Source organism: Halomonas sp. SpR8 (genome assembly GCF_031010195.1).
GTDB lineage: Bacteria > Pseudomonadota > Gammaproteobacteria > Pseudomonadales > Halomonadaceae > Vreelandella.
In genome coordinates, this window is sequence record NZ_JAUAMC010000007.1 from 1 (window position 1) to 111584 (window position 111584).

A 111584-nucleotide genomic window follows, 5' to 3' on the forward strand; every position below is an offset into this window, starting at 1 on the left:
CCTTTAAGCTCGTGTGATCGCGTAAATACTGTTGCACCAGCAGCAGCTTAAAATCCTCGTTGTATTGCTTACTCATAAAAACACCCCGAAGGTTGGATTGAGCGTCCAACTTTCGGGGTGCAGTTCAGAATAGGTGGCGTTTTAGATTAAGGGCTTTCAACCGGCCTGGTAGCTTGATCTGATATATCAACCCGCACGCAGCGTTTCGATATCCGCGTGAGTGGGGAGTGAGGCGTAAGCGCCTGGGCGAGTAACCGCATGGGCACCGCAGCGGCAGGCGGTATCCACTGCACGATGAAGAAAATCGGCATCGTTCTGCCAGTTTTCGTTGATACCGTGGGCTGAAAGCTCGGCCAGTAGCCCGCCAATAAAAGCGTCGCCGCCAGCGGTGGTATCGACTGCCTCCACTTTGGGTGGCGCAATGCGCTGGTCGATGCCGACGCCTTTAAGTACAACGTCGTTGGGGCCGTCGGTAATCAAGATAACCTTCACTCCAGCCGCCAAGCGTTCAGAAAGCCACGACTCTGCAGGATGATCAGCACGCAAGTAGTCGAGCTCCTCCTGGGAGAGTTTGAGCAATTCGGCGCCGTCTAGCAGTTGCGTGACTAAGCTGGCGTCTGCTTCACCGCCGGGCCATAGGTTGTGGCGTAGGTTGGCATCGACGCTGACCAGGCAGCCTGCGCGCTTGGCCATGGTGGCCATCGCCAGAGTAACGTCGGCGATCTCGGGGTCAGTCAGGCTGTTACTGCACAGGTGCAGAATAGCAGGGTGCTCAAAAATCCCCTGGGGTAAATGCTCTAGGCGATAAAGCAGATCAGCGGCAGGTGGGCGATAAAAATCAAAGGTACGTTCGCCAACGTCATCCCGGGAAACGAACGCCAGCGCCGTGCGCGACTGCTTTGTGAGCATAACGCCGCTGGTGTCGACGCCATGACTTTTAAGTTCACGCAGCAAAAAATGCCCAAAAGTATCGTCACCCACCATACCTAGAAACTGGCTAGGTACACCCAAGCGGGCGCAGGCGACCGCCACGTTCGCGGGGGCGCCACCGGCGTAGGGGGTAAAGGTTTCCTGGGTATCAGTAGCGGCTCCCAAACGACTGGAGAGCATATCGACTAGCGCTTCCCCAAAGGCAATAACGGGTGTCATTTGTGGCTCCTTATTGTGATTAATGTATTTGTTTTAAAACAAGCAGTTTTGCACCGGGCAGTTTTTTACCTGACAGTGTTGCACTGGACAGTTTTATGCCACGCAGTGGCCGCGTGCGGCTTCAAGCAGTTCGTACCACGCTTCCCGGGGTAGCGTTGCAGGGCCATTAAGCATATCGCTGATGCGCTCAGGTTTAACGCTGCCAATCACCGGTACCGGCGAGTTGGGCAGGCTGCGCAGCCATGCCAGCGCTAAAGCGCTGGGAGCGCACTCAAGCTTGGTTGCCCACTTATCCAAACAGTCGCTGACGGCGCCTTGCATCAATTGCCCGCTTGCCAGAGGTGACCACGCCATGGGAGCGTGGCCATCGGCACATAGATCGTCAAAGCTACCGTCAAACAGCGGCGTTGTGTGGGCGATTGAGAGCTCGATCTGGTTGGCGGATAGGCGGTGATGCATGGCGCCTTGCAAGCGCCGCCACTGGCTGGGCAGGTGGTTGGAAATGCCTGCAGCGCCAATTTTGCCTGCTTCAATGGCATCGTCCAGCGCACGGCCGGTAGCTTCCGCGTTCATCAGTAGGTCGGGGCGATGAATCAAAAAATGATCGAGGAGTTCGACGTTTAAACGCCCAAGCGACGCGTCGATGGCGCTATTGAGATAAGCGGGGCTAGCGTTGTAGTGCTTTACCATACCGGAGCCGGGGGCTGGGTTGTCGTTAGCGATGCTCGCTTTAGTGACGATATTAACCCGCTGAGCCAGGGCAGGACGTGTTTTTAGCGCGGCGCCAAACAGCGTTTCACCTTGGTTGCTACCATAGATATCGGCATGGTCAAACCAGTTTAGGCCCTGTTCCAGGCGCGCTTCGATCCAATCGGCCAACTGCTTAGGGTCGTGAAGGGCAGGCGTTTCGTGTAAACGCATCATGCCGAGTACAAACGGCACATCAAAGGTGGCGGCGGGCATAGCTGGTTCCGTATTGATGTTGTTAGCGATGTTTTTAATAAATGTTTTTAATAAATGTTGTTAGAAAACTTCTTCGTTATGCAGCGCTTCGGCGGCGCCTAGCAGCCCCGTCCAGGGCGCGGTCACCACCCATACGGGGATATCAGCGTTATAAGCGCCCATGCGGCCTTTATTGACAAAGGCGGCGCGCAGTTCGCTTTCCGGCAGCCACTCCAGCAGGCGGGGGAGAATACCGCCGCATAGATAAACCCCGCCCCTTGCGCCCATGGTTAACGTGGCGTCGCCGCACACATCGCCAAGAATTTTGAGAAAGCGCAGCAGGGCTGCCGTTGCCAGGCTATCGCCCTCGTTGGCCGCTGTGGTCACCTCTGCGGGAGTGGTAAGGCGTGGCTCAACGCCCTCAAGGCTACAGTGCGCCTGGTAAAGCTCCAGTAAGCCCTGGCCGCACAAAATGCGCTCTACGCTCACCCGCTTATGACGCTGCAGAAATACATCCAACAACGCCACCTCGGTGCTATCCGTGGGTGCAAAGGTGACGTGACCGCCTTCGGTGGGCAGCGGTATCCAGGCGTGCTGTCCAGGAAATACCCCGGCAACGCCTAGGCCAGTGCCTGGGCCGATAATTAAGCGTGTGGAGTGGGCCTGGATTTGTCCCGGCTGAACCTCAACCAAGTCACTGGCCGCCACATGGGGAACACCCAGCGCCTGGGCGGTAAAGTCATTGATGACTTTAAACAGCGAAAGATTCAGCGCCTGCTGAACGTCGCCCTTTAAAAAGTCCCAGTGGTTATTGGTCATTTTGACCCGTTCGTTGTGAACGGGGCAGGCGAAAGCCAAGCAAGCCTCTTGAGGCGCGTTGTCACCGATGGCGCCCACGCGATTTAAGTAGTCTTGAACGGCTTCTACAACGCCGGGGTAGTCGGCACAAGGAAGGTTTAAAATATCGTGTGGGGTGACTTCACCGGGCGACACCAACGCTAGGCGTGCGTTGGTGCCTCCGATATCGCCGATGAGTGCCGGTCGCATCAGGCATCCTCTTCTGCGATTTGCCCCTGCTGGCGGGCGAGGTCGTCGGCTTCGAAGCCGCCAAACACACCTGCGCCTTCCTCGCCGCGCATAGCCAAGTGGCGGAAGCCTGAAAACAGCTCACGGCCCAGGCCGACGTGGTAGTGATCCAGGTTGCCAATCGCCAATTCCCGATTAGCCCAGGTAGTAGGGGCGACTTTGGCTTCCAGCGTACCGGCGTTGGCATCCAGGCGGACAATATCGCCATCGCGCAGTTTGGCCAGCGGGCCGCCATCCAAGGCTTCGGGGCTCATATGGATCGAAGCAGGTACTTTGCCCGACGCACCCGACATGCGGCCGTCAGTGACCAGCGCCACTTTATAGCCACGATCCTGTAGCACGCCCAGGAAGGGTGTCAGCTTGTGCAGTTCCGGCATGCCGTTGGCTTTGGGGCCCTGGAAACGGACGACCACGATCACGTCACGATCCAAATCGCCGGACTCGAAGGCCGCTTTCATTTCGTTCTGGTCTTCGAAAATCTTCACCGGTGCTTCGACAATGCGATGCTCCTCGGCCACCGCAGAGACTTTGATCACACCACGGCCCAGGTTGCCTTTCATAACGGTTAAACCACCCGTCGGCGCAAAAGGCTTGGCGACGGGGCGCAGCACGTCCTCATCAAGGCTGTTTTCGGGGCCTTCGTGCCAGACGACTTTGCCGTCTTCCAAGAAAGGTTCTTGGGTGTAGGCGGTCAGGTCGGTGCCGAACACGGTGGGAATATTGCCGTGGAGCAGGCCTGCGCCCAGCAGCTCGCGGAACAGGTAGCTCATGCCGCCCGCCGCCTGGAAGTGGTTAATATCCGCTTGGCCGTTAGGGTAGACCTGCATCAGGCTGGGGGTGACCGCGGAAAGCGCGGTGAAATCATCCCAGTTCAGGGTAATACCGGCAGCGGCGGCCATGGCGATCAGGTGAAGTGTATGGTTGGTCGAACCACCAGAAGCGAGAAGCCCAACGACGGCGTTGACGATGGCGCGCTCGTCGATCTGCTTGTAGAACGGGCGGTAGTTGCCACCGGGCTCGGTATTGCGAATCGCCTGCTCTGTTGCGTAGCGGGTTAGCGCTTCGCGCATCTCGGTGCCAGGGTTGACGAAGGAGGTGCCCGGCAGGTGCAGACCCATGACTTCCATCATCAGCTGGTTGGAGTTGGCCGTGCCGTAGAAGGTGCAGGTGCCGGGGCTGTGATATGAATCCGACTCTGCCTCCAGCAGCGCATCGCGGCCCACCTTGCCCTCGGCGTACAACTGACGAACGCGGGCCTTTTCCTTGTTGGGCAGGCCGCTGGGCATGGGGCCGGCCGGCACAAACATCGCGGGCAGGTGGCCAAAGCGTGCGGCGCTGATAAACAGCCCGGGGATAATCTTATCGCACACGCCCAGGTAGAGCGCAGCGTCGAACATGTTGTGGGAAAGCCCCACGGCGGCGGCCATGGCAATCACATCCCGTGAGAATAGCGACAGCTCCATGCCCGGCTGGCCCTGGGTCACGCCATCGCACATCGCCGGAACGCCACCGGCAAACTGGGCGGTCGAGCCCATGGCACTGGCGGCTGCTTTAATCGTTTCAGGAAACGTCTCAAACGGCTGGTGCGCCGAGAGCATATCGTTGTAGGCCGAAATGATCCCCAGGTTGGCGCTGTTCATCAGCTTGAGGGAGTCTTTGTCCTGCGGGTTGCAGGCAGCAAAGCCGTGGGCCAGATTGCCGCAGCTTAACTCAGCCCGGTGCACTCCGCGTTTATGCTGGTCCGCCATGCGCTGTTCATAGAGGGCGCGGCGCTCAGCAGAGCGCTCACGAATGCGCTGGGTAACCTCAGCAACGGTAGAATTTAAAGTGGCAGGTGTTGAGCTCGGCATAGGGACCTCTGCATGATAGAGACGGTGGGTAAAGATTGTAGTTATTTTACATTTTTTGGTGTCGATATAAGAGACTTTACGGTAATAAAATCCACATTTGTAGTTTTATTACCAGAATTTGCTGTGCTAATCGAAGCTCGTCAAGATACGTAGATATCTCTAAAAGATCCGGACAGGGTGGAAGATCCACCCATGAAATAGCAAGTATAGCATCCAGGCTTTTGCTACCATTTTGCGCTTTGACTTTGAATGTTTAATGACCCCTACCGAGCCGGAGCCTGCATGCACGCCATTGTTGACCATATCCAGTCAGTTGACCTCAAGGCCGGTGAAACGACGCGACGCTACCTGGACACGCTGACCAAGCCGCCGGGTAGTTTGGGGGCCTTAGAAGAACTGGCTATTCAGTTGAGCGCCATCACTGGTGAGCTTAAGCCCCAGGTGATGCCGCCTGCGGTGATTGTGTTTGCTGCCGATCACGGCGTTGCCGTTGAGGGGGTATCCGCCTTTCCCCAGGAAGTGACCGCCCAGATGGTGGCCAACTTCGCCAACGGCGGGGCGGCGATTAATGTTTTTGCCCGACAGATAAGTGCGCAGGTCGAGATCGTAGACGTAGGCGTAGCTTCGTCCTTAACACTGCCTGGCGTGACTTCTTCCAAAGTGCGCGCGGGAACCGCCAATATGGTGGTGGAAGATGCCATGCAAGCTGACCAGGCGTTGGCCGCTATAGAGGTAGGTATCGCCGCCATTGAGCGGGCAAAAAAGGCGGCAGCAAAGTGTCTTATTGTCGGCGAGATGGGCATTGCCAATACCACCGCCAGCAGTGCCATGCTGGCGGTGCTGGCAGGTGAGTCGGTAGCCAGCGTTGTGGGTGCGGGTACCGGGATTAACCCACAGCAGCAGGCACACAAAGTAGCCGTGATTGAGCGCGCCATCGCGGCGCGTAACGCTGACCCCCAGGCGCCTCTGGCGGTGCTTGCCAAGTTGGGTGGGCTGGAAATTGCTGCCATGACCGGCGCCTATTTGGCAGCCGCGGCCAATCAGATGCCTGCGATTGTGGATGGTTTTATTGCCACCGTGGCCGCGCTTACCGCCTGTCGAATATGCCCCGCCGTGCGTGGCTATCTGATTTTTGGCCACCGTTCCCAGGAGCCCGGGCATGACGTCGCGTTAACGGCATTAGAGGCTAGGCCACTTCTCGATATGGGCATGCGGCTAGGGGAGGGCAGTGGTGCCGCGCTGGCGTATCCATTGCTGCAGGCGGCGACGTCGATGGTGGCGGAAATGGCGACCTTTAACGATGCCGGTGTTAGCGATAAGGCAACGCCATGATGGTCGGCGATCCTCTCACTGGATTGGCGCTGGTTGCTCTGGCGATAGTGATTGACTTAATGATTGGCGATCCGCGTTCATTGCCGCATCCAGTGGTGTGGATAGGACGTTTTATCAGCGCCTTTGAGCGGCTATGGAATCGCGGTACGGCGCAGCAGCGCAGGATCAGTGGGTTTCTACTAACAATCATTGTGGTAGGCGGCGTATGGGGGATCAGCTGGCTAGCGTTGGTGTTGCTAGCGCGGGTGCACCCCGGACTGGCGTTGATCGCCGAGCTTTGGTTGCTCTCTACGACGTTAGCGATAAAAGGCTTGGGCGACGCGGCCCGCGCCGTGGTCGAGCCGCTAACCAAAGGCGATTTGCCTGCCGCTCGCAAGGCGCTGGGGATGATAGTGGGCCGTGATACGCCACACTTGGATGAAGCGGAGATCACTCGCGGTACGGTGGAAACCGTGGCGGAAAACACGGTGGATGGTATTACCGCGCCGCTGTTTTTTGCCCTGATTGGCGGGGCACCGCTAGCGCTGGCGTATAAGGCGGTAAATACCCTGGATTCGATGGTAGGCTATAAAAACCAACGCTATGCCGACTTTGGCTTTGCCTCCGCTAAGCTCGACGATTTGGCTAACTGGCTACCGGCACGTTTAACAGTGCCATGCCTGTGGCTTGCTGGCCTGCTACTGGACGTTACAGGCATTTTGAATCTGCGCTGGAAAGGCGCACTGAGCGGCACCTGCCGCGATGCGCCGCGTCATCCAAGTCCTAATGCGGGCTGGCCGGAGGCCATGGTGGCAAGGCTGCTCGGCGTTCAGTTGGGTGGCACTAATTACTATCAAGGCGTGGTGTCTCGGCGCGCTACCCTAGGTGAGCCCCTGGAAGTGCTGCAGGTCACGCACATCACGGCTGCGGTGCATTTAATGCACGGCGCCTGGCTACTGTTTATGTTGCTGTCAGTGGTAGTTATAGCGGGCATATCATTCTTTTTTAAGGGGCTACTATGAGTCAATGTATGTGGTCCTGTTCTCCATGGCCCAAGCACGGCGGGCAAGCCGAGGCGCTATTAGCGCATTTCAGTTTGCCCGCCGATCACCGTTTGGAAGATTTTAGCGCCAACCTTAACCCCTTGGGGCCTCCGGCCTGGGTTAGCGATTGGTTAGTGAAGCAGTTGGCAGATATCGAGCGTTATCCTGCGCCGGATTACTCCGCTGCGCGTCAGGCCATTGCCGCCCACCACCACCTTCAGCCCGAACAGGTGCTGCTGACCAACGGCGGCGCGGAAGCCATTTTTATCGCCGCTGCGCTGCATGCAGGTAAGCGTGCGGCGATTATTACCCCCAGCTTTGGCGAGTATGCCCGCGCTTGTTTCGCCCACCGGCTCTCAGTCGCTGAGCTTGCACTGCCCGCGCCGCACTTTACGCTGGATATTGATTCGCTATTGGCTGGACTTAACGGCATTGAGGTGCTGTTTTTATGCCGCCCCAATAATCCTACCGCTACGTTGATTGATATTTCGGCAATGGAAGCCCTGCTGGATCACACTGCAGCCATTGGCTGCCATGTGATAGTGGATGAGGCCTTTATCGATATGGTAGGCAAGCCGCCCCAACAGGCCTCGTTGGCACCGCTGTTGGCGCGCTATTCGCATCTGATACTGCTGCACTCAATGACCAAGTTTTACACGCTGCCGGGGCTGCGATTGGGCTATATGCTTGCGGATACGGCAGCAATTAAGGCAGCAGAGAGCCACCAGCCAGCCTGGAGTGTTAACCACTTGGCGGCTGAACTAGTAGCGCCGCTGCTGAAAGATGACGCCTTTGCCCGTCGCACCCAGCGTTGGTTAGCCAGCGAGCGGCCACGTATGAGCCAAGCGCTTAGCGAGTTGGGGGTGGACGTTGTGCCCAGCCAGGCCTGCTTTTTCCTTATCCGCCCCGGCGCCGAGCAGCGCGCCGCAGGCCTCTCCAGCGATATGTTATTTGAGCGGCTGCTACACCAAGGCGTACTGGTACGCCATACCCACAATTTTGCCGGGCTTGATGGCGAATGGCTTAGGGTGGCGCTACGCGATGAACCTGCCAACCGACGGCTAGTCGCTGCACTGAAAAAGGTACTGCATGATTGTCTTCGTTAGCGGCGGGGCGCGCTCGGGTAAAAGTGAAATTGCCGAACAGCGGGTAGTGGACGCTGCGGGCAGTTTACCCTGTTACTACTTAGCCACCGCGGACGTGTACGACGACGAGATGGCCGCGCGTGTTGCACGCCATCGACAATCCAGGGGTGCGCAGTGGTTGACGTTGGAAGCGCCGCTGGCCATTGATCAAGCGATTGCCAACGTGCCTGAAGGCGGTGCCGTGCTGTTGGATTGCCTGACCCTCTGGGCCAGTCAGGTGCTGTATGCCAGTGAGCTTAGCGAAGATGAGGGCCTGGCGCTGTTAGCCAATACCCTTGCTGATGCCCGAGCGCGCAGCGTGCATCTAGTGGTTGTCTCTAACGATATCAACGAAACGCTACCGCCCGTTGATGCCGAAACCTGGCGCTACCTGGCCTTTCTTCAGCGTGCCCACCGCTGGCTAGCGGCAGAGGCGGACTCGGTGCTGGAAGTGGTCGCGGGCTGTGCCATCGAATGGAAAAACGATAGGAAGGTGCTGTGAAAAACGTTCTGTTCGGTCTTCTGCTCGCACTACAGTTTTTGACCCGAATCCCGATTCCTGTCGCTTGCCCCTGGACGCCTGAAACCCGCCGGTGGGCGGTGCGTGCCTACCCCTTGGTCGGCTTGCTCATCGGCAGCGTGTTGGTGCTGTTGGCATTCGCCATGCAAAACGTCCCCACGCCGATCACCGCGCTGGCGCTGCTTAGCCTTTGGGTCGCGCTTTCCGGTGGGCTGCACCTGGATGGCGTCATGGATATCGCCGATGCCCTGGGCAGCAATCAGCCGCTGACGCGCCGCTGGGAGATCATGAAAGACCCGCAAATCGGCAGTTTCGGCATGTTGGCGCTGGTGTTTCTGCTTGCCTGGAAGGGCGTGCTGCTGTGGGCATTGCTCACCTATCAAGCGCCGCTCTGGTGGCTGCTGGTGGTGCCCGCGCTCGGGCGCTGGGCGGGTGTGGCCTTGCTGGTGCTGACGCCTTGCGCTCAGTCGAAGGGCCTGGCCTGGAGCTGGCAGCAGTCGCTGAGCGGCCAGGATGTGGCGCTGGCTCTGGTACCGCTCGCGGTGATAGCCCTGCTGGCACCCACACTAATGGTGATGCTACTTGCGGCAATCGTTTTTGTGGGACTGATGCGCTGGCTTATGCTGCGCCTGTTTAATGGCATCAACGGCGATATGGTCGGTGCCACCATCGAAGGAGGAGAGCTTTGGCTGCTGATCTTAGTTTGGAGCTGGTGGCAGTTCGCCACGGCATCACCGCCTGGAATCTAGAACGCCGTTATCAGGGACAGCGCGATATTGCGCTGCTGTTTCCTGAGGCGGAAGAGGGACTGCTTGCTCTGCGAGACGCCGTGGTGGATGAGCGTTTTGATGCTATTTATTCAAGCGACTTAAACCGCTGCCAACAGACGCTGGAATGGATTCAGGCCGTGAAAGAGGGCGTGCCGGTTGCGCTTGAGCCGCGTCTGCGCGAACTCGATTTTGGCGAGTACGAAGGCAAGGTCTACGACGAACTAAAAGATTTGCCCCACTACCGCGCCTGGATTGACAGCGTCGGCGAGCTGCAAATCCCTGGCGGCGAATCGGCCGCTCAACTGCGCGCACGCCTGGAGGCCTGGCTACATGATGTAGCCGTGAATGCCCGGCAGGGCGGCCAGCGCAAGATTCTAGCCGTCACTCACGGCGGTGTGATTCGTGAGCTGCGCCGTCGTTTTGAAACCATTCACTTCTGGGATGGCTCAGTGAGCCAGGCCCAAGGTCGGCGCTGGACGCTCACTTATCACACCGATGCGAATGGCAAAGGAGATTGGCAATGCAGCTCTTCATCGGCGGTGCCTGCGCTGGAAAACGCGACGCCGTAACGGCTCGCTTTCCCGACGCTGTATGGCATCGGCTGGCACCGGGACAGCGGCTGGAAGAGTGCCAGCAAGCGCTGGTTGCCGAAACCCCGCTAGTAATAACCGGCGTGCTTGAGTGGCTAGAAGCCGCTTTAGCAAACGCGCAAAACGATGCCCTGCGCCAACAGTGGCAGGTCGATATGACACAGCTCTACCAGCGTGCTGACGAACTAAAGGCGCCGTTGATGATTATTGCCAATGAAGTTGGCCGGGGTATTGTGCCCATGCAACCCGAGCAGCGCTGCCTGCGAGACCTCAATGGCTGGTTCACCCAGGACGCCACCGCTCAAGCCGAGCAGGTGTGGTACGTGCGTCATGGGTTGGTGCAGTTGATTAAGTAGTTATTCCGGCTTTTTATTACGATAATTCGGGCGAATTTTTGCCCGCCTTGTAAGCGATCTCTTACACGGTGTAAGAGATCGCTGTGAATTGTCCTGTAAGGGTTGCGCTTCGCTTCTGGCTCGCTATTCTGACCATTTCTCATTAGCAATTGATGGTCCAGGGAGTGGCATTATGTCTGAAAAGACGGGGATGGATAAGACGGGCCTTCAATTCACCCTAGCTCTCCCGGGAGTGGATGACGTCGCGGTAGTCGATTTCACCCACCGCGAAGTGCTTTCCCAGCCTTTCGAGCTGGCAATCAAACTGGCCAGCCGCGATGGCAGTTTGGATGCTGCTGAGCTACTGGATCGCGAAGCCACTCTGACCATCTGGCAAGACGGCGAACCGCTGCGCCGGGTGCACGGTATTGTCAGCGAGTTTGGCCGGGGCGACCGCGGTCATCGACGCACCTTCTACTCCCTGGTGCTGCGCCCAGCGCTATGGCGGCTTTCGCTACGTCATAACTCGCGGATTTTCCAGAAAGTTGATCCGCTCACCATCATCAATACCCTGTGTGATGAACGGGGCATCCGCGACGTGGCCTTTGCGGTTACCCGCGAGCTTGCCGAGCGCGAATACTGCGTACAGTACCGTGAGACCGATCTCGCCTTTATTGAGCGTCTGGCGGCCGAAGAAGGGCTGCTTTACTTCCATGAATTTGCAGAGGGTAGCCATCGGCTGATCTTTGCCGATGACCCGCAGGTACTGACTCATCTCGGCGAGCGTACGTATCACAGCCGCGCCGGTGGCACCGCGCCCACACGTCATGTGCGTAAACTTAGCCACAAGGCTCGGGTGGCGAGTTCTTCTGCCACGCTGAAAGATTACAGCTTTAAAAATCCCGTCTATGCGCAGTTGCACGACCACCTGGGCCGTGACGTCGAGCAGCACGGCCAGCAAGTGGACTACGAACACTACGACTATCCCGGTCGGTACAAGCAGGACGCCTCCGGCAAGCCCTTTACCCGCATCCGCCTGGAACAGCTGCGCCGGGAAGCGATTACCGCCAGCGCCGAAAGCGACCTGCCCGAACTCGCTCCTGGTGTGCGCTTTAGCCTGACGGATCATGACACCGACAGCCTCAATCGCGATTGGCAGGTTATCAGTGTTCTTCACCACGGCGAGCAACCCCAGGCGCTGGAAGAAGACGGGATGACCCAGGGCGATGCGGATGGTATGACGCGTTATCACAACAAGGTCACCCTTATCCCCGGCGACGCCCCCTGGCGAGCGACCCCCAACCCCAAACCGCGTGTCGATGGCCCCCAGGTCGCCTTTGTCGTCGGCCCGGAAGGCGAAGAGATCCACTGCGACGAGCACGGCCGGGTCAAAGTGCAGTTCCCCTGGGATCGCTACGCCGAGCCCAATGAAACGGCGAGCTGTTGGGTGCGGGTTGCCCAAGGCTGGGCAGGCGGCGGTTATGGCAGCATCGCTATCCCCCGGATCGGCCATGAGGTAATTTTGTCGTTCTTAGAGGGCGACCCCGACCAGCCGCTGGTCACCGGGCGGACCTACCACGCCGTGAATACCGCGCCGTACCCACTGCCGGAACACAAAACCCGCACGGTATTGCGCACCCAAAGCCACAAGGCCGACGGCTTTAACGAACTGCGCTTTGAAGACGAAGCAGGCGAAGAGCAGATTTGGCTCCACGCCCAGAAAGATCTGGAGCTGCTGACGCTTAATGACCGTATTGAAGAGATCCGCAACGACAGCTTTTTGCAGGTCAAGAATGACCGCATCAGCGAGGTCGACAACGACGATCACCACACGGTCCACGGCAACCGCTTCGAGCACACCGAAGGCCAGCAGCACTTCAGCGTGGATGGCACGCTACATATCAACGCAGGCCAGGCGTGGCTAAGTGAAAGTGGCCGCGAGCTGCATATCAAAGCAGGCCACAAAGTGGTGCTTGAGGCGGGTGACGAATTAACCCTGAATGCAGGCGGCAGCTTTATAAAGCTGGACGGCGGCGGCATTACCATCGTCGGCCCCAAGGTGCGCGTCAACGCCGGTGGCAGCCCGGGCAATGGCTCCGGGCAAGCGGTGGAAGGTCCGTTGTTGCCGGGGCATGCGGTGGCGGAGGCAAGCGAGCACGTTATCTTTAAAGCACCTGCGGCACTGCTCAAACAGGACTATGTATTGCACGAGGCCGCAAAGCTGGGTGAAAGCGTCTGCGAAGTTTGTGAATCGAAAGGAAGTGCATGATGTCTGACCACACCACTTGGTTCATGATCGATGGCAAGCTTAACCCAAACGCTATTGCGGCCTTATACGCGCCAGGAATGGCAGAAGAAGCCATCATGCTATTAAAAGGCACGGCTTATGAGCCGATTGCTGCATCAGGTCCGCTGCTGGCACGAGTAACGAGACGTAGCGAGCTCCATGCCTTATGGCAACGCAATGCAGCACCTCTCTATTTCGCCTGGCAGTTTACTAGTGTGCTACCCCCCTATGATTTGGCCGCGTATTGGCGTCGGCGTTTGCTGTTCAATGCACCCATGGGCAGAACACTATGGTTACGCTATGCAGATAGCCGCGTCATTGCTCGGTGCATCCATCAAAATACCTTTCCCGCGGGGTTTTGGCAGGGGGTCTCGTCTCTACAGATGTCTGCTCAACACCAAGAGTGGTCGCTGCCCGAGACGAAGGAACCACTCGCATGGGAAGAGCCCAAGCAAGATGGACTGCGCGCTTTTTTTAGCTTAAACGAACGTCAGCTTGCCTCACTCTCATCTGAGGAGACCGTGTCATGAGTGCTACTCAGTGCCCCCTGTTGGCCGCCATTATGCCCATTCGTTATGCCATCGGGCATGAAGGTTTAGAAAGTCCTTTCCTTGAGGGGCTAGCGCTACCTGAGCTAGAAGGCTCAATGATTACGTTAGATGATAGTGTCGTAGATAACTCATTACGCTATGTTGCCCGTCCACTACGTGATGGCTGGTGCTATGTCTGGCTGGAAGGGCAGCAGCGCATGATTGAATATCAGGTAGCTGGCGGTTCCTTGACCGAGACCTCTCGTGCTGGGGATCCAATTATGCCAGGCGGCGGGCCCTATCTGTTTTTACCCTGCGGCGAAATGGCCGCTATCGCCTGGTCGCCCGTGCCCTGGAACGATGAACGCTACGAGGCGCTGCAAGCGGATGGTGAACAGCGCCATCTAGTCATGCGCGCATTTACCCCCACACAGGCGCCCGATAGTGGGCCACTGGAGTGGGCCATCGACATTCCTGAGCTAAACGCACTGGATAAACACGCCTTCGCTTGGAGCTGTGAGCCCAACGTCACATTGCCACGTTGGGAATTACTGATGCCAACGCTGACGCAAGCCGAAGTGCAAGCCGTGGCCATTGTCGATGACCCCTGGGGCGTGGTGATCGAGCTGGCGCATCTTCAGCGGCAGGGGTTGGCTCGCCGCGAAGAATGGTTTGCGAAAGAAGGCGAAGAACGAACACTGGCGCAGAATATATTGAGCTTAGCTAAGCAAAATCGTGAATTCTGGGCCAAACTGCCGACCTTATCCGATCAGGCACGCATCGAAGAGGCCGCAAAACGTTACGATGCGGAGATCGAAGCACTGGAAACACAGCTTGCCTCGCTCACTCACGATTGGCAGCGCTGGATGGAGACCCTCTGGAACGAAATCGGCCCCGCCACCTTGGCGGCTGCGCAAAGCCATTTCGATCCAGAGCGTCACGAGGACCACGATGCGATGGAAACGCTATGGAGCGCAGCGCTACTGGGAGCAACGCAAAGCCAGGCAGGTGCTACGCTGGTCGAACGAATGCTCGACCCTGCGCAAGGGCCGACGTTTACCTACGGCAGCCACTCCTTATGGGTAGCACTCCTGGGGGTCACTAAGCATCTTCAGTTGAGTGATGTGCACCGCATGATGAGCGTGCCAGACGCCCTGCCCGCCGGAGATTGGGAAACCTGGGCACACAGTGTCAATCAGCTTTCAGTGCAGTTAGGCAGTGGGTTGATGGCCGCCCGAGAAGGCTTATTTTTAGCCTTGGGCACCGCCGTAGGGCCTATTCTTAAAGAAGTAGGGGCAGCTTCGCTCCAGCAGACCTTGGTGGCGGGCTACTTTGCCGCTGCCCTGGCACGCAGTGGCCAAACCTTGGCGGCGGAAGCGGTGTCCACTAGGCAACTGGTCGACTGGCTAAACGAGCCTAGTGCTCGGGTGGCAGGTGCGCCCGCCTCGTTGTACCAGCTACGTCCCGAGCTATTTCAACATCTGGAAGGTCGTCGAACTACAGTGCTGCGACTGGCGACCAACAATCCAAGCGCGAACTCACAGTCAGGTAACTTCTTCTTGCGTGCTTTCAATGAGGCACCGCTCAAGAGTGTATTGTTTTTTCTCAATGGCTGGATGTTGGGGAATGCAATCCGAGAGTTTGCTGAAGGAGATAGTTCGACAAGCACTAAATTATCTATGGGCTCTGGCTTATTTGGCACTGCAACGGCCACGACGGCCATATTCCAGTACTTTGCCCAGCAAGATGCCCAAAACCTAAGGCTTACGCAAGGCATGTCGGGCACTTGGGAAACAAAGTTTCGTCAATATCTAATTCTGGGCCAAGTTACACAGGGTGCTCTAAGTGTGGTTACTTTACTTGATGTTGTTTATTTCGGCCGTTTAGCCTGGGAGCGTTACGGTGAGGGCGATCTTGACTCTGCCGCCATCGCCACGGGTATGAGTGCCGCAAGCGCAGGCCAGTCGGCATTGGCGGCCCAAGCCTTCCTGCAATACCGTCGGGCTCAAGCAGCGCTGCGTACAGGCCAGTTGGTACAGGCTGCCAGCACCGCATCGCGGGCGGGTAAGCCGGGGTTGATGCTAGGGCTTACGCTATTGATTATTGCCGGGGCGGTGGGCCTCTATTACACACGTGAAAACCCCTTAGAGCAGTGGCTTCGCAACACCCGCTTCGGTAACCACCCAGCCGCTTGGGCGGGGGATCTGGAGCGAGAGCTGGACGAACTCTACCGCCTGCTCTACCAGCCGCGTATACACCTGGAGCGAAAGCACGTATGGAATCACCGCCTAAATACCCAGCATACGGCGGTGTGGCTTTATGTAGAATTTCCCGCCGCCGAGCGCTTCCCCGGTATGTTTACCCTGGAAGCCAAGGAGCGGTGGAAGGCCGGCTGGTGGGGCAGCGAGCAGCGCTCAACTCTGCTTACGGAGGAGGACTTCGAGCTGGATATTGGCGGCCGCCACCGCTCTGGCAACCCTGTGTATCGCAAGGTTTACCATGCCACGCCAGAGAACGAAACCTTGATCAGCCTGTCGGGTACGCTTCACTATCGCCCCTTCCCGGATTTGACCCTATCCCCTATTGAACTTGAGATCAGCTAGGCTATGCAGAGCATCCACCGGTACTTCGCGAACCTTTCCCAACAGTTGGGCTTGGCCGATGAGCTCATCAGGCTATCACCCAAGCGCAGGGCCGCCAAGCAGCCGATGCAGCTAGGCGAGGTGCAGGACCAAACAGAGCACTACCTCGATCTTTCCAGCGGCTCAGAAGAAGGCAAAGGTATTTTTACGGGGGTATGGGGAATGGGGGCTGTGTACCTATTCTTGTTAATGTCACCCGTTTTTTTTCAAGGCAGGTGGAAGGAAGTGTTAGGCACAGCTGTCGTTATGTGTGGAATAACTCTGGCGGTTTTTCTTTTAGAGGTCTTCTGGCCTGCGTCTTCTCCCATTCGCTTTAATCGTCGCACCCGGGAAATCTATTTTCAGGATAGAGGCAAGCTCTACCACACCGCCTGGGACGACGCCGTGGCGTGGATGCAGGAGAGCCGTTCAGTCACCCAATACACGGGTGCCATGACCGAGACCCCACTCCAGATACTGTTGCAGCGCTATGGCCACCCCGATGACGTGATTGCCCTGAGACTTAATTTACCGATAGGCCGTACAGCAGAAACCCAAGGTATGATGTGGGAGTATTTGCGCTGTTATATGGAAAACGGCCCTTGGTTCGATGAACAAGGTAACCCTACTGCGAGTTCCAATAGGAAAGCGATTCTTATAAAACATTATAAAAAACAAAGAACTGCTAAAATACACCTGCGGCTCAATCAATATCTGGTAAAAAAAGGGATTATGTCGCGCGGACGACTGTGGGCGACGACCGTTTTTGAAGCTTTCATGCTCCCTCTATTTTTTTTTCGCGACCTAACATCCAAATACGCCCGCCAGCGGGCTGCCAAACAACAATGGCACTCGTTGGTAAAGGAGCGCTGCCGCGCAAATGGCCCCACCATGCGCCTGTATGATCTGGAAGTGGCCGGGGGGCTGCACCAGGTGGTGACTGAAGCAACAGAACCTACGAATCGATAATGCAAAGCCTCCACCGGTACTTCGCGAACCTTTCCCAACAGTTGGGGCTAGCCGATGAACTCATCAGGCTCTCCCCAAAACGCAGGGCCGCCAAACAGCCAATGCAGCTGGGCGAAGTGCAGGATCAAACCGAACATTACCTGGACCTTTCCAGTGGCGCGGAGGAAGGCAAGGGAATTTTTACTGGGGTATGGGGGATGGGGGCATTTTACGGTGCGTTGCTGATGTCGCCTATAATTTTTCAAGACTTAGCAGGAGCAATATACGTGTTCACTGCCACTGCTATTATGGTGGGCATTACCCTAGCTGTTTTTCTTTTGGAAGTCTTCTGGCCCGCCTCCTCACCTATTCGCTTTAATCGCCGTACGCGGGAAATCTATTTTCAGGATAAAGACAAGCTTTACCACACCCCCTGGGATGACGCCGTGGCGTGGATGCAGGAGAGCCGCTCGGTTACCCAATACACTGGCGCCATGACCGAAACCCCTCTCCAACTACTGTTGCAGCGCTATGGCTACCCCGATGAGGTGATTGCCTTGCAGTTAAACCTACCCATGGGGCGTACCGCCGAACTCCAGGGCATGTTGTGGGAGTACCTGCGCAGCTATATGGACAACGGCCCCTGGTTCGACGAGCAGGGCAATCCACAAACCACTTCCAATCGTGAGCAAGCATTAGAGGGTTATCGCAGGCGTCAAAAGAAAGCCACCTTAAACTTGGAAGGCTATCGTCAGTCAGTAAAAGATGGCGTTACACCGAAGTCGCGAGCAGCTATTTTGATTCTAGGCCTTGCGTTCTTCTATCCGTGTTTGTTTATCCGCGATATTACCGCCAAATACGCCCGCCAGCGGGCTGCCAAGCACCAATGGCACTCGTTGGTAAAGGAGCGCTGCCGCGCAGATGGCCCCACCACCCGCCTGTATGAACTAGAAGTGGCCAACGGGCTGCACCAAGAAGTGGCTGAAGCAACAGAACCTACTGATCGATAATGCAAAGCATCAATCGGTACTTCGCTAACCTTTCCCAACAGTTGGGGCTAGCCGATGAGCTCATCAGGCTCTCCCCAAAACGCAGGGCCGCCAAACAGCCGATGCAACTGGGCGAGGTGCAGGACCAAACCGAGTACTACCTGGATCTTTCTAGTGGCGCGGAGGAAGGCAAGGGGATTTTTACTGGGGTATGGGGAATGCTTGCATGTTACGGTGCGTTGCTGATGTCGCCTATCATTTTTCAAGACTTAGCAGGAGCACTGTACGTGTTCACTGCCACTACTATCATGATGGGCATTACCCTAGCTGTTTTTCTTTTGGAAGTCTTATGGCCTGCATCTTCGCCCATACGCTTTAATCGCCGCACGAGGGAAGTCTATTTTCAGAATAAAGACAAGCTGTACCACTCACCCTGGGATGATGCAGTGGTGTGGATGCAGGAGAGCCGCTCGGTCACTCAATACACTGGTGCTATGACCGAGACCCCGCTGCAACTCCTTTTGCAGCGCTATGACCACCCCGATGAGGTAATTACCTTACAGTTAAACCTGCCCATGGGGCGCACCGCCGAACTCCAAGGCATGCTATGGGAGTACCTGCGCAGCTATATGGACAACGGCCCCTGGTTTGATGAGCAGGGCAACCGACAAGCCGCTTCCAATCGCGAGCAAGCGCTGGAGGGCTATCGCAGACGGCAAAAGAAAGCAAACATCGATCTGGATCATTACCGGATGCTAGTGAAAAAGGGCATTTCGACACCATCACGTGCAAGGGTTCGTATTTTTGGTGATATATTATTTTATCCTTGCTTTTTTATCCGCGATATCACTGCCAAATACGCCCGCCAGCGGGCTGCCAAGCACCAATGGCACTCGTTGGTAAAGGAGCGCTGCCGCGCAGATGGCCCCACCACCCGCCTGTATGAACTGGAAGTGGCCAACGGGCTGCACCAAGAAGTGGCTGAAGCAACAGAACCTACTGATCGATAATGCAAAGCATCAATCGGTACTTCGCTAACCTTTCCCGGCAACTGGGGCTAGCCGATGAGCTCATCAGGCTCTCCCCCAAACGCAGGGCCGCCAAACAGCCGATGCAGCTAGGCGAAGTGCAGGATCAAACCGAGTACTACCACTACGACTACCCTGGCCGCTATAAGCAAGACACCCCCGGCCTGCGCTTTAGCCTGACGGATCATGACACCGACAGCCTCAACCGCGATTGGCAGGTTATCAGTGTTCTTCACCACGGCGAGCAACCCCAGGCGCTGGAAGAAGATGGGATGACCCAGGGCGATGCGGATGGTATGACGCGTTATCACAACAGGGTCACCCTTATCCCCGGCGACGCCCCCTGGCGAGCGACCCCCAACCCCAAACCGCGGGTCGATGGCCCCCAGGTCGCCTTTGTCGTCGGCCCGGAAGGCGAAGAGATCCACTGCGACGAGCACGGCCGAGTCAAAGTGCAGTTCCCCTGGGACCGCTACGCTGAACCTAATGATACAGCCAGTTGCTGGGTGCGCGTGGCCCAAGGCTGGGCAGGCGGCGGTTATGGCAGCATCGCTATCCCCCGGATCGGCCATGAGGTAATTTTATCGTTCTTAGAGGGCGACCCCGACCAGCCGCTAATCACCGGGCGCACCTACCACGCCGTGAATACCGCTTCCTACCCATTACCGGAGCACAAAACTCGCACCGTCATCCGTACCCAAAGCCACAAGGCCGACGGCTTTAACGAACTGCGCTTTGAAGACGAAGCAGGCGAAGAGCAGATTTGGCTCCACGCCCAGAAAGATCTGGAGCTGCTGACGCTTAATGACCGTATTGAAGAGATCCGCAACGACAGCTTTTTGCAGGTCAAGAATGACCGCATCAGCGAGGTCGACAACGACGATCACCACACGGTCCACGGCAACCGCTTCGAGCACACCGAAGGCCAGCAGCACTTCAGCGTGGATGGCACGCTACATATCAACGCAGGCCAGGCGTGGCTAAGTGAAAGTGGCCGCGAACTGCACATCAAAGCAGGCCACAAAGTGGTGCTGGAAGCCGGTAGTGAATTAACCCTGAACGCTGGCGGCAGTTTTCTCAAGCTGGACGGCGGCGGTATTACCATCGTTGGCCCCAAGGTGCGCGTAAACGCAGGCGGCAGCCCTGGAAATGGCAGCGGTCAAGCGGTGGAAGGCCCGCTGTTGCCAGGGCATGCGGTGGCGGAGGGGCATGATCGAATTGATAACATTTCACACGCCGCGCTATTGAAGACCAACCTGAAGCTGCCAGAAGTATGCGAAGAGTGCTGGCAGAAAGCATTAGCTGAAGGCCAGAGCGCAATACCTGGGGAACAAGCATGAAGACTGACACTCTTCCTCCATGGCAAAGCTGCTCATCACAAAACTCTGAAATAGAACGCTATGCCTTAATTGAGCTAGCCCACCTATCAGTGGCCGTACGAACGACTTTGTTTAATGAGTTGGTTAAAGACAGCCATTATTGGCCGCTAATTAAAGACGAAAGCCAGCCCCATTTGCAGCGCGAAGGCCCATGGGTGTTACAGATTAGGCAAGACAAACTTGATAAACTGCTAACGCTGGATGGCATTTTATGTGCCTTGCAAGGCTGGATCGAGAGTCCACTGCCAGGGACTGTGCTGGCTAGCCATCTGGCTCCGGCCATGGCGGTGGAAAACCCTCATCAGCAGCGCTCACTGCTACGCTTTTACCTTCCGAATGTGATCACCCAACTGCACAAGGATGCGCTTGAAAATCCAGCGAACGTTCTATTTGCCGGGATAAGACACTGGTGGTACAGAGACGAAACATTGGGTTGGACTGCGCTGGATGGGGTAGCACCAGTCGCAGACGGCACTTCGTGGCAACTGATAGTCGATGACGCTCGCTGGCAATCTCTACACGGTGAGCCGGAGGTAATGCAGTTAACTGCCGAGTTAGTCGACTTTTCACCTTCTTTATTCGAAGGGATATGTTTTTGTGAGCGCCCCCGTCAGGTGGCTAAAGCACTGATGCAAGCCAATAACCATGGTTTGACCGCCACTGCCGACAAAAGAACCTTTGTCTACGTGCAATTAAGCCAGGGTAATGACGCCTGGGCATCAGAAGATATGCAAGGCCTTTTACAGCGCGCGGTTAGTCGAGAGGCTACGCTAGCTGACTTGCTGGCAACCACTTACCAGCAGGCTGATGAGTGTTAGTTCGCTGGGCTTATATGCGCCTACTCCCTGTTTGGCTTCAGGTGTCGTTGGCTGCCTTAGTCATTATATGGTTTGCCTGGGGCATGGTTTTCAATACATCAAGGAGTGGAAGCTTAGTCGGTTATAACCATACAGACCGACCTCTTTTTCGATATTTTGTTGATGGCAACTATGGTGGGAATGGCGGAACCACTTGCTATTGGTCTTTCGAAGGAGATAGTGTCGAGGTAGTGTGGATTCTGGATGTCACTCCCGAAGATGTCGAAGCAAGACTGGAAGAAAAGCATAGCATAACTGTGTCCATGCCTCCCTATAGCCAAGAGGATCAATACTTGCACGCTCACTTCCTTCCTGACAATCAAGTCAAGCTTGCTTGGAGCCCAAGCCTACAATCTCCGCTCTCTGAGAGGTTGGAATAGGAAAGTTAACTATTTTTGATGATGATTTTTTGCGCGTAATTTATAAATAAGACAAGGAGTTTTATGTCATGTTAGTTCGTTGGGCAATAAGCCGTTATATGCGTCTGATACCTGTTTGGCTTCAAGTGCTTTTAGGAGTAATGGTTGCTGCATGTCTAGCTTGGAGCATTTTTTTTAATACATCAAAAAGCGGATCATTGGCAGGTTATAATCATACAGATAGACCTATTTTTAGTTATTGGGTTGATGATAACTGGGGGGGGAATATGGATCCCTATTCTTGGGGTAGCACTACCTGCTGTTGGTCATTTCAAAATGATACGGTCGAAGTAGTATGGATTTTGGATGTCACACCTGAGGATATCGAGGCAGGTCTAGAAGAGGAAAGACATAGTATAACTCTCCCAATGCCAGAGTATAAACAAGAAGATCAGTACTTACATGTTCATTTTCTTTCCGGTGACAAGGTGGATTTAGTTTGGAGTCAGAATATTCGTTCGCCGAAATTTGATCAATATCGTGGTTCAGGGAATCAATAAAATGGATGAAACGACAGTTGATATTATACACTCCTTAAATTCTAAATGTGAAGGTGGTGTTCTAAATCATCTAGGAGCCGACTGCCGCCAAGCATTAGATATAGGTTTTTTCTTCGATGGGATATCAAGGAATTTAGAAGATGATTTACAAAATAATAAAGTAAGTAACGTCGGAAGTTTGTTTTCAGTTTATCCCTCTCAGAAAGAAAGTAAGCTTGCTTCTCCGTTTCGTAGACACTATTACTCCGGCCTTGGAACATCTTTCGAGTCCAGTCTATCTGACGATGTGGTGGGTGCTGCGAACCGCATCCCTAGTGAAGCCGTCGGAACGGGGGAGGGGCAACTGCGTTCCAGTACTACCGAAGCCGCAAAAGAAGTTCTCTCAGGTGGTGGTTCGGGGCGCTGGTACGAGGTTTTTGGGCGTTCATTAAAGATATCAATTACCCAGCCATGGAATTGGGTCAAGCAAGCCAGAGATGCCGCCGTTCGCACAGGCATGGAAGCCTTTGCACCTATTCGCGATAATTCTATAGCCGCTAACCTGTTAATGAGTGGTAGCCATACCCGCCTTTCCTCTGCAGTTCGCGATTTCGAAAACAGCGTAGCGGATGTTAAGCAAAATAGTGAGCTACCGTTGGCTAGAATACGTGTCTCTATCTTTGGCTTCGATTTTGGTGCCGCTATGGCTAAAGCATTTGTACGGCGGCTGCTGGATGAAGTGTGCGATCAAGACGGCGAGCGCTTTGTCTATCAGGATAGCGATGTAGAAGTTGTATTCGTAGGCTTGTTGGACTGTGTAGACCGTACCCATGCCGAGATGGGACCACTGGATTGGTTCCATCCGTTAACGCCAGTCCTTGATGATGGCGGAGAGCTACATCCGGGCTGCCAGAAAGTGCTGCATCTAATCGCTGCCCATGAGCGGCGTTTTTACCGTCGCTGCCGCCCGCTGGGAGGGCAAAATTCGCAATGGAATGAAGAACTGTGCCCTGGCATTAGTGAGGACATTGGCGGTGGTCTAAAAGCTGATGAACAGAAAGCCAGTGCAGAACTTTCGCGCGCCGCTCTACACCGTATGTACCGTCGCGCCACCATAGCTGGAGTCCCCTTTCCCCCGTTAGATAGCTTAGCTACTAGAGGTCGTCGTTTTGCCCAAATGTTTGAGTTGAACGATGAAATCGAAGGTTACTCATTGCCTACCTTAGCACGCCACTATCAACGGCTTACTAATTCTCGAAAAAGCCCTACGGATGAGAACTTCCGCTCACATACCCTGGTTTATCTGGCCTGGCTAGCACAACGTTACCGTGACTATCAGGATACTCTGGCTGCTCTAGAAGCGCGTGAGGATGAATTGCCCAACCGTTATTACCATCGCACTATTGGTTCACTGGTGGCATCTGTTTCAGGTTCTCAAGAAGAGTGGTCGATTCAAACGGCAGAGCGCGCTGAGATTGATGAGGCATTGTCCACATTAAAGCAAGCCTGGGGCTGGCTCGATGATGTGGATAGCGAAGCGAAGGATATACGCAGTCGAATGATGTCCTCTGGAAATACGGGAGCGCATGCTCTAGCAACACTTCGCCACCATTTTCAACTGGCTAGCAGTTGGTACCAGTGGACAAGGGAAGAGTCACCTCCTGAACTACCCGAGCCTGTGGGATTGCTGTTCGCCTATGGTTTGCATGACAAACAGCCCGAAGAGATGACTTATCGAAATCGACAGCCCTCACAGCTTGTTGGCGGTTACCGCTTTATGGCGTGGCGGGGTATTGATCAGCCTTAGGCAGTATCCAAAAAGTCAATTGCCAGTAAGCACTGGACTATCAGCAAATCGCCATTGCTAACTGCTTAGGCTGGATTGTGGAGGGCGTCACCATGAACGTTTACGGCCCCCTCTGCCGCTTTAGCCGTGAAACCCCCACCCCTTCGCAGTACCTGTTTACCAAAGCAGTGGTCAGAATGACTGACACCGGCCAACCGCCGCATAACTACCCAGACTCGGCTTACCAGAATCATAAAAGTGATCTGGATGAGTTTATGGACAGAGTTTCAGGTATGGGAGACCCCCAAGTTGCTGAATCCAAGACTAGGTATCGCCGCTATGTCGCAGGTCTTGGCACTGAAATCTGTGCGAGTTAATAAGACGGTTTAAAAAGGAATGACATAATGCGATCAACCATTCTGGCAATGCTAGCAAGTCTAACGCTCGCAGCGTTAATGCTCCCTACCGCCTGGGGGCTGAACGATGAGGCTCAGGCCGCCAAAGAGGAAGGCATGCGCTTATACAATGCCCATCAACGCTCCATCAGCACGCCTTTTTTAGAGCAAGCAGCAGAAGAGGGTGATGTCGAAGCTATGTACTACCTAGGCGAAGTGAACCGTTTACGGCATATGGGGATGAACCAAGCAGCTTTAGAGTGGTATCACCAAGCCGCCCAACACGGTGATCCCCACGCCATGCTACGCCTATTTGATGGCGGCGCCTGTGAGCTAGGGGATGTCTGCCCGGAAAACGGCGATGACTGGCCCCAGGCGGCGTTGGAGCTCACCCTGCCCAAGGCCGAAGCAGGTGACCCTGAGGCCATGAACGCGCTTTACGATATTTATTACTACGTTGAAGACCCTGATGAAGACGAAGCGATGAAGTGGCTACGGCGCGCCGTCGAGGCGGGCCATGTGGAGTCCATGCATTTGCTGGGTGAGATAGCCCGCAACGACGAAGAAGGTTACGACAACGATACCGAGCGTTTGGAAGCCGCTGAGGTATGGTTTCGCAAGGCGGCGGAAGCAGGCTATGCCCCCTCTATGAATAACCTTGCCTCTGTATTGAATCATCTGGATCAGCCAGCAGAGGCCTGGGAATGGATAACCAAAGCTTCCGAGGCAGGGCACATTAATGGACGTGGTTGGCTGGCCGCCTGCAGTATTGAACCCGACGGAGAAGGGATGAACTTATGTCGTGCAGCTCCCGACCCAGAACCCGCTAAAGGATGGGCCATCTTACGAGCTATGAACGAGGAAGTTCCAGGTACATCTTCTGAGAGATTATTGAGAGTTTACGGAGAAAATGTAACTCCTGAACAGCGCGAAGAAGGCGAGCATATGAAAGAGGAATGGTTAAATTTAGAGCCGCCGCTCTCCTACTTTCCCGATAAATTTGGCCCCTGATGTTGTTACCAAAACGACCAACCATCCTGGCAACGCTAACGCGATCAAGTACATCTCAGTGTTTGGGGAAACGATGCCTAATAAGAAGGGGAGGGTCTGGCTCTTAAATAAATCGGGGTAAAGAGCTGATAAGTCGCATTACGCATTAACGACGATTCCGCCAGCGCTGCCCGCCAATCATCAGTAGGTGCAGCGGCAGGTAGACGACTACTGGCCATATCAGCGCCAGTAAGAACAGATACAGCAGTGGGTCAAGGCTGTCTTGAGGCTGGCCGAAGGGGCCGTGTACCCAGTTGATATTACGCTCTGGGTCGGTGAGCAAGTAGGTCAACGGTACCACGATCCAGGTTAGCAGGGTCTGCCACAGCAGGGCGCGGCGCGCGTAGCCCAGTTTCGCCACGCCGATGCCGGCCACCAGCGGCAGTACAACGTGGTAGAGCGACATGGCCCGTGCCATGGGTGGATGCTCGGGATCGAACATGTACTCGGTGCCACCGATGGGGTGTATGCCGATGAGCGCCGCCGTCGCGACGTCAAGTGTCCACAGGCTGCCGACCAGCGCCACCGCCAGCCACTGCATCGACATCAAGGTGCGATGCTCCGCCCACAGCGCCACCAACAACAGGAAGCTTGCCACGTTACATAGCCAGAAGAAATTCTGGGCGCCTAGCAGCACCACATAGCTTGGTGCCCAGATCAGAATCCATAGAGAAAAGGACAGCTTTAGCCAGCGAGGCACACCAGCTACCGGGGAATCGATCACGGGTGTCTCCTTGTCGGTGCGGTGCCTTTACTTTAGCAGCTCATCGTAAATTGACCTCCCCCCAACAAGTTGCTAGTTTACGCCGACTCTCAGGTGCTGGCGGTGAATAAAGCCGCTAGTGAAACGGGAAGTTGGTGAACGTTTTGCGTGATTCCAACGCTGCCCCCGCAACGGTGATCGAGATAAGAACGGCCAAGATGCCACTGTGCTTATGCACGGGAAGGTGGTCGTTCGGAAAGGTGCTGTTTTAAATGCTGCCTTTTGCTCGTCAGCCCGGAGACCGGCCCGAGAGTAACGGTTCGAACAGAACCAAACCATGCCGAGACGCGGTGGGTGCTCTCAGGGCGATTAACGGTGGCATAACGCAATCATGCGGTGCGACCGCGACTCCCTTTTTGTATCTCGTGCTCGGTCAAAAAAACTACGCCGTGCGGGTGAGCACGACGAGCAAGGGATCTCACATGAACCACCGCTTCCACACCACCGCTACATTAGCGGCTTTTGCCATGGCCGCACTTCCAATGGCCGTTCAAGCCCAAGCTACCGAGCAAAGTAGTCGTGCGGCCTCAACCGAGGCGACGCTCAATCCTGTGGTCGTTACCGCAGCACTTGCTCCGCGTACCGCCAATGAGAGCCTATCGTCGGTAACCGTGATCGATGAGGCCACCTTTCGCCGTCAGGATCCGGTAAGCATTACCGATCTTTTCCGCGGTCAGCCGGGCGTAGATGTCTCTTCAAATGGTAGTTTTGGTAAAAACAGCAGCGTCTATATCCGTGGTACCGGCAGTAGCCAAAACGTGCTGTTAATTGACGGCATTCGACTACGTTCGGCTACTAGCGGTGGGGCGGCGTGGTCGTACCTAGATCCGCGTATGTTTGACCGCGCAGAAATTGTCCGTGGCCCACGGGGTAGCTTATATGGCGCTGATGCCATTGGTGGTGTTATCCAGCTGTTTACCCCGCAGGCTAGCGAGGAAGGTCCACAGCCACGCATTTCTGTAGGTGGGGGCTCTTTTAATACGCAGCGGTTAAGTGCAGGTATTAGTGGCCGAGAAGGAGGCACGAGCTACAGTTTCGCGGGAAGTCATTTTAATACCGAGGGTCAACCCATTCGCCGCGATGGTGATGATAAAGGCTACGACAACACTTCGGCTATGGCGCGAGTTTCCCATACGTTTGAAACCGGCGCAGAGATGGGCGTATTAGCACTGAGAGCCAGGGGTAACAACGAATATGACGGTGGCGAAAACGACTTTGTTCAGCAAGTCGCAGGCGTTTATGGCGAACTCCCGCTAACCGACAACTGGCGTAGTCGTCTCACCCTGAGTGAGGCGCGTGATGAGAGCGATAATATCGACGACTTTGGTGATTCGGTATTCGATACCAAAGTACGTACAGCCCGTTGGGAGAATACTTTTACAAGTGGTGCGCATGAGCTTATCGCTGGCGTTGAATACAGCGAAGACCAGGTCAGCGGTACCACCGATTACGACGAAACTAGCCGCAGTAATGCGGCAGTTTTTTCTCAAGCGCTGCTGGATTTCTCACCTGTTACGCTGCAAGCAAGCCTAAGGTTTGATGACAACGAATCCTATGGTGAAGAAGTCACCGGTAGTTTGGGATTGGGCTATGACGTAGATGGGCACCACACACTACGGGCAAACTACGGTACCGCTTTTAATGCACCTACTTATAATCAGCTTTACTTCCCAGGCTTTGGTAACCCTGATCTAGAGGCTGAAACGTCTGACACTATTGAAGTGGGCGTGCGTGGCCAGTACAGCAGTTGGTTTTGGGATGCCGCGCTTTATCAAACGGATATTGATAACCTAATCGCTGGCCAGGGGCTGCAAACCAATGTCCCTGAAAGCCGTATTCGTGGCGCGGAACTGGCCGCTGGCCTTCAGCTCGATGATTGGACGCTGGCAGCCGCGCTGACCTATACCGACCCCGAAAATCGTCAGACAGGTAACCGCCTGCAGAACCGCGCTACCCAAAGTGTTCGTTTGGATGCGGATCGTGAGTTAGGTGAGTGGTCATTCGGTGGGTCATGGGTCGCGCAGAATCATCGCTACCGCGATGCGCAGAACGCAGATCGGCTAAGCGGCTATGGGCTAGTGAATCTTCGTGCCGGCTGGCAGTTTGCCCCGCTTTGGAGTGCTCGGGTGACCCTAGAAAATGCGCTGGATCAAGACTACATCACGACGCGTTCATTTGATGGCGCTGACTACATTAACGCAGGCCGAGCAGGCTTCTTGAGTGTTCATTTTGGCCAATAGAAAACGTGGTGTAACGCGCGGGGCCCTGGGCCTCGCGCTGCTATTAGTGACAACCGTGGCATCGGCACACGACCACTCGCGCTGCGCCGTGGATGATCGTGGCCGAGAGGTCTGTCTTTACAATGCGGCTCAGCGTATTGCCACGCTGTCGCCCGGTGCGACTGAGCTGACCTATGCCGCTGGCGCAGGGGATCAAGTGGTCGCGGTCGTTTCCTATAGCGACTACCCGCCGGAAGCCAAAGAGGTTGCCTCAGTGGGCAGCCACACCCGAATTGATTTAGAAAAGCTGGTGGGCTTGGCTCCCGATTTAGTCATTGGCTGGGTAACCGGCAACCCGGCTGAACAGCTTGAAACCCTCGAAGCCTTGGGCATGCCGGTGTTCTATATTGAACCCCGCGATATGGAGGGCGTGGCCAGCGCCATTGAACGTTTGGCGAGGCTGGCGGGCACTGAAGCGGCCGGTCAGGCGGTGGCTGATAATTTCCGAGATACCATGGCCGCGCTTGAAGCGCGCTACGGTGATCGCGAGCCGGTACCCACGTTCTATCAAGTATGGGACGAGCCGCTGATGAGCGTTAACGACCAGCACCTAATTGGCCAAGTGGTCGAAATGTGTGGCGGGGTGAATGTGTTTGGCGGGCTGTCGCGGCTGGTGCCGCGTATCGATGATGAGGCCGTGTTAGCAGCGAATCCAGAAGCGATTGTTGCCGGGGGCATGGGCGAAGAGAACCGTCACTGGCTGACCCACTGGGAGCAGTACCCTAACTTGATGGCGGTTGAGAAAGATAGCCTCTTTTTTGTGCCGCCTTCGCTGATTCAACGGCCCACACCGCGCCTGATGAAGGGCACCCAGATACTCTGTGAGAAACTTGATATCGCCCGTCAAAAACGCGAGCGACGTTAATGCTAGCGCGGCTAGGGTTTCCGCTTGGCTTGTTGTTGCTAGCCGCGCTGGCTTCGCTACTTATTGCCCTTGGCGTCGGCAGCGCACAGATTTCTCCGGCGCAAATTTGGGACGTGGCGCTTGGTCATATAGGGCAGGGTGGAGGTGACGCCCTGGCGCGTACCATGGTGATGGAGTTGCGCCTACCTAGGGCGCTCTCGGCGTTTGCCGTCGGCGGTTTGTTGGCGGTCGCGGGCGCCTTGATGCAGGTGCTACTGCGCAATCCTCTCGCTGACCCTTATGTGCTGGGCCTTTCCGGCGGTGCCTCTATTGGCGCACTGGCTGCCATGCTGGGTGGGTTAGGCGGGCTGGCGATTTCCAGCTCGGCATTTGGCGGCGCCTTGCTATCGACATTTTTAGTCTTTGGCTTGGCCCACGGCAGCGGCAGTTGGACACCTTCGCGGCTGCTGCTTACCGGTGTCGTGGTCGCGGCGGGGTGGGGCGCTGTGATTACCTTGATGCTGGCGTTGAGCCCCGCCGAACGCTTGCCGGGCATGCTCTACTGGCTGATGGGTGATCTCGCCTACGCGCGTACCCCTTGGCCGCCGTTACTGCTTTTATTGGCTACCTGCGTGGTGCTGATTCCGCTGGGGCGCAGCCTAAATGTGCTGGCCCGTGGCCCACAGCAAGCCGCTGCGCTGGGCGTTGCGGTCAGGCCGCTGGAGTGGTGCATTTACATTGCCGCCAGTCTGCTCACCGCCGCGGCCGTGACCACCGCAGGCAGCATAGGCTTTGTCGGTTTAGTGGTACCGCATATGCTGCGCCTGCTGTTAGGCAACGACCAGCGGCTGATACTGCCCGCCTGTGCGCTGGCAGGCGGCACGCTATTGGTGCTGGCGGATACACTAGCGCGCACCATGATTGCACCAGAGCAACTCCCCGTTGGAGTTATTACCGCGCTACTGGGCGTGCCCACTTTTCTGTTTCTGCTCTACCGGAGCCGCTGATGAGCGTACTGGCTACCCGAGACCTCATCATCGACGTACCGGGACGTGAAGGCGGCACGCCGCTTAATTTAACCGTTGAACCAGGCCAGGTGTGGGGTGTGTTAGGCCCAAACGGTGCGGGTAAAACCACACTGCTGCATACCTTGGCAGGGCTGCATGCCCCACGTTCAGGCAGCGTTCAACTCAACGACGCAGCGCTTGGTCAGCTGCGCCGCCGCCACATCGCCCAGCGTTTAGGCGTGGTATTTCAAGATCGCCAAGATGGCTTCCCGGCGACTGTGTTGGAAACGGCACTGATTGGCCGCCATCCCTACCTATCCCCATGGCAGATGGAGGGCGCCGATGACTACGCCCGCGCCGAAGCCGCCCTGGAGCGCCTGGATGTGGCGCACCTGCGCGACCGCTTGGTCAGCACGCTTTCCGGTGGCGAGCGCCAGCGGGTGGCAATAGCTACTGTGCTGACCCAGGCGCCCAACCTGTGGTTGGCCGACGAGCCCACCAACCATCTTGATCTTCACCACCAGAGCGCTGTAATGGCGCTGATGGCAGAACAGGCTGCTAAAAGCCAAGCCGTAGTGATGTGTCTACACGACCTAAACCTGGCTGCCCGCTGGTGCGACCATATTTTACTGCTCTATCCCAATGGCGAAGCGTGCTGGGGCCCGCGAGATAGCATGCTGGTGCCCAGTGCTTTAGAAAGCCTCTACCGCCAGCGACTAGCAGTGGTAGAAGTGGATGGCGTGCCGGTTTTTGTGCCGATAAAAGGGTGATGCTGGTTTTAATGCGCAGCCAATTAAGGATAAATCCTCAAATGCTGCGGAAAAGGTTATTTAACGCGTCGATTGGCAATCTTATAGACTTCTTTATCGCGCCTAGCCCCCTCGGCAATAATTAATACCTGAATGGCGTCACCGTCCAGCTTGTAAACAATGTTAATGTTGCCGGTGCGCATCCGCCGACATCCCGCCAGGGTACCCCGAAGCGGTTTTCCAAGCTTGCCGGGTTCTCCGTCGCGGATGCGTTCCTCGATGACGTCAAGGATAAGCTTTGCGGCGGCAGAGCCCCGTCTCGCCAAATCCCGTTGGACGTGAGGGCGGTAAATAACCTACCAAGCCATTGATTATTCGCCCTGGCTGAAGAGCAAGCGCATATCGTCGTGAGAGAACGCCTGGTCAACTTGCTTGCCAAGCGATCATCGAACGATGACCTCAATGCGCAGCCCTTCCAATTCGTCTATTAACTTCTGGTACTCCTGAACATTCATAAGGACGGCTGCTGTCAGGTTGTCTTGGTACTCAATTAGAAAACGCTTTGACTTTAAATGTCCGGTAGAAGTGATGGCCCACCATGAAAGCTCCTCAACCATCTAATGAATGTATTGCACTCTGGGTCTTCGTTCACCCAGTTATTGAAAAATAAATAATAAGCCATTGGCTAAATTGTGTTTACGGAATTTTCTTTTTCTAAACAATTTATGTCTTAAGTGAAAAAGTCATTCGTTGAGTTTCAGGAGGATAATAAGCGTTGTGTTGTCAACCGTTATAAAGAGGCCGTACGAATGGAAAAGCTCATTATTACCGCTGCAGTAAACGGTGGAATAACCTCACGCGGAAAAAATCCGAGTGTTCCTTACACTCCTGAAGAAATTGCTGAGTCTATTTACCAGTGCTGGCAGGCTGGTGCGAGTATTGCCCGTATACATGCTCGCGACTCGGAAGGTAGCCCAAGCTACGACTTCAATGTATGGAGAGAGATTGTTGAGAGAGTTCGCGAACGCTGTGATATTTTAATTAATTTAAGTACTTCCGGACTAAATCTTCCTCCACATTTAGCTCCAGAAGAGGCATGGAATCATCTTTCTCTATGCCCTGAAATTGCATCTTTTAATTGCGGGTCAGTTAATCATGGGGCTAAGCCGTTTGTTAATCCACCTGCATTGGCTAAAAAACTTGCCGAAGATATTAATAGGTTCAACGTGATTCCGGAGGTTGAGGTTTATCACTCAGGTGTAATTAACGAAGCGGTATCTTTGGGAAAGGAGGGCTTTCTGAAATTACCGATGCTCTTCTCTTTTGCTATGGGAATTCACGGAGGTGTGACAGCTGAATGTAAAAATTTAATGAATCTTATAGATAATATACCTGATGATAGTATGTGGTCTGCTATAGGGATTGGTAGAAAACAGCTGCCAATTAATATACACACAATACTTCTTGGAGGTCACGTCCGCACGGGGTTGGAAGATAATGTTTATTATAATAAAGGGGAGTTAGCAACTGGAAGTGCTCAGCTTGTGGAGCGCATCGTTCGCATTGCACGTGAGCTTGGGCGTGATATTTCAAGTCCCGATGAAACCAGAGAGGCCATCGGGCTTAATTTTGAGAGGGCAGTTGCATGAGTATAGTTCATCGCCCCCGCCGGATGCGTAAAAATAATGAATTTCGTCAACTTGTTAAAGAAAACGGTTTAACTCTGAGTGATTTAGTACAACCTATATTTATCGAGGAGGTTGCAATTGAGCGTACTCCTATAAAGGAACTCCCAGGTATTTGTCGAATACCTGAATCATTGCTTTGTGAAGAGATAGAGTCACTTTATGAGCTAGGTATCCGTTACGTCATGCCATTTGGAATATCCCATAATAAAGATGGCCTTGGTAGTGATACTCTTTCCAATGATGGGTTGCTGGCACGCATGATTCGTACCATTAAGAAATGTAGATCCGATATGCTGGTTATTCCAGATATCTGTTTCTGCGAATACACCACTCATGGCCACTGTGGAGTAGTTACGGAAGGACAAGTTGACAACGACAAAACTGTCGAAAACCTAGTTAAGCAATCCCTTGTTGCTGCTCAAGCAGGTGCTGATATGTTAGCACCATCATCTATGATGGACGGGCAGGTGGGGGCAATACGTCATGCACTGGATAAATCTGGTTATACCGAGGTTGCCATACTGGCCCATGCGGTAAAGTTTTCATCTGCTTTTTATGGCCCCTTTCGTTCCGCAGTTGACTGTAAGCTTGAAGGCGATCGTCTAGGTTATCAAGCGGATAATGCAAATGGCCGTCAGGCTATGATTGAAGCCCGCCTTGATGAGGAACAAGGGGCTGACATTCTGATGGTAAAACCTGGTACGCCCTATTTAGACATCGTTAGCCAACTTCGAAATCGCACTGATCTTCCTTTAGCTATTTACCAAGTAGCCGGTGAATATGCCGCTATCAAATTCGGCTCGCAAGCTGGTGCTTTAGATGAAAAAGAAACCGTCATGGAGGTCATGACAGGTTTCAAACGTGCAGGCGCCGACATCATAGTTAGTTACTATGCACACCAAATAGCTCAGTGGCTAAGTGAATAAAACCATAGGCTGAAACATGGCTATATGAGGTGCCTGCTTGGCGGACAGCTCAGTTAACACCTCCATCTTGTTCATGGGCGCTATGCACTATGTGCTATGTGCTATGTGCTATGTGCTATGTGTGTAGGTGTTGGACAAGGAATGGCTATCATTGTTGAACGCTGTGACTAGCTAGACTTGATTTTCAAAGCTGTCCCGCGAGCATAATGTTTGCGGGACATGATGAACAAACCTGCACCTACCAACGCACCGCCTATAATCTCGTGCCATTCAGGACGTTGTCCGATCAACATGAATGCAACCAGGGCAGCGAATAGTGGACAGAGAAACAGGAAGCCGCTCGTATGCACGGAGCCGCCAATCTTTAACGCCGCAAACCAAAGCCCTATCGCCCCAGTCGATGCGGGAATTGCCAGCCACATAAACATTCCCCAATGGTAAGCATCAGTGGGTAGAGAAAAAGGCTGTTTGCTGAATGCTGCTATCGCAATAAGCAGCAGAGAGCCAAGCAGCATTTGCCAGAAGGTGACTATCCAGGGAGAATACGTAATTGCAAATTTCTTGCTTAACACGGTGGAGCATGCCCAGCAGGTTGAAGCTAACATAACAAACACTTCCCCATGCCCGATCCCATGGGTTCCATCACTGTCGATACCAATGCAGATCACCACGCCAATAAATGCAAAAGCTAAGCCTATCAGAGCAAGTGTAGATGAATGTTCCCCCAGAATCAGCCAGGCTAAGACAACCACTATTAGAGGATTACTGGCCATTAGGATAGCTGCTATTGAGGAGGTAGTCGCTGTTAGTCCAATATTGAGCAGCGACATTACTCCCGCAGTCTGAAATCCACCAATTATTAACAGTTTTATCCAAGGAAGGTCTTTAAAAAATATCTTATGCTTTCGCATTTGCATCAAAACAAAAGGCGATAAAGATACTGCTGCGATAAGGAAGCGAGCAGATGCTAACCACAAAGGCGACATATCTTCCATGACGATCTTTGTGCTGACAAAAGAAGATCCTTGCAGAAACGTGGATGCGATTATCAGAAAGTAATAGTGCTCAGTCAGTGGTTTTAGCGAAAGCTTCATATATTCCTCTACCTGCTATTTCAATAAGTAGAGGAACAATATCAATCTCATTCGAATCTTATTCTTCCGTACACGACAATTTTATTTGAGAACGGGACAGGTCGTTCAAATACTCTCGCGGGGATTTTCCCGTTACACGCTTGAACATGACAGTAAATGCACCTTGTGAAGCATATCCTAGGTCTTCAGCAACTTGGCTGACACGTTCTCCGGTGCTTAAACCCGAAATTGCGCTTACGATGCGCACCTGTTCCCTCCATTGAATAAAAGAAACACCTGTCTCGCTGCGAAATAGTCGGGTTAACGTACGAGTGGTTGCTCCGACCTCATTCGCCCAATCTGCCAATGAGCGTACATCCCCAGGATTTTCCATTAATGTATCGCATATTTTTTTCAAGCGCTTATCTCTACCCATGGGAAGCTTTAATCCAGCCTCAAATGCATGCCTCATTTCTTCCAGTGTTAGTCTCAATAAGCGCTCTTCAAAACTGTCAGGCTGGTAATTTATCGGGAAATAAGAGGCTCGGATGAGTAATTCCCGCAAGAGGGGAGTGACACCGATACCTACTGGATAATTAGGTAAGTTTAAGATGAATGACTCAACATTTACATATAATGTTCGTAAAGAAACCGAGGTGCTGGCACTCATTTCATGCTCTACGTCAGGGGGCATCCATACGCCACGAAACGGAGGTAACAACCAATATTCATCGCAAGTTTTTAGTCTCATGGTACCTGCGCTGGCATATATTAACTGTCCGCGCTGGTGTTGATGTGGAAGAATATGATGGCCCGCAGGGTACTCTTTGGACATTGATACCACTGGGTTTTTTGCATTTTCCCATCTATCAAGGTGCTCATTTGGTGAGTGGTCAGTATTCATTCATTCGGGGCTCAATATTTGAAAAGAAATAGATGGTAATGCCTCTGTGATCGTACCAACTTCCATCAGTTTTCATATAGAGTCTGTTGACGCTGCCGCGCGCGTCGCGATGAAGCGTCAACAGAGCCTGGCATAACCCCTTATTTCCCCAGTTGGCTTTACTGCTCCATTTCATCCCGCCAGGAATGGCGTGGTGCGAAGCCGACCAAACGCCGTGCTTTTTCGTTGCTGTAGAAGGTCTCAAATTCGCCCATTTCGCGCTTGATCGACACCCCGGCGTAGAAGCGTTCGATGACTTGGGCGTTCGCATCGTAACGCGGCACGCCGGTGCCTGGCTCCAGTTCGTCGGAATAGCATTAACCAACTCTGTTAACTAGGAGGTATCAATATGCCTATCGTGACTATCCAGCAGTCGCCGCGTTCAGTCGAAATGAAGCGTGAACTGGCCCATAAAATCACCGAAGCGTTTGTGCAAGCTTACGAAGTTTCACCTGAAGCGGTGCAAATTTTCTTTGCTGAAACCAGTCATGAGAATTGGGCAAAAGGGGGCGAGCTAGCGACTGATTGGAAGAAGCAGTAGTGGCTGCCACTTCTCCGGATGTCTGCGGTGGTAACTGGCGTCGCAGTGGTTGCCTCGAGCGTATTTTTCACCAGCAAAACATAAAGCTCCTCCGAAAATGATTTTGTGGTCTACACTAAAATTGATTTGGTTCTTCGTTGATTCGATCGATCATCGTCTGACCTTAACAGCCGGACCCTGACAATAGAGCATCTACAAAATCGGGAGGTCGTTATGATCCATCATGTTTGGGGGCTCCTCCATCATCCTGAAAGAGAGTGGCATTCGATCCGTGGCGAGCATGAATCAGTCAGCCATCTTTATGCTCATCATGTCCTTTTACTCGCTGTTATTCCCGTTGTATGTGCGCTGATAGGCACTACTCAGGTCGGCTGGACCTATGGTGGCTCTGAAACCTATAAAGTCTCACTTGCCAATGGTATTGCATTAGGCGTGGCTTTTTATGCGTTGATTCTAATGGCTGTTGCTATTGTGGGCAGTATGATCCATTGGTTGGCCCGTCGTATAGACACTCGGCCCAGCCGCCGCGATTGCCTTATTTTCGCGGGGTACATTGCGACACCGATGTTCTTGTGTGGCGTTTTTGCCCTCTATCCGGCTTTCTGGTTCTGTATGCTGGGTATGGTGATCGGGCTGCTCTACAGCGCATATCTACTCTATAAGGGAACCCCCAGCTTTTTAGGCATCAGCCATGAGCGCGGGTTCATCCTGTCAACTACGACGCTGGGTATCGGTGTTTTGGTGCTGGAGGCACTGCTCGTGGTGATTGTACTGCTGTGGAGTATGGGCACGGATCACAGCGTGGTGTGGCATCTCTTTCGATGAAGGGCCGCCCTGGCGTACTTGGTACAGGCGCTAGCTAAATCGCACTACGAAATCGCATGATCTGTTTGCTATCGACAGGGTCGTCTATCACGTGGGCATGCACCCCAAAGGTCTGCCGGAGGCGGTTGGCGGTGAGTACGTCGTGAGGATGGCCGCTGTCGATCAGGCGGCCACCATCCATCACGCCGATGCGGTCACACTCCATGGCCTGATTAAGGTCGTGAAGAGAGATAATTACCGTAATCGACAACTGCCTGACCAGTTCAAGAATCGACAGCTGGTGACGAATATCCAGATGGTTGGTGGGTTCATCCAGTAGCAGGATTTTCGGCTGCTGGGCCAACGCCCGGGCAATATGCACGCGCTGGCGCTCGCCGCCTGAGAGGGTGTGCCAAAGCCTGTCAGCCATGTGCGTCATATCCACATCAAACAGCGCTTTAGACACAATAGCGTCATCTTTGCTTGACCAAGGACGTAAGGCGGTAAGGAAGGGCGTACGTCCCAGTGATACTACTTGGCGCACGGTAATTCGGTCGGTGGTGTCCGCCTGTTGCTCAACCAGGGCAATGGACTGGGCAATCGCCCGCTGCTTGAGAGTGTGCAGAGGCTGGCTACCCATCAGCACACGGCCTGATTTGGGTTTGTTCAACCCCGCCAGCAGGCGCAGAAGGGAAGTCTTGCCCGAGCCGTTCGGCCCCACCAGGCCATAGGTTTGGCCTGGCTCGACGGTGAGATTAACGTCAACAAGCAGTGGCGTTCCATGCACCGCCCAAGTGAGCTGTTCAGCCGATAAACGCATTAAGACCTCTTGCCGCGAATAAGAATAAGCGCAAAGGCAGGCGCGCCGATCAGCGAGGTAATCACCCCGATCGGTAGCACTTGGCCGGGTATAAGAGTGCGGGAAAGGATATCTGAGCCGATCAAAAATACCGCGCCAGCAAGAGCAGTGGCGGGCACTAAGCGTGTGTGTTGACTGCCTACGATAAAGCGCATGGCATGGGGAATCACCAAGCCCACAAAGCCAATCGACCCCACAATAGACACCATCACCGCCGTGACCAGCGCCATGGCGATAATCAGCATGCCCCGTACGGGGCGTACCGCAATGCCCATGGAAGCGGCGCTGTCGGCACCGAAAGTAAAGGCATCCAGTGAGCGCCGGTGCCATAGGCAAACCAGTAGCCCAAATAGCGCGCCAGGCACCGCCAAAGTCACATCAGCCCAGCGCACACCGGAGAGGTTACCCATCAGCCAAAACATAATGCCCCGTGCCTGCTCGGCGCTCGCTGATTTAGTAATGATAAAAGCGGTCAGCGCATTGAACAGTTGCGACCCGGCAATGCCTGCCAGAATAATCGCCCCTGCGGCCTGAACGCCGCGCCCGCCGCCCACACCGCTGTTGGCCGCATGGGCGAGCATGACCACGATACCAAAGGCAAGCAGGGCGCCCACAAAGGCACCCAAAGAGAGCGAAAGCGCGCCTGCGCCTAATCCAGCCACTGCCACGGCGACCGCACCGGTAGAAGCCCCGGCGGAAATGCCCATTAAGTAGGGGTCAGCCAAAGGGTTACGCAGTAGCGCCTGAAGCACGACGCCCGCCAGCGCCAGGCTGGTGCCGCAGCAGGCAGCGACCACGGCGCGGCTAAGCCGGTAATTCCAGATAATCCCCGTATCGATTCGGTCTACAGGGTAATCCGCGCCAAACAGCTGATTGGCGAGTACTTTGAAAATGGTATCAACCGGGATCGGTGTCTCGCCAATGGCGGTACCCGCGATCAGCGCTGCCACTAGCACCAGCGGCGTGATCCATAGCCAGCGCAGTCCAACCCCCGCCGTTGATAGCCGCGTTAACGCTATGCTCATTGGTCAAATGCCATCGTCGATAGCGCCTCGGCCAGTGTTTCAAGGCCATAAATAGTGCGCATCGTAGCGCTCATGGCATGGGCATTCATCTCCACGATGCGATTGTTTTTAACCGCGCTCATCTCGCTAGTGACCGGGTCACTGCGCAGAAACTCGCGCTTGGCTTCAATGTCGTCGGCAGGAAAGCGGCGGCGATCCATGTGGGCGATAACAAGTACATCGGGGTCAGCTCTTGCGATGCTCTCCCAGCCTACTGTGGGCCACTCCTCATCGGACTCGATCACATTACGAATGCCGAGTTTGTCCATCATATAGCCCGGCGCGCCTAACTGACCCGCAACAAAAGGGCTAACCCCCAGGTCTGTCGATGAAAACCAGAATGCCGCCGACAGGTCTTCCGGCAGATCAAGGCTGCTCGCCAGCTCAATAGCACGCGCTTCACGGTCAATAAGATCGGCCACCAGCGCTTCGCCAGCGTCTTGTACATCATAAATCTGGGCAAGCTCGGTAATGCCTTTATAGATTGAATCCGTTGAAAAGGCAGCCGTGCGGGTACCGTCGCCGCCGGTAGAGTTATCCTTGGTATCGCAGTCAGCGGGCATAATATAGGTGTTAATACCCAATTCATGAAACTGTTCACGGGTGGCGACGCTACCGGTGGGGCCAACGTGCCACTCGTACTGCACGGCCACCAGGTCAGGCCGCTTATTGACCACGGCTTCAAAGCTTGGATCGTCGTTGGCGATCCGCTCGATCGCTTCATTGGCTTCAGCAAACTGGGGAAGAACCGGATTGAACCACACCGAGGTGCCATTGACGCGGTCAGCGAGCCCTAGTGAGTAAAGTATCTCTGTGGCCGATTGGCCCACCGTCACTGTTCGCTCTGGGGCCGACGCCACACTGATCTCTACGCCGCAGTTGGTTAAGGTCACGGGATAGTTCGTTGGATAGTTTGTTGAATAGCTCGTTGCATCGGCCGCTGCGTAAGAGGCGGGCAGCAGCGTGGCACTCAATAGGTAACGTAGGATGTTCATTTAGGTTTCCACAAAAAGGCATTTTTGAATGTTTTGTAATGTTATAACATTATATATTGCTCGATGAAGAGCAGTTTTCTCCATCAGCTATTTTCAGACAAAATATCCAAAAAGCGTTGCCGCGCGGCAGGCGGGAGGTTATCGGGCAAGTCGTCTGTGCTGGCAGCGGTGTCGCCCACCTGGATCAGCATTACCATGCCCATGCTGTAATGAGGGGAGCATTTAATACCCCAGATGCCTTCTTCAGTAAGGGTTACTTCGATTTCTTCATTGATATTGCCGATAAAGGCTTCCCCGCCCGCGGGGATCATTCCTTCAATAGTGGCTGCATTGTGGCCAGCATGGGTGGCAAGAAACTTCACCGTATCGCCCGGTTGAACAACCAGGTAGCCGGGCGCAAAAAGCATTGGGCCGCTATCGTCGCGGTTAAGCATTTCAACAGTGTGGGTTTGGGGGGAGTGTGTCTCGGCTACCGCCGCTAGCGGTAAAAAGCCGGACGTTAAAAAAAGCAGCACGGCAGTGCTTAGCAGCATCTTCATGATAATTAGATCCGTTGGAAGACAATTAGCGGCGCACCACCCTCGGGATCAGAAACGATCCGAGCAGCGAGGTAGTAGGTGCGCAGCAGCACTTACTATTCTGACAGGTTGAAGTCAGCGAGCTTGTCGGCAAGGGTTTCTAGCGCAAAGATCGAGCGAATCGATGGATCCATTGCATGAGCGTCGATCTCAATGATGCGATCATTCTCCACGGCTGCGGTGACGCTGGTGACGGGGTCGGCGTAAAGAAACTCGCGCTTAAGCGCGATGTCGTCGGCCGGGAAGCGGCGCCGATCCATTTTGGCCGCGGCAATAAAGGTAGGGTTGCTACGCGCAATGGTTTCCCAGCCCACGGTGGGCCACTCCTCTTCGGAAGTCACCACGTTGGTAATGCCCAACTGCGTCATCATCCACCCTGGCACGCTGTTAACACCCGCCACGTAGGGGTCGATGTTGAGATCGGCCGAGGAGTACCAGAAAACGCCGCTAAGGTCGTCGGGTAAATCAAGGCTATTCGCCTTTGCCACGGCGGCCTCTTCACGTGCTTTAAGATCGGCAATCACCGTGTCGCTGCGTTCAGTGACGTCAAAGATCTGGGCTAGCGTCGCAATGCTCTCGTAGAGTAGCTCGGTCGCGAAGAGATCCGTTCGAGTGCCGTCCATGCTTTGGTCGTTGTCTTTACCAACGCACTCGGTGGGTAGCGTCCAGACAGGGATACCCGCTTCATCAAACATGGCAGGGGTACCCACCATGCCAGACGGCCCGACCATCCACTCATAGGCGGAGACCACCAGATCTGGATGTTTGGTGACCACACTCTCATAACTTGGCGCGTTATCCGCAAGCCGCTCCACCTGCGCATCGACCTCGGCAAACTCCTCCAGCACCGGGTTAATCCACAGGGCGGTGCCGACCACTTTATCGCCAAGGCCCAGCAGGTAAAGCATTTCAGTGGGGGCTTGGCCGATACTCACCACGCTTTCCGGTGCCTGTTCCAAAGTGATCTCGTGTCCGCAGCTGGTGAGCGTAAGCGGGTAATCGGTGGCGGCATAAGCCGCCTGTGTAAGGCCAACAGCGCTCGCGGCGATGGCCGTGGTCAATCTCAACATCATGTACACTCCCGTGCATGATGAGCTTGGGATTCGGCCAGAAAATAGTGACCGAGCCACTTCGCTCTATGTTAGTCATATGTCGGCAGTTCTCCTGACTGACGGGTCATGGCTAGCTCGCCTTCCCAGACAATGTGTCCAGTGGCATCAAAGAGCATCGCTCACCGCCTACAGTTGCGGGGGCAGTTCCGTTTCGCGGCAAGCCGCGGCGGATTCTCTATTAAGTTCCGGGGGGAACACCGACATTAGCCATACTAAGTTGTAGGCGGATAGCGAACAACAACAGCCTGAGGATTTTGCGAGACCCGGTGATTGACAGTGGAGGTAAAAAGGCAACCATCACGCATTAGATTGGCCTCGCCGCCATACCTTCCTCTATACTAAATGCCTTTTATATTTCCACTTCTTTATGAATGGTTTTATTATCTCCCGGCTATATATCATGAAAAATATTCAAGATCGACGGTCGTCAAATCAGTTGGCAGATGTTGGCCTGTTGACGGGCATGACCAGCACGGGAGGTGCCGGTGAGTGAGTTTCCCTTTGCGGCCGTTGTTGGCCAGGAAGCGCTGAAAACAGCGCTGCTGCTCAATGTGATTAATCCCCAGATTGGCGGCGTGCTGATCAGCGGCCCCCGGGGGAGCGCCAAATCAACCCTGGCACGGGCATTGGCGGCTATTCTGCCGCCGGACAGCCAGGGGCAAAAACCGCCGTTTGTCACCTTGCCGCTAGGCGCAAGCGAGGACCGCCTGACGGGAAGCCTGGATTTGCAGCGGGTGCTTGCCGAGCGTGAAACCACTTTCCACCCCGGCTTGCTGGCCAAGGCCCACGGCGGCGTGTTGTATGTGGATGAAGTTAACCTGTTACCCGACACGCTGGTCGATTTGCTGCTGGATGTGGCCGCCAGCGGGACCAACATCGTCGAACGCGACGGTATCAGCCATTCCCACCCGGCACGCTTTAGCCTGATTGGCACCATGAACCCGGATGAAGGCGAGCTACGCCCGCAGTTGCTGGACCGTTTTGGGCTGTGTATCGATCAGCCCGCGAGCATTAGCGTGGAAGAGCGAATCGCCATCGTCCAACAGCGCGAAGCCTTTGACCGTGACCCCACGCACGCCATGGGGGATTTCGAGGATGCCCAGGCCGCGCTGACCGAGCGTATTCAACAAGCCCAGCGCCAGTTGGTTGATGTCATTACCCCGTCCTGGGCGTATCACACCATCGCCTCGCGCTGTGAAGCCGCCGGAGTGGAAGGCCTGCGAGCCGATGTGACCTGGCACCGTGCCGCGCGCGCTCATGCTGCCTGGCGCGGCGCAAGCGAGGTAGCTCAGCAGGATATCGAGATCGTCGAGCCGTGGGTGCTGGACCATCGGCGTACCCAACCTCCCGAGCAGAATCCGCCGGCATCGCCGCCGCCGCAGGGTGAAACACCGTCGGGGGGTAACGGCGGTTCGTCGTCGGCATCTAACGAATCGTCGGGGGCATTCGACCAGCGCGGCGAGCAGGGCCAGTGGGGCGCCATGCCGCCCCAGGCGCAGCAGACGATTTCACAACCGGCCCCCAATCTGGCGAAAACTCCAGACGCCGATGCTCAGGACAAGGCAGCGGCAACCCCGGCCTCGGCAGGAAAAGGGCGTGCGGCAGGCAAGGGGCGCTCCCAGGCGGAAACCTCTCGCCTGGATAGCTTCGGCACCCTGGTCGCCAATCGCGGCCAGTGGCCCTGGCGAGAGATAAAAATGCGCAAATCCCGCGCGGGTCAGGCGACGGCGCACCTGGTGCTGCTGGACACCTCCGGCTCTACCCTGGGGCAGCGCTTGCTGGGCCAGGCGAAAGGGCTTGTGGAAGCGCTGGTGAACAAGGCCTACGCGGCACGCGAGCAGGTCGCCGTGGTGGGGTTCGGTAACGGCGGTGTGGTGCCGCTTCTGTCCCGGCGCCGTGCGCCCAAGCGCGTACAAGATGCGCTGGAGGCGGCGACGGGTGGCGGCGGTACGCCGCTGCGCGAGGCGGTTATCGAAGCCAGGCGCCTGATCCACCAGTGGCAACGCCGCGAGCCCGGGCTGCATATTCGTACCTATCTGATTACCGACGGGCGTACCCGTGAATCCGTCGCCGACCTTGGCCCGTTGGGCGACTGCATCTTGATGGATACCGAGTCGTCCAGAATCAAACGCGGCCAGGGGGCGCGCATCGCCCAGCAGCTGGGCGCAAGATACTGGACACCTTTTTCTGGACGGGAAACCCCATGAGTGACGATCGCCATACCAACCGCATGCAGCGCAAGAAAGACGTGGTCGACGAGCGCATCAGCCGTGCCACGGAAGAGCGCGGGGTGTTGATCCTGCTGAAAGGCAACGGCAAAGGTAAAAGCAGCTCCGCGTTGGGCACCATGGCGCGGGCGCTGGGCCACGGGCAGCGCTGTGCGGTCATCCAGTTCATCAAGGGGCGGCGCGAGACCGGCGAATACCTGTTTTTCCGCGATCAGCCCAACCTTGATTGGCACATCATGGGCCAGGGGTTTACCTGGGAAACCCAGGATCGCGAGCGTGATATTGAAGCCGCCCAGTCGGCGTGGGCAGTGGCCAAGGGATTGCTCGAAAACCCGGATTACCACCTCATCGTCCTCGATGAAATGAGCTACATGTTCAAGTACGGCTACCTTGATCCGCTGCCGGTGGTCGAAGCGCTTAACCAACGCCCGGCGCATCAAAACGTGATCATCACCGGGCGCACCATGGCGACGCCGCTTCAGGAAATCGCCGATACCATCAGCACGGTGCAAGACGAGCGTCACGCCTTTCGTGGGGGTGTTAAAGCCCAGGCGGGGATCGAATACTGATGAGCACAGCCCTGATGAGCACAACCACTGCAAGCTGCCCGGCGCTGTTTATTGCCGCGCCTTCTTCAGGGCAGGGCAAGACCACCTTTACCGCGGCGCTGGCCCGAGCCCTGCGCAACCAGGGCAAGGTGGTGCGCGTGTTTAAAACCGGCCCCGACTACCTGGACCCCCAGGTGCTGGCTCAGGCCGCTGGCCAGCCGGTCGACCAGCTTGACCTGTGGATGGCGGGCGACGCCTACTGCCGCCAGCGCTTTTATGAAGCCGCCCAAACGGCGGATATGATATTAGTCGAAGGCGCCATGGGCCTGTTTGACGGCGAGCCCTCCAGTGCCGACTTGGCCGCGCGGTTTGGCTTGCCCATGGTGGTGGTGATGGACGTCAAAGGCATGGCGCAGACCGCGGGCGCACTCCTGGCGGGGCTGGCGGGCTTTCGTGACGATATCCGCATTGTCGGACTTATCGCCAACAGCTGCGGCTCCGAGCGCCACCGCGAGCTGATCGAGACAACCCTGCCGACTGACATCCCGCTGCTCGCCGCCATCGCGCGCAACCCAGAGCTTTCGCTGCCCGAGCGTCATCTAGGCCTGGTGCAGGCCGACGAGATTCGTGACGATCTGGAAGAACGCTTTGAAAAGGGCGCAAGCGTTATCGAGGCGGAAAACCTGCCGCAAACGCTGCTCGCGCTGCCGCCGGTGACGTTTTACACCGCGCCAGAGATCGCCAAAGCGGCGTTGCCCTCGCTTGACGGGATTACCATCGGCGTGGCCAAAGACGCCGCGTTCAGCTTTATTTACCAGGCCAACCTGGACCTGCTCGAGCAGATGGGTGCTGCGCTGCGCTTTTTCTCGCCGCTAGACGATAGGGACCTGCCAAGCTGCGATGCGCTGTGGCTGCCCGGTGGCTACCCGGAAATTCACGCTGAGAAGCTGGCGGTCAACACGGCCATGCACGCGGCGATCAGGCAATTATTTGCCGACGACAAGCCGATTCTTGCCGAGTGTGGCGGGCTGCTTTACTGCCTGGAAACCCTGACCGACTACGACGAAACTACCCACACCATGCTGGGCCTGCTGCCAGGGCAGGGGGCGATGCGCGGGCGGCGGGGCTGCCAGGGAATGCAAACCGCCGAGCTGCTCGAAGGCCCGGTACGCGGCCATGCCCATCATCGCTCGATGGCCGAGGGAACGCCGGAACCCATTGCCCACGGCCGCCGCCAGCGCCACCCCGCGCCCGGAGAAGCCATCTTTCGTGAGCGTGGGTTGACCGCCACTTACTTGCACCTGTTTTTTGCCAACAACCCTGCCGCGATCGCGCTGCTGTTTAGCGGCAAAGCGTCGCCAGCGCGTCAGCCTATCGATTCTGAGGACCAGACCCATGCAGTTAAATAAGATACCCGCCACCGTGGTCACCGGCTTTTTGGGCAGCGGTAAAACCACCCTGCTGGCGAGCATTTTACGCCAGGTGACCGGCAAGCGAATTGCCGTGATCGTCAATGAATTCGGCGAGCAGGACATCGACTCAAGCCTGCTGCGCGGCTGTGCGCTGGACTGTGAGCCGGGCGGCGAAGCCAGGCAGCCATTGGAAGGCGAAGACAGCGGCATTTTTGAGCTGGCCAACGGCTGTATCTGCTGCACGGTAGAAGAAGAGTTTCTACCGGTGATGAAAAAGCTGGTCGCCCGCCGCGACGATATCGACCATATTCTGATCGAAACCAGCGGCCTGGCGCTGCCCAAGCCGCTGGTGCAGGCCTTCAACTGGCCGGAAGTGCGCCAGCACTGCACCGTCGATGCGATCATTACCGTGATCGATGGCCCTGCCGTGGCCGCCGGCCGTTACGCCAGCGATGTGGCCAAGGTAGAGGCCCAGCGCCAGGCCGACGAAAGCCTGGACCACGACCCCAGCCTGCAAGAACTGCTGGATGACCAGCTAAGTGCGGCCGACCTGGTGCTGGTCAGCAAGACGGACCTGCTCAGCCCGGACGAAAAGGCGCGGGTCGAGGCGTTGATTCAGGCGCGTGTGCCTGAATCAGTGAAGTATTTGTTTGTCGATCAAACCCTGGCCACCAACACCGTGCAACTGGAAGCCTTGATGGGCATCGGGGCGGCCAGCGAAGCAAACATCGACCTGATCGCCAACCACCACGATAAGCACCACGCCGAAGGCGCTCATCACGACCACGCCCACGACAATTTTGACTCCTGCGTAATCACCCTGGGCGAAGTCGACGGCGACCTGCTGGCGGCCAAGCTGCAACACATTGTCAAAACCCAGGAAATCTACCGCGCCAAGGGCTTTGCGGCGATTCCCGGCAAGCCGATGCGCCGGGTGATCCAGGCCGTGGGCGAACGGCTGGATGGCTACTTCGACCGCCTCTGGGCGGAAGGCGAGACGCGTCAAACCCAACTGGTCATCATTGGCAAGGCGCTGGACAGCGACGCGCTGCGTGAAGCGCTTGCCGAAGCAGAGGTAACAACAGCCGCCTAATGCACCTTTTTGCTGCCAAACCCGGCGGCTTTGTTGATGACGAAGGCATTGTCGATCTTCAACAGAGCCCTGCGGATGTCGTGATCCTATCGGCTGCCGATAGCAACCTGTCGGCTCTGGCCCAGGCGATTGATCGCCTGGGCGAGCGCTATCCGTCAGTGCGTCTGGCCAACTGGATGAACCTGGTCAAGCCCGCCGCCTACGACCTCTACGAGGATCGGGTGCTGGAAAAGGCGCAGCTCGTGGTGGTGTCGATGCTCGGCGGTCAGGCCTACTGGCAGTACGGCTACGAACGGCTGCTGGCCTGGTTGAACGCCAAGCCGGGCCGCCAGTTGATCCTGGTGCCGGGCTGCGACGCGCCGGACGATGCGCTGCTGGAAGCCTCGAGCGTCGACTATGAAAGCGCCCACCGGGTGTGGCGCTACCTGCGCGAAGGCGGCGTGGATAACGCCGAGCAGCTGTTGCGCTTTGTAGGCAGCGAATGTCTTGATATGCCCACCGCCTGGAAGGAGCCCAAGGTGGTACCTTCGGCGGTGATCTACGCGCCCAGCGACGCCTCGAGCCCATCCGGGCGCCAGGTGATGAGCCTGAGCGAATGGCGGGCCAACCAGCAACCGGATAGGCCGGTGTGCCTGCTGCTGTTCTATCGCAGCCACTTGCAGGGCGCCAATACCCTGGTTGTTGACGGCATGATCGAGGCGCTTAAAGCGCAGGGGCTTGAACCACTCGCCATCGCCGTTGCCTCCCTGAAAGAGGCCGACTGCATTGCGTTTGTCAATCACCTGATCGAGCAGACCGGCGTCATGCTGGTGGTCAACACCACCAGCTTCTCGATTAACCGCAATTCCGACGACACCTACCCGCTGGGCGGCGCGATTCCCGAGAGCGTTTTCGACGGCCAGCCGGTCATTCTCCAGGCGATTCTATCCAGCAGCACCGTCGAGGACTGGCAGGCCTCCGCCGCCGGGCTGAGAAGCCGGGATGTGGCGATGCAAGTCGTGCTCCCGGAGATGGATGGCCGGGTGATTACCCGGGCGGTGGGCTTCAAGGCGGAAGCGCTTTACAACGCGCGCAGCCAGCTGTCGGTAACCCATCACGCCCTGCATCCCGAGCGCACTGAGTTTGTCGCCAAGCTGGCGCGCCGGTTCTGCCACCTGCGCACCACCCCCAATCACGCCAAACGGCTGGCGCTGGTGCTGGCGAATTATCCCAACCGCGACGGCCGGATTGGCAATGGCGTGGGGCTGGATACGCCCGCCTCGACGCTGCAGATCTTAACCGCGCTGCAAACGGCAGGTTACCCGGTGAGCGACCTGCCGGCGAGTGGCGATGACCTGATCCGCCTGCTGCAAGGGGCGGTGACCAACGACCGCGACGTCATCGACCAGCGCATGTGCTGGCAAAGCATCAGCGTTGACGAGTATCTGGCATGGTTTTACACGCTGCCCGCCGAGCTCCAGGAAACGGTATGGACGCGTTGGGGCGCACCCTCTGATGACCCCAAATGCCGCCAGGGGCGGCTGATGATCTCGGGTATCCGGCTGGGCGAAACCTTCGTGGGCATCCAGCCCGAGCGCGACTTTATCGACGACCTGACCCAGTCTTACCACGATATGCAGCTGGCACCGCCGCACAGCTACCTGGCGTTTTACTTCTGGCTGCGCGAGCACTACCAGGTGGAAGCGGTGATTCACGTCGGCAAGCACGGCAACCTTGAGTGGCTGCCGGGCAAAAGCAGCGCCCTGAGCGCCGATTGCTGGCCGGATGTTGCGCTGGGGCCGGTGCCGCACTTCTACCCGTTTATCGTCAACGACCCGGGCGAGGGCGCCCAGGCCAAGCGGCGCAGCCAGGCGGTGATTATCGACCACCTGATGCCGCCGCTGGCCCGCGCTGAGCTGTATGGCGATATGGCCAAACTGGAAGCGCTCACCGACGAGTACTACCAGGCGCTGGACATGGACCCCCGGCGGGAAGCGTTAATCCGCGAGCAGATTCTGGAGCACCTGCGCGAGACCGGCATCGACCAGGAGTTGACCAAGGCCATCGACAGCCAGGACGAAGCGCTGATCCTGAACGAGCTGGATACCTTCTTATGCGACATCAAGGAATCGCAGATTCGTCACGGCCTGCACGTGCTCGGCACGCTGCCGCCCCAGGATAAAGTGGTCGGCACCCTGGTGGCGCTGCTGCGCTTGCCAAGGGGCGAGAGCATTGCCCAGCGTGGCCTGCTGCATAACCTGGCCGATGATTTGGCCCTGCACGATGACGGGCATGCGAATTTTGACCCGCTGATGGCCGATGCCGAGCCCTGGACAGGGCCGCGACCAGATGTGCTGCGCGAGCTGGATAGCGCCGCCTGGCGCAGCGGCAACGACACCCGCGAGCGGCTGGAAGCGCTGGCCCACCAGCTAGTCGAGGAGTACGTGGTCGCGCCAGGTCGCCTGGAGGCGTTGGCTGCCCGCTATCCCGCGACCGCCGAGCAGCTGCGCTACGCAAGGGACCAGCTGTGGGTGGCGCTTCAGCAGAGCGCCCAAATGGAAATCAGCTCGCTGCTGGAAGGCCTTGATGGCCTGTTTGTGCCGCCGGGGCCGAGTGGCGCTCCCAGCCGCGGGCGGCTGGATACGCTGCCCACCGGGCGCAATTTCTTCAGCGTGGACAACCGCTCGATCCCATCGCCCGCCGCCTGGACGCTGGGCGAAAAATCCGCCCAGGCGTTTGTCGAGCGCTACCTACAGGACAACGGCGACTACCCCCGCCGCCTGGGCTTATCCATCTGGGGCACCGCCACCATGCGCACCGGCGGCGATGACATTGCCCAGGCCTTTGCGCTGATGGGCGTGCGCCCCATCTGGTCGCTTTGCTCGCAGCGGGTGATCGACATCGAGGTGATTCCCTCGATGCTGCTCAACCGCCCGCGGGTGGACGTCACGCTACGGGTTTCCGGCTTCTTCCGCGATGCGTTTCCCAACGTGATCCGGCTGTTCGATGCCGCTGTGCAGGCGGTGGCTGCCTATGAGGAGCCGGGCAACAGCAACACTATCCGCGTGGCGGTGTTAGCCCGCCAGCAAACGCTGGAAGCCCAGGGGTTAAGCCCGGAAATGGCTGTTCAGGAGGCGAGCTACCGTATCTTCGGCAGCAAGCCTGGCGAGTATGGCGCGGGCCTCAACCGGCTGATTGAAAACCGCTCTTGGGAGAGCGCCGACGATTTAGCCGAAGCCTATCTGGATGCCGGGGCCTACGCCTACGGCCAGTTTAAGGAGTCGGGTACCGCTGCACGGGGTGCTTTTGAACAGCAGCTCCAAGGCCTGGATGCAGTGATGCAAAACCAGGATAACCGCGAGCACGATATTCTCGACTCCAACAGCTACTACGCCTTTCAGGGCGGGATGGCCAACGCCAGCCGAGCGCTAAGCGGTCAGGCACCGGTGATTTATCACGCCGACCACGCCAACCCTGCTGCGCCCAAGATTCGCACCCTGAAAGAAGAGCTGGCCCGGGTGATTCGCTCGCGAGTGCTCAACCCCAAGTGGATTAACGCCATGCGTGAGCACGGCTATAAAGGGGCTTTTGAGATGGCCGCCACGGTGGACTACCTGTTTGCCTACGACGCCACCACCGACTTGGTCGCCGATTACCAGTATGCCCAGGTCAGCGATGCGCTGGTGCTCGACAAAGCCAATCAGCAGTTTCTGCGCGAGCACAACCCGGCGGCGTTAGAAGAGATGGCCGAACGCTTACTTGAAGCCGCCCAGCGGGGCATGTGGCAAGCCCCTGGCGAGCATGGCGATGCGCTAAAAGACCTGCTGCTGGAAATGGATGAAGCCAAAGAGACCGGTGGTTATGTTGCCCAGCCCGCGCATTAAAGGCTGGTGCCCCGGCGCATGGCGGCCCATGGCCACAGGCGATGGCCTGTTGGTTCGGGTACGCCCGCCCATGGGAGAGCTTTCACGGCAACAAATGCTGGCGCTATGCGAGGCCGCCGAGACCTTTGGCAGTGGTTTGATCGAACTCACCAGTCGGGCTAATTTCCAGCTGCGCGGCGTGACCGACACCACTTGGCCGTCGTTAATGGCTTTTCTAGTCGAGCATCAACTGGTCAGCGCCGACCCGGAAGCGGAACGCCAGCCGCAGCTGATGCTGGCGCCACACTGGCAAGCGGGGGATGACTCGCCTACCATTGCCAGCCGGTTGCAAACGCGGGGCAGCGAATTAGCCGCCATGCCCGGCAAGGTAGGGATTGCCATCGATGCGGGAAAAGCGCCAGTGCTGTGCGACAGCGCCGCCGATTTTCGCATTGAACGCTCAATGGAAGGCGGCCTGCTGGTACGATGCGATGGCTATGCACTAGGCACCGCAGTAAGCGATGTGGAAGCCGCCGTTGAGCAGCTAATTCGCCTCACCCACTGGTTTGTGGAAAGCGGCGGCTGGGACGCCGGACGTATGCGCCGCCATAAAGCGCCATTGCCGGAGTGGGCACCTGCTGACACCGCCCCAGCAGCCTCCGGCGCCAAGCTGGCGCTGGGCAGTCATCCCGCTGGCCAGGTGGTGGGGCTGCCCTTTGGGCGCGCCACCGCTTCAATGCTGCGCGAAATGCTGCGTGAGTTGGTAGCGCCCGCCAGCGTCACCGCCGTTCAGGTTACGCCCTGGCGGCGCTTGCTGGTTAAGCAGAAATTAGTGCAGGGCGATGCAGCGCCAGCGGTGGATGGCTTAATCCGGCATAATAGCGATCTACGGCTATCAATAGATGCCTGCCCCGGCGCGCCTTACTGCGAGCAGGCGAGTGTCGCCACTCATCCGCTCGCGGAGCGGCTAAGCGGCCTGAAAAACAGTAGCGTCCATATATCTGGCTGCGCCAAAGGCTGTGCCCGCCAACAGCCTGCGGCATTATGCCTAGTCGGTCGCGATGGGCGCTTTGACGTGATTATCAATGGCCGCGCTGATAGCGCTCCAAAGGCCACTGGCCTGAGTGAATCTGAAGTCATAAGTTATTTGGAGAATTTGGGTGCCTCATAAGTACGAAACAAGCGGCCCGGCGATTTACCGGCAGTCATTTGCCATTATCCGCAGCGAGGCCGAGCTTGCCCGCTTTTCAGCGGAGGAAGAGACGGTCGCGGTGCGCATGATTCACGCCGCCGGGCTGGTGGAGCTGGCCGCGCATATTCACTTTCAAAATGACGTGGTCAATAAAGCCCGCGCCGCGTTAGAGCAGGGCGCCCCGATTCTTTGTGATGCACGAATGGTCTCGGAAGGCATTACCCGCAAGCGGCTGCCCGCGGATAACCAAGTCATCTGCACCCTTAACGATGAGCGCACCCCCACCCTCGCCCAGGAAATGGCCAATACCCGCTCGGCGGCGGCGCTGGAACTGTGGCGCCCACACCTTGAAGGCGCCGTGGTCGCCATTGGCAACGCGCCCACCGCGCTATTTCACCTGCTCAATATGCTTGAAGACCCGGCTTGCCCACGCCCCGCAGCGATTATCGGCTGCCCGGTGGGCTTTGTCGGCGCAGCAGAATCCAAAGAAGCGCTGCTGGCGAATACAGAGCTTTCCAGCTGTATCGTGCGTGGCCGCCTGGGTGGCAGCGCGGTGACGGTAGCGGCCATTAACGCCATGGCGGATCGCATCGAATGACCCAAGGGACGATTTATGGGGTTGGCTTAGGGCCAGGCTGCCAGGATTTAATGAGCGTGCGCGCCGACCGCTTGATTCGCGGCGCCAGCCACGTGGCCTATTTTCGTAAGAAGGGTCGCTGCGGCCATGCCCGCACCATCGTGGAGGGCTTGATTGCACCAGATGCAACCGAGCTGCCCATGGAATACCCGGTCACCACGGAAATCCCTTTCGACGACCCCCGCTACAACGAACTGCTGTCAGCCTTCTACGAGCGCAGCGTGGCCCAACTGATCGAGATGGCCGAGGCCGGTTGCGATGTAGTGGTGCTGTGCGAAGGCGACCCGTTTTTCTACGGCTCCTTTATGCACCTCTACACGCGGCTACTGAATCGCGTGCCGGTCTCGGTGGTGCCGGGCATTACCGGTATGTCGGCGGCGTGGACTGCCACCGGCCAGCCGGTTACCTGGGGCGATGACATTATGACCGTGCTGATGGCCACGCTGCCTGAAGAGGCATTGGCCGAGCGCATCGCCCACACCGACGCACTGGTGGTGATGAAGATTGGCCGCAACCTGGCCAAACTGCGCCGAGCGCTGGCTCAAGCTGGCCGTGAAGAGCAAGCCTGGCTAATCGAGTACGCCGCCATGACCCAACAACGCGTATTGCCACTAAGCGACGTTGGCGAGAGCGTGCCGTACTTCTCGATTGTGCTGATTCACGGCAACGGGCGGCGCCCATGAGGGGCTGGCTGAAAATCGTCGGCCTGGGGCCGGGTTCTGAGGCGATGATTACCCCGGAAGTCACGGCCGCGCTGCAGGATGCCACCGATGTGGTGGGCTACGTGCCCTACGTCAATCGGGTCGCGCCTAGAACTGGGTTAATTCGCCACGGTTCGGATAATCGCGAAGAGATTCGCCGGGCAGAGCATGCACTACAGCTGGCGCTTGAAGGCCACAGAGTAGTAGTGGTGTCTTCTGGCGACCCCGGCGTCTTTGCCATGGCGGCGGCGGTGTTTGAGGCTCTGGAAGGCGGTGATACCCAGTGGCGCAGGCTGGATATCCAGGTGCTACCAGGCATCTCCGCCATGCTGGCCGCCAGCGCAAGCGTAGGCGCGCCGCTTGGGCACGACTTCTGCTGCATCAATCTATCCAACAACCTCAAGCCTTGGGCGCTAATTGAAAAGCGCCTGCGATTGGCCGCCGAGGCCGACTTCGCCATGGCGTTTTACAACCCCCGATCCAAGGCGCGGCCAGAGGGTTTTGCGCGCGCCTTGGAGGTACTACGGGAAGCCTGTGGGCCGGATCGACTGATCATCTTCGCCCGGGCGGTTTCCACCCCGGAGGAGTCGATTCGCGTAACTACCTTAGGCGAGGCGACGCCGGAAATGGCCGATATGCGCACGCTGGTGATTATTGGTTCTCAGCAGACGCGCTTAATCGAGCGGGATGGCGCGCCGCTGGTGTATACGCCGCGTTCGGCTGATTAAGCGTCGTGATGATTAATAGTAGCCGCCAAGCCAGCTTATTACGTCATCGATACTATGAACTTCATGGCGAGGTGGCAGGTGAGGCCGCTCGATCATCACCACGGGCAGGCCGAGCCTACGGGCAGCGGTAAGTTTGGAAGCCGCGCCTTCGCCGCCGGAGTTTTTACATACGATGCGCTCAATCCGCTGGGTTTCCAGCAGGGCCAAGTCGCCCTCCAGGGTAAACGGGCCTCTATCGATCACGGCGGTATAATCAGCAAGCGAAGGCGGGCTGGTAGGCTGATCAACCAAACGCAGAACGTAATGGTGCTGGGGCTGGGCGTCAAAGGCAGCCAGGTGCATGCGGCCAATGGCGAGCAGTACACGCTGGGGCGGGCCAGCCAAGGCGCTCACCGCCTCATCGATACTTGCCACGCTCTGCCACTGGTCGCCGTCAACAGGTCGCCAGGCGGGCCGAGTAAGCGCAATGGCCTTAATGCCGCACTGGGCCGCTGCGGCAACTACATTAGCGCTCATCTGCGCAGCAAAGGGGTGGGTGGCATCGACAATATGGGTAATGCGCTCCTGGGCTAAAAAAGCCACAAGCCCACTCACGCCGCCAAAACCGCCAATGCGGGTCGGCAACGGCTGGGCTTTGGGCGAGTTCACCCGCCCGGCGTAGCTGAAAATAGCGGGAAGCCCGCGTTTCGCGACAGCGCTGGCCAAGGCGCTGGCTTCAGAGGTTCCCCCAAGAATTAGGATTTTGATCATGGCAGAGGTTAACAACGCTCCCTGGTTGACGCTATTAGGCTGGGGGGAGAGTGGCATAGCGGGGCTAAACCCGGCAAGCCGTGAAGCGCTGGAAAATGCCCAGGTGGTATTCGGCGCCCGCCGTCACTTACGCCTGCTGCCACCCCTGAACGCTGACCAGAACACTGAGATGCATGAATGGCCGGTGCCCTTTGCCGACGGTATTCCCATGCTGTTAGATCAGCGCGGCCGCCGGGTCGTTATGCTGGTCTCCGGCGACCCTTTCTGGTTTGGAGCGGGCACTTCCATATCACACCACCTAGCGGCAGACGAGTGGCAGGCGCTGCCATCTCCCTCCACCTTTAGCCTGGCGGCATCCCGTTTAGGCTGGCCGCTGGAGCGTTGCACTTGCCTGGGCTTGCACGCCAAACCGCTGGCGCGCATCCGCCCCTATCTGCATACCGGTAGGCGTTTATTGGTGCTGGTGAGAGACGGCGAGGCGGTGGCCGAGTTAGCGGAGTTGATCCAAAAGTTCGGCTTTGGTGACTCCCAGCTAACGATGCTGGAGTCCCTAGGCGGTGCCAATGAGCGCATTCGCCATTGTCGTATTGATGCCGCCTTACCCGATGATATTGCCCACCCGGTCGCGGTAGCGCTGGACGTCGCAGGCGCTGGCCCCGCCTTGCCGCTTACCCCCGGCCTGCCGGATCGCTTTTTTGAGCATGACGGCCAGATCACCAAACAGGCCGTTCGGGCGATCACGCTTTCCGCGTTAGCCCCCATGCCCGGTGAGCGGCTATGGGATATCGGCACCGGGTCTGCCTCCATCGCCATTGAGTGGCTGCTCGCCCATGGGGATAATCAGGCCATCGGCTTTGAGCGCCACCCCGAACGGGCAGCCAGGGCGCGAGCTAACGCAGTCAACCTGGGCGTTGACTGGCTGGAGGTCAAAGAGGGCAGTGCGGCTGAAATGCTCAACGAAGCACCGCTGCCGGATGCGGTGTTTATCGGCGGCGGGTTATCTCAAACTTTGTTAGACGCCTTATGGCAGCGCCTACCTAAAGGCGTGCGCATCATCGCCAATGCGGTGACCCTGGAATCGGAAGCACTGCTGGCCCACTGGCACCAGCAGGCAGGCGGCGAGCTGCTGCGCCTTGAACTGGCTAACGCCGCCCCCATCGGCACCCGCCGGGGCTGGAAAGCCAGTTACCCCATTGTTCAGTGGCGGGGCGTTCGATGAGGGGGCAGAAGCTAAAAGTAGCGGGGTTTGGCTTTCGCAGCGAAGCGCCGCTGGCGTCTCTGGTTCAAGCGCTTGATCAACTGATTGAGCAGTATGGCGCCATCGACCAACTGGCGGCGGCTCACTCCATGTTGCCATTGGTTCAACAGCTGGGCCGACTGCGCAGCCTTGAAGTTATCGCCGTGGCGGACGCCGAGCTTTCTACAGCGGCGACGCTCACCCACTCGGCTCGCAGTATGCAGGCTCGTGGTACCGGCAGTGTGGCCGAAGCCGTGGCGCTACTGGCGGCAGGGCCAGGAGCGGCGCTGCTTGGCCCACGACTCATATCAGCGGATCGGCAGGCGACTATTGCTGTGGCACAAGTTGCTGACTAGAGGAATGACGCAATGACCGTACACTTTATCGGCGCAGGCCCCGGCGCGCCGGATCTGTTGACCCTACGCGGGCGCGACTTAATCGCCGCCTGCCCGGTGTGCCTCTATGCGGGATCACTAGTGCCGGAGCAGATTCTGGAACACTGCCCGCCAGGGGCCAGGGTGATCAACACTGCGCCGCTCTCGCTAGACGAGATACTTCACGAAATTCAAACCGCCCACGCGCAAGGCTTGGACGTTGCCAGACTGCACTCGGGGGATCTCTCGGTATGGTCAGCCATGGGCGAGCAACTGCGCCGCCTTCGCGAGCTGGATATCCCTTATAGCATCACCCCCGGCGTGCCATCCTTTGCGGCAGCGGCGGCGACGCTAGGTCAGGAGTTAACGCTACCCGGCGTGGCCCAGTCGGTGGTGCTTACCCGCACGCCGGGGCGTGCCAGTGCCATGCCCAGCGAAGAGACCCTGGCCAACTTTGCCCGCACCGGGGCCACGCTGGCGATTCATCTCTCAATCCATAATCTCGCCCAGGTAGTGGAAAGCCTGACGCCTTACTACGGCGAGCAGTGCCCAGTAGCGATTGTATGGCGGGCCAGCTGGCCGGACGAGCGGGTAGTGCGGGGGCGGCTAGGCAGCATAGAAGGGCTGATTGATGACACCATGCAACGCACCGCGCTGATATTGGTAGGGCCAGTGCTGGAGAGCGAAGACTTTGATGAGAGCAGCCTCTACGCGGAGGGCTACGACCGCCGCTTCCGCCCACAGTCGGCGGATTCGCCCTTTGCCACACCCACTGATAAGAGCGAGCCATGATCACGCTTTCACTGATTGGTATCGGCACCGGCAACCTTGACCACGTCACCCTGGCAGCAGTGCGTGCGCTTAACAACGCAGACGTTATCCTGCTGCCCCGCAAAGGCGATGCCAAATCAGACCTGCTCGACCTGCGCCGCCTGCTATGCGAACGGCTGTTAGAAGCGCCGGTGACCACCCACATCGTCGAATTCGACCTACCTAGTCGTGATGATGGCCGGGATAGCCGCAATGACTACCTCGGCGCAGTAGACGACTGGCACGCGGCCATTGCCAGCGTGTGGGCGCAGCTAATCGATCAACACCTGCCCAGCGGCGGGCGGGTCGGCATGTTGGTGTGGGGCGACCCCTCGCTTTTTGACAGTAGCTTGCGCATCACCCAGCGGCTAAGCGCGGCGGGTAGGGCGGTTGAGGTAGAGGTAGTGCCAGGCATCACCAGCCTGCAGGTACTCACCGCCGAACATAAAATCCCCCTTAATGCCCTCGCCGAGCCGGTACAAATAACCACCGGCCGCCGCCTGCGCGAACGCGGCTGGCCTGAAGACGCCGCCACGGTAGCGGTCATGCTCGACAGCGGCGGCGCCTTTACCACGCTGCCGCCTGAAGATAACTACATATGGTGGGGCGCCTACCTGGGCATGGAGAAACAGTGCCTAATCAAAGGCTGGCTAAGTGAGGTCAGCGACGAGATCATCCAACGCCGCGCCGAACTGCGCGAACAGCACGGCTGGATCATGGATATCTACCTGCTCGCCAAGCCGGAAAAATAACCCCAGGTATGAATATGGAATGTTTTTCCATAAAATAACGCTACCTACTCCTAGCCAGCAGAAAGGAAAAACCATGAGCTTTTACGTATATCTATCCGGCGAGATTCACACCGACTGGCGCGAAGAAATCCAGCGCGGCGCTGACGCAGCGGGCCTGGATATCGTCTTCACCGCCCCGGTCACCGACCACGACGCCAGTGATGCCGCAGGCGACCACCTGGGCGCGCAGAGCAGCCAGTTCTGGCGCGACCACCAATCATCCAAGATCAACGCCATCCGCACCCGCACCATGATCGAGCAAGCGGATCTGGTAGTGGTACGTTTCGGCGACAAATACAAACAGTGGAATGCCGCGTTTGATGCAGGCTACTGCGCCGCGCTCGCCAAGCCCTACATCACCCTGCACAGCGAAGACATCATCCACCCGCTAAAAGAAGTCGACGCAGGCGCCCAGGCTTGGTGCACCACCACCGAGCAGGTCGTCGAAACTCTGCGCTACGTCCTAAAAGCCTAATCCCGCAGCCCCTCCCGCAAGCCCTGCTAAAACTTGTGGGAGGGCGCTTTAGCGCGCGACGGTTCTGCCTTGAGAATCATCAACAGTTAGTGAGTTGATAATAACTACAACATAACTACAATGTAATGCATGGGCCATCTTACCTTTGATTGGGATCCACTTAAGAATGCCGCTAATCGCAAGAAGCATGGCGTCTCGTTCGAAGAGGCAAAGACTGCCTTCACGGACGAATTCGGCCGCCTTATATCTGATCCCGATCATTCTGAAGAGGAGGATCGGTTCATACTCCTTGGAACGAGCATTCATTCCCGTTTACTGGTGGTGTGCCACTGCGTTAGAGACGGAGAAACAATCCGAATTATCTCAGCGCGCAAGGCGGATAAACGAGAGCGAAAAACTTACGAAGGGTATAGACATGCGTGACCATTACGATTTTTCAGAGTCAGTCAAAAACCCATACGCCAAGAAACTTAAAAAGCAGGTCACGATCCGGCTGGATGAAGATACCATCGCGTATTTCAAGAATTTGGCGGAAGAGAAAGACCTTCCCTATCAGAGCTTGATCAATCTTTATCTGCGCGACTGTGCCCAGTCACATAAAGACCTCAAGCTTGAGTGGCAGTAAACGGTGCACCACTACCGATCAGGTGATTGAAATCCACCGTTACGTTCTCAAAGCCTAAGCCACAGCGCTTCCCAAAGCTCTGCCACTGCACTGGTGTTGTGGGAGGGAGCTTTAGCTCGCGAAGACTCAGCCACATAATCAATCTCGCCACCTCGTAGCGCGGCATAACGCTTGGCGAAGAACGAGCTAAAAGGTGCCCGCAGCGGCGGCCCGGCGCGAAGGCAGCGCCAGCTGCGTAAAACTTGCTACAGCACAACTTTTCTGCAAAGCCGCGTGACCTAAGCCAATTTTATGAATAGAGTATGATTAGATCAGCAAAACTAGCTAGTACGCGAATTTTAGATATACTGCCGAACTATTATTAATTTTATAAGAATCAGTTGATTAGCGCTGTTTCAACGCGCGCGATAAGAATGTTGAATAGCCCAGCGTATTCATTCAATATCTGAACGTGCAGTCTAATAACTGTTAGGCTCGGACACCATGATTCTCGATGACTGTGAAGAAATTTTTCATCAGGCACTCTCAAGTGAGTCCGAGACGGCGTTCCGTAACGCCATAGATCCCTTATTCAAAGAATACGAGATCCTGTCGCTCGAGTTCGGTCGCGGCAGCATGTTTTGGCGTGCCAGACTCATAGAGAGCGAGATGTATCCAAATATTTCTGATCTCGACTACCCGCCGCCCGAGCTTACTCGGCAGGGGAGACTGAATGATCCTGGCGCCCCTTGCTTCTACATTTCTGCACGCAAAGAAACTGCTCTCGCTGAGGTTGGCGCAACGGAAGGACAGCTGGTACAGCTAGCGGGGTTTCGAATCAAGAATGAATCGCCGATCCGGCTTGCGGTAATTGGCGAGTACTCGAATGTGCAAAAGAGTGGATACATGCACTTCGCTGGCCGAGATCCAGAGATGGCTATCTCAAAGATTCTTAACGCCATGCCTCGTCAACAGTCTTTGAAGAAACTCTACATTGACAAATTTTTCGCGAGTATTCTTTCGAACCCAGACGCTTCAGCTAACGGCTATATGTTCAGCCGTGCCCTTGCCCGAGCAATCTACTCGCGCGTCGGTGCTGGAGGCATCGTCTTTCCAAGTGTGAAGGACCGCGGAGGTTTCAATCTAGCTGTCCAAGCCGAGCCATCTGACAAGAGCTTTCAAAATGTCAGTTGCCTCGTAGTGCGCATGGGAAAGCCTCGCAGGTTTGGGTTGATTGAGTTCACGATAGTTAAATCTGCTGAGCGGCTAGATGAGGACTGGAACTTCATCTGGCTAGAGGGGGGCGACCCAGAGGCGATCGGCATGTACAACATGAGCAAAGAGGAGTTTGAGATGGCGTCGCGTAATCCCAGCGATAGAAACAATCTCCTACATATGCTTCACACACACGCCGGGCGCCGCTAGACCATTCCTAACAATTCATTCAAGCTTGATGCCGCTTCGCGGCACGACTCACTTCAAGCGTTAGCTGAATAGGAGAGCGAGTGCAACTCAGTGAACTTACGGACAAAGAGCTTCTGGAGTTGCAGGCATCCGCGACAAATGAGCTTAAAACTAGGGGGGTAGTCCGGACACAGAATAACCCGCTCGGCGATTATACGGAGTGGCTAGTCGCGAAGGCTTTGAATCTTGAGCTTCAAGCAAACTCCAAAGCTGGGTATGACGGTGTCAGTAAAGATGGTGTGCGCATACAGATTAAGGGCCGCCGGGTTACGCCCACAAATAATTCGCGTCAGCTTAGCGCGATCAGGAAGTATACCGAGAAAGGCTTTGATGCTCTCGCAGCAGTTATTTATGACAAGAATTTTAACATCATTGAGGCGTTGCTTATACCTCACGAGGTTGTGGGGGAGTACGCTTCGTATCGTGAGCACGTGAATGCTCACATCTTGATATTGAAAGGGCCCATTTTAAGTGATCTAAGGGTTCAATCTATCAAGCAGACGGTGTGTAGCTAACAATGCCAAAGCTTTTCCTTTTCCGTTGCGGCTTCGCCTCCACTACAATGCTGGCCATGTTGGCAGCGTTGAGGCTGCAGAAAACCCCGCTGACGCCTGAGTTTTGGTGGGATCAAGGAAAACACACGAGGAGTGGTCAGCATGCAGCGTTTCAACTCCTATAACCACGATCAAAACGCCATGGTGGTGATCAACGACTAAGATCAGCTCCAACCCGGTACCTTTGAGCACGCGGTGTATTATCTGATTGAGCAAAGCTAAACTTAACCGTTTTCCATGCCAAGTACCGCAACGATGCGGCCAGTCGACTGTCTATGATGCAGCTATTCTATAAACCCCGGTTATTCAAGGCGAACCATCGATATTATGGCGAGAAAAATACTAGGTTTGAAGGCGAAAAAAGAGACATATACCAAGCCCGCCAGCGAAGTGGCAGACCCATTCCCCAACGACCCCGAAAAACGGTTTTTAAATGGCGTCGCTATTCATCCTTCCCCACGCATTGAGTTAGAGCCTGGTTCTCCGCAGCGTACTGTGCGGGCGATGGATTTGATTACGCCCATTGGGATGGGGCAACGTGGGTTGATTGTTGCGCCGCCAGGCTCTGGCAAAACGACGATGCTAAAACATATCTGCCAAGCCGTGGCCGAGGCTCATCCTGACATAAAGCTGTATGCCTTGCTGATTGATGAGCGCCCTGAAGAAGTGACCGATTTTAAGCGCAGTGTGTCGGCAGAAGTCCATGCATCGTCTTCAGACGAAAGCTACACACACCATGTCAATATGGCAGATAAGCTGCTTGAGACCGCGCGTAAGCAAGCAGGCGACGGGCACAATGTGATGATTGTGATCGATTCGCTTACCAGACTCTCGCGCGTTCATAATGCCGAGCAGCGAGGCAATGGCCGTACCATGTCGGGTGGGCTGGACTCCCGCGCGATGGAAATACCGCGAAAACTGTTTGGCGCCGCGAGAAAGATCGAAAATGGCGGGTCGCTCACCATTCTGGCCACCGTGCTGGTGGATACGGGAAGCCGTATGGATCAGGTGATTTTCGAGGAGTTCAAGGGTACGGGCAATATGGAACTGGTGTTATCACGGGATGTGGCCAATCAACGGCTTTTCCCGGCGATAGATATTGCCAAAAGCAGTACCCGTCGAGAAGAGCTTTTGATTGATGCAAAAGATATTGAAAAAGTAAGGACATTGCGTAGAGCGTTGACAACGCTTAAGCCAGTAGAAGGCGCGCAGAAGTTGCTTGAGTTATTGGATAAATATCCCACGAATGCCGAGCTATTAGATGCGTTTTTACCCGCCTAGTGAAATATCTGTAATAAAGAAGCTCACCTTCGTTTTTTAAAAATCCAGGGAGGTGAGCTTCTTTGGTAAGGTTTAACGATTATTTTGTTTATTAAATTTCAAGTTTGACTCGGGTACTGCTTTTCGAACCGGAAAGCCTGCAATCTCTTTGCGCTCAATAGTGCTTTTTAATCGTCTTTCAATGGCACAAAGATTTTTAAAGTCACTCATGTCTACAAAAGAAATGGCTTCACCTGAGGCACCCGCGCGGCCGGTTCGGCCAATGCGGTGGACGTACTCTTCGGGCTTAAAAGGTAAATCGTAATTCACCACACGACTCAGTTCACCAATATCCAAACCACGCGCGGCAACCCCTGTGGCGACCAGGTACTTTAATTCGCCAGATTTGAACTGAGCCAGAATTTTTTCGCGCATCGCCTGGCTTCTATCGCCATGGATGGAGTCCGCTGTGATGCCGCGTTTTTCCAGTTGAGCAACAAGCTTGGCTGCATTGTGTTTTTTCTCGGTAAAAATAAGCGCCTGATCCCACTGTTGTTCGTTAATCAAGTGACTCAACAGGGCAGACTTGGTGTCTTTGTCGACGGTGATTAGCCACTGTTTGATATTCGCGGCGGTGCGGATGTTGGGGGAAATGGATATTTCAGACGCCAGATCGGTCATCTTGCTATCTGAAAAATCGTAGGCCAACGCCCGAACGTCATCGGTCATGGTGGCCGAAAACAGTAGGTTTTGACGGTCTTCAGGCAGGCGATCTATGATTTTCTTGATATCGTCGACAAAGCCCATGTCGACCATTCTGTCCGCTTCGTCCAATACCAAGACTTTAAGTTCATCAAAGTGCAGCGCACGCTGATGCGCCAAATCAAGCAGTCTGCCCGGCGTGGCGACCAGAATATCCACCCCTTTGATTAGGCGCTCTTTTTGAGCTTCGGTATCCACACCGCCATACATCGCCATAGAGGTTAGGTGCGTGTGTTTAGCGTATTGAGCCACATTGGCTTCGACCTGAACCGCTAACTCACGGGTCGGCACCAGAATCAGCGCACGTATGCGTTTGCCACGTAACGTTCCCGCGTTACTGAACCGTTCTAGCAGCGGCAGCACAAAAGCAGCTGTTTTGCCTGTGCCTGTTTGTGCGGTGGCGATTAAGTCGTTACCCGAAAGAATGGCAGGAATCGCTTGTTCCTGGATGGGCGTTGGCGTTTTGTAACCTAGTTCGGTAATCGCTTGAACGAGAGGAGTGGATAATCCTAGTTTTGCAAATGGCATAAGGCGCCCTGACAGATCGTCGTAAGGTGTGTCGAAAATAAAAGATGAGGCAGTATAAAGTAAAACAGCTGTTGGTAGCTGTATGGTGCCAGATGATCTGTCCCGCCGTTGAAAGCGGCTCAGATGAATGTCCAGGCCAGTATCCTCGTGATCTTATTTCCTTGCTTCTGAGGCTGGCCCCGTTTCGGAGTCTCTCAGCGCTTGCGGTTGGACCTGAATATACCGTGTTCCAAGATCTCCTGACTCGATATCAGCGTGATTCGGCTGACAGACTAATGGCTTGTTTTATACCCCTACACTTTTTATACCCTTACGCTATGCTATTGAAATAATTGATTACAAAGCCGCACGTGCTGAGTAGCGGCAGATATTCCCTTTTTCCACGAAGAGATAATTGGTTGCACATGGCCTTTGTTAAACCTATTACGCTAGCCGCGCACGGCATTAAGCTCGTGCCATTAACACTCGCCCATGAATCCGGTCTACGCGCTGCGGCTGCGGATGGCGAATTGTGGAACCTCCGCATCACATCGGTGCCTGCGCCAGAGGAGACGCTGGGCTATATTGATACTGCGTTAAAAAGCCATGAGGAAGGCCACCGCCTCGCTTTCGCTGTCATTGAAGAGGCCAGTGGTACGGTGCTTGGCTCCACCAGTTATCACGATATTCTGCCCGCTGAGAAGCGAGTGGAAATTGGCTATACGTGGTATGCCAAACGCGTTCAGCGTACGCATGTCAACACCACATGTAAGCTACTGCTGTTGACGCACGCTTTTGAAACACTGGGTTGCAACGTGGTCGGTTGGCGCACCGATAATTTTAACGTCGCGAGCCAGCGTGCGATTGAGCGGCTAGGCGCGAAGAAAGATGGCGTAATCCGTGGGCATAAGCTGCGCCGCGATGGCACAATCCGCGATACCGTCATGTATAGCCTACATCAGGGGGAATGGCCGGAAGTGCGCTCACATCTTAACGATTTGTTGAGCCGGCCTTCAGTCGGTGAGTTACGCAGTGCTGGCGCCTGACGAGAGGCTGCAGCCAACTTATTTTCCGTTATCACTCCAACGAAGTAGTTGAGCCCAGACGTAAGGAGTCTCAAACATCAATGACCACCGACCCTTGGCTCAATCGTTGGCTACCGCTATTGTGCGAACGCGCTGGCACAGATGTTGTCCTGGAAATCGGATGTGGACACGGAGATGACACGGCCATACTGGCCAGCGCCGGGCTCAGCGTCTTCGCTTTTGATCTGTCTCGTACGGCAGTGGGGCTCACCAGCGTCAGAGTTCCGACTGCTACGGTTCAGTGCAGAGATCTCCGTGAACCATTCCCTGAGCATGTTCGTGAGGTGGGCGCCATTGTGGCGAGCCTATCGCTACACTACTTCGCTTGGGACGAAACTCAAGCCCTTGTTCAGCGGATTCGTTCCACATTAAGACCTGGGGGCATCCTGCTATGCCGTCTGAACTCCACACAGGATCATAATTTCGGGGCTAGTGGTCATGCAGAGCTTGAACCGAATTTGTTTCTTGTGGAGGGCAACCCTAAGCGCTTCTTCGATAAAGCCTCTGTTGGATTACTGTTCGACAAGGGTTGGAACAAGCTCTCAATGGAGCACTATGTCACCAGCAAGTATGTCAAGCCGAAAGCGCTGTGGGAGATCGTGCTTGAGCGAAACGATGCCTAGCGCCTCGGTTGCATCCAGTTGCTTGCTGGCATCTCATTCAGTTGCGGCCGCAAAGCTATGAGGTAGGCGCTACGGTAAGAACTACTGTATAGCCAGCGTCCCCCACCTGGGCCGGGGTGCTTGGTGTTATGTACTTTTGGTGTCATGTACTTATGGAGAAGTAATTTGAACATTACAGATTTACCTTTTGGGGTCACTGATTGGTCTGAAGTTAAGCAGACTGAACACTCTGGAGAATATGGCGTTGCTTATTGGAAGACCCGAAGCTTCGGGGATATCCGGGTGCGTATGGTGGAATACAGTCCTGGCTATCTGGCTGATCATTGGTGCGCTAAAGGCCACATATTGCTCTGCCTAGAAGGTGAACTTCACACTGAGCTAGACGATGGTCGCTGCTTTGTTCTTACGCCTGGTTCGAGCTATCAAGTTGCCGATAATGCCGAACTTCATCGCTCTTCAACAAAGCAAGGAGCTAAGTTGTTTGTCGTTGATTAGTATCACTAGCCCGTAGGCACGGCCTTGGTTATTCCATTGCCGTGCACTTATTTATCAGGATGAGTGCGAGTACGAGGGCAAAAGAGTTATTGTTATCCTCTTAAGTGCCTTGGTTGAGCTCAAGCCATCAAGCTCGCTTTCTGTAGTCACCGAACGTTTGTTTCTCATACCGCTTATGGCGGGCGTTTAGCCAAGAGGTAAGTTGTGCACCTAGTCTTATAGTCAGGCCATGTGCTGGATGCTAACCCCTCCGCTTCGCTGCGGTTTTGTCACCGGTGATGGCGTGCATAATTAAAAGGAAGAAACATGCATCATTTAGCAGCCCAATGGATTGTGGGGTTACTGAGAGATAGAAATATTCCTTTTCTGATCTGTGGAGGGCTCGCAGCAAAGGGATATGGCTCTGAGCGTGCTCTGAATGACATCGACCTTTTTGTACCCGACGAGCACTTTGCGTCAGTGGTTCAGGCCGGTCAGGAGTTTGTATCCAAAGCTGCCGCTCACCGCCAGGAGGAAGGTTGGGATCTAACCTATGTCCAGTTCAAGTATGAAGGCATCAAAGTGGAGGTAGGTAGCGCTGACGGCTCACAAATTTTCGATGCAAGTAACGAGACTTGGGTTCCGCTCAGCATAGATTTTTCTCGCTATGTGACTGTGCATTTGCTGGGTCTTGAACTTCCCCTTATGCTGAAAGACGATCTGGTTCAGTATAAATCTGTTCTTTCACGGCCGGTGGATATCGAAGATATCTGTGCTATCCGTGAGAGTGCGGAGCTAGGCAATTCACCGAGTGGTGGGCGTTAGGCATTCGAGGAAGGGGAGTGTTAGAAATACTAACTAAAGTAGTGCGTGCGTCTGCGGAGCAGAGTGTTCTCTGTCGGCTAGCCACAAGTGATGAAAGTGGCCAGCAGAATGTATCGCCAAAAGAAGTCTTTGCTATTTCGGATAGCCAGCACATTGTCGCTTCAACACATTGAGCGCAAGCGTTACTCGGAAACTAAATGAACCCCGTCATTCAAGAAGAAATATCCGGCTGCGGTATCGCGGCATGCGCGGCACTAACGTCCATTACCTATGTGCAGGCCAAAGAGGCAGCCAACGCCTTGGGTATCTATGCTGAAGACACAGCACTTTGGTCAGACACAGAGTACGTCCGTAAGCTCTTGCGTGCTTTGGGCATCACGGTTGCACCCACGGAGACGCCATTCGACACCTGGGAAAGCCTGCCAGACAAGGCGCTTTTGGCCATCAAGTGGCGAATGGAGCAGGGCAGGCTTTTCTGGCATTGGGTGGTGTTCGTCAGAGATGAGCGTGAAGCAGTGGTGCTGGATTCCAAAAAAGCCTTGAAGACAAACACCCGCCGCGACTTTGGACGCATCAAGCCCAAGTGGTTCATTCGTTTAGGTTAAGGCCTTCTGGCTATTATTAAGCGCTACTAGTGAGGACTATGAGCTAGCGCTTGGTTCTTGTTGGGCTCTCGCTTTTTGCTCAGCCTGATCAAGAAGAACAGGCCCGCTACCTGATTTAGCCAGTTTGTCGTCGGGGTTATAGAGCGGGCAATTAGTCATGCTCAGGCAGCCACAGCCTATACATCCTGCTAAGTTATCGCGCAGTTTTTGCAGGTAAGCAATTCGGCCATCAAGCATCTGCTGCCAGTTTTTTGAAAGCTGCTGCCAATCTTCAACCGTCGGCGTGCGGTTATTGGGTAGTGATTCAAAGGCCTGCTTTATTTCCTCCAGGCTGACACCAACTCTCTGCGCGGCTTTGATCACTGAAATCCGCCTTAGCACTTCTGGTTTGTAGCGGCGCTGATTGCCCTCATTGCGCCAGCTATGAATTAGCCCTTGCTGCTCGTAAAAATGCAGGGTGCTGACGTTAATCCCGCAGCGCTTGGCAACCTTGCCGACACTCCAAATCGTTTCTGCCATGACTTACCCCTGAATCTTTTTTGCCATTTTTCCGCAAAAACCGCTTTACCTCAAGTTGAGTTGAGGTTTTATCCTGCCATTTCACTTAACGCAAGGAGACTCTTATGTACTTGGAACACGTTAATCTGGTGGTTGCTGATATGGATGCCATGCTGGATTTTTACCGCGCAGTCTTCCCGCACTGGCGGATCCGCGATGAGGGCCATGGCGAGTGGTATGGCAAACCACGTAAATGGATCCACTTTGGAGACGATGATCACTACCTGGCGTTAAGTGATCACGGTGAAGGGGAGAATCGTGATCTTAAAGGCCACAGCGTTGGGTTAGCCCATTTTGCTTATGTGACCGATAATTTGGACGCCGTTGTTGCTAGGCTCAATAACGCCGGTTTTGCCATTGCCAAACCCGGCGCCCCAGAGCCGTTTCGCAAAAATGTTTATTTTGTCGATCCGGCCGGTTTTGAAGTGGAGTTTGTCGAGTATCTGAGCGATATCCCGGCGGAACGGAATTTGAATCGCGATGCTCAATGATCAGGATTTCAACACCCACCTAGGGGGCTGACCTGTGTTAGGTCTCGATTTTGAACACCATCAAATATTCTGCGCATAATCTGTTAAAATTTTGGCGCTTTCAGTAAGGATTGGGAGCAAAAGCTATTAGAAACGGAAGTGAGCTACTAAATCCAATGGAAGAAGCAGGTTTACCCTAAGGAAGGCGAAGCACTCCTGCCTTATTTTATGAAGCTGCCTAGCCCTGGAGCAGATGCGAATCTATCCCAGGACTAGGCAGCTTTTAGTTACGCCTTTGGCGCAGTTGACCATCATTAGGAACCTCTAGATGATTCGTAAATACCGGGAGGCAGATATTGAACAAATTTTGGATATCTGGCTTTCAGCATCGATTAAAGCTCACGACTTTGTTGGACCAGCGTTTTGGAAGTCAAAAGTTAGCGACATGCGTAATAAATATATCCCTGCATCGGAGACCTTTGTATTTGAACGTGATGGGCAGATAGCCGGGTTTTACTGCCTCTATGGAAGTACGTTAGCTGCCGTTTTTGTGTCGCCAAACTTGCAGGGCCAAGGAATAGGGTCAGCGCTGATGGATGATGCCAAGAGCAGAAGGTCGTGCCTGCAGCTAAGTGTCTACAGCCACAATACTCCCAGTATCAATTTTTATAAGCAGCATGGGTTCATTTCATTAGGCGAGCAGATTGATGAACAAACGGGTGAACCTGAGTTCATCATGGAGCATTACTGTTAATAGCGGCAAAGTGATTAATTTTGGGCCATTCTGCACTATGTACCGAAGGAACGATTGATGAAAGGTGAATGTCTCTGCGGAGCGGTGGCGTTTGAAATTAAGGGTGAACTACCAAACCTCTATCAATGCCACTGTTCTTTGTGTCGAAAAGCGACCGGGTCTACCGCGAACGCTGCCACATTTGTAGATGAGGATAGCTTTAGCTGGATTTCCGATCAGTCCAATATCAGCACTTTTCAGAAGCAAACCGGTTATCGGAGTGACTTTTGTAAGCACTGCGGTAGCCCGGTTCCTAATAAGCTGAGAGACACTGGTTTGATGTGGGTCCCTGCAGGATTGCTTGGTGGATCGACGATAACTCAAGTGGCTGTTCACCTCCATTTGTCCTCATCAGCTTTATGGGCGCAAGAACCAGATAACTGCGTTCGGCTGGGGGGTGGCCCTGATAGCTTGGAGTCTCTTAACCAGGCATTGCAGCGGAAATAAGGTCAACCCGAAGCTTGTAAGGAAGTAGATAGAAGCCTATGAACGCCTAGGCGTTAAGATGAGTTACGGAGAAGTGGTCAAAAATGGGTTAAGAACCGATCCCAAGTGGATAGAGGCGTGCCGTAGTGACTGTGCGGGGACTGCTATTTTTCAGTGCTGGCGTCGCAGGTATTTTAGAATAGCCCGGATAAACTCTCGCTTCGCTTGCTGCTGATCCCGGCGGACTTGTTCAATATCGATGCCCCCCAGCCCATCTTGGTATCTAATTGGGATGACTCCAGTGTTGTCAATGATCCCTTTTTCCAAGCCTTCGTTATTCTGGCGAGGGGGCGAACCGACGCCGTTAAAGTATTGCTCTTCTTTTGAATCCATCATATCTCTGACTTCCATAACGCCGCCCTGGGTATCAGGACGCTCCGGTTATCTCGGTGCATCATGGATATGCTAGTATTGTTTTATTATGCAAGATATTCCATAAAAATGAGTAAAGACTTTGCAAAAACGAACAGTGAGAGCGCGTGAGCGAGTCTCTACCACTGCCCAGAAAATACGTAGTCATCTAGCATGGAACGACTTTGAAATTATCCTTGCCATCGCGACCGCAGGCTCACTTTCTGGAGCCTCGCGAGCTCTGGGGGTCAGTCATGCAACTGTTTTCCGGCGACTGGGTGAAGTTGAGCAGCGCTTGGGGGTAACGCTTTTTGAAAGAAACCGTACGGGTTACCAGCCCACGCTGGCAGGGGAGGAACTCGCCGATACGGCTAAGATTATGGATGAGGCCGCTCTTGCTGCCGAACGTAAAGTCGCAGGTCGTGACCTCGAGCCGAGTGGGGAAATTTATACCACCACAACGGACTCCTTGCTGATGGGATTGTTGGCACCTTTATTCACGCAATTTCGTCATCAATATCCAGCCATAATGCTGGACGTGGCTATCTCAAACCAGTTGTTCAACCTGACTCGCCGGGAAGCGGACGTCGCGATTCGTCCCTCCAATCTTCCGCCTGAAAACTTGATCGGTCGACGACTGACCACAATTGGCCAGGCTGTCTATGGGCATCGCAGCCTCGGTCTAAACCCAGGAGCCTCTATTGAGAGCCTTACTAGCCAACCTTGGATTGGTGCAGGGCCACGATTACAGGATTCAGCGCTAGACCAGTGGATGGACAAAAATGAGCTGAAGGCGGCCTGTGTCTACCGTGTGGATACCTTGGTCAGCATACTTAGTGCGATACATGCGCGCATGGGGTTAGCCGTCCTGCCGTGCTATTTAGCGGATGAAGATCCGGATATTATTCAGCTCAGCGACCCTATCCCCGAATTGGAATACGGGCTGTGGTTTTTGATGCACCCAGACCTGAGAGGCGTGGTGAAGATTCACGCTTTAAAAGACTTTTTGACAGAAGCGATTCAAGCACAGAAACAGCGTCTCGCTGGGCCTCTGTTGGGCTAGCCTGTGTCATGATCTTCTAATTAGGCGCTCCACTGCGGGCACCGCTAATGAAAGCGAAAAATGGCCATCCGAAAGGGCACAGTCCTGGGCTATAATGGCATGGCCTTGCGGGGCATATGCTTTAAGCAGGTTCAGCATGATTCAAACGGTGTGGCACGATCCTCTTTCAGTTATTCAGTGGCCTGACGATGACGACCAAGAGTCGAAAAATCGTTTATCGCCAAATAAGTAAATGTGCTGACTTACTTATTAATTTTTATTATTTATTTTCAGTTGATAAAAGGTTGTTAGTAATGATTAATACCAAAATATACAAAGCGGTTTACGAACTCGCTGAAAAGCTTATGAAGGCTGCCGATAAAGAGGATAGAGAAGCTTTTGATGCGCTCTATGCGCAGTTGGAAGCTATTTGCACCGAGAACGAAAATACTGATAAAGATCACCCTGAGCAGTGGGAAACGCTCGCGGACTTTACGGAAGAGCTGGATGAGGCGCTGGCTGTCTACGAAAAAGCCCTCGAAAAAGCCGTCGCGATCAATTCGAAAGACCATATGTCATCCATTGCATTTTCCATGGCAACCCTGCAAGTTGAGCTGGGCCAGACCGACGCGGCAATCAGCAATCTTCAAAATGCTCAAACCACTGCCAACAAAATTGAAGATAGTGAGCTTAAAGAAGAAATTGATAAGCTGCTTGAAAAGCTGACGGCAGGCTAGGCATGTTACGTTGCTGATTTTACGACTATTCGCGATAGACGCAGATGTATATAAAGCCTGATTGTGCTGGGTTTGCCTAAGACTAGGAGTTTATTTTGACCAATAACGATATTTTTCGCCGCATCCGTTACACCTTTGATTTAAAAGACAGCACCATCGTGGATATCTTCGCCTTGGCTGAGGTTAGTGTGACTCAGCAGCAGGTCACTGCTTGGCTGAAAAAGGATGAAGACGACGCCTTTGTTCCTATGAAAAATAAAGAGTTTGCGTCGTTTCTGAATGGGTTTATTAGCTTTAAGCGTGGCAAGCGCGAAGGCCCTCAGCCCGCGCCAGAATCGCAGCTTAACAACAATATGGTGTTCCAGAAGCTGCGTATTGCGCTGAATTTAAAGGCTGAAGATATTCTGGCGGCTTTTGACCTGGCTGGATTCAAGCTAAGCAACCATGAGTTAAGTGCGTTTTTCCGCAAGCCGAGCCACAAGAATTATCGCGAGTGCAAAGATCAGGTGTTGCGCAATTTTTTGCTCGGTATTCAGCTTCAATTGCGGCCTAATCAGGACGTTTCAAGCGCTGAGTCCTGAGTTCATAGCCTGAATTCATATAACAGCTGCGGCATTTTTTATCATAGGGGAGAGGCCAATTTTGGTTTCGGTGGGACGTTTTAATAGCCATCGAATCAGGCATTATTGGCTGTTTAGCAGGAGAGTGTGATGTCTATTGATCCAATGGCCGTATGGGCGAATATGACATTGAAAGTCTGGCCTGAACGCTACTGGATGCTGGATCTTAGCGATACATCTGCTCAAGATGTGGCTAACGTGTTCGTGGCCAGCGATGCTCGGTACAGTTGTTTAATTCGCGATCAGTCCGGTGTATCAGCGATTGTCGAAGAGGCTGCTGTCGAACGCTTAAAAACTCAGGTCTCGATAAGAGGTAGTTTCGGCCCGTTTCGAGTTGTATCAACAGATGGCGAGCTTCCTTTCGATGTGATTGGTTTCCTTGGCCCTGTTTTGCGAGCGCTAAATGAACAAGGCATTAAGGCTGGCCCGCAGTGTGGTGCAGTATTTGATCACCTGTTTATTTATGAACGGGACGTTAAGAGAGCGGTGGCTCTTCTAGAGGGTTTCATTAATCAGGCTAGGGAGAGTCACTGAGTTGCTCTGGTAAGGCGCTTAACAGGGCATTTGATGACTGTTAGCTTGGCTGTAGGCATGAACTGTGACTAGACTCCCAGATTTCGCTACTCACTACTATTTGCGAGAGACAGGCCCGTTTCGGAGTCTCTCAGAGCTTCCTGCGGGCTCGGAAAATCCTGTATTCCTTGACCTCCTTACTCGTCATCAGCGTGATCCTCGCTACCGGCGGCGCTACGGTAGGAACTACATAGGATTCCGGCGTGAGGTTGAGGCGCGGCTGCGTGAACTCTTCGTTGTGCGTGGAGGTAAGCCGCGCCGCGATCATCCCTTTTATCTGGTGCTTGGAGAATCCCCTTGGTTTCGCAATCTGAACGCGGATCAACGTGAGCTTAGAATCCCTCTCTCGGCGCTTGATTCCGAAGTAACGTCTTTGACTTACCCAGATAGCTTTATTGCGCTAACCCGAGACGACAAGCCTTACTACAATCAAGTGTTTCTGCTTAGCGAGGTGAGTCGGCTCGTTACACGCTTCGGTATTCCTGCCAATGATCACTTGATTCCTTACGAGCGCTACTGGGAAACTGATTTTGAGCTCTATATCGAGGTGCAGCTTTGGGACACTCCACCCATAATCAATTGAACCGGAGACGTTGCGAGAGACGCTTTCGCAGGCTTATGGTGTAGTTGGTTGTGTTCGGAAAGATCGCACATCGCTTATTGAATCAGCTTGGTATCGAGTCATCTCAGTTCATCGAAGCCTCTTATGTTGATTTGTTTGAAGAAACGGGGAGCTAATCATTTATTCTACAGGCGCTAAGCAAGAAGTCGCGAAGGTCAATGAATTCAGATGTTAAGGCAGCGGCTATGGGAATCGAAGCGGATCTGATAGAAAAAGAAAGGGCATTGCTCAGCTTTGATGCGCGCAGCTCACCGGAGATACTGCGCTCTTTGCTATCTCCGGAATTTTTGGAGATCGGAGCATCAGGCGATTTTTTCGGGTTAGATAGTGTTCTTGATAGTTTGCCGTTCGAGTCTTCGTGGTCGGCTGTATCCCAGGACTTTGAATACAGGAGATTGAGCTCTGATCTCATTCAGCTCTTTTACCGAGTTGTGATTAGTCGTCAAAGCGGCTTAATGAAAAGCTATTCTCGGCGAACGTCAATATGGCGGAAAGAGGGAATGGAAAATGATTTACAACCAAGGCACAGCTATTTCTCCTTTTGACCTTCAGTCTTAATTCGTCGATCCCGCGAGCGTTACACCTTTCAGTTTTTCAAATTGAAAAAAACGATAGGATATGAATATATGGAACTTGCGAGCGTAGATAAAGAAAATATCGATGACCTTTTTAGCTTAAATGCCAAGCTTGCCGAATCCGAAAATCAAAGATACCTGTTTACTGCTGATAGACAAAGTTACGCTGACGCTTTTTTGGCCACTACGCCTGCTTGTTTTGGATTCTTGGCTTATCAAGACAACCAGCCCATTGGTTTCTATATTTATAACTTTAAGTTTGCGAGTTACATCGCTTCACGTGTTCTTTATGTTGAAGATCTGTATTTAATCGATGGCTTTGATACTGAAGAAAATAAAAAATTACTTCTGCAACATGCTGTGAGCATATCACAATCTGAAAATTGCTGTAGAGTCGAGATGCGCGTTCTTAAAGAGGTTAATTTTGGGTATGGTCTTATAAAAAGCTTCGGCTTCAGTGAGATCAAAAAATGGGATGTCTATCGACTAGACCTTGAACCCTAATAGCATAGATGTGGAGCCTGTAATGAAATCAACCGTAGAAGAGCATATCTCCTCATTGGGTTTGGAATTACCCGTCGTTACCACGCCAAGGGGCAACTTTCGTTCCTATGTCATTTCGAACAATATGCTCTATCTGTCAGGTAAGGGCGCTCCGCTGCGAGAAGAGGGAGAGAATGTCCCAAAAGTGGGGCAGGAAGTGACTGTTGAGCAGGCTCGGGCCTACGCTCAAGAGGTTGGCCTGTATCTCCTCGCACTCATCAAAGAAGCTCTGGGAGACTTTGATCGGGTTCAACGTGTTGTGAAGATGTTTGGTATGGTCAATGCTGATCCCAACTTTACTTCCCACACTGAAGTCATCAACGGTTGTTCCGATCTGTTTGTTACTGTGCTTGGTGAGCGCGGTGAGCATGCACGCTCTGCCATTGGTGTTGGATCACTACCGAAAGGGTTTGCTGTGGAAATTGAAGCCATCGTTGAGTTTTCAGGATAAGCCCCCTGGCAATCGATTGTGTTCGGGACTAGCGCTTGCCGTGAACATCATCAACAAGGAGGAAATGGTGCAAACTTGCGAAACGGAAAGGCTATTTATACGGACATTATCCCTAGATGATGTTCCCGAGCTGACCACCATCCTCAGCGATCCTGAGGTGATGAAATACTCGATCCGTGGCGTTTGCGATGAAGCGGCGACCCGGCGGTTTATTGAATGGTGTTTGAAGAGCTATGCCTCTCACAGTATCGGGCCGTTGGCATTAGTAGAAAAGGTTTCCGGTAAGCTTATCGGCTTTTGCGGTGTCGGTACCGAAGAGGTAAATGGCGTTGAGGAGATCGGTTTAGGGTATCGGCTAGCCAAACAGTACTGGAGCAAAGGTCTGGCGTCTGAAGCAGTGCAAGCGGTGCTCAATGATGCATTTAGTCAAAAGCAGCTATCGTCGGTGGTGGCGATTATTGAGCCTGAAAATATTGCGTCACTTAAGGTCGCAGAAAAAGCAGGGTTTGCGACATTCAATACTCTTGAATTTCATGGCCGTCCAGTCAGGCTATACCGGTTAACGTCACAGCAGTGGAGTACACCACAAAACTATGCTGTTATCGCGACCAGTATTTGATAGTTATGCAGGACACTGAAGGCGAAGAGCTAACGTCATTAATATTGCTTAGAGAAATTGCCACTTAACCTCTCTTACAGCCGCTGGGTAGCTAAACCCCAGCGGCTATATCAACGTCGAATGTTGAATTAATTAAGAACACTTCCCACCAGTACTTTTCATGCTAATTACATAAATAATAAACATGATCAGCGACCCCATTACAAAACACCAGACGCCTACAGTTGCATAGATCGCAAAAGCGGGAAGAAATAAAAGGCTGCCAAAGAAGAATAAGCTTGATAAGAGACCGAGCAGGTTGGGTAGCTGTTGACGCTGGGTTGTCTCACTGTTCATTTTATTTCCTTATCTGCAATTTTACTTTCAAGTGCTTCACCGGGTTTAAATACTGATGTCGGGGGCAAACTGAAAGCCCACCGATATCCGATTCCAGCTGTTGATTTGAACAATGATGGCGGTGAGGTCAATCAGCCCTTGCTCGCCAAACGCATCTAGTGCGTTTTGATAGTCGCTGTCACTCACAGTTTGCTGGCTGACAAGTGTGAGTGCTTCTGCCCAGACGAGTGCGGCGCGCTCTTGTGTGCTGAAGCAGGGAGCTTCACGCCACGCAGGCAATACGTCCAGGCGAACCTGGTGCTCGCCATCGTCTCTGGCCTCTTGCGAATGCATGTGCTGACAAAAGCAGCAGTGATTAATTTGCGAAACACGCAGGTTGACTAAGTGAATTATCGAGCGATCAACCGTTGAGTCTGAGGCAACGTTGCCTAATGCGGTCAAGTGCTTAGCTAGGCGTGGGACAAGGCGATACACTGACTGTTGAGATATACGAGTAGACATGTAGGAGACCTCGATGAGTAAGTTGAGAGCTCAGCTTAACGTCGAGGTTTTTTTTACGCCTTGTAAATTTGCGACAGTTTGCGTTTGCGATAGGCAGCGGGCGTTTCATAGGCGAGTGATTGGAAGGCGTGGGTGAAGTGAGCCTGGTCATAGTAGCCGCATTGCAGCGCTATTTCTGCTAGGGGCAGTGTGGTTGCAAGCAGCCCGTGGCGGGCGCGGTTGAGTCGGGCATAGGCGACTAATTGGCCTGGGGAAACGCCCACCTCGCGTTTTAATTTGCGTTCCAGGGTGCGTCGCGTAAACCCTAGCGTGGCGCCTAACTGTTGGGGTGGAAGCTGTAGCTCTCCAATGGCTTGAGCAAGCGAAGTGATACGGCTATTGGCAGGTGGCTGGCTCTGTAGACGATCTAACAGCCATGTTTCCAGCAGTCGTAAGCCTTGCTGTGAGTCCAACTGGTAGAGGCGCTCTACCACGGGCATTAATCCTTGCAACCTTAATTTTTGCAAACTTAGTGCTTCAAGCTCGTTATCCAAGCGATGGTATGTATCTGTGAATGCTTCGGGTAGTAAGCCCAGCAAGCTGTGGGCACCTGCAGCTCTAAAACGAATGCCCAAACAGGGGGTGGTCGTGTCGAGCGTCTCTATCAACGTGCGCCTGTTGAAACAGAGCGTGATGACAGGGTGGGAACTGACGAGCTGGATGCTAAGACTAGCCCCGGCATCGGGGTAGAACTTTTCGGTTCTGGGCTCAGTGAGGTGACCTGGGGCTCCCATTGACCAAAGGCATTGAACCCAAGGCGTTAATCGCTTATCAGGCAGGCGATGCCGGAAGTTTAGATAGCCAGTGTTGCTTGGCAGAATGAGGTCGGTCATGGTGTCAGTCAGCGAGAAGTTTTATTAATGATAGCTCTTATTGACTCAATCAAGCCGTTTTTGGGAGCTGGCCCGTCGCCATACGCTAGGCGGTGCTTTCTCTTGGCGTGCCCATACGCGCCTTAGCTGACGTTCATCACCGAATCCGGATGCTTCGGCGATGCGTGCTAGCGTCCAAGTCGTTTCGGTCATTAACGCTTTGGCACGCTGCAAGCGTAATCCCATGATGTAGTCGCCCACCAGCATGCCGGTGAGGCTTTTGAATTGGCGCCGAAAATGCCGCTCGCTCATGGCTGCCTGAGCCGCCAATGTTTCGATACGCCAAGTCTGCGAGGGCGCGGCGCATATGGCATCTTGAACGCGATGCAGCCGTTCATCCACATGATTGCGACCCTCAAGCCAAGCACCCAGTTGAGGTTCCTGACCACTACGACGCAGATACAGCACCATTTCTCGTGCAACCGCCAGGGCCAGCGAGTGTCCACACGCGCGGGTAAGCCAGTAGAGCATGGTATCAATACCGGTTGAGATCCCCGCGCTGGTTAAGTAGCGCCCATCCTCAATAAAGATACAGTCGCTCTGTACTTTTGCCCTGGGGGCTTTAAGGCGTAACTGTCCGATGAGAGTGTGATGGGTGGTGCAGCGTCGCCCCTCTAATAGACCCGCATCCGCAAGTAATAGCGTGCCGGAGCAAACGGTCATTAGCGTATCCGCATAGAGGGCGTTTGCCTTGAGCCAGCCTACACACTCTTGTTGCGCCAATGGCTCAAGGCTATTGCGGTATTGCCCCGGAATCAGCAGTAAATCTTGAGAAGGAAGCTGTTCGGGTAAGGTGTCAATGCCGCTAAGGGTTAGCGGCCCTAACCACTGCATGGCCGTTTTGGGGCCTATATAGCGGATCTGAACGTCTATCGAGAGCCGGTCAGCACACTGCAGAACCTGAAGCGGGCCAATCAAATCGAGCGGCACCTGGCCGGGCATCATTAGTACTGCAATCCGCAAGGTTTTAGCTCTTGCAGATTGCAGCTGGCTAGTTTGTTGCTCTTCACTCACGCGTATTTTGCCATTCGTTAATCATGTCGTGTGTACTGATAATACGTGCAAAGCGGCCTTCCAGTACCAGTTCGGTGCGTGCCTTAATTTCATCGGCTGACCAGGTGATGCCGTGGCGTGTCATGGGGAAGGTTAGGGTAGCATCGCTGATAAAGTCGACGCTAAAGCCCAAATCTGACCCCACACGAGCAGTTGTTTCACAGCACTGTTCGGTGCGAATGCCGCTAATCGCCAGCCGTTCAATGCCACGCTCTCGACACCAACTTTCAAGTGAGGTATCGGTGAAGGCGTTATGGACGCGTTTGTGATAGGTAACCGCTACTTCATCGTTAAAGTCGTCAAGCGGACGTATCAGGCCATTATCTGGGTCAAAAGCTCCTTGGCTGCCAAGCTCTTCATGCAGAATGCGCACAACGGGAATATTGTTTGCCTGTGCGGCGTTCAGCACTGCACGTTGCTTGGGGCGCCACGCCTGAGCCAGCGATTCTACCCAGTAATCGCGGGCAGGGAAGGAGGCTTGTACATCAATTAATAGCAGTGCCGTTTTAGACTGGATCATGACTAATCTCATCGTGTGGAAGTGAGATTACAGATTAGCTGTCATGTATTCTGCCAACGATGCGTTAGCCGGTCACAAAGGGGGCAGATTCGGCCATGTCTAGGCATTGTCTTCTAGTTAACACCACGGCAAAGGGAGGTTCCAGGCGCAAGTAGGGGTTATTTCTTCACACAGACAAAAATAGCGTTTCCAGAGGTCGTATCCCAGGGCTTGATGGTCTCGTAGTTGTGCTCAAACACGTGCACTTCAAAGTAAGGCGTCAGCAGGGCGATTAATTCCGCAAAATTGACTGCTACCATGGAATGTTCGTCGTTCCATACTTGCGTCGCGTCGGCATTGGCTTTTTCAATGCTCAGCCTAAGTGACTGCTTTTCGCCTTGGCCGCTGTAGTGCCATCCAGAGCGGAAGGTGAATAAATCGCTTGCCTGTTTGGCGGTGTGCTTAACAAATAAGTCGTTGTTGATTTTGTCTTTATCAACCGCGTTAAAACAGAAAATACCGCAGGATGCTAGCGCGCGATGCGCACTGGATATGCATGCCTTGAGCTTTTCAATGCCATCGTTGTAGTGGATGGAGTACAAAAAGCAGGTGATTAAGTCGCTGGGCTCAGCAACCTCAAAATGACTCATGTCTTGTCGCGTGAACTGAGCTTCTGGGCAGCGCGCGGCGGCGATATCCAGCATGGGTTGATTAATATCCAGCCCGTTGCTTTGGTATCCAACGTCGATGAAATGGCGCACGTGTGGGCCGGTGCCACAAGCTAAGTCAAGGTGTGTGGTTCCGCCGTTACCGAACATCTGATGCAGTCTGCGAATGGCATTGCTTTGTGTTCGGTAATCGATATCCACGCACATCAAATCGTAGTAGCCAGAAAGGTCGGTATAGAGGGCGTTGATGGACATGGTGACCTAATAGTGGCAACTGAAAAATGGTGGGGGGCGCATAGTAAACGAGCGGGTAGGGTTTTAGAAGCGAGCATAGCTAAACCAAGTGTATAGCTGCACACCCCCTCAAAATCGCCCAAGGGCTCTGGTCGTCGCCATAGCACCTCGTATGTGGTTGCCTTGTACTAAATTCCGTCACCTCTTCGCTCATGACGAAGCTCAATGTGAGTGCTACGTTGAGTAGATAACCTTGTGTATGTCGCTGCTTAAGATTCAGGCGGGGACGTTAAAGGTGCTGAATACGAGGAGCGGATATGCATTCCCTTTCTCACAAACCTTACTGGCTTTGGCTATTGGTGCTTGGCTTGCTGCTGGCTGTGCTGTCCTTCACATGGCAAGCCAGGGCACAAACCTCTTCGCCCAACGCTTTGGTGCTTAACATTGAAGGCGCTATCGGCCCCGCGACCAAGGATTATTTTGAACGTGGGTTGCGTAATGCCCGCGAGCAGGGGAGTGAGGTGGTGGTTGTCGAACTGGATACGCCGGGCGGCTTGGTCGATACGACCCGCGATATCATTCGGGAAACGCTCAATTCCGACCTTCCAGTCGTGATGTATGTTTCCCCCAGCGGTGCTCGCGCAGCAAGCGCAGGAACCTACTTGCTTTATGGTAGCCATGTGGCCGCCATGGCGCCTTCCACCCATATGGGCTCTGCAACGCCGGTACAGCTGGGTGGCGGTGGGCTGACGGGCGGTACTGATGATGAGGGTGAAAATGCGGAGGGTGAATCGGAAGGCGATGGTAGTGCCATGGAGCGTAAGGTGCTGGAAGACGCGGTGAGTTTTATCCGCAGTTTGGCTGAACGCCATGGCCGCAACGCGGATTGGGCAGAAGAGGCAGTGCGCGAGGCGGTGAATCTCACTGCAAATCAGGCATTAGAGCAAAATGTCATCAACGTGATCGCACGGGATATTGATGATCTTCTGGCACAGATTGACGGCATGACCGTGGTGATGGAGGGAGGAGAGCATACGCTGGCGACGGCCGATCTTGCCATTGAACGCTACGACCCCGATTGGCGTACCCAACTACTTACGCTGGTTACCAACCCTAATATTGCCTATTTCCTGATGATCATTGGTTTTTATGGTCTGATTTTTGAGCTTTCCAGCCCTGGCAGTCTTTTTCCCGGCACCATCGGTGTCATTTGCCTTTTGTTGGCACTATTCGCTTTTCAGGTACTACCCATTAACTACGCGGGCCTGGCCCTGATGGTCGTTGGTATGGCGCTGATGATTGGTGAGGCCTTTATGCCCAGTTTTGGCGTGTTAGGAGCAGGCGGTATCGTGGCCTTTGTGCTGGGGTCAGTGATGTTGATGGACGCGGAGCATCTTGCTATTTCGTTACCACTAATCGGTGGTGTGGCATTGGTATCCGGTGGATTAATGCTATGGACGCTCACTCGCTTTGCAACGCTGCGGAAGAGCCCGGTTCATAGCGGGGCGGAGGAGTTAATTGGGGCAACTGCGATTGCTCTGGAAGATTTTGCCACCCATGGCCATGTGCGGCTGCATGGCGAGCGCTGGAACGCGGTAAGTGATGCGCCGGTCAAGCAGGGTGACGAGCTTGAGGTGATGCGACTTGAAGGTTTGACAGTATTTGTAACGCCCCGGTAAAGCCCGCCGCCGTTGCGCGCATACCGGCATAATTGATCATCTGCCAAACGAGGTGTCCAATGATTATTTCGTACTTAGTGCCTGTCGTGTTGGTGGTGATGTTGATCGCTGCCTCCATTCGCATACTGCCGGAGTACAAGCGCGGCGTCGTGTTCTTTCTGGGGCGTTATCAGACAGTGAAGGGGCCTGGGTTGGTCATTATAATTCCCGCTATCCAGAAGATGGAGGTGGTGGATCTGCGCGTGATCACCATGGATGTGCCGGAGCAGGACGTGATTTCTCAGGATAACGTCACCGTCAAAGTGAATGCGGTGCTCTATTTCCGCGTCGTCGATCCCGAAAAAGCGATCATCCAAGTAGAGAATTTCACTCAGGCGACCAGCCAGTTGGCTCAGACCACACTACGCTCCGTTTTGGGGAAGCATGACCTGGATGAGATGCTTTCCGAGCGCGATAAGCTCAACGACGATATTCAGGAAATCATCGATACCCAAACCGAAGCATGGGGCATTAAGGTTGCCAATGTTGAAATCAAACATGTGGATTTGGATGAGAGCATGATCCGCGCTATTGCGCGCCAAGCCGAGGCTGAACGTGAACGCCGCGCCAAGGTGATTCACGCAGAAGGGGAGCTTCAGGCTTCCAAAAAGCTGGTTGAGGCCGCTAACGTAATGCAGGAAAACTCGGCTGCACTACAGCTCCGCTATCTGCAAACCATGAGTGATATGAGTAACAAGAACGCTTCAACAATTGTTTTCCCATTACCGATGGATATCATGGAGGCCTTTAGAGATATGAAGGCTAAGCATGTCTCGCCGATACAAAACGACGATAAACCTGAACAGTGACACCAGCGTAAGCTTTTAACCAACGTGGACATCCAATGCCGCTGATTGCCGACACCCCCGAACCCCCGTACTACGCCGTTATTTTTACCTCACTCCGCACAGAGGTCGATAACGGCTACGACGCAATGGCGGCAAGAATGGTCGAACTTGCAGCCCAGCAGCCGGGCTTTTTGGGTGTGGAGTCAGCCAGAAATGAAGTGGGAGTGACGGTCTCTTATTGGGCTGATTTAGCCGCTATTAAAGCGTGGAAAGCCCATGCAGAGCATCAAGAAGCCCAGCGGTTGGGCCATCAGCAGTGGTACCAACACTTCACAGCCCGTATCGCCAAGGTCGAGCGAGATTATGGGATATAGGGCGCGTTTAGTAAGACGGCCAATCGACGGGAATAGCAAATGAAAGAGCGGTATGCCCCTCCTTCACCTATCTTTTGGCGGGATACGCGTATGCCCTATGTGGAGCTGCGTAAGATTAGCGATGCTCGACAGGTCTGCTATGCGCCGCACAGCCCGCGCATTGGTCGCTGGGGGCTGTGACCGCAGGTAAAAGCACCTTTTGCTATCGTGACGCGAGGTATCAGATTAGTGCGGGTGACATCGTGATGATGAACCCCCACTGGGTGCATGCCTGTAACCCCATCGAGAATCAGCCCTGGGCTTACTTGATGCTCTATGTCGATACCGCGTGGCTGAGTGAGTTGCGCTATCAATTGGGCCTGCTGGATGCACCTAACTGGCAAGACATTGCCACTGCCGTTATTACCCAGCCAGCGCTTTATGCTGGGTACTGCGATATGGCCGCTTGCTTGCTGGATAAACAACGGGAAATTGACGAAAAGCAAACGGCGCTAATCGAGTGCTTGTCTACCATGATGCAAGTGCTTGCCCAAGAATCCCCCGCGGCATTGCCCCAAGCGCCCAGTGTGCTAGAACAGGTTGCGGCCTATTTGCGTGCCAATTGTGCCGCTGATATCTCGCTTGAACGCTTATGTCAGCAGTCGGGCTATAGTGCTGGGCACCTGATTCGCGCCTTTAAACAGCACTTCGGGCTGACGCCTCATGCCTACCTGATTAACCAGCGTATTCAGTTGGGGCAGCAGGCGCTAAAGCAAGGGCAGCCGATAGTTGAGGCAGCTTTGAGCGCGGGCTTTAATGACCAGCCGCACTTTCAAAGAACGTTTAAGCGACTGGTAGCCGCCACACCCAACCAGTATCGCTATCCGCTTCTCAAATAACAGCAGCCCCTTAAAACAACAACCACTCAAAACAACAGAAACAGTGCACTGGCGGCCAGGCAAATAGCCAATACGCGGTTAATCGTCAGCAGAATGATAGGGCGGTGCACATAGCGTTTGAGAAAAGCCCCTGCAACGATCCAACTGGCCAGCGATAGCCAGCAAATAGGCAGATAGAGGGCGGCAAATAGCCATAGCAGGTAGGGCGCGTTTCCACTGGTATAAGCGCCGATGCCCGCGGCAGATGCCAGCCATGCTTTAGGGTTAAGCCACTGCATCATAGCGCCCGCCCAAAACCCCGGTGCGTTGTCGGCGCCTCTTTCCTGCACACGGCCATCGTGCTGAAACAGTTGATAGCTAAGGTAGAGTAAAAAAACTATACCTGCCCAGCGTAAAAGCGCTTCCAACAGTGGCGCTAAAGTTAGCAGTGAGTAAAGCCCCGCGCCGATGGCTAAAAACAGCGCAATAAACCCCAGCGTGGCACCGGTGACAAAAATAAGCCCTTTGACAATGGGGTAATGCGTGCCGCTACTCAAGCAAACAATGTTGACCGGCCCCGGCGAAATAGACGCGGCGAGAGCAAATGCAGACATGGGTAGTAGCGTTGGCAGCAGTAGGGTAGCGCTCATTGTTATCCTCCTTGGTAGTGCAAGGAGTTTGCAGGGGTGCTCACTGGGGGTATTGAACAAAATTGAGGTGGCTACTTTAGTGACTGCCTTTCACGCTTAGCTTTTAATAATGCCCAAACACAGACCAGCCGGTACGCTGCACAAACATTTCAAGCGCTTGGGTGCCCAGTAAACTATTACCATAGGCGTCTAACCCCGGCGACCAGACGGCAATAGAGCCGTGTCCCGGTGCAATTGCCAGAATGCCGCCGCCGACGCCGCTTTTGCCGGGTAGGCCGACGCGGAAGGCGAATTCTCCCGAGGCGTCGTAGTGCCCGCACATCATCATTAATGAGTTGATCCGGCGGGCCCGCTGGGGCGCTACCACGCGTTTGCCACTGGGTTTGTTGATACCATCCGAGGCCAAAAACAATCCTGCATGGGCAAGCTGCTCGCAGCTCATAGCGATGGCGCACTGGTGGAAGTAAGTGCCCAGCACTTTATCGACATCGTGGCGTAGATGGCCAAAGGCTTTCATAAAGTGCGCCAGTGACGCGTTGCGGTCACGGTGGGCCATCTCTGAGGCGGCCACGGCGTGGTCGAAATAAATGCTGTCGTCATCGGCGATATAGCGCACAAAGCTGAGAATCTCGCCCAGTGTCTCTTTGGGTTCATGGCCCATCATGATCGCATCGACCACCGCAATGGCCCCGGCATTGATAAACGGATTACGCGGCTTGCCGCTTTCATGCTCTAGTTGAACGATGGAGTTAAATGGATCGCCTGAGGGCTCCCGGCCGACTTTCGACCACAGCGAATCACCCACTTGCCCCAGCGCTATGGTCAGCGTAAATACCTTGGAGATACTCTGAATGGAGAAGGGGGTTGTGGCACATCCCGCCGAGTACACGTTGCCATCTACGGTCGCCAGCGAAATGGCAAACTGCTGTGGGTCAACGTGGCCAAGCTCGGGGATATAGTCGGCGACCTTGCCACGCTGTTCGGCATTCGCCATGGTGGCCGCAATGTCATTGATCAAGTCTTGCATGGGCGTATCGTGTACCGTCAGTGGAGGCGGGGGCATTACCCTAGCGGAAAAGTTGGGAGCTGTCTGCTAACGCCATTAGCAAGATTCGGGTCGGCAACTCGCTTGTGAACGCTTAGGCTGATGAAGATAGGCAGTCCCAAGGCACAGAGATAACACAATGAACGACTATGCGCGTATCGAAAAAGCCATGGCTTATATGGTGGCCCACGCAGCGGAGCAACCCAACCTGGAAACAGTGGCCGCGCAGGTGCATTTAAGCGCCTTTCATTTCCAGCGGCTATTTTGTCGTTATGCGGGTATCAGCCCCAAACGCTTTTTGCAGGCGCTGACGTTAGAGCGCAGTAAGCAACTGATTCAGGCATCGACATCCCTGCTGGATATTGCCCATACGCTGGGGCTAAGCGGCGGCTCCCGGCTCTACGATCACTTTGTGCAGTTAGAAGCGGTCACCCCGGGAGAGTATAAGCGCCAGGGTGAAGGCGTGGAGATCGCCTACGGGGTTCATGAAACGCCCTTAGGTAGCATGTTTGTAGCGGTAACCCCCCGGGGTATCTGCCGTATGGGTTTTGTCGATGCGACTAATTCGGAGGCGTTACTGGCTCGGCTTGGCAAAGAGTGGCCGCGCAGCACGCTGTGCCATAGCCCCGATGCTACCCGTTTTGCGGTGGAAAAGCTTTTTAATCAACCCGAAGAGGGAACTGCCGCTCTGTCACTGCACGTCACCGGCACTAACTTTCAAATAGCGGTTTGGCGGGCGCTGCTGACCATTCCCGAAGGTCAGTTGGCCAGCTATTCGCATATCGCCCGGGCATTGGGCACGCCTAAATCGTCCCGTGCAGTGGGCAATGCGGTGGGCGCTAACCCCATCGCGGTATGGATACCCTGCCACCGGGTGATTCAACAAAGTGGCGCACTGGGTGGCTATCGCTGGGGGTTAGACAAAAAGCAGATGGTGCAAGCCTGGGAGTTGGCAAAGGTTGATAACGAATCGCTTTTTCCCATGGCCGCGTCTTAATCAATTAACCCATTAGCATCATAAAACGGGAAAGGGCCGGGGTAGGAATCAATAAACCCTTGGTGAGTCACCATGCCGTTAGCTGCCGACCAGTGGTGCAGCAGGTAACCGGGAGGCTCAAGCTGAAAGTGGGCGGGGCCGTCTGGGGTGAGATCCAGGCTAACCTGGTGGGAACCCCCAGGGCAGCTGATCGCGACGGTGTTCGCAAAGCGCGCTTGGATAGAGCGGTGCAGATGCCCGCAGAGTACGCGCTCAACCTGGCCATGTTGTTCAATCACTTTGGCGAGAGCGTCGGGTCGTTTGAGCGGTTGGCGATCCATATGGTCGATGCCACTCACGAACGGGTGGTGATGCACCATGACCAGCGTGGGTTTATCGGGCTGCTCTGCCAGCGTTTTATCCAGCCACTGCAGGCTCTCATCGCTTAGCTCCCCGTGGGGTTTGCCCGGCACCGATGAGTCGAGCCCCACTAAGCGCACCGGGTAATCATCCACTACCCACTGCAAGTAGTCGTTATGCTGAAACAGGTAGCGGTGTTCCGGAAAGGTGGCGCGCAAGTGCTGGCGGTCGTCGTGATTGCCAGGGATCAAGTACACAGGGAGCGTCAGGTCAGCAAGGATTTGCTTAAAGGTGGCGTACTCGTCGGGGTGGCCAAAATCAACCAGGTCACCGCTAATCAGCACCAGGTCGGGCCGCGGCGCTAGCTGATTGAGCTTGCTGATCGCTTGGCGCAGCGCATTGGCAGTATCCACTTGGCGGTAAGAGAGCTTACCACCCGTCTTGATATGCGGGTCGCTAATCTGGGCAATAAGGCATTGCTGGGTTGGATGAGGTTTAAGGCGGTGATCAGCCATTGGCCATCTCCCTGGCATTAACAGTAGGTGTGTTATCTGGGTAAAAAAGCACGTGAGAAGGGAGAACTAAGCCAATCTTGGTACCGTTTGGCCAGCGCTGGCGAGAGGGCGTCTCAATTTGGAGTGGCGAAGCGCCGCCAGTGTCCACCATCAGGCGTTGGCTCTGGCCCAGGAAAATGCTTTGCACTACTGTGCCTCTTACATCGGCTTGGACAAGCGGCACTACCTGAATATCTTCTGGTCGGCAGTAGACTGTGGGTACTCCCTGCAAGTGAGAGGCAGAGAGTTCACCGCCATGAACGACTAACCCGCCACCTTCTCGGCTGGCGGTCACGTCCAGGCAGTTAACCGCGCCAATAAAGTCGGCCACAAAGGCATTGGCTGGCTGGTGGTAAATCTCTTGGGGTGTGCCTAACTGGGCAATGCGTCCGGCTTGCATTACCGCGATACGGTCACCCAGGGCCATCGCCTCGTCTTGATCGTGGGTGACGTAAACGGCGGTGGTTCCCAATTCACGTAGCAACTGGCCAATTTCAATGCGCAAACGGTCGCGCAGTTTGGCGTCGAGGGCTGCCAATGGCTCGTCAAACAGCAGCACCTTGGGGCGCACGGCGATTGCGCGGGCGAGGGCGACGCGCTGCTTTTGCCCGCCCGAGAGGGCGTCGATACGCCGATCGCCAAAACCCTGCAAGTCGACCATGCGCATTACTTCGTCAAGCCTTTGGGCAATCGTGGTACGCGGCAAACGCTGTATTTTTAAGCCGTAGGCGATGTTGTCGGCAACGCTCATATTGGGAAATAGCGCATAGTTTTGGAACACCATACCCACGTCGCGTTTTTCAATCGGTAGGGCGGTGACATCGCGCTCGCCAAACAGCACTTGCCCACCTTTGTCGGGGCTTTCCAGGCCGCTGATAATACGCAGGGTCGTGGTTTTTCCGCAGCCGGAAGGGCCCAGCAGTACCAGGGTTTCGCCGGGGTGAACCTGCAGATCCAGCGGCTGTAGCGCCGTGTTGCCGCCAGCGAAGGTGCGGCTGCATTGGTTTAACGTGATGCTGACAGATGAACTCATAATGGATTCTCAACTAAAACAGTCAGGTGTCTTTCAATAGGCGTTTAGCGACGCTGCTCGGTGAGTCGACCTGCCCACTGAATCGCCACCAGCAAGGGCACCACCATCACTAGAAATATCAGCGTGTAAGCCGAGCCGATTTCCAGTCGCATCGAGGCGTAGCTGTCGGCTAGCCCAACCGGTAGCGTTTTGGTCAAGGGGGTATGCAGCATCCAGGTGATGTTGAACTCACCGATGGATAAGGTGATGACCATCAGCGCGCCCGCCAGAATACCGCTCATGCAGTTGGGGATGACCACCCCGAAAAAGCGTTGCCGGAAGCTGGCGCCCAGGCTGGCGGCGGCTTCTTCAAGCTGCGGAAGCTTGGCGGTCTGCATCACGGAGAGCACCGCGCGCACCATAAAGGGCAGCGTAAACAGCACATGGCCGACAAGAATAAACAGCCAACTGCCGCGAAATTCCCGATAGCTACCGTAGGCGAGCAGTAGGGCAAGAGCGGTGGCCAGCCCAGGCACGGCAACCGGTAGCAAAAGCAGCTCTTCAATGGCATTGGCCCAGCGGCGGCGGCTGCGCAGTAGACCGTAGGCGGCGGGGACGCCGATCAGGATAGTGATCAGTAAACAGGCGAGCGCCAGTTTAATGGAGAGCCAGATAGTATCGGCGTAGAGGTGCCACACCTCATTGACCCAACGCAGGGTCAAGCCACTCTCAAGGCCGACAAAGTAGTTCTCGGTCAGACCCGCCATCACCGACATGGCCACGGGCACGATCATAAATAAGCACACCAGCAGGGTGAAAACCAATTGAAGCGTGAAGCGTAGACGCGATTTCATACGGAGGCTCCCAGATTGCCGCCTGCCAACCGACGAGCAAGGCTTAACGCCATCCAGGTGATCACACCCAGTACCACCGAAAGCGCAGCCGCCATGGCGAAGTTGGCGTAGTTGGTGAATTCGCCGTAGATATTGAGCGGCAGGATGCTTAGCCGTGTGCCCAGGGTAAACGCCGTTCCAAAGGCGCCCATACTGGTAGCAAAGCAGATGGCACCGGTTGACAGCAGTGCGGGCGCAATGCCGGGCACGATAACGTCTTTAGTGACTTGCCAGGTATTTGCTCCTAACGAGCGGGCCGCCTCTTCAAGGCTTTGATCCAGGTTGTCGCAGGCAGCCATTACCGTGGTGATAACGCGAGGAATGGAGAAGTAGAGGTAGCCAATAAATAACCCGGCCAGCGAGTAGGCGAACATCCAGCGCTCGCCAAACAGCCATAGGCTGGTTTGCGCCAGTGCACCCTGGCGCCCGCCCAGCATAATGACCAGAAAGCCCACCACTACGCCTGGAAAGGCCAGCGGAAAGGTCAGGATAGCCACTAATATGGACTTGCCAAAAAAATGCTGCCGGGCGAGAAAAAAACCGGCAACACCGGCAATGGCAACCGCTATCAGTGACACTACCAGCGAGAGACCGACGGTGGTCGCTAGACTGATCAAGTACTGCCGATGGGTGAGAATAGTCAGATAAGCACTGATACCACTACTTGGGTCTGCCTCGGCACCCATCATGATCAGACGTGAAAAGGGCAGTAACCAAAAGGCGCAGAAGATCACCAGTGCAGGCAGTAAGGCGACCATAGCGATAACGTTTTTCCGTCGTGCGGAGCCCACCATGATTGGCCGACTATTGACGTAAGAAGCAGCCCCGGAGGGCTGCTTGGCTGCCGCTGTCATGATTAACGCACCTCCGACAGATACCGTTCGGAGAAGCTTCGCTGGGCAGCCGCCATCGCGTTGTAGTCGAGTGCCTCGGCGCGGGCGTAATCGCTATCGGGGAGGAATACGTCGCGTGCCTCTGCGGAGATAGCGCTTGCGCGCACGGGGCGAAGGTAGGCGTCTGCCCATACCGCTTGGCCTTGATCAGAGAGTACAAAATCGAGTACCTGCTGGCCGTTCTCGGGGTTAGGGCCATCTTTCACCAGGCTCATAACATAAGGCACTACCACGGTACCCTCTTCGGGAATCACGAACTCCACGTTGGCACCATCGCTGTGGCGAGCCCGGTAAGCGTTGAAGTCGTAATCAAGCAAAATCGGGATCTCGCCGGAAAGCACCCGCGCATAGCTGGTTTGCTTGGGTACAATCGGATCGTTGTCGGCAAGCTGATTGAAGTAGTCGATTGCCGGGGTAAAGTCGTTAAGATCGCCCCCCATGGCCTGGTTGACCGCCACGGCACCGACGTAGCCGACAAAGGCGCTGGCCGGGTCAAGGTAGCCCACCATGCCACGATACTCGGGCTTGAGCAGGTCTTCCCATGAGGTCGGTACTGGCGCGCCATCCAGGGCATCGACGTTAACCATAAAACCGAGCGTGCCGGAATGAATGGCAAACCAGTTGCCTTCGGGGTCTTTCAGGCCTTCGGGGATCTCCTCCCAGTGCGCAGGTTGGTAGGGCGTTACCACATCCTCTTCCATGGCCTGAATGCCAAAGGTCACTCCGTAGTAAACAACATCAGCCACTGGGCTAGCTGCTTCAGCCACCAGCTGGGCTAATGACTGGCCGGAGTTTTTGTTGTCTTGGGGCACGCGAATGCCGGTTTCCTGCTCAATCAAACGCAACTGAGTGCCCCAATCTGCCCACTCTGGCGGGCAGTTGTAGCAGATCGCGTTGTCGCTTGATTGGGCAGCAACGCCCCCTGATGCACCGATAACCGCTGTGGTCAATAACGCCTGATAAAGACGCTTAAGATTCATGCGTTTAAGACTCATACCAAGTTCCTCTATAAAGTGCTTAACGTGGACTTCCGTGATGTCGGGGTTCCGACACTTTCGCCCTTACGCAGCGCGTGGGGCAGGGGAGCGGGAGTGCGCTTTTCTCCCCGAATCATGGCTAACAGGGTGTGAACCGCGCTGCGCCCGATCTCGGCGCGAGGCTGTTCAATGGTGCATAGCGACGGGTAGAGGTGCTTGCCCAGGGCAATACCATCAAAGCCCATGACGGAAAGGTCATCAGGCACCCTAAATCCGGCGCGCTGAAGTTCGCCCATCAGGCTGATGGCGAGCAGGTCGTTGGTGCAGATCACCCCCGTGAGAGCATCAGCGCCATGTAACGCCGACGTGAGGCGGGTTAGTTCTGCTTGGGTATGGTGGGCCATCTCTACCAGCGGGCGGGCGACAAGGCCTGCTTCGTCCATCGCGTAGCAGTAACCTTCAAAGCGTTGTTGGGCGCGATCTGACTGCAGCAGCGGTCCAGCGACCATGCCAATTCGCTTATGGCCCAGGGTGATCAAGTGGCGGGTGGCATCAACGCTGGCGGCACGGTTATCGACACCGACCGAGGGGAAGCCGCTGCTGCCAGGCGGGTTGTAGACCAGTAAACAAGGGGTGGTCTCCAAGCGCAGCTTGTCCAGCACTAAGCTGTTATCGGCTTCCGCCACGGTAAGCACCAAGCCGTCGACGCGCTGGCGCAGCATCTCCTCGACAATGTCACCCTCGCGGCTGGGTGAGTATTCGCTGGTGGTAACGATCAATGAGTAACCCGATGCACGGGCCGCCACTTCCATGGCTTGTAGCTGCTCGGCAAACACCGGGTTGTCGAGACTGGGCACCATCACGCCAATCATCTGCGTGGCTTGGGAGCGTAGCTGTTGAGCGACTTTATTGGGCCTGAACGCTAGTTGCCGGGCTGCGGTAAAAACGCGCTCTCGGGTGGCTGGGCGTACCAAGTCGGGGCTTGAAAAAGCCCGCGCTGCGGTTGCCCGAGAGACGCCAGCGAGTTTGGCCACAGTGAGTAAATCTACCATGCGAATACCTGTTGTAAATCCAATGAGATCGATCTCATTTATTAGGTATCAGCCTAGAGAGGGTATGTGACGGCCAAATGGCGGGAATATGTATTTTTAGAGTGATTATGATGACAAGGCGATTAATAACCATGCAGTTCGAGGGCAATTGAAAAGGAGGACTGTTTTGCTTGATCACATTGCGCTGATTTCCAGGGGCCGCTACAGTCTTGCTCTTGTTCACCTGGGCGAGACCTTCCTATGGCCACACTGATGATTCAGGGCACCACCTCGGATGCGGGTAAAAGTACCGTGGTGGCCGCGCTCTGCCGTGCGTTGGCAAGGCGTGGCATATCAGTGGCGCCATTTAAACCCCAGAACATGGCGCTAAATAGCGCCGTCACCGAGGATGGCGGTGAAATTGGCCGCTCTACGGCCTTGCAGGCGCAGGCCTGCTATTTGGCCCCCCACAGCGATATGAATCCGGTACTGCTAAAGCCGGAAACGGATCGCGGCGCCCAGGTGATTTTGCGCGGCAAGGTGCATGGGCATATGGGGGCCCTGGATTACCACGCCTATAAACGCACCGCGAAAGAGAGCGTGATGGCCGCGTGGCAGGCGTTAGAAAGCCGTTATGACGTGATTATTGCCGAAGGCGCGGGCAGCCCCGCTGAGATCAATCTGCGCAAGGGTGACATTGCCAATATGGGCTTTGCCGAAGCGGCTGACTGCCCGGTATTACTCGTCGGTGATATTGATCGTGGTGGGGTATTCGCCCAGTTAGTGGGGACGTTGGCGCTATTGAGCGAGAGTGAGCAGGCGCGCACCAAGGGCTTTATTATCAACCGCTTTCGAGGCGATATGGCGTTGCTCAACCCTGGGCTTGAATGGCTGGAGGAGCGCACTGGAAAACCGGTGCTGGGCACGCTGCCTTATCTTCAAGGGCTGGTACTCGATGCCGAAGATAGCATTGGTTTAACCCACGCCGAAAAGGCTAGCCAGACGCTGAACGTTATTGTGCCAGCACTGCCCCGGATCAGTAATCACACCGACTTTGACCCGCTGCGTCTGCACCCGCAGGTATCGCTGACCTTTGTGGGGCCTGACCAACCCATACCCGCTGCCGATGTGATTATTCTGCCCGGTAGTAAAAGTACCGCTAGCGATTTGGCGTGGTTAAAGCGCCAAGGCTGGGATAACGCTATTCAGCGCCACCTGCGCTATGGCGGCAAGGTGCTGGGTATTTGCGGTGGTTTTCAAATGTTGGGCGAATGGGTGGATGATCCTGAAGGCGTGGAGGGAAAGCCCGAAAAAGTAACCGGGTTGGGATTATTACCTCTCACAACACGCATGGTCCCTGGCAAGCAGTTGCGCAACGTTCGCGGCGTGACAATAGCCGAAGGGGCACCCGTTACCGGGTATGAAATTCATAACGGCGTAAGCGAAGGACAGGCGCTAAGTTCGCCGCTATTTGATTTAGATGAACGACCAGAAGGCGCGATCAGTGAGGATGGCCAAATAATGGGGACTTATCTGCATGGGTTATTTGATCACCCCGAAGCCTGCCAAACTCTACTAAAACAGCTGGGCCTAGCAAATGGAGAGCAGATTAATTACCAGGCCCACCGTGAGAGTGAGCTGGAACGCCTAGCCGATATGCTGGAAGCCCATATTGGTATTGAAACGGTTATTGCTCTGCTTGACGCTGACGTTTCGCCATGACGGTAATCTCAATACTGCTGCCGCCGCAGATATGGGGGGATTCGGTGCAGGTGCGGGCAGGGTAGTGGCCAGGCTCAAAGTACTCGGCATACACACCATCCATGTCTTGAATGGTATGTAGATCAGTAAGATGAATATCGACTCGTACGATATCTGCGAGGCTGCCCCCTTCCATTTCAAGCATGCGCGACAGTGCGCGCATCACAAGACGCGTTTCTTCTTTCACATCGCCCCGTGCGGCGTGGCCGTTAGAAAGGTCGGAAACGGTCAGCCCCGAAATAAACACATAATGATCGTCCAATACCATGTGACTGCCGGGGAAGCTCGGTGTGGGCATGGTAGGGTCATTCATAAAAGTGGGCATGTTAGCTCCTTCTAAGTCACTGTTCACGTTTACATTACTTTCGACAGGTTGTTCGCCGTAGTGTTCAGTATCAGCAAAAATGAATGGACGTGGCGCTGAGTATAATCCGCTGTCAAAACAGCGATGATTGCTCTAGGCTTGCGGCTTTTTTATCGGTGAGGATGATGCAAATGAAGGTCGTACACATTAACGCAGAGGCCCAGCGCAACGCCTGTCTGGCGCGATTATGCGCGGAGGTTTACGGACAACAGGCGGGCCTAACGCCGCTGGTCGTGTTTACCGGCACCTGTAGCGTGTTATTCCCTCAAGAAGCAGCGCGTCTGTTTGCCGCCGTTGACGGCCAGGATAAACCTCAAGCACTGGCGCTGCTAGTGCTGGACGAAGAGGGCGAGGGCATGACGGTAACCCACGCCTGCGCGCTTGACCAAGCAAATGCCCAGCAGCGTTTGATCAGCGAGCTTACTTTGAAGGCACCGCTGCGCGTTGACGTTGATACTGCCGAACAAGAGGCGTTCTATCAACAAAGTGGCATTAAACGCTGGTTTGGCGGAGCGGATGGAAAGCGCATCGGCTTAGGCGCACGCCACCCCGCCAAAAGCGTTGGCGAGCTGACGCCTACCCTGGTGTTGGACGAAGCGCTTATCCTTCGCCGTTTCAAACACGACCCGAAAGCATTTGAAGAGGCTAAACAGGCCTTTTTGCAGGGCTTAGACGATTTTCCGCAAACGCTTTAAGCGGCTGCTTTTGTCATGCCTACTTCTTCGCTAGCTCGCGCATGGCGGTTTCCAGACCTTCCATGGTCATGGGGTACATACGGTCGTCAATGATCTCGCGAATCAGCGTTGTTGAGTAGGTGTACTCCCATGCCCTTGGCGGCATAGGATTAAGCCATGCCAAGCGGGGAAACGTTTCCGTCAGACGTTTTAGCCACACCCCGCCCGCTTCATCGTTGAAGTGCTCTACGCTGCCGCCGGGGTGGGTGACTTCGTAAGGGGACATCGCTGCGTCGCCAACAATCACTACCTGGTAATCCGCGCCGTAGGTATGCAAAACATCCATGGTCGGGATTCGCTCGTTGCCGCGACGCATATTGTTCCGCCAAACCCCTTCGTATAGGCAGTTGTGAAAGTAGTAGTGCTCCAGGTGCTTAAACTCTGATCGGGCCGCCGAAAACAGTTCTTCACAGACGCGAATATGGTCATCCATTGAGCCGCCCACATCCAAAAATAGCAGCACCTTCACCGCGTTATGACGCTCTGGGCGCATTTGTACGTTGAGTAGCCCGGCGTCCTTGGCGGTTTCGCGAATGGTGCTATCCACGTCGAACTCTTCGAGTGCCCCCTGGCGGGCAAACTTGCGCAGGCGACGCAGCGCCATTTTGATATTACGCGTGCCCAACTCTAGAGAATCGTCGTAGTCACGGAAGCGCCGCTCGTCCCACACCTTGGTGGCCCGGCGGTGGCGCGAACCGTCCTGACCGATGCGAATACCTTCCGGGTTGTAGCCGTAAGCTCCGAAAGGGCTGGTACCGCCGGTACCAATCCATTTGTTGCCGCCTGCATGGCGCTCTTTTTGCTCTTCCAGGCGTTTTTTAAATGTCTCGATCAGTTCTTCGAGGCCGCCAAGGGATTCGATTTTGGCTTTCTCTTCCTCCGTCAACTGCTTCTCAAATTCACGGCGTAGCCAGTCGTCGGGGATTAGCGCCTCAATGGCGGCGTCCATGTCCTCAAGGCCTTTAAACCAGGCGGCGAAGGCACGGTCAAAGCGATCGAAGTGGCGCTCATCTTTGACCATCACCGTGCGGGCCACTTGATAGAAAGCTTCCATATCGGCGAACACCACGCCGCGCTCCACTACGGCATGAAGATCCAGCAGCTCCCGCAGCGAGACCGGCACGCCCGCGCGTTTTAATGTCTCAAACAGGCCGATAAACATGACTTAGCGGCCTGTGCCTTTCTGGCGGCGGATCATAAACGCCAGGCGTTCCAGCAGTTGGGTATCCTGCTCGTTCTTGACCAGTGCACCTGCCATGGGCGGCAGCGCTTTGGCTGGGTCGCGGTTGTAGAGGGCTTCTTGAGCAATATCGTCGGCCATCAGTAGCTTGAGCCAATCGACCAGCTCAGACGTTGACGGTTTTTTCTTAAGTCCGGGTGCTTTACGCAGCTCGAAAAATACCTCTAAAGCTTCGCTGACAAGCCGGGGAGCGATATCTGGAAAATGCACATCGACAATCGCCTGCATGGTCTCCCGGTCGGGGAATTCGATGTAGTGGAAAAAGCAGCGGCGCAAAAATGCATCCGGCAGCTCTTTTTCGTTGTTTGAGGTGATGATGATAATCGGGCGCTGCTCGGCGCGGATAGTTTCACCGGTCTCGTAAACGTGAAACTCCATCCGATCCAACTCCTGGAGCAGGTCGTTGGGAAATTCAATATCGGCTTTGTCGATCTCATCAATCAGCAACACCACGCGCTGATTGGCGGTGAAGGCTTCCCACAGTTTGCCGGGCTTGATGTAGTTGGCGACGTTCTCCACGCCTTCCACACCCAGCTGCGAGTCACGCAGGCGGCTGACAGCATCGTACTCGTAAAGCCCCTGGGCCGCTTTGGTGCTGGATTTGATATGCCAGGTGATCAGTTGGGTATCGAGAGACTCGGCCAACTCTTCGGCCAATAGGGTTTTGCCGGTGCCCGGCTCGCCTTTGATCAATAGCGGCCGCTCAAGCACCACGGCAGCATTCACCGCCTGCTTAAGCGCGTCAGTTGCGATATAGGAAGAAGTGGAATCAAACGCCATGAGAGAGCCTCGGCTTGTCGAAAGCGGGGTTGTAAAAGGATAGATAGATTCAAACAAGTGTACGTGAGGGTCGCCTTTAAGGCCAACGAGCTTCATAACGGTGGCAGCAATGGGAGTGTTTTCCTTCTACCGTGCAAAACGTTGGAAGATCTCTCCCAGGCTCCGTCTCAATTGACCAAATAACGCCCTTTTCCGATACTTTGGAATAAATATAACTTGGTACTTATACTCCCAACGAGTGCGATTTAAAGTTTCTGCTTGTTTCATGCTGTCTCCTCAGTGTGTGGCTTTGGCGGCTCATACTTGGGGTCACCATAAGACTTCCGGAATTGGCAAATTTTGGCTGCCTCCCCAGCAGAGCTGGGGGGCGCCTGTGTTTGTTTAAATAGCTCCTGTGTTAACAATATGACTAGGTCGAAAGCCACGTCACCACCGATGATACTGTAGTATCGGGGCATCGTGGACCAAGGGCTCACCTTTGGAGTAACAACAGAGAAGGTGCTAAAGGTGCAGTACCGTACACATCACGAGTTGTGGGATGCGGGTAGTGCCTTGTTCATCGAGAAGACAACACCGGCCAATGAAACTGCCAAAATGCCGATAATAACCCATGGGAATGACGTCGATCCTAGCTGCGCTAACAGCAGCCCACCGACAACCCCCCCGCCAGCAACAGCAGTATTCCAGCCGGTGGTGTACATCGACTGGGCGACATCAACGGAGTCTCCCGCCATGCGGGATAAAGCAGTCTGAGTAATGGTCGCAAACCCGCCGAATGCCAGTCCCCAAATCGCAACAGAAAGATAGATAATGGTGGAGATACTGCCCCAAAGCCCAAGTAACATGGAGGCAAACCCAAATACTAGGACGCTCGCGATGATGAGAAATTGCAAATGGCGATCAATTATTGCGCCCACGAGCCAAAGGCCAACGATAGAACCTAGTCCAAAAATAAACAGCACTACACCCAACTCCTGCGTCAGCCCTGAAGAACTCAGGAATGGTTCAATGTAGATGTAGAGTACGTTGTGAGCGACAACGAATGTAAATACAACGAAGAGGACAGATCGAATTCCCGTCTTCGTAAATACATTAACCAGAGACTGTCGTTGCTCTTTACTCTGACCTGGGAAGTCCGGCACAGTGGTAATCACCCACACCATAAGTGACAATGCCAGTGCAGTCATCAGCCCAAAAGCTCCTTGCCAGCCTATCACGCGCCCCAACAGCGCCCCGAGTGGAACACCCAGCACCAGCGCGATGGTTGCACCCGCCCCTGATATAGCAATTGCCCGCCCACTAAGATGACGTGGTGTCATGCGAACCGCATAGCCCGCCAGCAGTGACCAAACAACGCCACCAAATACACCCGCAAAAAAACGTGCTATTAGTGAAATCATATAATCGTTGGAAAGTGCCGTGATCAGATTTACCACAGCAAAACCACCAATTGCCGTCAACAGAAGCGGCCTACGCCGCATACCTTGTGTCAAAGTCGTCACCGGAATAGCGGCGATTAATGCCCCCACTGCATAGACTGTGATGAACTGTCCTGCCAAACTCTCGGATATGCTAAGTCCCTGCGCTATCGACGAGAGGAGTCCTGCGGGCATGATCTCTGTCAGGAGGGTGATAAAAGCGGCCATCGCTAGCGCCAAAAGCCCGCTCAAAGGCAGCCCTGGGTTCAACGTGTCAGGACTGGCAGAATAAGTCTTAGTTTTAGATGTCATTCGGTTATTGCTCCCTTGCTATCCCAAACAGCAGCTACTTTCCGAACGTTCGTACGCGGCATTGATGCAGCAGAATGCCGTCGCGCGTGCCAAAACATGTACATGACCGGCGCGTTTAAATATGCAGAATTCATGAAGATTTCCTTGTAACTGTCGTTGAAGACGCCTCGCCGTATGGGTGTCCCGTCGGGTCACCAGCGTCCTATTAGCTAACAAGATGATTATGGGATGCCTTTTGCGAATGAAAAATAGGGTAATATTCCAAACATATGTGACAAAAACGTCAACAATAGGCAGGTTTTCATGGCGAGTTTAGGTGTACTTGATGTTTTTGTGAGGGTTGGTGAAACAAGAAGTTTTACTGCTGCGGGTAAGCAACTTGGCATATCCGCATCGGCGGTAAGTAAAGCTATCGGACGTCTGGAAGAGCGATTGAGTGTGCGTTTATTCCATAGGTCAACTCGTACGGTTAGCCTGACTCCTGAAGGTGCGCAGTTCTTCGAACGTTGCCGTAGGATCCTATGTGAGGTCGAAGCAGCAGAGAATGAATTGTCTCTATCGCAATCCATTCCCTATGGAAAATTAAAAGTCAGCGTGCCTTCGGTCGGAATGTTGTTTATGAACAAATTTGCAGAGTTCAAACAACTTTATCCAAACATCGAACTTGATATTGACTGTACAGACCGATTAGTAGGCGTTATCGAGGAAGGTTTTGATGCAGCTATCCGTACAGGAGATCTCACGGATTCCCGATTAATGGCAAGGGAATTAGGCAGCTATCGGCGTGTCATTGTCGGGTCGAATTCATACTTTCAACATGCCGCTATGCCCGTCAAACCAGAGGATCTGCAAGGGCATGCTTGCATGATGTATCGCTACCGCAGTACTGGAAAGTTAGCTAGCTGGCCCCTAGGTTTTGATTTTCCGGCCCATATGGAGTTTCCTGCGAGCATGATAACGAATACCTTGGAACCCCTGGTCATATTTGCAGAGCGAGGGCTGGGGGTGGCATGCATACCTGATATTGCCATTCAACGTCAATTGGCCGATGGAACTCTGATCCCTATACTGGAAGATTTTAATAAGGACGTCACTGTCTTCCGAATTCTATGGCCTTCCAACCGTCATTTATCGCCTAGATTGAGAGTTTTCGTCGACTTCATGGTAGACAGGCTTTTCCCTCTTTAAAAATTGAGCGCGTAAGCCTAACCCCATAGCCCCCCTGAAATGCCTTCGCTATCGCCGTAAGCATGGCCTTGCAATCCCATTGATGCCTCAGTCCTGACCGTGTGTGTCAATATTCAGAATTTTGGGTAAGGGCATGAGTGGCATGGTGGAGTCTCTAAAGTTACACTTACTTGAGTAACTTAGTGAGTCGGCAACTGTCATAGTTGCCATAATAGGGATAATGGACAGCGTATAACGAGAGGTTACGCCATGCATGCCAACGTAAAGCAACTGCGTTTACAGACCAAGGCGCTCTTAGCGGCGACAAAGCGTGGAGAAACCGTCGACATCACTTATCGCGGCAAGCCTTGTGCTCGGCTGGTGGGTCTCGATGAGAGCGGTCTGGAAACGCGTCCCGCCCGTAACCCTGCCTTCGGGTTATGGGCTGATCAGGACTCCTCGAACGGCAACGATGTTGAGTCACAGGTGCGTAGCTTACGGGCGCCGCGCACGTTCGAGGTGGGTGAATAATGCTGGTAGACACCGACGTACTGATCTGGAATTTGCGCGGTAATACTGCGGCGGCGGAACGCCTGGATGATCTACCGGGCTTTTCGCTGTCCGCAGTGAGTTACATGGAGTTGGTGCAGGGCATGCGCAACAAGCAGGAACTCAATCAACTGCGTCAAGCGCTGCATTATTGGCAGGCAAAAATAGTCCATTTGGACGAAGGTACCTCGTCGCGTGCCACTTTCCTGGTCGAAAGTTATGCGCTTAGCCATAACATGCAAATGGCGGATGCGCTCATTGCCGCGACGGCTATGGAGCTGGGCATGCCCTTGCTAACCGCCAACGATCGCCATTACCGGCATATCGATGGTTTGGAGTTAGATATCTTTCGTCCAGCTTAAATGGCGAAACTCTCCCCTGGCATTCTCTGTCACCCCTGCCAATTTGGCGGCACGATGCCTTGGCGCTGCATTTGCCGGTAGATCGTGGGGCGAGAAACCCCCAGCGCACGAGCCACGGCGCTTATGTTCCAGTGCTGCGCCTTGAGCATTTCCAGCAGTGTGTGATCGGTATTGCTACTCGCATCTACAGGTGGGCTGGACGCCTGCCGGGTAATGCGTTGGCTTAGGCACTGTTCGGGTAAGTCATGGACGGTGATTTCGTCGCTTTCTGAAGTGGCCAGGGCAAAGGCTAGCGCATTTTTTAGCTGGCGGATGTTGCCGGGCCAGGCGTAGGCGAGCAGGGCGCTGATGGCATCAGCGCGCAGGCGAGGGGAATGACTACCGCCGCGTTCGCTGACCACGTCGTTAAACACCTGACGAATCACGTAGAGCTTATCGGCACGTTCGCGCAGCGCGGGCAGGCGTAGCTGGGCCCCATTAAGACGGTAATAGAGGTCTTCGCGAAATTCTCCCTGTTGGATCATCGCATCGATATTGCGATGAGTGGCGGTGATTACCCGAATATTGACCTTCACAGGCGTGTTGGCACCCAGCGGCATGACTTCCCGTTCTGCCAGTACGCGCAGCAGCCGAGTTTGTAGGGCCAACGGCATATCGCCGATTTCATCCAAAAACAGCGTACCGCCATGGGCCTGGGGAATCAGCCCGCGCATACCTTTGGAACGGCCACCTGTAAAAGCGCCTGGTTCGTAACCAAAAAGCTCGCTCTCAATCAGCGCTTCGGGGATGGCGGCGCAGTTCACCGCGATAAAGGGGCCCTTGGAGCGGTTACCGCTGTCATGCAGTGCTCGGGCGACGACCTCTTTGCCGGTGCCAGTTTCACCACTTATCAGCACATTAACGCTGGCTTCGTTACACAGCCTCTGCGCTAGCTTCTGCACCTTGCGCATAGCTGGGTCGTCAGCGCCCAGCCGAACCAGTGGCTCCGGGAGGCCGGTGGTAGCCGGTTGCGCTTGAGCCGGGCGAGGGCGGCGCGGTTCCAGCAGGCTAATAAAGTAAATAGTGTTGTCGACTCTGGCACGAAAAGCGCGCAGTTGATCGTCAGTGGCGCTGTTGATGCTAAGGACATCGGCGATCTCGCACTCGAATAGCTCCCCTAACATAGGAGGGTGATGGGGTGACCAGGGTGGCCAGCGGCGCTGGTGCTCGGCAATCAAGTCACGGCCGACGGCGTTGGCGGCAATCACTTGCCCGTTTTCTTCAATGGCGATTAAACCACGCCCATTCACATGTACAAACTCACGTGAAGTGTCCAGGCGCACCATCAGGCAGTCGCGGTAGCGCTGTAGAAAGTAGGCATCCTCAATCATGCGGGCGTAGAGCGTTACTAGCGAGAGGCTGAAGTTTTGGCTCTCATGTTGAGTAGGTGATTGCAGTGCAGAGATATCCAGCACGGCCATCACATTGCCCTGGGGATCGGCGATGGGTGCGGCGGTGCAGGTGAGCGAAATATGCGAGGCGTCGAAGTGCTCCTGACGGTGGCAGATAATCGCTTGGCGATCATGCAGGCAGGTGCCTACGGCACAGGTGCCCGCAAAGCGTTCGTCCCAATCGGCACCCAGATAGAGGCCCGCTCGGCGCAACTGCTGGTCTTGGTTGGGGTCGCCGCGAAACTCAACGGTTATACCGCGGTGGTCGGTGAGTAGCAGCACATAGCCTAGCTGAGCGATTTGTTGATAGAGCTGGTCAACCCCAGCGCGTGCCACGTGCAAAAGTTCATCGACAGATTCCCGGTGCTCAATCAGGGTCTGCTGGGGCACGACACGGGCAGGACGAGGTCGGGTGGGGTCGAGCTGATATTCGTTTAGGCAGCGCAGCCAGGAGCGCCGGATGGTCGCTTGAGCCGGTAGCTGCGGTACGTCCAAGCCTTCGCCGAGCTGGAAAACATGCTCGATATGCTGGCGCTGCACAGATTGCAGCCGTGCAGGTAAAGGCAACTGAGTGGGCATGGCGTTGTTCACCCTGGGGATTGTTATTGTCCTTCCAGCCTATGCGCTCTGGCGTGGCTGTCAACGACGCGCCATTACGCCGTTAGTCGTGGGTTACACCTGTAACGGCTGAGTGTAAACGGTGTGACAGGTGTACGCTGCTTACGTTGTCTTATTTCTTCTCCGGTACATCAAAAAACTGCATATTTTTCATTGTCTTATTTTTAAACGCGTCTATTTGGCATGCTGGCTGCTTAGGCTTGAGTGCACCACACGTAAATCAACAATAACAAACGCACATGGAGTACCCGCTATGTCAGAGATACATACACAAGTACAAGCACAAACCCAGCAAAACGCCACGGCTACTGTTCAAGGCTGGCTGAGTGATTTTGATCAGGCGCTGCAAACCCAGGATATTCAGGGTGTGCTCGCGCTGTTTAATGAAGAGTGTTATTGGCGCGACTTCCTTACCTTCACCTGGAATTTAAAAACCTGCGAGGGCAAAGACGCAATTCAAGCCATGCTCAATGCCATTTTGGAGAGCACATGCCCTTCGAACTGGCAGCTAGAAGGTGAAGCGACCCAAAATGGCGATGTTGCTGAGACGTGGTTCACCTTTGAGACGGCGGTCGCCAGCGGCAAAGGCTACCTGCGGCTGAAAGAGGGTAAATGCTGGACGCTGCTCACCACTATGCAGTCACTACACGACTTCCCTGAACCGCGTAATCACCACCGCCCCAAAGGCGCTGAGCATGGTGCCAATAAGCAGCGTGAAACCTGGTTAGAATCACGGGAGCGCGAAGAAGCGGAGCTTGGCTACACGCAGCAGCCCTACTGCGTGGTTATTGGCGGCGGCCAGGGCGGTATTGGATTGGGGGCACGGCTGAAGCAGATGGGCGTGCCGACCATTATTATCGAGCGCAACGAGCGTGCGGGGGATTCCTGGCGCAATCGTTATAAGTCGCTCTGTTTGCACGATCCGGTCTGGTACGACCACCTCCCGTATATTCCCTTCCCCGAACACTGGCCGGTGTTTGCGCCCAAAGACAAGCTGGGTGATTGGCTGGAAATGTACACAAAGGTGATGGAGCTCAATTATTGGAGTTCCACTGAGTGTCAGAATGCACGCTTCGATGAAGCCGCAGGCGAGTGGGTGGTGAACGTGAAGCGCAACGGCGAAGAGATCACCTTGCGACCCAAGCAGCTAGTCATGGCGACTGGAATGTCGGGGATGCCCAATATACCGACATTTGCCGGTGCAGAAAGCTTTGAAGGTGAGCAACAGCACTCCAGCCAGCATCCGGGGCCAGATGCTTACAGCGGTAAAAAGTGCGTCATTGTGGGGTCGAATAATTCCGCACATGACATCGCCGCTGCACTGTGGGAACACGATGCCGATGTAACCATGTTACAGCGCTCGTCGACGCATATTGTGAAGTCGGACTCGCTGATGGAAGAAGTGCTCGAGCCGCTATATTCGGAAGAAGCCATTGCAGGTGGGGTGACCACTGAAAAAGCTGATCTGATTTTTGCCTCGATTCCTTACAAGGTGCTGCCAGACGTCCAGCGTCCGGCGTTTGAGGCGATCAAAGAGCGCGACGCCGAGTTCTATAAAAAGCTCGAAGACGCAGGCTTTCTACTCGACTTCGGTGACGATGACTCCGGTCTGTTCTTGAAGTATCTGCGCCGGGGTTCGGGTTACTACATCGATGTGGGCGCCTGTGATCTGGTCGCCAATGGCGATATCAAGCTGCGAAGCGGTGTAGGGATCGAGCGGATCAATCCCCACTCCATCACGCTCACCGATGGCAGCGAGCTAGAAGCAGACTTGATCGTTTATGCCACCGGCTATGGCTCCATGAACGGCTGGGCGGCGCGGCTTATCTCTCAAGAGGTGGCGGATAAAGTCGGCAAGTGCTGGGGCTTAGGCTCCGACACCACCAAAGATCCCGGTCCGTGGGAGGGCGAGCTGCGCAATATGTGGAAACCCACCCAGCAGAAGGCGCTGTGGTTCCACGGCGGCAACCTGCACCAGTCGCGGCACTACTCACACTATTTGGCGCTGCAATTAAAGGCACGCATGGAGGGGCTGGAAACGCCTATCTATGGGCTGCAGCCGGTTCATCACACGTCTTAACAGGAAGGGTAACCCATGAGTCAGTCAAGCATGCAGGCAGCAGTCTGGTACGCAGCGAAGGATCTTCGCGTGGAGCAAGTGGCGGTGCCCACTATCAACGACCCCCATGAGGTGAAGTTAAAAGTCGCCGCCTGTGGCATCTGCGGTAGTGATCTGCACGAGTATGCCGCGGGGCCGATTTTTATTCCGGTCGGTAAGCCGCACCCGATTAGCGGTGAGCAGGCGCCAATTATTATGGGCCATGAATTTGCCGGGGAAGTGGTCGAGATCGGCGATAAGGTAACGCGAGTGAAAGTGGGCGACCGCGTGGCGATTGAGCCGATTCTTTCGCCCAATAAAGACGGCGCCTACCAAATGGAGCGCTATAACCTGACGCCCATGCTCGGCTTTCATGGCCTCTCGGGCGGTGGCTTCTCGGAGTTCACTGTGATGGGGGAGCATATGGTGCATAAGCTGCCCGATGAGCTTAGCTACGAGCAAGGGGCTCTGGTAGAGCCCGCGGCGGTGGCGCTGCATGCGGTGCGCCAAAGCTGCCTGAAAGCTGGCGATAGCGCAGTCGTATTCGGCGCAGGGCCAATTGGATTGATGACCATTGAAGCGCTAAAAGCGGCCGGGGCAGCGCAAATTTATGCCGTTGAGGTGGCGCCGTCGCGAAAAGACAAAGCCGAAGCGTTAGGGGCGGTTGTGGTTGATCCTCAGCAGGTAGATGTGGTGGAAAAGCTGCAAGCCTTGAGCGGCGGCGGTGTGGACGTAGCGTTTGAGGTGACCGGCATTCCCGCAGTGCTCAATCAGGCGCTGCACAGCACCCATGAAGGCGGCGAAGTGGTGGTGGTGAGTATTTGGGAAGGGGAGGCCAGCTTCCAGCCCAACGATCTTGTCATTAAAGAACGCACCATGAAGGGTATTATCGCCTATCGCCATGTGTATCCAGCGGTAATGGCGCTAATGCAACGGGGCTACTTCCGCGCCGAAGACATGGTCACCCAGCGCATCCCACTGGCGGACATTGTGGAGGAGGGCTTTGAGGCGCTGTTAAACGACAAAGCCCAAGTGAAAATTATCGTGACACCCTAGCCACTACTTTGAGGATTTCTAACCGCTAACGAACTCACATGATTCTTTGTGATGCAAAAAGACTGCAAATTGCGCAGTGCTGGTGCAGTTTATTTGCTGCAGTGCGAGCAGAATTAATAAAAATCAAACGGAATTTCCTTAAATAGTTGTTTTATTGGCTTTTTTTTAAAAGTGGCACGCAGATCGCAATGTATATGGCAAAGGGTGATTGAATAGAGAAACAACGGCTTAGATAGTTTGCTTCTCTCCCTTCTTCACCTACATCGCTACCACGTAGTAGCGATAAACCGAGTGAGCTGGCGTGCTCCACCTGGGTCCCCTTCGGGGGACTTTTTTTATGCCTGGATTTTATGTTTAAAAAAACTGTTTAAAAAAATCGTTTAAAAAAACTATCAGGGTTGGAATACTTATAACAATATTTTACAGGTGATTTGGAAACAGTGTTCGTATACTATATACTGTATAGGTAAGCCGAATGAACGGCACCGTAATTCCTAGCGCAAGGGAACGAGCGCTGCATACAGAGGATAAACCTGATGACTAATATGAAACTGATTTCTGCGGCGGTAATCACTGCGGGCTTCGCACTGGCTAGCCAAGCGGCACTCGCTTATAACGCTGGTGATGTATTCGTCCGTGGTGGCGTTGCTCAAACCGATACGGGTTCAGATAACGGTAACGTGGCGGGTGATTCACTGAACGTGCAAAGTGCCCGTGGTTTTACCTTCGGTGCTGGCTACCTGTTTACCGATAAGGTCGGCGTTGAACTCAACAGCTCTGAGAAATTTGAGCACGACCTCAACACGGCTTCTGCGGGAGATGTGGGTAGTGTCGATCGTCTGCCGATCAACTTGTTGGTGAACTACTATCCAATGGGTGGCCTGAATTCCAAGGTTCAGCCTTATGTCGGTGCTGGCCTTAACTACACACGTTTCTCAGGTGAGCCTAGCGGTGTAAATGTTGATGAGAGCTACGGTGCCATCGGCCAAGTGGGTGTAGATCTAGCCGTGACTGACAATATTATGCTCAACGGCTACGCAAGCTACGCTGATGTGAACGCTGATATCAACGTGGGCGGCAAGGTTGATATTGAGCCGGTCACTGTCGGCGGTGGTATCACTTACCGCTTCTAAATGTTGTTTTGTTAGCCAGTTTTAAATCAACGCCCAGCCATGTGCTGGGCGTTGTTGTTTTAGCGCTTGGAAAGAGGGCTTTTAGATAGAGGCCCTAGGGCGTTAGGTTCGTAAAACCACTCTCTGTCACTGCCACATTATCTTCAATACGAATACCGCCACAGGGCGCAAGCTGGTCGACGAGCTGCCAGTTAATGGGTAGGTCAGTATTGCGCAGCGGGGCGAGCAGCATATTGATAAAATACAGCCCTGGTTCAATGGTAACCACCATACCCGGGCGTAGCGTGCGCGTTAAGCGAAGAGCAGGGTGTTTTTCTGGCGCTGGTGCTGGGGTGCCATTAGGGTGGCGCAATCCGGCTACATCGTGTACTTGAATTCCCAACGAATGACCTAGCCCATGGGGGCAAAATGCCCGTGTCACCCCTTTCTCTACCGCTTGCTCAGCAGAGCCTTTGAATAGGTCGTGTGCCACCAATATTTCAGCCAAGTGGTGATGCATCTGTTCATGGAGTGCGACGAAGCTAACTCCGGGGGCGATGCCTTTGACCAGTTCCTCTTTCAATTCATGCATTGCAGTGACCAGTTCGGCAAATAAAGCGGGTGCATCGGGCCCAGCGTAAGCGCGGGTAATATCGGCACAGTAGCCACGAAAACGACGGCCGGCATCGACTAGCAGGCTATAGCGCTGTTTGGGTGCGTTAAGATCGTAGTGTTGATAATGCAGTACCCCTGCATGCTCATTTAAGCCAATAATGTTTTGGTAAGGCACGTTTGACTCGCGCTGTCGGCTAGCCCCTAAGTAAGCCAACTGGATATCCAATTCACCGGAAGCGCCAATAAAAGCTGCCTGAGCTGCCTGATGTCCTGCGATTGCTAAGCGGTTGGCTTCACGGATGCAAGCAATTTCATAAGGTGTCTTAAATAGTCGCAGTTCATCAAGAGCCGTGACCAGAGTCTCTGGCTGTCGTGCCACGTTTGGCATTGGCTGGATACGAGTGGCCAGTGACTCAATATCACCCATCATCGCCGCTTGCCCCGTTAGGGTAGGAGTGTTTTTGTCACTACAAAAATGTATATCGAACGCCTCTACCCACGGTTCATCGGGTAGATGCGTGGGTAAATGCCAAAAATCCGCTGGCGCGTATAGATAAAGCTGGGGGCGCTTTTCCGGTTGGATAATCAACCAACTGTGCTGTATGTCGGCTAATCCTACCCAGTGCATGAAATGGCCATAGGTCTGAAAAGGGGGCGTATGATCGTCAGCAAAGTGCACGCTGGCATGACCGCTGTAAAGAGCTAGGCTATCAAGCTTGTGGTCAGCCAAAATGCTCGCATAAGCACGTTGTAGATGTGCGATATGCTCAAGTTGCAAAGTAAATAAGGTGTTTGACATATAAGCTGTGCCCTCTCTTATGTAAGCTTTCTCAAATGCGCGTTCAGGCACGTGGCGGTGCGAGTTCGCTCCAGAATCCGTCTAGCTCAGCATGGCGATGGCTTTGATGGCGATAAAGCCGAAGCTCCATAGGTACATCCCAGCGGCTATCGCCCGCTCTTACCAGGGTGCCTTGAACAAGCTCTGCAGCCACGTTGCGCTCAGGCAACCAACTCATACCATAGCCCAGCAGCACCAGTTCCTTAATACCCGCCGCGTAGAGGTTTTCACTCTGTGGGGTTAGAAAGGTGGTTTGGGGAAGCCTGGCCAGGTGTGCTTTAACCGCAGACCCCAACAGCCCGCGTTTGGGATAAGCAAGCCATGGCAAGGGCTGGGAGCGCGATCCCGGCAACAGTGCGCGGGGGTCGCCCTCTGGGGTTAGCCCGGTCACTGGAACCAGTCGCTCATGCCCAATCACGCGATAGTTGCAGGCACTGGTGTCGATATCGAGATCGCAGCGCCCAATCGGCCAGTAACAGATCGCCAGATCGCACTCGGCTCGGGCTAAGGCTTGAAAGTAGTCATTGGCTACCCACCCGGTCGCCCGTAAATAGGGCTGTACGCGATCTTGCCAGCCCGTAGAGGCCAGCCATTCTGGTAAAAAGTGTGGCAGCAGGCTCTGCGGTGCCGCGACCATAATACGCCGCTGCTGGCCTGCGTTAATTTCGCGCACACGGTCACGGGTCAGCCGCACGCGCTCGGTCACCTGTTCGCACAGGGTCAAAAACTCCTCCCCGGCTGGGGTGAGCGAAAGCGGTAGCGTTTGACGATTAATCAGCGTTACCCCCATCTCCTCCTCAAGCAGTTTAATCCGCCGGGAGAAGGTGGGTTGGGTAACGTGTTGATCATCTGCTGCGCGTGAGAAGTGCCGCGTTCTGGCCAGGGCGATAAAATCTTCTAGCCAGCGAATTTCCATGCGCTACCTCTTAGTACAGGAATTAGTGCAGGAATCAATAGCCGCCTCACAGGCGCCCCTCCTCAACAGCGTGGCACGCTACACGGGTTCCGTCACCCTGGGTTTGCAGCACGGGAATCTCTTGCTTGCAGCGTGTATTGGCATGGGGACAGCGGCCGTGGAACACGCATCCGCTGGGAAGATTAACCGGGGTCGGCACTTCGCCGGTAAGACGAATATGCTGGGGGCGGTCATCCTTCAAACGCGGAATCGCCGAGAGCAGCGCCTGGGTATAGGGGTGGCGCGGCTTTTCAAACAGCGTGGCCGTGGTGGCAATTTCACACACCGTGCCTAAGTACATCACCGCCACGCGAGTGCCAAAGTGCTCTACGACGGCCAGGTCGTGGGTGATAAACAGGTAGGTCAGGTTGCGCTCTTGCTGGGCTTCCATTAGCAGGTTGAGCACCTGGGCTTGAATAGACACGTCCAGCGCCGAAATGGGCTCATCAGCAACGATAAACTCCGGATCGACGGCCAAAGCGCGGGCGATGGCGATACGTTGGCGTTGGCCGCCGGAGAATTCGTGGCCAAAGCGCTTACCCCAGTCCGGGTCGATACCCACCGAGCGCATCACCTCTTCCACCTTGTCGAGAATCTGCGGCCGTTTCCAGTCAGGGTGGTGCAGGCGCAGCGGCTCTTCCAGGGTTTGCTGAATCGTCATGCGCGGGTTGAGCGATGCATAGGGGTTCTGGAAGATCATCTGCATGCGCTTGCGATAGGGCAGCAACTGGCGCGAGCTTAAGTTATCGATGCGCTTGCCGTCGTAGCTGATTTCACCTTCGGACGGGGTAAGCAGCCCCATCACGGTGCGTGCCACGGTGGACTTACCGCAGCCTGACTCGCCCACCACACACAGCGCTTCGCCGCGCTTGATATCCAGGTTGACGCCGTTAATAGCGTGAACGTGTTCCTGGTGACGCACCAGTTTGCCGCCCTTAAAGCGCAGCTGATCGAGAAAATCGCCAGAGAGCGAAAATCGCTTTTTTAGATCACGAATCTGCAGCAGCGAATCGGCGCTCTCTTCATTCTGCGTGTGAGGAGCGTTCAGCGTTTCAGCCTGTGCACTCATAAGGTTTCCTCTTTCAAACGGCGATCTTCAAGCATTTCGGCGACCATATGACACGCCACCCGGCAGTTCCCGGATTGAACAAAATCAGGTACCTGCTGAGTGCAGGCGGGGCGGGGCTGACCATCGGCACGATTGATAAAATCGCAGCGCGGATGAAACGCGCAGCCGCTGGGTAGGTTGGAGAGCGACGGCATGCTGCCGCGAATCTGATTGAGCCTCTCGCCCGGCGTTGCCATCTGTGGCAGGGCGTTGATTAACCCCTGGGTGTAGGGGTGCTGCGGGTCGTTAATAATTTCCCGGGTTGGGCCTTGCTCAATAACTCGACCGGCGTACATAACCAGCATGCGCTGAGTAACCTGGCTGACCACGCCCAGGTCGTGGGTGATCAGAATCAGCCCCACGTTATGTTGCTCACAGAGATCAAGCAGCAGCGCCATGATTTCGGCCTGGATCGTCACGTCGAGTGCCGTGGTAGGCTCGTCGGCGATAATAATGTCCGGATCAAGGAGTAGCGCGATGGCGATAATTATCCGCTGGCGCATACCGCCGGAAAGCTCGTGAGGATACTGATCCAAACGCGTTTCTGGCGAAGGGATTTGCACCTGCTGAAGTTTGTCCAGGGCAATCGCGCGAGCCTCTTTGGAGGAAATGCGCCGGTGCGCTTTTAAGCACTCGACCATCTGTTCGCCAATGGAGAGCACCGGATTCAGTGTCATCATCGGGTCTTGAAAGATCATTGAAACGCGATTGCCGCGCACCTTCCGCAGGCCGCGCTCAGACATGCGGTTCAGCACCTGACCGTCAAAGGTCACTGTACCACCGGCGATAAAGCCGGGTTTGGCAATCAGGTTGAGTAGCGAGAACGCGGCGACGGATTTACCCGCGCCGGACTCACCGACAATGCCCAGGCGCTCACCACGCTCAAGACTGAAACTAATATCGCGCAGGGCGTGTACGTCACCTTGGCGCAGCGCAAAGCGGACATCGAGGTTGTTGACTTCAAGTAGTGCCATGGTGTCCTCAGCCTTTGTAGAGTCGTGGG

At 54.9% G+C, this 111584-nt stretch carries 119 protein-coding genes, 1 pseudogene and 2 riboswitches (1 of these 122 running past the window's edge); of the genes and pseudogenes, 78 read left to right on the top strand and 42 right to left on the bottom strand.

The features are described from left to right. Window positions 1-186: 186 nt before the first annotated feature. The 4 genes from QT230_RS14100 to edd all read right to left on the bottom strand — a co-directional run bounded on the left by QT230_RS14100 (window position 187) and on the right by edd (window position 5027). Window positions 187-1149 carry a carbohydrate kinase gene (locus tag QT230_RS14100; protein ID WP_308322568.1) on the bottom strand — a complete coding sequence of 321 codons (963 nt, stop codon included), beginning with the start codon at window positions 1147-1149 and terminating at the stop codon, window positions 187-189. 93 nt (window positions 1150-1242) lie between these two features. Next, window positions 1243-2112 carry an aldo/keto reductase gene (locus QT230_RS14105; RefSeq protein ID WP_308322570.1) on the bottom strand — a complete coding sequence of 290 codons (870 nt, stop codon included), beginning with the start codon at window positions 2110-2112 and terminating at the stop codon, window positions 1243-1245. Between the two features lie 60 nt (window positions 2113-2172). Then, on the bottom strand, window positions 2173-3138 hold the full coding sequence (glk, locus tag QT230_RS14110) for a glucokinase (RefSeq protein WP_308322571.1): 966 nt from the start codon (window positions 3136-3138) through the stop codon (window positions 2173-2175). Beyond that, the gene (gene edd / locus QT230_RS14115; protein WP_308322572.1) at window positions 3138-5027 is read right to left on the bottom strand and encodes a phosphogluconate dehydratase; all 1890 of its coding nucleotides are present in this window, start codon (window positions 5025-5027) and stop codon (window positions 3138-3140) included. Before edd ends, glk begins: the two co-directional genes overlap by 1 nt. 282 nt (window positions 5028-5309) lie before the next feature. On the opposite strand from edd, the gene cobT reads away from it, so the two are divergent. The 20 genes and pseudogenes from cobT to QT230_RS14210 all read left to right on the top strand — a co-directional run bounded on the left by cobT (window position 5310) and on the right by QT230_RS14210 (window position 25449). Continuing rightward, window positions 5310-6359, top strand: a complete 1050-nt coding sequence (cobT, locus tag QT230_RS14120; protein ID WP_308322573.1) for a nicotinate-nucleotide--dimethylbenzimidazole phosphoribosyltransferase — start codon at window positions 5310-5312, stop codon at window positions 6357-6359. Beyond that, complete coding sequence (gene cbiB / locus QT230_RS14125) at window positions 6359-7360, top strand: adenosylcobinamide-phosphate synthase CbiB (protein ID WP_308322889.1); 1002 nt, start codon at window positions 6359-6361, stop codon at window positions 7358-7360. The genes cobT and cbiB overlap by 1 nt, the downstream gene beginning before the upstream one ends. After that, complete coding sequence (gene cobD, locus QT230_RS14130) at window positions 7357-8487, top strand: threonine-phosphate decarboxylase CobD (protein ID WP_308322575.1); 1131 nt, start codon at window positions 7357-7359, stop codon at window positions 8485-8487. Before cbiB ends, cobD begins: the two co-directional genes overlap by 4 nt. Continuing rightward, window positions 8471-9007: a bifunctional adenosylcobinamide kinase/adenosylcobinamide-phosphate guanylyltransferase gene (locus QT230_RS14135; RefSeq protein WP_308322577.1), complete on the top strand. Its 537-nt coding sequence runs from the start codon at window positions 8471-8473 to the stop codon at window positions 9005-9007. Before cobD ends, QT230_RS14135 begins: the two co-directional genes overlap by 17 nt. After that, a complete protein-coding gene (gene cobS / locus QT230_RS14140; RefSeq protein WP_308322578.1) occupies window positions 9004-9774 on the top strand; it encodes an adenosylcobinamide-GDP ribazoletransferase in 771 nt (256 codons plus the stop codon). The genes QT230_RS14135 and cobS overlap by 4 nt, the downstream gene beginning before the upstream one ends. Beyond that, window positions 9711-10364 carry a histidine phosphatase family protein gene (locus tag QT230_RS14145; protein ID WP_308322579.1) on the top strand — a complete coding sequence of 218 codons (654 nt, stop codon included), beginning with the start codon at window positions 9711-9713 and terminating at the stop codon, window positions 10362-10364. Before cobS ends, QT230_RS14145 begins: the two co-directional genes overlap by 64 nt. Continuing rightward, the gene (locus QT230_RS14150; RefSeq protein ID WP_308322581.1) at window positions 10316-10741 is read left to right on the top strand and encodes a bifunctional adenosylcobinamide kinase/adenosylcobinamide-phosphate guanylyltransferase; all 426 of its coding nucleotides are present in this window, start codon (window positions 10316-10318) and stop codon (window positions 10739-10741) included. Before QT230_RS14145 ends, QT230_RS14150 begins: the two co-directional genes overlap by 49 nt. A gap of 172 nt (window positions 10742-10913) precedes the next feature. Then, on the top strand, window positions 10914-12989 hold the full coding sequence (locus tag QT230_RS14155) for a type VI secretion system tip protein TssI/VgrG (RefSeq protein ID WP_308322583.1): 2076 nt from the start codon (window positions 10914-10916) through the stop codon (window positions 12987-12989). Beyond that, window positions 12989-13537: a DUF4123 domain-containing protein gene (locus tag QT230_RS14160; protein ID WP_308322586.1), complete on the top strand. Its 549-nt coding sequence runs from the start codon at window positions 12989-12991 to the stop codon at window positions 13535-13537. Before QT230_RS14155 ends, QT230_RS14160 begins: the two co-directional genes overlap by 1 nt. Continuing rightward, on the top strand, window positions 13534-16140 hold the full coding sequence (locus tag QT230_RS14165; protein WP_308322587.1) for a toxin VasX: 2607 nt from the start codon (window positions 13534-13536) through the stop codon (window positions 16138-16140). The genes QT230_RS14160 and QT230_RS14165 overlap by 4 nt, the downstream gene beginning before the upstream one ends. Window positions 16141-16143: 3 nt before the next feature. Further along, window positions 16144-17127, top strand: coding sequence for a DUF6708 domain-containing protein (locus QT230_RS14170; protein WP_308322588.1), 984 nt, complete (start codon window positions 16144-16146; stop codon window positions 17125-17127). Then, on the top strand, window positions 17127-18116 hold the full coding sequence (locus tag QT230_RS14175) for a DUF6708 domain-containing protein (RefSeq protein WP_308322589.1): 990 nt from the start codon (window positions 17127-17129) through the stop codon (window positions 18114-18116). The genes QT230_RS14170 and QT230_RS14175 overlap by 1 nt, the downstream gene beginning before the upstream one ends. After that, window positions 18116-19105, top strand: a complete 990-nt coding sequence (locus QT230_RS14180; protein WP_308322590.1) for a DUF6708 domain-containing protein — start codon at window positions 18116-18118, stop codon at window positions 19103-19105. Before QT230_RS14175 ends, QT230_RS14180 begins: the two co-directional genes overlap by 1 nt. A 125-nt stretch (window positions 19106-19230) precedes the next feature. Next, window positions 19231-20463: pseudogene (locus QT230_RS14185) on the top strand (type VI secretion system Vgr family protein); the annotation flags it as partial. Further along, window positions 20460-21320 (top strand): DUF4123 domain-containing protein, encoded by an 861-nt coding sequence (locus QT230_RS14190; protein WP_308322591.1) that lies wholly within the window; start codon window positions 20460-20462, stop codon window positions 21318-21320. The pseudogene QT230_RS14185 and the gene QT230_RS14190, both read left to right, overlap by 4 nt. 83 nt (window positions 21321-21403) lie before the next feature. Then, window positions 21404-21739, top strand: a complete 336-nt coding sequence (locus QT230_RS20875) for a DUF3304 domain-containing protein (protein WP_374694474.1) — start codon at window positions 21404-21406, stop codon at window positions 21737-21739. 68 nt (window positions 21740-21807) lie between these two features. Next, window positions 21808-22278: a DUF3304 domain-containing protein gene (locus QT230_RS14195; RefSeq protein WP_308322593.1), complete on the top strand. Its 471-nt coding sequence runs from the start codon at window positions 21808-21810 to the stop codon at window positions 22276-22278. A 1-nt stretch (window position 22279) separates the two neighbouring features. Next, window positions 22280-24064, top strand: a complete 1785-nt coding sequence (locus QT230_RS14200) for a phospholipase effector Tle1 domain-containing protein (protein WP_308322594.1) — start codon at window positions 22280-22282, stop codon at window positions 24062-24064. A gap of 92 nt (window positions 24065-24156) precedes the next feature. Further along, window positions 24157-24420 carry a hypothetical protein gene (locus QT230_RS14205; protein WP_308322595.1) on the top strand — a complete coding sequence of 88 codons (264 nt, stop codon included), beginning with the start codon at window positions 24157-24159 and terminating at the stop codon, window positions 24418-24420. 27 nt (window positions 24421-24447) lie between these two features. Next, the gene (locus tag QT230_RS14210) at window positions 24448-25449 is read left to right on the top strand and encodes a tetratricopeptide repeat protein (RefSeq protein WP_308322596.1); all 1002 of its coding nucleotides are present in this window, start codon (window positions 24448-24450) and stop codon (window positions 25447-25449) included. A 145-nt stretch (window positions 25450-25594) separates the two neighbouring features. Here the strand turns inward: QT230_RS14210 and QT230_RS14215 are convergent, their stop codons facing one another. Next, window positions 25595-26212 (bottom strand): hypothetical protein, encoded by a 618-nt coding sequence (locus QT230_RS14215; RefSeq protein WP_308322597.1) that lies wholly within the window; start codon window positions 26210-26212, stop codon window positions 25595-25597. 74 nt (window positions 26213-26286) lie between these two features. Continuing rightward, window positions 26287-26516: riboswitch (cobalamin riboswitch) on the top strand. Between the two features lie 157 nt (window positions 26517-26673). Between QT230_RS14215 and QT230_RS14220 the strand changes: the two genes are divergently transcribed. From QT230_RS14220 to QT230_RS14235, 4 genes are read left to right on the top strand one after another with little or no spacing between them, the layout of a single operon-like run. Next, window positions 26674-28491, top strand: coding sequence for a TonB-dependent receptor domain-containing protein (locus QT230_RS14220; RefSeq protein ID WP_308322598.1), 1818 nt, complete (start codon window positions 26674-26676; stop codon window positions 28489-28491). Continuing rightward, on the top strand, window positions 28472-29395 hold the full coding sequence (locus QT230_RS14225) for a cobalamin-binding protein (RefSeq protein WP_374694469.1): 924 nt from the start codon (window positions 28472-28474) through the stop codon (window positions 29393-29395). The genes QT230_RS14220 and QT230_RS14225 overlap by 20 nt, the downstream gene beginning before the upstream one ends. Next, the gene (locus tag QT230_RS14230; protein WP_308322601.1) at window positions 29395-30381 is read left to right on the top strand and encodes an iron ABC transporter permease; all 987 of its coding nucleotides are present in this window, start codon (window positions 29395-29397) and stop codon (window positions 30379-30381) included. The genes QT230_RS14225 and QT230_RS14230 overlap by 1 nt, the downstream gene beginning before the upstream one ends. Beyond that, on the top strand, window positions 30381-31151 hold the full coding sequence (locus QT230_RS14235; RefSeq protein WP_308322602.1) for an ABC transporter ATP-binding protein: 771 nt from the start codon (window positions 30381-30383) through the stop codon (window positions 31149-31151). The genes QT230_RS14230 and QT230_RS14235 overlap by 1 nt, the downstream gene beginning before the upstream one ends. A gap of 56 nt (window positions 31152-31207) precedes the next feature. Here QT230_RS14235 and QT230_RS14240 read toward each other — a convergent pair whose 3' ends face one another. After that, window positions 31208-31333: a hypothetical protein gene (locus tag QT230_RS14240; protein ID WP_308322603.1), complete on the bottom strand. Its 126-nt coding sequence runs from the start codon at window positions 31331-31333 to the stop codon at window positions 31208-31210. 606 nt (window positions 31334-31939) lie between these two features. Between QT230_RS14240 and QT230_RS14245 the strand changes: the two genes are divergently transcribed. Further along, the gene (locus QT230_RS14245) at window positions 31940-32779 is read left to right on the top strand and encodes a 3-keto-5-aminohexanoate cleavage protein (protein ID WP_308322604.1); all 840 of its coding nucleotides are present in this window, start codon (window positions 31940-31942) and stop codon (window positions 32777-32779) included. After that, a complete protein-coding gene (gene hemB / locus QT230_RS14250) occupies window positions 32776-33744 on the top strand; it encodes a porphobilinogen synthase (protein WP_308322605.1) in 969 nt (322 codons plus the stop codon). Before QT230_RS14245 ends, hemB begins: the two co-directional genes overlap by 4 nt. 167 nt (window positions 33745-33911) lie before the next feature. On the opposite strand, the gene QT230_RS14255 is transcribed toward hemB, so the two are convergent. The 3 genes from QT230_RS14255 to QT230_RS14265 all read right to left on the bottom strand — a co-directional run bounded on the left by QT230_RS14255 (window position 33912) and on the right by QT230_RS14265 (window position 36044). Then, window positions 33912-34838, bottom strand: a complete 927-nt coding sequence (locus QT230_RS14255; RefSeq protein ID WP_308322606.1) for an EamA family transporter — start codon at window positions 34836-34838, stop codon at window positions 33912-33914. A 58-nt stretch (window positions 34839-34896) separates the two neighbouring features. Then, window positions 34897-35721: a helix-turn-helix transcriptional regulator gene (locus QT230_RS14260; protein WP_308322607.1), complete on the bottom strand. Its 825-nt coding sequence runs from the start codon at window positions 35719-35721 to the stop codon at window positions 34897-34899. Between the two features lie 158 nt (window positions 35722-35879). Further along, complete coding sequence (locus tag QT230_RS14265) at window positions 35880-36044, bottom strand: hypothetical protein (RefSeq protein WP_308322608.1); 165 nt, start codon at window positions 36042-36044, stop codon at window positions 35880-35882. Window positions 36045-36109: 65 nt separating this feature from the next. Here QT230_RS14265 and QT230_RS14270 point away from each other — a divergent pair, with 65 nt between their 5' ends. Then, window positions 36110-36301, top strand: a complete 192-nt coding sequence (locus QT230_RS14270) for a tautomerase family protein (RefSeq protein ID WP_308322609.1) — start codon at window positions 36110-36112, stop codon at window positions 36299-36301. Between the two features lie 213 nt (window positions 36302-36514). Further along, window positions 36515-37126 carry a Yip1 family protein gene (locus tag QT230_RS14275; RefSeq protein ID WP_308322610.1) on the top strand — a complete coding sequence of 204 codons (612 nt, stop codon included), beginning with the start codon at window positions 36515-36517 and terminating at the stop codon, window positions 37124-37126. Window positions 37127-37160: 34 nt separating this feature from the next. Here QT230_RS14275 and QT230_RS14280 read toward each other — a convergent pair whose 3' ends face one another. From QT230_RS14280 to QT230_RS14300, 5 genes are all read right to left on the bottom strand, one after another. Next, window positions 37161-37925 carry an ABC transporter ATP-binding protein gene (locus QT230_RS14280; protein WP_308322611.1) on the bottom strand — a complete coding sequence of 255 codons (765 nt, stop codon included), beginning with the start codon at window positions 37923-37925 and terminating at the stop codon, window positions 37161-37163. Then, window positions 37925-38989, bottom strand: a complete 1065-nt coding sequence (locus QT230_RS14285; RefSeq protein WP_308322612.1) for an iron ABC transporter permease — start codon at window positions 38987-38989, stop codon at window positions 37925-37927. Before QT230_RS14285 ends, QT230_RS14280 begins: the two co-directional genes overlap by 1 nt. After that, a complete protein-coding gene (locus tag QT230_RS14290) occupies window positions 38986-40023 on the bottom strand; it encodes an ABC transporter substrate-binding protein (protein WP_308322613.1) in 1038 nt (345 codons plus the stop codon). Before QT230_RS14290 ends, QT230_RS14285 begins: the two co-directional genes overlap by 4 nt. Window positions 40024-40106: 83 nt before the next feature. Continuing rightward, window positions 40107-40562 carry a pseudoazurin gene (locus tag QT230_RS14295; RefSeq protein ID WP_308322614.1) on the bottom strand — a complete coding sequence of 152 codons (456 nt, stop codon included), beginning with the start codon at window positions 40560-40562 and terminating at the stop codon, window positions 40107-40109. Between the two features lie 95 nt (window positions 40563-40657). Further along, window positions 40658-41674, bottom strand: a complete 1017-nt coding sequence (locus tag QT230_RS14300; protein WP_308322615.1) for an ABC transporter substrate-binding protein — start codon at window positions 41672-41674, stop codon at window positions 40658-40660. Window positions 41675-41737: 63 nt separating this feature from the next. Further along, window positions 41738-41930: riboswitch (cobalamin riboswitch) on the bottom strand. A 268-nt stretch (window positions 41931-42198) separates the two neighbouring features. Here QT230_RS14300 and QT230_RS14305 point away from each other — a divergent pair. The 9 genes from QT230_RS14305 to cobJ are packed head-to-tail and all read left to right on the top strand — an operon-like array spanning window position 42199 to window position 54094. Beyond that, window positions 42199-43920 carry an ATP-binding protein gene (locus QT230_RS14305; RefSeq protein WP_308322616.1) on the top strand — a complete coding sequence of 574 codons (1722 nt, stop codon included), beginning with the start codon at window positions 42199-42201 and terminating at the stop codon, window positions 43918-43920. After that, window positions 43917-44510 carry a cob(I)yrinic acid a,c-diamide adenosyltransferase gene (gene cobO / locus QT230_RS14310; RefSeq protein WP_250083762.1) on the top strand — a complete coding sequence of 198 codons (594 nt, stop codon included), beginning with the start codon at window positions 43917-43919 and terminating at the stop codon, window positions 44508-44510. Before QT230_RS14305 ends, cobO begins: the two co-directional genes overlap by 4 nt. A gap of 14 nt (window positions 44511-44524) precedes the next feature. Beyond that, a complete protein-coding gene (locus QT230_RS14315) occupies window positions 44525-45898 on the top strand; it encodes a cobyrinate a,c-diamide synthase (protein WP_308322617.1) in 1374 nt (457 codons plus the stop codon). Continuing rightward, on the top strand, window positions 45885-46994 hold the full coding sequence (cobW, locus tag QT230_RS14320; RefSeq protein ID WP_308322618.1) for a cobalamin biosynthesis protein CobW: 1110 nt from the start codon (window positions 45885-45887) through the stop codon (window positions 46992-46994). Before QT230_RS14315 ends, cobW begins: the two co-directional genes overlap by 14 nt. Continuing rightward, a complete protein-coding gene (gene cobN / locus QT230_RS14325; RefSeq protein ID WP_308322619.1) occupies window positions 46994-50857 on the top strand; it encodes a cobaltochelatase subunit CobN in 3864 nt (1287 codons plus the stop codon). The genes cobW and cobN overlap by 1 nt, the downstream gene beginning before the upstream one ends. Next, entirely contained in the window at window positions 50835-52007 is a 1173-nt protein-coding gene (locus tag QT230_RS14330) for a cobalamin biosynthesis protein CobG (RefSeq protein WP_308322620.1), read from the top strand. Before cobN ends, QT230_RS14330 begins: the two co-directional genes overlap by 23 nt. Further along, window positions 51997-52626: a precorrin-8X methylmutase gene (locus QT230_RS14335; RefSeq protein WP_308322621.1), complete on the top strand. Its 630-nt coding sequence runs from the start codon at window positions 51997-51999 to the stop codon at window positions 52624-52626. The genes QT230_RS14330 and QT230_RS14335 overlap by 11 nt, the downstream gene beginning before the upstream one ends. Beyond that, window positions 52623-53348, top strand: coding sequence for a precorrin-2 C(20)-methyltransferase (locus tag QT230_RS14340; RefSeq protein WP_308322622.1), 726 nt, complete (start codon window positions 52623-52625; stop codon window positions 53346-53348). Before QT230_RS14335 ends, QT230_RS14340 begins: the two co-directional genes overlap by 4 nt. Next, window positions 53345-54094 (top strand): precorrin-3B C(17)-methyltransferase, encoded by a 750-nt coding sequence (cobJ, locus tag QT230_RS14345; RefSeq protein ID WP_308322623.1) that lies wholly within the window; start codon window positions 53345-53347, stop codon window positions 54092-54094. Before QT230_RS14340 ends, cobJ begins: the two co-directional genes overlap by 4 nt. A 12-nt stretch (window positions 54095-54106) precedes the next feature. Here the strand turns inward: cobJ and QT230_RS14350 are convergent, their stop codons facing one another. After that, on the bottom strand, window positions 54107-54844 hold the full coding sequence (locus QT230_RS14350; protein WP_308322624.1) for a cobalt-precorrin-6A reductase: 738 nt from the start codon (window positions 54842-54844) through the stop codon (window positions 54107-54109). On the opposite strand from QT230_RS14350, the gene cbiE reads away from it, so the two are divergent. The 10 genes from cbiE (at window position 54843) to rho (ending at window position 62434) form a co-directional block, all read left to right on the top strand. Beyond that, a complete protein-coding gene (gene cbiE, locus QT230_RS14355; protein ID WP_308322625.1) occupies window positions 54843-56063 on the top strand; it encodes a precorrin-6y C5,15-methyltransferase (decarboxylating) subunit CbiE in 1221 nt (406 codons plus the stop codon). The two genes, QT230_RS14350 and cbiE, sit on opposite strands and share 2 nt — an antisense overlap. Next, a complete protein-coding gene (locus QT230_RS14360) occupies window positions 56060-56437 on the top strand; it encodes a cobalamin biosynthesis protein (RefSeq protein ID WP_308322626.1) in 378 nt (125 codons plus the stop codon). The genes cbiE and QT230_RS14360 overlap by 4 nt, the downstream gene beginning before the upstream one ends. A 12-nt stretch (window positions 56438-56449) precedes the next feature. After that, window positions 56450-57247: a precorrin-4 C(11)-methyltransferase gene (cobM, locus tag QT230_RS14365; protein ID WP_308322627.1), complete on the top strand. Its 798-nt coding sequence runs from the start codon at window positions 56450-56452 to the stop codon at window positions 57245-57247. After that, on the top strand, window positions 57244-58017 hold the full coding sequence (gene cobF, locus QT230_RS14370; RefSeq protein ID WP_308322628.1) for a precorrin-6A synthase (deacetylating): 774 nt from the start codon (window positions 57244-57246) through the stop codon (window positions 58015-58017). The genes cobM and cobF overlap by 4 nt, the downstream gene beginning before the upstream one ends. 73 nt (window positions 58018-58090) lie before the next feature. Beyond that, window positions 58091-58531 carry a YtoQ family protein gene (locus tag QT230_RS14375; RefSeq protein ID WP_308322629.1) on the top strand — a complete coding sequence of 147 codons (441 nt, stop codon included), beginning with the start codon at window positions 58091-58093 and terminating at the stop codon, window positions 58529-58531. Between the two features lie 129 nt (window positions 58532-58660). After that, a complete protein-coding gene (locus QT230_RS14380; RefSeq protein WP_308322630.1) occupies window positions 58661-58954 on the top strand; it encodes a BrnT family toxin in 294 nt (97 codons plus the stop codon). Then, window positions 58947-59156 carry a BrnA antitoxin family protein gene (locus QT230_RS14385; protein WP_030069104.1) on the top strand — a complete coding sequence of 70 codons (210 nt, stop codon included), beginning with the start codon at window positions 58947-58949 and terminating at the stop codon, window positions 59154-59156. The genes QT230_RS14380 and QT230_RS14385 overlap by 8 nt, the downstream gene beginning before the upstream one ends. 483 nt (window positions 59157-59639) lie before the next feature. Beyond that, window positions 59640-60560, top strand: a complete 921-nt coding sequence (locus tag QT230_RS14390; RefSeq protein WP_308322631.1) for an RES family NAD+ phosphorylase — start codon at window positions 59640-59642, stop codon at window positions 60558-60560. A gap of 80 nt (window positions 60561-60640) precedes the next feature. Next, complete coding sequence (locus tag QT230_RS14395) at window positions 60641-61114, top strand: hypothetical protein (RefSeq protein ID WP_308322632.1); 474 nt, start codon at window positions 60641-60643, stop codon at window positions 61112-61114. 366 nt (window positions 61115-61480) lie between these two features. Then, window positions 61481-62434, top strand: coding sequence for a transcription termination factor Rho (gene rho / locus QT230_RS14400; RefSeq protein ID WP_308322633.1), 954 nt, complete (start codon window positions 61481-61483; stop codon window positions 62432-62434). Window positions 62435-62506: 72 nt separating this feature from the next. On the opposite strand, the gene QT230_RS14405 is transcribed toward rho, so the two are convergent. Then, entirely contained in the window at window positions 62507-63703 is a 1197-nt protein-coding gene (locus tag QT230_RS14405) for a DEAD/DEAH box helicase (RefSeq protein ID WP_308322635.1), read from the bottom strand. Between the two features lie 404 nt (window positions 63704-64107). Between QT230_RS14405 and QT230_RS14410 the strand changes: the two genes are divergently transcribed. The 5 genes from QT230_RS14410 (at window position 64108) to QT230_RS14430 (ending at window position 67294) form a co-directional block, all read left to right on the top strand. Beyond that, the gene (locus QT230_RS14410) at window positions 64108-64728 is read left to right on the top strand and encodes a GNAT family protein (protein ID WP_308322636.1); all 621 of its coding nucleotides are present in this window, start codon (window positions 64108-64110) and stop codon (window positions 64726-64728) included. 80 nt (window positions 64729-64808) lie between these two features. Continuing rightward, window positions 64809-65390, top strand: coding sequence for a class I SAM-dependent methyltransferase (locus QT230_RS14415; RefSeq protein WP_308322637.1), 582 nt, complete (start codon window positions 64809-64811; stop codon window positions 65388-65390). Between the two features lie 165 nt (window positions 65391-65555). Next, window positions 65556-65885 (top strand): DHCW motif cupin fold protein, encoded by a 330-nt coding sequence (locus tag QT230_RS14420; RefSeq protein WP_308322638.1) that lies wholly within the window; start codon window positions 65556-65558, stop codon window positions 65883-65885. Window positions 65886-66191: 306 nt separating this feature from the next. After that, window positions 66192-66689: a hypothetical protein gene (locus QT230_RS14425; RefSeq protein WP_308322639.1), complete on the top strand. Its 498-nt coding sequence runs from the start codon at window positions 66192-66194 to the stop codon at window positions 66687-66689. Window positions 66690-66886: 197 nt separating this feature from the next. Beyond that, window positions 66887-67294 carry a hypothetical protein gene (locus QT230_RS14430; RefSeq protein ID WP_308322640.1) on the top strand — a complete coding sequence of 136 codons (408 nt, stop codon included), beginning with the start codon at window positions 66887-66889 and terminating at the stop codon, window positions 67292-67294. 36 nt (window positions 67295-67330) lie between these two features. Here the strand turns inward: QT230_RS14430 and soxR are convergent, their stop codons facing one another. Then, window positions 67331-67813, bottom strand: coding sequence for a redox-sensitive transcriptional activator SoxR (soxR, locus tag QT230_RS14435; protein WP_308322641.1), 483 nt, complete (start codon window positions 67811-67813; stop codon window positions 67331-67333). Window positions 67814-67917: 104 nt separating this feature from the next. Between soxR and QT230_RS14440 the strand changes: the two genes are divergently transcribed. The 3 genes from QT230_RS14440 (at window position 67918) to QT230_RS14450 (ending at window position 69562) form a co-directional block, all read left to right on the top strand. Continuing rightward, entirely contained in the window at window positions 67918-68343 is a 426-nt protein-coding gene (locus QT230_RS14440) for a VOC family protein (RefSeq protein WP_308322642.1), read from the top strand. Window positions 68344-68650: 307 nt separating this feature from the next. Beyond that, window positions 68651-69076, top strand: a complete 426-nt coding sequence (locus QT230_RS14445; RefSeq protein WP_308322643.1) for an N-acetyltransferase — start codon at window positions 68651-68653, stop codon at window positions 69074-69076. A 57-nt stretch (window positions 69077-69133) separates the two neighbouring features. After that, the gene (locus QT230_RS14450) at window positions 69134-69562 is read left to right on the top strand and encodes a GFA family protein (RefSeq protein WP_308322644.1); all 429 of its coding nucleotides are present in this window, start codon (window positions 69134-69136) and stop codon (window positions 69560-69562) included. 150 nt (window positions 69563-69712) lie between these two features. On the opposite strand, the gene QT230_RS14455 is transcribed toward QT230_RS14450, so the two are convergent. Next, window positions 69713-69937: a hypothetical protein gene (locus tag QT230_RS14455; RefSeq protein ID WP_308322645.1), complete on the bottom strand. Its 225-nt coding sequence runs from the start codon at window positions 69935-69937 to the stop codon at window positions 69713-69715. Window positions 69938-70055: 118 nt separating this feature from the next. Here QT230_RS14455 and QT230_RS14460 point away from each other — a divergent pair, with 118 nt between their 5' ends. From QT230_RS14460 to QT230_RS14500, 9 genes are all read left to right on the top strand, one after another. Then, complete coding sequence (locus tag QT230_RS14460; protein ID WP_308322646.1) at window positions 70056-71015, top strand: LysR family transcriptional regulator; 960 nt, start codon at window positions 70056-70058, stop codon at window positions 71013-71015. 293 nt (window positions 71016-71308) lie between these two features. Then, window positions 71309-71731: a tetratricopeptide repeat protein gene (locus tag QT230_RS14465; protein WP_308322647.1), complete on the top strand. Its 423-nt coding sequence runs from the start codon at window positions 71309-71311 to the stop codon at window positions 71729-71731. Window positions 71732-71826: 95 nt separating this feature from the next. After that, complete coding sequence (locus QT230_RS14470) at window positions 71827-72312, top strand: DUF1456 family protein (protein ID WP_308322648.1); 486 nt, start codon at window positions 71827-71829, stop codon at window positions 72310-72312. 129 nt (window positions 72313-72441) lie between these two features. Then, window positions 72442-72885 (top strand): hypothetical protein, encoded by a 444-nt coding sequence (locus tag QT230_RS14475; protein ID WP_308322649.1) that lies wholly within the window; start codon window positions 72442-72444, stop codon window positions 72883-72885. A gap of 64 nt (window positions 72886-72949) precedes the next feature. Continuing rightward, window positions 72950-73507: a hypothetical protein gene (locus QT230_RS14480; protein WP_308322650.1), complete on the top strand. Its 558-nt coding sequence runs from the start codon at window positions 72950-72952 to the stop codon at window positions 73505-73507. 197 nt (window positions 73508-73704) lie between these two features. After that, window positions 73705-74091: a nuclear transport factor 2 family protein gene (locus QT230_RS14485; RefSeq protein ID WP_308322651.1), complete on the top strand. Its 387-nt coding sequence runs from the start codon at window positions 73705-73707 to the stop codon at window positions 74089-74091. Between the two features lie 81 nt (window positions 74092-74172). Continuing rightward, window positions 74173-74625: a hypothetical protein gene (locus tag QT230_RS14490; RefSeq protein WP_308322652.1), complete on the top strand. Its 453-nt coding sequence runs from the start codon at window positions 74173-74175 to the stop codon at window positions 74623-74625. A gap of 22 nt (window positions 74626-74647) precedes the next feature. Continuing rightward, on the top strand, window positions 74648-75115 hold the full coding sequence (locus QT230_RS14495) for a RidA family protein (RefSeq protein WP_308322653.1): 468 nt from the start codon (window positions 74648-74650) through the stop codon (window positions 75113-75115). 40 nt (window positions 75116-75155) lie between these two features. Then, a complete protein-coding gene (locus tag QT230_RS14500) occupies window positions 75156-75734 on the top strand; it encodes a GNAT family N-acetyltransferase (protein WP_308322654.1) in 579 nt (192 codons plus the stop codon). 132 nt (window positions 75735-75866) lie between these two features. Here the strand turns inward: QT230_RS14500 and QT230_RS14505 are convergent, their stop codons facing one another. The 6 genes from QT230_RS14505 to QT230_RS14530 form a co-directional block, all read right to left on the bottom strand. Beyond that, the gene (locus QT230_RS14505) at window positions 75867-76070 is read right to left on the bottom strand and encodes a YrhK family protein (RefSeq protein WP_308322655.1); all 204 of its coding nucleotides are present in this window, start codon (window positions 76068-76070) and stop codon (window positions 75867-75869) included. A 45-nt stretch (window positions 76071-76115) separates the two neighbouring features. Then, entirely contained in the window at window positions 76116-76571 is a 456-nt protein-coding gene (locus QT230_RS14510; protein WP_308322657.1) for a carboxymuconolactone decarboxylase family protein, read from the bottom strand. Between the two features lie 53 nt (window positions 76572-76624). Further along, complete coding sequence (locus QT230_RS14515) at window positions 76625-77443, bottom strand: helix-turn-helix transcriptional regulator (RefSeq protein ID WP_308322658.1); 819 nt, start codon at window positions 77441-77443, stop codon at window positions 76625-76627. Window positions 77444-77488: 45 nt separating this feature from the next. Next, window positions 77489-78445 carry a helix-turn-helix domain-containing protein gene (locus QT230_RS14520; protein ID WP_308322659.1) on the bottom strand — a complete coding sequence of 319 codons (957 nt, stop codon included), beginning with the start codon at window positions 78443-78445 and terminating at the stop codon, window positions 77489-77491. A 43-nt stretch (window positions 78446-78488) separates the two neighbouring features. Then, complete coding sequence (locus QT230_RS14525) at window positions 78489-79055, bottom strand: isochorismatase family protein (protein ID WP_308322660.1); 567 nt, start codon at window positions 79053-79055, stop codon at window positions 78489-78491. 158 nt (window positions 79056-79213) lie between these two features. Then, window positions 79214-79957, bottom strand: coding sequence for a class I SAM-dependent methyltransferase (locus QT230_RS14530; RefSeq protein WP_308322661.1), 744 nt, complete (start codon window positions 79955-79957; stop codon window positions 79214-79216). 296 nt (window positions 79958-80253) lie between these two features. On the opposite strand from QT230_RS14530, the gene QT230_RS14535 reads away from it, so the two are divergent. From QT230_RS14535 to QT230_RS14555, 5 genes are read left to right on the top strand one after another with little or no spacing between them, the layout of a single operon-like run. Continuing rightward, window positions 80254-81615 carry a nodulation protein NfeD gene (locus QT230_RS14535; RefSeq protein WP_308322663.1) on the top strand — a complete coding sequence of 454 codons (1362 nt, stop codon included), beginning with the start codon at window positions 80254-80256 and terminating at the stop codon, window positions 81613-81615. 59 nt (window positions 81616-81674) lie between these two features. Beyond that, entirely contained in the window at window positions 81675-82463 is a 789-nt protein-coding gene (locus tag QT230_RS14540) for a slipin family protein (RefSeq protein WP_308322664.1), read from the top strand. Window positions 82464-82498: 35 nt separating this feature from the next. Beyond that, window positions 82499-82816 (top strand): antibiotic biosynthesis monooxygenase, encoded by a 318-nt coding sequence (locus QT230_RS14545; protein WP_308322666.1) that lies wholly within the window; start codon window positions 82499-82501, stop codon window positions 82814-82816. Between the two features lie 39 nt (window positions 82817-82855). Further along, the gene (locus QT230_RS14550; RefSeq protein ID WP_308322667.1) at window positions 82856-82996 is read left to right on the top strand and encodes a hypothetical protein; all 141 of its coding nucleotides are present in this window, start codon (window positions 82856-82858) and stop codon (window positions 82994-82996) included. Continuing rightward, window positions 82993-83694 carry an AraC family transcriptional regulator gene (locus tag QT230_RS14555; protein ID WP_308322669.1) on the top strand — a complete coding sequence of 234 codons (702 nt, stop codon included), beginning with the start codon at window positions 82993-82995 and terminating at the stop codon, window positions 83692-83694. Before QT230_RS14550 ends, QT230_RS14555 begins: the two co-directional genes overlap by 4 nt. A 26-nt stretch (window positions 83695-83720) precedes the next feature. Here the strand turns inward: QT230_RS14555 and QT230_RS14560 are convergent, their stop codons facing one another. Together QT230_RS14560 and QT230_RS14565 are read right to left on the bottom strand one after the other, a co-directional pair. Then, a complete protein-coding gene (locus QT230_RS14560) occupies window positions 83721-84323 on the bottom strand; it encodes a LysE family translocator (protein ID WP_308322671.1) in 603 nt (200 codons plus the stop codon). Between the two features lie 103 nt (window positions 84324-84426). Beyond that, window positions 84427-85350 carry a glutaminase gene (locus tag QT230_RS14565; protein WP_215093741.1) on the bottom strand — a complete coding sequence of 308 codons (924 nt, stop codon included), beginning with the start codon at window positions 85348-85350 and terminating at the stop codon, window positions 84427-84429. Between the two features lie 157 nt (window positions 85351-85507). On the opposite strand from QT230_RS14565, the gene QT230_RS14570 reads away from it, so the two are divergent. Beyond that, window positions 85508-86365: a methylated-DNA--[protein]-cysteine S-methyltransferase gene (locus QT230_RS14570; RefSeq protein ID WP_308322672.1), complete on the top strand. Its 858-nt coding sequence runs from the start codon at window positions 85508-85510 to the stop codon at window positions 86363-86365. Here the strand turns inward: QT230_RS14570 and QT230_RS14575 are convergent. The 6 genes from QT230_RS14575 to QT230_RS14600 are packed head-to-tail and all read right to left on the bottom strand — an operon-like array spanning window position 86362 to window position 92085. Beyond that, window positions 86362-87219, bottom strand: a complete 858-nt coding sequence (locus QT230_RS14575) for a phosphodiesterase (RefSeq protein WP_308322673.1) — start codon at window positions 87217-87219, stop codon at window positions 86362-86364. The genes QT230_RS14570 and QT230_RS14575 overlap by 4 nt on opposite strands. After that, window positions 87212-88291, bottom strand: a complete 1080-nt coding sequence (locus QT230_RS14580; protein WP_308322674.1) for an ABC transporter ATP-binding protein — start codon at window positions 88289-88291, stop codon at window positions 87212-87214. Before QT230_RS14580 ends, QT230_RS14575 begins: the two co-directional genes overlap by 8 nt. A gap of 44 nt (window positions 88292-88335) precedes the next feature. Then, on the bottom strand, window positions 88336-89124 hold the full coding sequence (locus tag QT230_RS14585; RefSeq protein ID WP_308322675.1) for an ABC transporter permease subunit: 789 nt from the start codon (window positions 89122-89124) through the stop codon (window positions 88336-88338). Then, entirely contained in the window at window positions 89121-90017 is an 897-nt protein-coding gene (locus tag QT230_RS14590) for an ABC transporter permease (RefSeq protein WP_308322676.1), read from the bottom strand. The genes QT230_RS14585 and QT230_RS14590 overlap by 4 nt, the downstream gene beginning before the upstream one ends. A 2-nt stretch (window positions 90018-90019) precedes the next feature. Beyond that, the gene (locus tag QT230_RS14595) at window positions 90020-91051 is read right to left on the bottom strand and encodes an ABC transporter substrate-binding protein (RefSeq protein ID WP_308322677.1); all 1032 of its coding nucleotides are present in this window, start codon (window positions 91049-91051) and stop codon (window positions 90020-90022) included. 11 nt (window positions 91052-91062) lie between these two features. Then, on the bottom strand, window positions 91063-92085 hold the full coding sequence (locus QT230_RS14600; protein WP_308322679.1) for a substrate-binding domain-containing protein: 1023 nt from the start codon (window positions 92083-92085) through the stop codon (window positions 91063-91065). A 240-nt stretch (window positions 92086-92325) separates the two neighbouring features. Here QT230_RS14600 and QT230_RS14605 point away from each other — a divergent pair, with 240 nt between their 5' ends. Beyond that, window positions 92326-93786 (top strand): cobyric acid synthase, encoded by a 1461-nt coding sequence (locus tag QT230_RS14605; protein WP_308322681.1) that lies wholly within the window; start codon window positions 92326-92328, stop codon window positions 93784-93786. Here the strand turns inward: QT230_RS14605 and QT230_RS14610 are convergent. After that, the gene (locus QT230_RS14610) at window positions 93752-94150 is read right to left on the bottom strand and encodes a RidA family protein (protein WP_308322682.1); all 399 of its coding nucleotides are present in this window, start codon (window positions 94148-94150) and stop codon (window positions 93752-93754) included. The genes QT230_RS14605 and QT230_RS14610 overlap by 35 nt on opposite strands. A gap of 170 nt (window positions 94151-94320) precedes the next feature. Here QT230_RS14610 and QT230_RS14615 point away from each other — a divergent pair, with 170 nt between their 5' ends. Then, entirely contained in the window at window positions 94321-94884 is a 564-nt protein-coding gene (locus QT230_RS14615) for a hypothetical protein (protein WP_308322683.1), read from the top strand. 19 nt (window positions 94885-94903) lie between these two features. Here the strand turns inward: QT230_RS14615 and QT230_RS14620 are convergent, their stop codons facing one another. The 3 genes from QT230_RS14620 to QT230_RS14630 all read right to left on the bottom strand — a co-directional run bounded on the left by QT230_RS14620 (window position 94904) and on the right by QT230_RS14630 (window position 98673). Further along, the gene (locus QT230_RS14620) at window positions 94904-96085 is read right to left on the bottom strand and encodes a VWA domain-containing protein (protein WP_308322685.1); all 1182 of its coding nucleotides are present in this window, start codon (window positions 96083-96085) and stop codon (window positions 94904-94906) included. Between the two features lie 3 nt (window positions 96086-96088). Continuing rightward, window positions 96089-96943, bottom strand: a complete 855-nt coding sequence (locus tag QT230_RS14625) for a MoxR family ATPase (RefSeq protein ID WP_064233411.1) — start codon at window positions 96941-96943, stop codon at window positions 96089-96091. 524 nt (window positions 96944-97467) lie between these two features. Further along, window positions 97468-98673, bottom strand: a complete 1206-nt coding sequence (locus tag QT230_RS14630) for an MFS transporter (RefSeq protein WP_308322689.1) — start codon at window positions 98671-98673, stop codon at window positions 97468-97470. Between the two features lie 303 nt (window positions 98674-98976). Here QT230_RS14630 and QT230_RS14635 point away from each other — a divergent pair, with 303 nt between their 5' ends. The 3 genes from QT230_RS14635 (at window position 98977) to QT230_RS14645 (ending at window position 100751) form a co-directional block, all read left to right on the top strand. Next, window positions 98977-99861, top strand: a complete 885-nt coding sequence (locus tag QT230_RS14635) for a LysR family transcriptional regulator (RefSeq protein WP_308322690.1) — start codon at window positions 98977-98979, stop codon at window positions 99859-99861. A 249-nt stretch (window positions 99862-100110) separates the two neighbouring features. Beyond that, window positions 100111-100371: a hypothetical protein gene (locus tag QT230_RS14640; protein ID WP_308322691.1), complete on the top strand. Its 261-nt coding sequence runs from the start codon at window positions 100111-100113 to the stop codon at window positions 100369-100371. Next, window positions 100371-100751: a type II toxin-antitoxin system VapC family toxin gene (locus tag QT230_RS14645; protein ID WP_308322692.1), complete on the top strand. Its 381-nt coding sequence runs from the start codon at window positions 100371-100373 to the stop codon at window positions 100749-100751. The genes QT230_RS14640 and QT230_RS14645 overlap by 1 nt, the downstream gene beginning before the upstream one ends. Window positions 100752-100780: 29 nt before the next feature. Here QT230_RS14645 and QT230_RS14650 read toward each other — a convergent pair whose 3' ends face one another. Further along, window positions 100781-102760 carry a sigma-54-dependent Fis family transcriptional regulator gene (locus tag QT230_RS14650; protein ID WP_308322694.1) on the bottom strand — a complete coding sequence of 660 codons (1980 nt, stop codon included), beginning with the start codon at window positions 102758-102760 and terminating at the stop codon, window positions 100781-100783. A gap of 292 nt (window positions 102761-103052) precedes the next feature. Here QT230_RS14650 and QT230_RS14655 point away from each other — a divergent pair, with 292 nt between their 5' ends. The 3 genes from QT230_RS14655 (at window position 103053) to QT230_RS14665 (ending at window position 107086) form a co-directional block, all read left to right on the top strand. After that, window positions 103053-104879, top strand: coding sequence for an NAD(P)/FAD-dependent oxidoreductase (locus QT230_RS14655; RefSeq protein ID WP_308322695.1), 1827 nt, complete (start codon window positions 103053-103055; stop codon window positions 104877-104879). Window positions 104880-104894: 15 nt separating this feature from the next. Then, entirely contained in the window at window positions 104895-105953 is a 1059-nt protein-coding gene (locus tag QT230_RS14660) for a 2,3-butanediol dehydrogenase (RefSeq protein WP_308322696.1), read from the top strand. A 536-nt stretch (window positions 105954-106489) separates the two neighbouring features. Next, window positions 106490-107086 carry an OmpW family outer membrane protein gene (locus QT230_RS14665; RefSeq protein ID WP_308322697.1) on the top strand — a complete coding sequence of 199 codons (597 nt, stop codon included), beginning with the start codon at window positions 106490-106492 and terminating at the stop codon, window positions 107084-107086. 94 nt (window positions 107087-107180) lie between these two features. Here QT230_RS14665 and pepQ read toward each other — a convergent pair whose 3' ends face one another. The 5 genes in view from pepQ to QT230_RS14690 are tightly spaced (at most 46 nt apart) and all read right to left on the bottom strand, a layout consistent with a single transcriptional unit that may run on beyond the window. Then, the gene (gene pepQ / locus QT230_RS14670; RefSeq protein WP_308322698.1) at window positions 107181-108479 is read right to left on the bottom strand and encodes a Xaa-Pro dipeptidase; all 1299 of its coding nucleotides are present in this window, start codon (window positions 108477-108479) and stop codon (window positions 107181-107183) included. Between the two features lie 43 nt (window positions 108480-108522). Next, complete coding sequence (locus QT230_RS14675; protein WP_308322699.1) at window positions 108523-109434, bottom strand: LysR family transcriptional regulator; 912 nt, start codon at window positions 109432-109434, stop codon at window positions 108523-108525. 46 nt (window positions 109435-109480) lie between these two features. After that, window positions 109481-110542 carry an oligopeptide/dipeptide ABC transporter ATP-binding protein gene (locus tag QT230_RS14680; RefSeq protein WP_308322701.1) on the bottom strand — a complete coding sequence of 354 codons (1062 nt, stop codon included), beginning with the start codon at window positions 110540-110542 and terminating at the stop codon, window positions 109481-109483. Then, window positions 110539-111555, bottom strand: coding sequence for an ABC transporter ATP-binding protein (locus QT230_RS14685; protein ID WP_308322703.1), 1017 nt, complete (start codon window positions 111553-111555; stop codon window positions 110539-110541). The genes QT230_RS14680 and QT230_RS14685 overlap by 4 nt, the downstream gene beginning before the upstream one ends. A gap of 7 nt (window positions 111556-111562) precedes the next feature. After that, on the bottom strand, window positions 111563-111584 hold the 3' end of the coding sequence (locus tag QT230_RS14690; RefSeq protein WP_308322704.1) for an ABC transporter permease. It continues 932 nt past the right edge of the window; the window shows 22 of its 954 coding nt (coding positions 933-954); the start codon falls outside the window, past its right edge; the stop codon is at window positions 111563-111565.

Excerpts from the sequence above, each read along its gene's own strand:
- QT230_RS14100 (WP_308322568.1), bottom strand. The coding sequence starts at position 1,149 with ATGACACCCGTTATTGCCTTTGGGGAAGCGCTAGTCGATATGCTCTCC.
- QT230_RS14105 (WP_308322570.1), bottom strand. The coding sequence starts at position 2,112 with ATGCCCGCCGCCACCTTTGATGTGCCGTTTGTACTCGGCATGATGCGT.
- glk (WP_308322571.1), bottom strand. The coding sequence starts at position 3,138 with ATGCGACCGGCACTCATCGGCGATATCGGAGGCACCAACGCACGCCTA.
- edd (WP_308322572.1), bottom strand. The coding sequence starts at position 5,027 with ATGCCGAGCTCAACACCTGCCACTTTAAATTCTACCGTTGCTGAGGTT.
- cobT (WP_308322573.1), top strand. The coding sequence starts at position 5,310 with ATGCACGCCATTGTTGACCATATCCAGTCAGTTGACCTCAAGGCCGGT.
- cbiB (WP_308322889.1), top strand. The coding sequence starts at position 6,359 with ATGGTCGGCGATCCTCTCACTGGATTGGCGCTGGTTGCTCTGGCGATA.
- cobD (WP_308322575.1), top strand. The coding sequence starts at position 7,357 with ATGAGTCAATGTATGTGGTCCTGTTCTCCATGGCCCAAGCACGGCGGG.
- QT230_RS14135 (WP_308322577.1), top strand. The coding sequence starts at position 8,471 with ATGATTGTCTTCGTTAGCGGCGGGGCGCGCTCGGGTAAAAGTGAAATT.
- QT230_RS14150 (WP_308322581.1), top strand. The coding sequence starts at position 10,316 with ATGCAGCTCTTCATCGGCGGTGCCTGCGCTGGAAAACGCGACGCCGTA.
- QT230_RS14155 (WP_308322583.1), top strand. The coding sequence starts at position 10,914 with ATGTCTGAAAAGACGGGGATGGATAAGACGGGCCTTCAATTCACCCTA.
- QT230_RS14160 (WP_308322586.1), top strand. The coding sequence starts at position 12,989 with ATGTCTGACCACACCACTTGGTTCATGATCGATGGCAAGCTTAACCCA.
- QT230_RS14165 (WP_308322587.1), top strand. The coding sequence starts at position 13,534 with ATGAGTGCTACTCAGTGCCCCCTGTTGGCCGCCATTATGCCCATTCGT.
- QT230_RS14170 (WP_308322588.1), top strand. The coding sequence starts at position 16,144 with ATGCAGAGCATCCACCGGTACTTCGCGAACCTTTCCCAACAGTTGGGC.
- QT230_RS14175 (WP_308322589.1), top strand. The coding sequence starts at position 17,127 with ATGCAAAGCCTCCACCGGTACTTCGCGAACCTTTCCCAACAGTTGGGG.
- QT230_RS14180 (WP_308322590.1), top strand. The coding sequence starts at position 18,116 with ATGCAAAGCATCAATCGGTACTTCGCTAACCTTTCCCAACAGTTGGGG.
- QT230_RS14190 (WP_308322591.1), top strand. The coding sequence starts at position 20,460 with ATGAAGACTGACACTCTTCCTCCATGGCAAAGCTGCTCATCACAAAAC.
- QT230_RS20875 (WP_374694474.1), top strand. The coding sequence starts at position 21,404 with ATGGTTTTCAATACATCAAGGAGTGGAAGCTTAGTCGGTTATAACCAT.
- QT230_RS14195 (WP_308322593.1), top strand. The coding sequence starts at position 21,808 with ATGTTAGTTCGTTGGGCAATAAGCCGTTATATGCGTCTGATACCTGTT.
- QT230_RS14200 (WP_308322594.1), top strand. The coding sequence starts at position 22,280 with ATGGATGAAACGACAGTTGATATTATACACTCCTTAAATTCTAAATGT.
- QT230_RS14205 (WP_308322595.1), top strand. The coding sequence starts at position 24,157 with ATGAACGTTTACGGCCCCCTCTGCCGCTTTAGCCGTGAAACCCCCACC.
- QT230_RS14210 (WP_308322596.1), top strand. The coding sequence starts at position 24,448 with ATGCGATCAACCATTCTGGCAATGCTAGCAAGTCTAACGCTCGCAGCG.
- QT230_RS14220 (WP_308322598.1), top strand. The coding sequence starts at position 26,674 with ATGAACCACCGCTTCCACACCACCGCTACATTAGCGGCTTTTGCCATG.
- QT230_RS14230 (WP_308322601.1), top strand. The coding sequence starts at position 29,395 with ATGCTAGCGCGGCTAGGGTTTCCGCTTGGCTTGTTGTTGCTAGCCGCG.
- QT230_RS14235 (WP_308322602.1), top strand. The coding sequence starts at position 30,381 with ATGAGCGTACTGGCTACCCGAGACCTCATCATCGACGTACCGGGACGT.
- QT230_RS14240 (WP_308322603.1), bottom strand. The coding sequence starts at position 31,333 with ATGCGCACCGGCAACATTAACATTGTTTACAAGCTGGACGGTGACGCC.
- QT230_RS14245 (WP_308322604.1), top strand. The coding sequence starts at position 31,940 with ATGGAAAAGCTCATTATTACCGCTGCAGTAAACGGTGGAATAACCTCA.
- hemB (WP_308322605.1), top strand. The coding sequence starts at position 32,776 with ATGAGTATAGTTCATCGCCCCCGCCGGATGCGTAAAAATAATGAATTT.
- QT230_RS14255 (WP_308322606.1), bottom strand. The coding sequence starts at position 34,838 with ATGAAGCTTTCGCTAAAACCACTGACTGAGCACTATTACTTTCTGATA.
- QT230_RS14260 (WP_308322607.1), bottom strand. The coding sequence starts at position 35,721 with ATGAATACTGACCACTCACCAAATGAGCACCTTGATAGATGGGAAAAT.
- QT230_RS14270 (WP_308322609.1), top strand. The coding sequence starts at position 36,110 with ATGCCTATCGTGACTATCCAGCAGTCGCCGCGTTCAGTCGAAATGAAG.
- QT230_RS14275 (WP_308322610.1), top strand. The coding sequence starts at position 36,515 with ATGATCCATCATGTTTGGGGGCTCCTCCATCATCCTGAAAGAGAGTGG.
- QT230_RS14280 (WP_308322611.1), bottom strand. The coding sequence starts at position 37,925 with ATGCGTTTATCGGCTGAACAGCTCACTTGGGCGGTGCATGGAACGCCA.
- QT230_RS14285 (WP_308322612.1), bottom strand. The coding sequence starts at position 38,989 with ATGAGCATAGCGTTAACGCGGCTATCAACGGCGGGGGTTGGACTGCGC.
- QT230_RS14290 (WP_308322613.1), bottom strand. The coding sequence starts at position 40,023 with ATGAACATCCTACGTTACCTATTGAGTGCCACGCTGCTGCCCGCCTCT.
- QT230_RS14295 (WP_308322614.1), bottom strand. The coding sequence starts at position 40,562 with ATGAAGATGCTGCTAAGCACTGCCGTGCTGCTTTTTTTAACGTCCGGC.
- QT230_RS14300 (WP_308322615.1), bottom strand. The coding sequence starts at position 41,674 with ATGATGTTGAGATTGACCACGGCCATCGCCGCGAGCGCTGTTGGCCTT.
- cobO (WP_250083762.1), top strand. The coding sequence starts at position 43,917 with ATGAGTGACGATCGCCATACCAACCGCATGCAGCGCAAGAAAGACGTG.
- QT230_RS14315 (WP_308322617.1), top strand. The coding sequence starts at position 44,525 with ATGAGCACAACCACTGCAAGCTGCCCGGCGCTGTTTATTGCCGCGCCT.
- cobW (WP_308322618.1), top strand. The coding sequence starts at position 45,885 with ATGCAGTTAAATAAGATACCCGCCACCGTGGTCACCGGCTTTTTGGGC.
- cobN (WP_308322619.1), top strand. The coding sequence starts at position 46,994 with ATGCACCTTTTTGCTGCCAAACCCGGCGGCTTTGTTGATGACGAAGGC.
- QT230_RS14330 (WP_308322620.1), top strand. The coding sequence starts at position 50,835 with ATGTTGCCCAGCCCGCGCATTAAAGGCTGGTGCCCCGGCGCATGGCGG.
- QT230_RS14340 (WP_308322622.1), top strand. The coding sequence starts at position 52,623 with ATGACCCAAGGGACGATTTATGGGGTTGGCTTAGGGCCAGGCTGCCAG.
- cobJ (WP_308322623.1), top strand. The coding sequence starts at position 53,345 with ATGAGGGGCTGGCTGAAAATCGTCGGCCTGGGGCCGGGTTCTGAGGCG.
- cbiE (WP_308322625.1), top strand. The coding sequence starts at position 54,843 with ATGGCAGAGGTTAACAACGCTCCCTGGTTGACGCTATTAGGCTGGGGG.
- QT230_RS14350 (WP_308322624.1), bottom strand. The coding sequence starts at position 54,844 with ATGATCAAAATCCTAATTCTTGGGGGAACCTCTGAAGCCAGCGCCTTG.
- QT230_RS14360 (WP_308322626.1), top strand. The coding sequence starts at position 56,060 with ATGAGGGGGCAGAAGCTAAAAGTAGCGGGGTTTGGCTTTCGCAGCGAA.
- cobM (WP_308322627.1), top strand. The coding sequence starts at position 56,450 with ATGACCGTACACTTTATCGGCGCAGGCCCCGGCGCGCCGGATCTGTTG.
- cobF (WP_308322628.1), top strand. The coding sequence starts at position 57,244 with ATGATCACGCTTTCACTGATTGGTATCGGCACCGGCAACCTTGACCAC.
- QT230_RS14375 (WP_308322629.1), top strand. The coding sequence starts at position 58,091 with ATGAGCTTTTACGTATATCTATCCGGCGAGATTCACACCGACTGGCGC.
- QT230_RS14380 (WP_308322630.1), top strand. The coding sequence starts at position 58,661 with ATGGGCCATCTTACCTTTGATTGGGATCCACTTAAGAATGCCGCTAAT.
- QT230_RS14385 (WP_030069104.1), top strand. The coding sequence starts at position 58,947 with ATGCGTGACCATTACGATTTTTCAGAGTCAGTCAAAAACCCATACGCC.
- QT230_RS14390 (WP_308322631.1), top strand. The coding sequence starts at position 59,640 with ATGATTCTCGATGACTGTGAAGAAATTTTTCATCAGGCACTCTCAAGT.
- rho (WP_308322633.1), top strand. The coding sequence starts at position 61,481 with ATGGCGAGAAAAATACTAGGTTTGAAGGCGAAAAAAGAGACATATACC.
- QT230_RS14405 (WP_308322635.1), bottom strand. The coding sequence starts at position 63,703 with ATGCCATTTGCAAAACTAGGATTATCCACTCCTCTCGTTCAAGCGATT.
- QT230_RS14410 (WP_308322636.1), top strand. The coding sequence starts at position 64,108 with ATGGCCTTTGTTAAACCTATTACGCTAGCCGCGCACGGCATTAAGCTC.
- QT230_RS14415 (WP_308322637.1), top strand. The coding sequence starts at position 64,809 with ATGACCACCGACCCTTGGCTCAATCGTTGGCTACCGCTATTGTGCGAA.
- QT230_RS14425 (WP_308322639.1), top strand. The coding sequence starts at position 66,192 with ATGCATCATTTAGCAGCCCAATGGATTGTGGGGTTACTGAGAGATAGA.
- QT230_RS14430 (WP_308322640.1), top strand. The coding sequence starts at position 66,887 with ATGAACCCCGTCATTCAAGAAGAAATATCCGGCTGCGGTATCGCGGCA.
- soxR (WP_308322641.1), bottom strand. The coding sequence starts at position 67,813 with ATGGCAGAAACGATTTGGAGTGTCGGCAAGGTTGCCAAGCGCTGCGGG.
- QT230_RS14440 (WP_308322642.1), top strand. The coding sequence starts at position 67,918 with ATGTACTTGGAACACGTTAATCTGGTGGTTGCTGATATGGATGCCATG.
- QT230_RS14445 (WP_308322643.1), top strand. The coding sequence starts at position 68,651 with ATGATTCGTAAATACCGGGAGGCAGATATTGAACAAATTTTGGATATC.
- QT230_RS14450 (WP_308322644.1), top strand. The coding sequence starts at position 69,134 with ATGAAAGGTGAATGTCTCTGCGGAGCGGTGGCGTTTGAAATTAAGGGT.
- QT230_RS14455 (WP_308322645.1), bottom strand. The coding sequence starts at position 69,937 with ATGATGGATTCAAAAGAAGAGCAATACTTTAACGGCGTCGGTTCGCCC.
- QT230_RS14465 (WP_308322647.1), top strand. The coding sequence starts at position 71,309 with ATGATTAATACCAAAATATACAAAGCGGTTTACGAACTCGCTGAAAAG.
- QT230_RS14475 (WP_308322649.1), top strand. The coding sequence starts at position 72,442 with ATGTCTATTGATCCAATGGCCGTATGGGCGAATATGACATTGAAAGTC.
- QT230_RS14485 (WP_308322651.1), top strand. The coding sequence starts at position 73,705 with ATGAATTCAGATGTTAAGGCAGCGGCTATGGGAATCGAAGCGGATCTG.
- QT230_RS14490 (WP_308322652.1), top strand. The coding sequence starts at position 74,173 with ATGGAACTTGCGAGCGTAGATAAAGAAAATATCGATGACCTTTTTAGC.
- QT230_RS14495 (WP_308322653.1), top strand. The coding sequence starts at position 74,648 with ATGAAATCAACCGTAGAAGAGCATATCTCCTCATTGGGTTTGGAATTA.
- QT230_RS14505 (WP_308322655.1), bottom strand. The coding sequence starts at position 76,070 with ATGAACAGTGAGACAACCCAGCGTCAACAGCTACCCAACCTGCTCGGT.
- QT230_RS14510 (WP_308322657.1), bottom strand. The coding sequence starts at position 76,571 with ATGTCTACTCGTATATCTCAACAGTCAGTGTATCGCCTTGTCCCACGC.
- QT230_RS14515 (WP_308322658.1), bottom strand. The coding sequence starts at position 77,443 with ATGACCGACCTCATTCTGCCAAGCAACACTGGCTATCTAAACTTCCGG.
- QT230_RS14525 (WP_308322660.1), bottom strand. The coding sequence starts at position 79,055 with ATGATCCAGTCTAAAACGGCACTGCTATTAATTGATGTACAAGCCTCC.
- QT230_RS14530 (WP_308322661.1), bottom strand. The coding sequence starts at position 79,957 with ATGTCCATCAACGCCCTCTATACCGACCTTTCTGGCTACTACGATTTG.
- QT230_RS14535 (WP_308322663.1), top strand. The coding sequence starts at position 80,254 with ATGCATTCCCTTTCTCACAAACCTTACTGGCTTTGGCTATTGGTGCTT.
- QT230_RS14540 (WP_308322664.1), top strand. The coding sequence starts at position 81,675 with ATGATTATTTCGTACTTAGTGCCTGTCGTGTTGGTGGTGATGTTGATC.
- QT230_RS14545 (WP_308322666.1), top strand. The coding sequence starts at position 82,499 with ATGCCGCTGATTGCCGACACCCCCGAACCCCCGTACTACGCCGTTATT.
- QT230_RS14550 (WP_308322667.1), top strand. The coding sequence starts at position 82,856 with ATGAAAGAGCGGTATGCCCCTCCTTCACCTATCTTTTGGCGGGATACG.
- QT230_RS14560 (WP_308322671.1), bottom strand. The coding sequence starts at position 84,323 with ATGAGCGCTACCCTACTGCTGCCAACGCTACTACCCATGTCTGCATTT.
- QT230_RS14565 (WP_215093741.1), bottom strand. The coding sequence starts at position 85,350 with ATGCAAGACTTGATCAATGACATTGCGGCCACCATGGCGAATGCCGAA.
- QT230_RS14570 (WP_308322672.1), top strand. The coding sequence starts at position 85,508 with ATGAACGACTATGCGCGTATCGAAAAAGCCATGGCTTATATGGTGGCC.
- QT230_RS14575 (WP_308322673.1), bottom strand. The coding sequence starts at position 87,219 with ATGGCTGATCACCGCCTTAAACCTCATCCAACCCAGCAATGCCTTATT.
- QT230_RS14580 (WP_308322674.1), bottom strand. The coding sequence starts at position 88,291 with ATGAGTTCATCTGTCAGCATCACGTTAAACCAATGCAGCCGCACCTTC.
- QT230_RS14585 (WP_308322675.1), bottom strand. The coding sequence starts at position 89,124 with ATGAAATCGCGTCTACGCTTCACGCTTCAATTGGTTTTCACCCTGCTG.
- QT230_RS14590 (WP_308322676.1), bottom strand. The coding sequence starts at position 90,017 with ATGACAGCGGCAGCCAAGCAGCCCTCCGGGGCTGCTTCTTACGTCAAT.
- QT230_RS14595 (WP_308322677.1), bottom strand. The coding sequence starts at position 91,051 with ATGAGTCTTAAACGCATGAATCTTAAGCGTCTTTATCAGGCGTTATTG.
- QT230_RS14600 (WP_308322679.1), bottom strand. The coding sequence starts at position 92,085 with ATGGTAGATTTACTCACTGTGGCCAAACTCGCTGGCGTCTCTCGGGCA.
- QT230_RS14605 (WP_308322681.1), top strand. The coding sequence starts at position 92,326 with ATGGCCACACTGATGATTCAGGGCACCACCTCGGATGCGGGTAAAAGT.
- QT230_RS14610 (WP_308322682.1), bottom strand. The coding sequence starts at position 94,150 with ATGCCCACTTTTATGAATGACCCTACCATGCCCACACCGAGCTTCCCC.
- QT230_RS14615 (WP_308322683.1), top strand. The coding sequence starts at position 94,321 with ATGAAGGTCGTACACATTAACGCAGAGGCCCAGCGCAACGCCTGTCTG.
- QT230_RS14620 (WP_308322685.1), bottom strand. The coding sequence starts at position 96,085 with ATGTTTATCGGCCTGTTTGAGACATTAAAACGCGCGGGCGTGCCGGTC.
- QT230_RS14625 (WP_064233411.1), bottom strand. The coding sequence starts at position 96,943 with ATGGCGTTTGATTCCACTTCTTCCTATATCGCAACTGACGCGCTTAAG.
- QT230_RS14630 (WP_308322689.1), bottom strand. The coding sequence starts at position 98,673 with ATGACATCTAAAACTAAGACTTATTCTGCCAGTCCTGACACGTTGAAC.
- QT230_RS14635 (WP_308322690.1), top strand. The coding sequence starts at position 98,977 with ATGGCGAGTTTAGGTGTACTTGATGTTTTTGTGAGGGTTGGTGAAACA.
- QT230_RS14640 (WP_308322691.1), top strand. The coding sequence starts at position 100,111 with ATGCATGCCAACGTAAAGCAACTGCGTTTACAGACCAAGGCGCTCTTA.
- QT230_RS14645 (WP_308322692.1), top strand. The coding sequence starts at position 100,371 with ATGCTGGTAGACACCGACGTACTGATCTGGAATTTGCGCGGTAATACT.
- QT230_RS14650 (WP_308322694.1), bottom strand. The coding sequence starts at position 102,760 with ATGCCCACTCAGTTGCCTTTACCTGCACGGCTGCAATCTGTGCAGCGC.
- QT230_RS14655 (WP_308322695.1), top strand. The coding sequence starts at position 103,053 with ATGTCAGAGATACATACACAAGTACAAGCACAAACCCAGCAAAACGCC.
- QT230_RS14660 (WP_308322696.1), top strand. The coding sequence starts at position 104,895 with ATGAGTCAGTCAAGCATGCAGGCAGCAGTCTGGTACGCAGCGAAGGAT.
- QT230_RS14665 (WP_308322697.1), top strand. The coding sequence starts at position 106,490 with ATGACTAATATGAAACTGATTTCTGCGGCGGTAATCACTGCGGGCTTC.
- pepQ (WP_308322698.1), bottom strand. The coding sequence starts at position 108,479 with ATGTCAAACACCTTATTTACTTTGCAACTTGAGCATATCGCACATCTA.
- QT230_RS14675 (WP_308322699.1), bottom strand. The coding sequence starts at position 109,434 with ATGGAAATTCGCTGGCTAGAAGATTTTATCGCCCTGGCCAGAACGCGG.
- QT230_RS14680 (WP_308322701.1), bottom strand. The coding sequence starts at position 110,542 with ATGAGTGCACAGGCTGAAACGCTGAACGCTCCTCACACGCAGAATGAA.
- QT230_RS14685 (WP_308322703.1), bottom strand. The coding sequence starts at position 111,555 with ATGGCACTACTTGAAGTCAACAACCTCGATGTCCGCTTTGCGCTGCGC.